Consider the following 114,588-nt stretch of genomic DNA (forward strand, 5'->3'; position numbering starts at 1 on the left):
CACCCACGGCAATTTCGCCCTCGTGGCCAGGAACATTGTGCTGTTCCTTCCCGAAATCCTGCTGCAGCCCCGCTCCCGCACCCTGATGTTCCTGCCCCTGGCCCACGTCCTCGCCCGAGCCGTCCAGGTCACCTGCCTGAGCGCCGGAACCACCCTGGGCCACACGTCCAACGCCACGGAACTGCTGGAGGACCTGTCCAGTTTTCGGCCCACCTTCCTGCTGGTAGTGCCCCGGATCTTTGAGAAGGTCTATGCCGGAGCCGCGCACAAAGCGGCGCTGGCGGGCAAGGAGCGGCTGTTCGGGGCGGCCGCCGCCGCCGCGATCGACTATTCGAAGGCCCTCGACGCGGCTGCGCAGGGGAAGGGGCCCGGCCCCGGCCTGGCGTCCCGCGCCAGGCATGCCCTCTTCGACCGGCTGCTGTACCCGAAGCTGCGGCAGGCGTTCGGCGGCCAGCTGGGCTACACAATCTCCGGTGCCAGCCCGCTGGGCTCCCACGACGCACACTTCTTCCGGGGCGCGGGCGTCCCTGTCCTCGAAGGCTACGGCCTCACCGAAACGACGGCGCCCTGCACCGCGAATACCCCGAGCCGGACCAAGGTGGGGACGGTAGGCATCCCGGTCCCCGGAACCACCATCCGGATCGCCGACGACGGCGAGATCCTGGTCAAAGGCATCGGCGTCTTCAAGGGCTACCACGCCGACGCCGCCGCCAACGCCGAAGCGTTCCTGGACGGATTCTTCCGCACCGGGGACCTCGGATCCCTTGACGAGGACGGCTTCCTGACGATCACCGGGCGCAAGAAGGACCTGCTGGTCACCGCCGGCGGGAAGAACGTGGCCCCCGGGCCGCTCGAGGAAAAGATCCGCGCGCATCAGCTCGTGGGCCAGGTGGTCGTCCTGGGCGACGGCAGGCCGTTCGTCTCGGCCCTCGTCAGTCTGGATCCCGAAGGCCTGGAAAACTGGTGCGCCACGCACAAGGTTCCCGCCCTGGGGCTGGCCGAGGCCACGGGCAACGAACAGGTCCGGGCGGCTATCCAGGGCGCCGTAGATGAGGCGAACTCCCTCGTGTCCCGGGCCGAATCCATCCGCAGCTTCGTCATCCTGGACGCCGACTTCACCGTGGAATCCGGGCACCTGACCCCGTCCCTCAAACTCAAGCGGGCCGCCGTCGTGCGGGATTTCCAGGCCCAGATCAACCGGATTTACGGCTGAACCGGATTTACGGCCGAACTGGATTTACGGCTGAAGCGGGGCGGCTTAATGCCCCCTATAAGGCGCTGGAGTGACCCCGCGACGCCGGGCCTTCCGCCGGGGCCGGATCCGTGTCCGGCACCGTGTCGGCGTCGGCGTCCGTTGCCGCCGAGCCGTCAGGCTCCTGGGCGGAACTGTCCCCGGCCCCGGCCCTCCGGGCCTTGACGCGCTGGAAGCGGGACTGCTTTCCGGCGGACCCTCCAGCCGCGTCCTCCGCAGCCGTGCCGTCGGCGGGCACGCTGTCCGCGGCCGTGGCGTCGGCTGCCGGATCATTCTTCAGCAGGCCGCGGCGCTTCCGCGTCGGCCAGGTGAGGATCAGGGTGACGAGGGAGGCGAGCAGCACAAGGGCACCGATCACGATCCCGGCGTCCACCCAGAACTGGCCCGGGAACAGCCGGATCAGCGTGTCCTGCAAGGAGAAGGTCCACGTGCCGTTGGCAAAGAAGACCCGGTGGAACTCGGTGAAGAACTGCTCCCAGCCGAGCACGGCCAGCACCCCCAGCCCGGTGATGATCACGAGGGTGATGATGGAGCCGGCGAAGAGTCCGCGGCGGACTCCCCCGCTGCTGCGGCGCCGCAGGTAGATCACGGCGATGAGGCTGAGCAGGAGCAGGAGGAAGCCGGCCCCGAAAGCGGACAGGATGACCAGCTTGACGTCCGCCATGTGGCTGGTTTCGCCGTCCGTGAAGAGGTGGTCGCCGCCGCGGTTGACGAGCTCACCGAGATAGCGCGGGCCGGCCCAGTTGCTGAGGTAGTCCACAGCGTACGAGCCGTAGGTCATGCGGTCGTCCGTGCCGAAGCCGTAACCGTCGCCCGGGAATCCGGGCCGGTTGTACTCGACCCACAGGAACAAGGGGCTGGTCACGGCCCGGACGGCCAGCACCAGCAAGATGATGGGGTAGCAGATGGCCAGCAGGACCTGCATCACGCGCGGGAGGACGGGCTTGGTGTTCGCCGCGTGCTCGCGTTCGGCATTGCGGCGCTCGACGTCCTCCTCAGGCGGACGGATCTGCAGGACGGAGGTGTGCAGCGGCTCGCTGGCGGGCTCACCTTGCCCGGTGGCCGACGATGCGGTGGCGGACGATGATCCGGCGTCGGACGATCCGGTGGCGGATGATCCGGCTGCCGCTTCCGCGGCCTTGCGGTCGGCGCGGCTGCCAGGAATCGCGCTGGCTCCGGCCCTCGCGGACCGCTCGTCGCTGCCCGATTCCCGTGTGCCTGCGGGTGACGGCTTCATCCAATCGAAGGCGGGTTCATCGCCGTCGTCGGCCGGATCCAGGTGCGGATCCTGTCGATTCGGAGGGGTGGGACCTGTGTCAGTCACTGCAGCTTCGCTTCCGTAGGATTCCGTGCCGCCAGGACTGCGCCCGGCAACGCAACATATCTGTCTCCGAGCCTACCGCCAGACCCTCTGGCCGGGCGAGGTGCCACCCCGGGGTGACGGTATTTCCAGCGGCCAGTTCCGGGTAGCGGCCGTGCTCGCCGTCATCGCCTGGCGTACTGGGCCCAAGGGATATTCCAGTCGCCGAAGCCTTCCAGCGGTTCGACAGGAGGCGCGCCGGTATTGAGGGTCTGGACCACGTCTCCGCTCGTCATGTTGTTGAAGAACCACGCGGCGTCTGCCGGGAGGAGGCCGACGCAGCCGTGCGAGACGTTGAATCTTCCGACGGCGCCCCACGCCGAGGCGAGGGCCTGGTGGACGTAGACACCCGAACTGGTCAGCCGGTTGGCATATTCCACCGTCAGCGGCGGGTAGTAGCCTTTGTCGCCCGGCTTCAGGCCGATGCTGCCGGCATTGAATTTCGAGTTGCGTTCCTGCTCCATGATGACGGCGAAGCCCGTCGGCGACAGCCAGTCCGCGTCGCCGAGCGTCACCGGCGCGGTCCTGACCAGCTGCCCGTCGAAGTAGACCTTCATCGTCTTGGTGGCGTCATCCACGACGGCCAGGCGCTGCGGCCCCACCTTGAACTGCACCAGCATGTCCGAATTGCCGATCATTTTGTTGCCGAAATCCACGCCGAAGAGCTTCAGGTCCACCGTGATCTGGCTGTTGGCGGCCCAGAACGCCTCGGGCCGGATCCGGACGCGCCGGTCCGAGTACCAGCGCCAGGCGACGGCCTGGCCGGAGGAGGCGGTAACGGAGACCGCCTTCTCCATCGCCTCCTTGTTCAGGACCGGTTCGCTGAAGACAATCTCGACGGGCTGTCCGGCACCGACGGTGGTGCCGTTGAGGGGGTAGACGGCGGCATCGGCCTCGTTGGCTTTAGCCACCGTGCTGAAGGTCTGGGCTTTCTTGGTCTCCCGGCCTGCCTGGTCCACGATCGTGAAGCTGTACTTGTATTTGGTGTCGAATTCCAGCGGATCTTCCGCAGTCCAGGTGGAGCCGTCGGCACTGGTGCTGCCCGGGACCCGGCCCCCGCCGGTGGCCGGTTCCAGCACCACGTCCTTCACGAAGCCGCTGACCGCCTTGACGGAGGGCGACGCGGCTGGGTTGACGCTCTTGGCGCCGTCGGTCGGCATCACACCGAGCTCGACGGGCTTCACAACGGGAGCCGCGAGGCCCGGCACGTTCCGCATCGGCGCCGATGATTCTGACGGCATGTCAGCGTGGGCCCACTGCGGTGCGGTGGCGACGCCGAGCCCGCCAGCGCCGACGGCAGCGCAGACCGCGACGGCGGCAAGCATCTTGCCGGTGATCCTGCCGGTGAGCTTTCCGCGGCTCCGTCTCCCGGGCCGCAGGCGGCCTGCGGATTCTCCGCGTCGGCGCCCGAGGCCCCTGGCTCTTGTCGTTTTGTCCATGTTTGTGTTTCGTCCCCCAACGTCATTCCACTCCTGGTGTCCGCGGAACTGCCCGCGGAACCCGCCTCAGTTCGCGTACTGCGGCCAGGGGATGTTCCAGTCCCCGAAGCCGTCGTCGAAATTCGCGAAGTCACCTTCCGTATTGACCACCTGGACCACGTCACCGCTGGTCATGTTGTTGAAGACCCAGGCGGCCCGGTCCGCCGTCATGCCGATGCAGCCGTGCGACACGTTCGTGTTACCGATGTAGGGCAGCGCGGAATCCAGGGCCTGGTGGATGTACTCGCCGCTGGGAGTCAGCCGGGTGGCGTACTCAACGTCCAGTTCCCCGTAGTTCGCCGGATCCCCCGGCTTCAGGCCGATGCTCGCGGCGACGAAGTGGTCGTACCGGTGCTTCTCCATCAGGACCAGGTATCCCCGGGCGGAGGGGAAGCGCTGATCGCCCATCGTGACGGGCCAGGACCCGGCCGGCTGGTCATTGATGCTGATCGAGAAGGTGTGCGCAGCGGCGTCGGCGACCGCGAGCTTCTTGTCCCCGATGTGGACCGTGACCAACTTATTGAAGTTTCCGATCTGCCCCTTGCCCAGGTCCACGCCGAACAGCTGCATGTCCATGGTGATGGTGCTGTTCGCGGTCCAGAAAACCTCGGGACGGTACCGGACCATCGTGTCGCTGAACCAGTGGAAGTCCCCGGCCTGCCCCGAGCTGGAGGTAATCTTGATGGCCTTCTCGACGGCGTCCCGGTTCAGCACGGGTTCGCTGAAGGTGATCTGCAGCGGCTGTGCGACTCCGACCTTCATGCCGTCCAGCGGGTAAATGGCGGCATCGGCTTCATTGGCGGCGGACACCGTGGAGAAGCTGCGCGTGTTGTTGGTCTTGCGTCCGGCCGCGTCCACCACGGAGAAGGTAAAGGCGTAGCGGGTGTTGAACTTCAGCGGCTCCGACGCGGTCCAGCTGGAGCGGCCGGCGCTGAGGGTTCCCTCCACCGCGTCGCCGGAACCGCTCGTGAGTGCCGCCCGCTCAATCCGGCCGTTGCTGACCTTCAAGGTCACCGGCGCGGCCGGGTTGACCGGCTTGGCGTCGTCCGCCGGCGAGACGTCAAGTTCTGCCGGCGCCACCACCGGGAAGGCAAGTCCCGGCGTCGAACGTTCCGGCGACGTGGCCTCGGACGCGAAGGATGCATGGGCCAGCGGACCTGCCGCCGCAAACGCTCCGCCGCCCGCGGCCAGGGCGCACACCGCTCCGAGCACGGCGAGCTTGCGGCCGGTGCTCCAGCTTCTCGGGGCGATCACAATAGTCAGGTCCTTCCAGACGCTCTCCTGCCAGCATAGGCGAATTCATGGCGGAACCCGGCCGCGCGTTCCGCCACGGTCCGGCCGCAATGAGTCGCAAAGAAGGGGCTCCAAACCGCGGGGCCGGGAGCCCTTCCAGCCGGGACCGGCTCCTAGTAGCGGTAGTGCTCCGGCTTGTACGGGCCGGCCACTTCGAGGTCCAGATATTCGGCCTGGTCCTTGGACAGCTCGGTCAGTTCCACGCCGAGGGCATCCAGGTGCAGCCGGGCCACCTTCTCGTCGAGGATCTTGGGCAGGACGTAGACCTGCTTTTCGTACTCACGCTGACCTTCGGGCTGGTCCCGCTTCGTGAACAGTTCGATCTGCGCGATGGTCTGGTTGGCAAAGGAGTTGCTCATCACGAAGGACGGGTGTCCGGTGGCGTTGCCGAGGTTCAGCAGCCGGCCCTCCGAGAGGACAATGATAGAGCGGCTGCCCTCTCCCGTGGCGGGATCGGCGTCGAGGACCCACTCGTGCACCTGCGGTTTGATCTCGACCTTCTTGATGCCGGGGATCCGGGCGAGGCCGGCCATGTCGATCTCGTTGTCGAAGTGGCCGATGTTACCCACGATGGCCTTGTCCCGCATGCCCGCCATGTGCTCGGCCATGATGACGTCCTTGTTGCCCGTCGTGGTGATGAAGATGTGGCCCTCGCTGAGGACGGATTCCAGCTTCGCGACCTGGTAGCCGTCCATGGCCGCCTGGAGCGCGCAGATGGGGTCGATTTCGGTGACGATCACGCGCGATCCCTGGCCGCGGAATGCCTCCGCGGCGCCCTTGCCGACGTCGCCGTAGCCGCACACGACCGCGACCTTGCCGCCCATGAGGACGTCGGTGGCGCGGTTGATGCCGTCCGGCAGCGAGTGCCGGATGCCGTACTTGTTGTCGAACTTGCTCTTCGTGACGGAGTCGTTGACATTGATCGCCGGGAACAGCAGCTTGCCCTGCTCGGCGAGCTGGTACAGCCGGTGCACGCCGGTGGTGGTTTCCTCGGTCACGCCCAGCAGGCGGGAGCCGATCCTGGTCCACTTCTGCGGGTCCTCCTGCAGCGAGGCGCGCAGCACCTCCAGGAACACTCGGCCTTCCTCCGACTCGTCCGCGCCGGCGGACGGCACGGCGCCGAGGGCTTCGAATGCCACGCCCCTGTGGACGAGCATGGTGGCGTCGCCGCCGTCGTCAAGGATCATGTTCGGGCCAAGGTCCGGGTTGCTGTCCGCGCCCGGCCAGGTCAGGATCTGCTGGGCGGTCCACCAGTATTCCTCAAGCGTCTCGCCCTTCCAGGCGAAGACGGGGACGCCCTGCGGGTCCTCGACCGTGCCGGTGCCGACCACGACGGCGGCCGCGGCCTCGTCCTGGGTGGAGAAGATGTTGCAGGAAGCCCAGCGGACCTCGGCGCCGAGGGCGGTGAGGGTCTCGATCAGCACGGCGGTCTGGACCGTCATGTGCAGGGATCCGGCGATACGGGCACCCTTGAGGGGCTGGCCGGCGCCGAATTCCTCGCGCAGGGACATGAGTCCGGGCATTTCGTGCTCGGCGAGGCGGATCTGGTGGCGTCCCGCCTCGGCCAAAGAGATGTCCGCGATCTTGTAATCGAAAGTCATGTGAATCCTTTGTTGTAGCCGGCTGGGAGGCAAGGGCACCTACGTTTGGTGACCTTGCTTGTCGGTGACTAGAAAGTGGTGACTAGAAAGTGGTTCGGTGCCGAAGGGCAGCCCGATGGGGCTGTGCCGTGCCTGGTCGGCGGGGCCTACTCGGCAGTGTGGCGGGGACCGCCGTCGTGCTGGTCTGCCGCAGCGGAGGTGGCTGCCGAGAGCAGCTCCGGCGGCAGCAGCAGCGGGATGCCGTCCTCGATGCGGTAACGAGGCTTCGCGCCGGTTGCGTCAGCCGTGGTGGCGACGAGTTCCTCGCCTTCCTGGACCAGCGCGGATCCGGTCACGGGGCATCGCAGGACAGACAACAGCTCGGGACTGAGATTCGGCATGGTGAACGCTCCCTGGTGGACGCCGCAGCAGGCGCCGGTGGCTTACGGATTTTGCAGTTCCCAGCCTACCGCCAGTTGCAGCTCACGAGGGTTCGCGCAGAATGCGCAAGTGCCCCCGGCGGGTGCCTTCAGCTGCGGCCGGCGCTTCCAGGGCCGGGTGCGCGCTCCGCTGCCCCTGGTTCGTCCCGGATGCCGGAGGCCGCGACGCCGCCTCACGGACGGCGTTGGCCAGCGCCAGGAGGTCATCCGGGCCGGGTCCTGCCGGCGTAGCGGGCATGGCCAACCGCAGGACTTCCCAGCCCCGGGGGACGGTCAGGGATCCCGCGTGCTGGTCGCACAGGTCGTAGCAATGCGGTTCGGCGTAGGTTGCCAGGGGTCCGAGAACGGCGGTGGAGTCGGCATAGACGTACGTCAAAGTGGCCACCGCTGAATTGCGGCAGGCTGACCTTGAACAAAGACGAATTGCACCCACGAGATCACAGACTACTCCCCCTCGGCGCCGGAACGCCGCATTGAAACACCCCCGCCCGGCCGGGTCCTGCCGGGCGGGGTCCCCGGAGTCCCGCCGGGTCCCCAAGGGCCACGGCGGCGGGTCGCGTCGGCGGGTCGCGGGGTCCCGCCGGTCCTTCCGGATCCCCGGGGGCCGCCGCAGGGGCCGCGGCGGCGGGTCGCGGGGTCCGTGTCGCGTAAATCATCTGCCGGGTTTAGAGTCAAGATATGCAGTCATCGCACCAAGATCCGGGTTTTACGGTCCGCTTGGCTGACCCCGACAACGCAGCCACAGACGCCGTGTCCGCGCCGGCCGGTTCCGGCCGCACGGCTGCCCCGAAGAACTTCAGTCAGCGCCGCAGGAACAGGCACGGCCGGGGGCTCCGCGGTGAGCTCACGCTGCCCACCCTGCCGGGGTACCGGACCCGCTCCGAGCGTTTTGATGACTACGTGCTCGATTCAGCCCAGCGGCTCCATGACATCTGGGGCAAGACCCTGGACGGTGTCCGCTTTGCCGTCGACGAGATCCCGCCGGGCTTGGAGCAGCTCGTATCGGATGGCACTCCCGCCCCGATGGGCGCCTACACCCCCGCTACGGCCGAGGAAGGTCCCGTCATTACCCTGTTCCGGCGGGTGGTGGAACAGGCCTGCGGCAGCCGGGAGGAACTCCAGGACCTCGTCCACGACGTCGTCGTGGAGCACACCGCCGAGATGCTCGGGGTGCCCCCCGAATCCCTGGATCCGGTCTACCGCCGCCGCTACTGACACGGCCGTGCCCGGCTCCCGAGTCGGGAGGACATGCCCATTGGCCGCGCCCGGGTCCGGACAGAACCGGAATATGTCCATCGGCCGGCACCGGCGGAGGGCATGTCTGGATCCCCGGGGGCATGTGCGGGTGGCTCCGCTGCGGGGTCGGCTACTTTCCGGGAGGACATGCCCAGTCCTCGCGCCCGGGACCGGGCACAACCGGCATATGCCCATCCGCCGACCCCGGCGCGGGGCATGTCCGGATCCCGGCCACCCCACCGCCGGGGCCTGACCCGCGACGACCTAACTGCGCAGGACACTAGTACCCCAGCGTGACCGGAACCTGTTCCTGGCCTACGGCGCCCGGCGCCACCGCGATGGTTGAGATGTCCTGGGTGCCGTCCTGCTGCAGCAGCACCGCGCCGTAGGCCGGCTCACCCGCGGCGGACAGCTGGTAGCCGACGATCGGCGAACCTTCCACCTCGGCCGGCACCTTGAAGGACGCCGTGGTTCCACCGGCGATCTCCGCGGCCGCGGCCGTCCGGATTTTTCCGTCAGCGGTGATTGGGGTGTAGGAGATCGTGGCCTGTCCGCCCGGCGCCCCGAATACCAGGAAGCGGTCCCCGGCGGCGGGCACGGGAACAACATGCTGGCTTCCGAGCCTCGCCGAGGCGGGCGACCATGCGACGTCGGAGGCATCCTCCGAGGCCAGTCCCTTCGTGACGCGGGCGGCAGCTGTGAAGGAGACGTCCGAGCTGGCTTCGATCGTGTAGTAATCCGGCGGCAGACCCGCCAGCGAGACTCCGGTGACAGCTCCGGCCTTCGCCTTCACCACGCCCCCGCCAGGCAGTGCTTTCTGCCCGTCCCGCCCGTACAGCTTGACGGCCACCACAGCGTCGGAGGATCCGGGCACCGCGATCTGAAGGGATGGTCCGGCGTCAGCGGAACCGGGCTTCGCGGTGAGGGCCGCCAGGGCGGCGGGATCCTGTACCTCGACGCCGGAGATCACCTGGCGGGCCGCGGGTGCCGTTCCCGGCACGATGAAGTCGACGCCGCCGGGGGTGAGACCGCGCAGCACGCTCTGCTGGATCGCGGCGGCGACCGGGCCGCCGGCGCTGCGCACCCGGACGCCCAGCCGTTCCTGGCCGGGGGCCAGCCCGGCCAGGATGACGGAGCGGGTGCTGCCGGGCGCCACGAGGAGGCCTCTGCTTCCGGGCGCATGGATCAGGCCCTTTGCACCGTAAAGGTCCAGGCTGACGGTGGCCGCGGTGGTTGAGGCGTTGCTCAGGTTGAGTACGGCGGTCCGGCCGAGCGCGGTGTTCGCGCCGACCAGCCAGAGATCGTTGGCAGGCTGCTGGCAGGGGGCGGCAGCTGAACCGCGGAGGTCCCCGTCGTCGGCCGTGAAGCTCATGACGGCGCCGGCGGAGGCCTGGCGGTTTGCCTGTGCATCGGCGCTCAGGACGCTGACCGCGTCCACGGCGTGCTCCCGCACCACCCCTGCCGGCGCCGCTGGCGCACCGGCGGCGGGCTTGGCTGCGGTTGCCGACCCGGACGGCTCTCCGGCCTTGGCGAGCTCGACCAGGGTCCCGCCCTTCAGCGAGGCGAGCCGGCTGCCGGGCAGGACGCCCGCGGTTGAGCTGAGCACGACGGCGTTCACCACGCTTTTCGCGCTGGCAGACTCCGGGCTGAACTGCGGATCGGTGCCCACCGGTGTGCCTTCGAGCAGCCGGGCAGGTCCCGGGCAGACGCCGATGTTGCCGCCGGCCGGGACGGCCGCCACGGGCGCCTCGAGTTGCCTGCTGCTGCCAGGTCCCTGCGGCATCAGCGACGCCGCCGACACGAGCCCGCCGCCCGCGGCGACGAGAGCGAGGGCGGAAAGGACGCCGCCCACGCTCCCGCGCCGCGGTCGTTTCAGGCGTGTCGGCACCGGTCCGGCTGCCCTTCGGCCGGCCGGGCTGCCCGACGGCTGCTGTTCAGCTACCTGCTGTCCATCTACCTGCTGTTCACCTACCTGCTGTTCAGGGGCGTCGGGGCAGTCTTTCGCGCCGTCGCTGGCTTCCTTATGCATGCTGATGTTCCTTACGCAGGGAGCCTTCGTCCCTTGAGAGCCCGGTTTTCGGCCGGCGCGCCGGCATGGGAATGGCGAGCAGGACGGTCAGCCCGATCACGACGACCTGCGCGAGTCCTGCCCAAAGGGCCCAGGGAGCCTCATAGCGGATGCTCAGCTGGCCGCCATGGGCAGGCAGGGTGAAGGCCTGGGCCCAGCCCGAGGTGGTGGCGGTGAGGCGGCGTCCGTCGAGCCAGGCGCTCCAGCCCGGATCAGCGCGTTCGGCGAGCACGACGAGGCGGCCTTCCGGGCCGGCAGGCACCGGGGCTCCGGCGGACACCGCCGCAGAGGGGAGCAGCCCGATGGCCGCACCGGCGCCGTCGACGATGCGCACGCGGTGCGCTACGTCGGCGGCCTCGATGACCGGCTGGTTCAGGGGGCTGATCCGCCAGAGCCAGCCGACATCGGTCTTGCCGACGGCGACGAGTCCCGGGACGGCGTCCATCCTGCTGGCCGTCAGCTGGGCCGCGGTGTCGGAGGCTCGCAGGACCACGAAGCCGACTCCGAGCCGCTCCAGGTCCTCGCGGGGATCCACTCCCTGTCCGGCAACGATCATGGCGACCACACCGCGGAGGGAACCGGCGACGGCGTCGTCGTCCCGGACCGTCTCGCTGCCCGGCTGCCCCAGGATGGGGCGTGCGGCGGCGACCGTGGACAGGGCGTCCAGGGTGGTGCCGGCACCGCGCATGAGGGTGGCGCCGTAGCCGTTGTTTCCGGTGACCGTGATGATCAGGGTCCGGGCCTGTTCGGGGCCCTGGCCGCGGTCGATCGCGGTGGCCGGGAGGGTGCGGGGCATGGCCGGCCGGACCAGCAGTGGCGTGCCGAGGCTTCCCGTTCCGGCAACGGGGCCGGCGGCCGCCGTGGAATCCACAGCTGACGGTGCGCCGGCAGACTCCGCGCTCGGCGTCGGGGGCTGGAGCAGGTTTTGCGCGGTCCAGGCCGTGAGTCCCGCCAGCGGTCCGGCCAGCAGGAGGACGGTGGCCGTGGCGGCGGTGGCGCGGATCAGGAACCTGCGCCCGGCCGTCGCTGCCCGGTCGGCAGAATCCAGCAAACCATCGGCACCGAGCAACGCGGCACCGAGGATGGCGAACGCGGCAGCGGACACCGTGGGCCCCGTGAACGGCGTGACCAGGACACTCGCGCTGGCACCGGTGGCGACGTGTCCCGCCAGCCAGCCCCCGGCCAGCATCAGGACAGCCGCCGCCCACAGCCAGCGGGCAGCGCCCGCCCGCCTGCCCGGCAGGAAGAGCGCGGCCGCGGCGAGCAGCAGCGCGGGCAGTCCGATCAGAAGTGCAAGCAGCAACGCCCACGGAACAATCGCCGCTGCGCCGGAGCCGCCGAAGAACGGGAGGCCGGTCAGGCCGCCGTCGGCTGCGAACCGCAGCGGCTGCCCCAGCGCCTGCTGCCAGAGCGGCGCCGCGTCGAAGCCCAGCGGCATGCCGGGATCGGCAAGCACGGCCCGGGGCCGGTCCATGACGGAGACAGCGAACGGCACAAACAGGGCCGCGCTGGGAAGCAGGGCCCACCACACGGTGCGGCCACGCCGGCCCAGGAGCACACCGCAAAGGACCACGACGACGACGGCGGGCATCAGCAGTGCCGGGGCAGCCGCGGTGACCACGGCCAGCACGAGCCCGGCTGCAGCCGCCGCGGTCCACGACGGGGTTCCGTTACTACCCGGCTTGCCGGGAGGGTACAGCTTGCCGGGAGGCTGCAGCCTGGTGCGCCCCTCCCCCGGGGCCGGAACAGCATGAGCGCCGCGGCCGACGGCGGTGCCGGTGGCCCGCAGCAGGGCGAGCACGAGCAGGGGCATCATGACGTGGGCCAGCAGCGCACCGACGCGTCCCTGGTTGAGTGCCACCTGAAGGGCAGGCGCACCGGCCCAGACGAACGCAGCGGCCAGGCGGAGGCGGCGGCGCTGCGTCAGCGCACCGGCCGAGAACCAGGCCCCGAGCGCGGACAGCGGCATGGCGAGGATGAGCAGCCAGACCAGGGCGGCGTTGGCATCTCCCGCGCCCAGCACGCCCAGCAGCCACAGCACGTAGCCGAAGGGGTCGCCGTGGCCCGGAAGCCCTGCACCGAGCGTGATCCACCAGCCGGAAGCATGGTCCCAGATCTCGCCCAGCCGGAGCGAGACGGGAATCAGCCCGCCGCCCGCGACGGCCGCGGCCCGGAAAAGACTCAACAAACCGATCAGGGACGCCACCGTGGTGACGAGCACGGCGAGCAGCGCGCCGTTGCCCACCCAGCCGCGCTCGGAGGTGGCGAGGGCGGCGAAGTCGTCCGCGGCGTCTCCGCTGGGCTGCTCGGCCAGTCCGTGGCCGGTGAGGGCCTCGCCGGCGTCGTCCGCGCCCAGGGCTTCCATCAGGGAGCGCCGGTGGGCCCAGACCTCACGCCGCGGTGTCTGCAGCCCCTTGATGACGGAGCGGCGGATGCGGCGGGTCCGCGCGGCATTGCGCCGGCCACGGATCACCGCAGCGGGGCGTCCCAGGCCGCCAACAGTAGCGAGCAGCTGGGAGAAACCATGGCCGGGGTCCTTGACCGCGATGCTCAGGACAAGTTTGAAAAGGCTCCCCAGGAGTGCGCCCGCCGCATGCAGCGGAAGCTTCCAGCCAGCCGAATGTTTGAGCCGCAGGTGGACCTGGGCCTTCCGGGCTGCCTTCGCATTGCCCATCGCCTGGGGCCGGTGCGAAACGTGGAACATCCTGGCGGCAGGAACCACCACCACCCGGTGTCCGGCAAGCCGGTTGCGCCAGCAGAAGTCGACGTCGTCGCCGCTGCCCGGAAGTGCCGGGTCGAAGCCCCGGAGGTCCTCCCAGACGTCGCGGCGGACGAGCATGCCGGCGGAGTTGACGGCAAAGGTGTCGGTGCGGCCGTCGTACTGTCCCTGGTCCAGTTCGTCGGCGTCGATGAGGGTCAACCGTTCGGCCCAGCGGCTGGTGGAGAGGCCGACGTCGATCAGCCGCCGCTCGGCGTGCCAGTCCAGCTGCTTGCAGCCTGCCACGGTGACGGACGGGGCCCGTTCCACGGCGTGGAGCAGTTCGGCGAGGGCTTCGGGTGCCGGTGCGGCGTCGTCGTGCAGCAGCCAGATCCATTCCGAACCGGGCCGGCTGGCTGAGCCGCTGTCCCGTGCCGTCCCGCCCTTCGCGGGCCATGGCGCGAGGGCGCCGAGCCCGGCCGTCACGGCGGCGCCCATGCCGCTTCTGGCCTGGGCGAAGTGAGTGACGTTGGCCTTGCCGAACGCTTGCTCCAGGAGAGCTGCAGAGTGGTCGCGGGAACCAGTGTCGACGCCGATCACAGCGTCCGCCGGCCGGGTCTGGCCCGCCAGCGCCGCCAGGGTCCTGGGGAGAAAGTCACCGCCGTCGTGGGAGACCACGACGGCGGTGACTCGTACTTCCTGAAGAATTAGACTGCTCGCTTCCTAAGCCGGCGGCGCTCCCGCTCGGAGAGGCCGCCCCAGATGCCGAAGCGCTCGTCGGTGGACAGGGCGTACTCGAGGCACTGCGACCGCACGTTGCAGGCCCCGCAGACTTTCTTGGCGTCGCGCGTGGAGCCGCCCTTCTCCGGGAAGAATGCTTCCGGGTCCGTCTGCGCGCACAGCGCATCCGTCTGCCATCCGAGCTCGCCTTCATCGTTGAAGTCCTGCCGGGACGGCAATCCGATCCAGACCGGCTGCGCGGTGGTGGTGCCTGCGCGGAGTGCGTGCAGTTCCATCGGCGGGTCGTGAAGATCGTTGTCCTGGTCCGGGCCGCCGGCCAGAAGTTCATCGTGCGCCGCCAGGAAGGCCGTGGCCTGGTCCTGGAGTAAGTCTCGCGCGTGTTCGTTGTAGCGGTCGGCCGCGACCGGATCGGCCGGATCTACGTACCAGTCACTCGGCACCCCGCGTGAACGGTATTTCGCTGTGGCCTGGCCGGCGACGACGGCATCTTCATGGATACGCTCTGCTAGCCCCATTGGCGTTTCCCTCTCTGATTTTGCAGCCTTTTGCCTGGCACCTGGACACTCGGTTGTGTGCCGGTTTCTACGCATTGGCCTTCGATACCTAATTACACGTGTGTAAGTATCCGGGAGTCAAGCCACGGCGGAGATAATAATCAACTTGAGACCTGTTGCGGAGGCACGCCACGCCCGGGATTTTTCGGCCGCCCCCGAACGGCGGCACCGAAGTTGTCAGGGTGCTGAGTACTTCCGGAGGTTTTTGCCGAGATCCCGGGGTTCTTCCGGCCGGGTTGGAGAGTGTCCGGAATAGAGCCTCCGGCGCGCCTATGACGGAGATCACACGTCCTCACGCCCCGGCAAGACGGCCGTGGCAAGATGAGGGCATGAGCATCCCGGCATTCGATCTGATGACAGCCCTGCGTTCCGGCCAGTCCACTTCGCCGCGGCTCACCTGGTACGGGCCGGAGGGCGAACGCGTTGAACTCTCGGGCCGGGTGCTGGACAACTGGGTGGCGAAAACCAGCAACCTCCTGCAGGACGAGCTCGACGCCGAGCCCGGTACACGGCTGCGCCTGGACCTGCCCGCGCACTGGAAGTCGCTGATCCTCGCCCTCGCGGCCTGGCAACTGGGGATGGAGCTGGTGCTCGATGCCGGAGAGGCGGACCTTGTGGCCACCGCCGATCCGGGGCCAGCCGCCGCGGAAGGGGCGTTCGACGCCGTCCTGGCAGTGGCGCTGCCGGCCCTGGCCATGCGCTGGCCGGGCGAGCTGCCCAGCGGCGTCGTCGACTACGCCGCCGAAGTCCGCTCCCACGGCGATGTCTTCATGCCACACGTGGATCCGGAAGCATCCCGGCCGGCCGTACTGAGCACCGCCGGGACAGCGCACACGCACGCCGGGCTGCTGGACGGTTTCGCCACGGTGCAGGACGCCGGCCTGCGGCTGCTGGTGCCGGCCGGAGACGGCCTCGAGGTAGCCCTGGCCCGGTCCCTGGGCGCCTGGAAGACCGACGGTTCGGTGGTGCTGGTGCACCCCGACGTCGATGTGACGGAGAAGCTGCTCAGCGAGGAACGCGTCGACGCTCGCTAGTCCGTCATTTTCGTTAGTTCGTCGGGGGTCAGGCCCAGGCTTCGCGCCCGATGAGTCTTCGAGCCCGGGGGGACATGCCCAGTCTTCGCGCCGGTGACAGGGCATATCCGGAATATGTCCATCGGCCAACCCGGGCGCGGGGCATGTCCTGTCCGGTGGTCACTTTCGCTGAGGCCGTCGGGGTCAGGCTGCCGGTGCGTGCGGGCCGTAGCCCCTGGACCCTAGGAGTGTGGGCCGGGCAGCTCGGGATCCTTGACCGGCTGCTCCGGAACCCGGACGCCGGGCGCGGTGTGCAGGTGCCGCTCGATGATTTCGTGGTCGTGGGAGAACTCCGGCTCTTCGTCCAGTTCCTTGTTGAACACCAGGAAGCGGTAAGCGAAGAACCGCATCACGGTGGCTACCAGGATGCCGACGACGCCCGCGAGGAACAGCATGTTCTTGTCGGTAATTCCGAAGCTGTACTTGGCGAGGGCGGTGAACCCGGTGGAGATGCCGATGCCGATGCCGTTGATGAGGATGAACATCACGAACTCGCGCACCACGTTGTCCTGGCGGCGGCGGCGGAAGGTCCAGAAGCGGTTTGCGATCCACGAGAAGACGGTGGCGACGCTGGCGCCGACAAACCGGGCTTTGGCCTCGCTGTCGGTCATCGGACCGTGCATCAGGTAGTACGTGAGTCCGTTGTCGATGACGAACGCAACACCTCCAACGGCACCGAACTTGGCCACTTCGCGCCAGAAAAGCGAGGCAAGCCCGCGCATGCGCTCAGTAAGTGTAGTAATCATGACCCTCCGTGGCCTGCTGGAACTGTCGGCCATTGGGCCAAGGGACTATTTTAGCGCCGATTGCCGGGAGCTCGCCCCGCAGGGTGGTAACTGGGGGCCTTGGGAGCTGCACGGGCGCCCTCCCAACCGGGTCGGGGCGCGGACTCGATGCGGCGGGATTCGCTGTCCCGGCCCCGTCCGACGGCGCAAATTCGGGGTTAAGTCGGGGATAAGGCGAGGTCTTCGGTAGGCTGGGTGGTGTGACTTTTCCTGTAATCGGTGTTGTTGGCGGCGGCCAACTGGCCCGCATGATGGCTCCGGCCGCCACCGCCCTGGGCTTCGAGCTCCGCGTCCTTGCCGAAGGTGAGGACGTCTCTGCCGTCTCTGCCGTGGCCAACGCCCCGGTCGGTGACTACACCGATCTGGACCATCTGCTCGAGTTTTCCCGCGGCCTGGACGTCCTGACCTTCGATCATGAGCATGTGCCCACCGAGCATCTGCGCGCCCTGATCCGGGCTGGCGTCAACGTCCACCCCGGCCCGGACGCCCTGGTCCACGCCCAGGACAAGCTGGTGATGCGCGCCGCCATCGACAGGCTGGAACTCCCCAACCCGCGCTGGGCCGCCGTCGCCGATGTGGCGGAGCTGATTGCCTTCGGCGAGGCCACCGGCTGGCCCGTGGTCCTGAAGACCCCCCGCGGCGGTTACGACGGCAAGGGCGTGCGGATTGTTGATTCCGCCGCTGACGCCGCCGGGACCTCGGCGTGGTTCGAGGCGATGTCCCCCCTGCTGGCCGAGGCCAAGGTGGAGTTCAGCCGCGAACTCTCGGCGCTCGTCGCCCGGACCCCGGACGGTGAATCCAGGGCCTGGCCGGTGGTGCACACGATCCAGGTCGACGGTGTGTGCGACGAAGTCATCGCCCCGGCCCTGGACATCCCGCTCGAGGTGGCCGCGGCGGCAGAGAACGCAGCCCTCCGGATTGCCAACGAGCTGGGCGTCACGGGTGTCATGGCCGTTGAACTGTTCGAAACGCCCGGCGTGGGAGCCGGGTTCCTGATCAATGAACTCGCGATGCGCCCGCACAACACCGGCCACTGGACGCAGGACGGCTCGGTCACGAGCCAGTTTGAACAACACCTCCGCGCCATCCTCAACCTCCCGCTCGGCGCCACCGACGTCCTCGGCCCCGTCGTCGTGATGAAGAATTTCCTGGGCGGCGACAACCGGGACCTGTTTTCCGCCTACCCCGCAGCCCTCGCCAGCGAACCGGCCGCGAAGGTCCACTGCTACGGCAAGGCCGTGCGGCCGGGACGCAAGATCGGCCACGTCAACCTTGTCGGCACGTCCGCGGCGGAGGTGGACTCCCTCCGGGAGCGGGCCACCACCGTGGCCAACATCATCAGGAACGGCCGGGCGCAGCCCGGCACCCCATCAGGACTTTCCGAGGAGACCGCATGAGCGCCAGCACCGAAATGCCAGCCGCGGGCAGCGAACCACCCAGCGGCGGCCCGATCGTGGGCCTCGTCATGGGCTCGGACTCGGACTGGCCCGTGATGGAGGCCGCCGCCGAGGCACTCGCCGAGTTCGGCATCCCGTTTGAGGCCGACGTCGTATCCGCCCACCGCATGCCCGCCGAAATGATCCGCTACGGGCAGACCGCGCACGCGCGCGGACTGCGCGTCATCATTGCCGGAGCGGGCGGCGCAGCCCACCTGCCCGGGATGCTCGCCTCCGTCACGCCGCTCCCCGTGATCGGTGTACCGGTGCCGCTCAAGACGCTCGACGGCATGGATTCCCTGCTGTCCATCGTGCAGATGCCCGCCGGCGTTCCCGTCGCCACGGTGTCCATCGGCGGTGCGCGGAACGCCGGGCTGCTCGCCGTCCGGATGCTCGCCTCGGGCACCGATGACCTCGCCACCGCGCTCAGGGCCGACCTCGTCCAGTTCGCCCAGGAACTCAACGATGTCGCCACGCGTAAAGGCGCCCACCTCCGGCAAAAAGTGAGCGAAGTGTTCTCCGACGGGAACGGAAGCACAGCCACGCGGAGCAGCCGTTAAGGATCGCCCGATGACCAATAGTTACGCCCCTGCTCCGCGGAACAAACAGCGGCAGAACCAGCCGCAGCCGTCCCTGACGGACCCCGTCCGCTACCCCTCGGGCGCAGCGGCACAGGTCCTGACCAAGCGTGCGTTCCTCCTGGTCCTGATGACGCTGCTGGTTCCCGGCAGCGCCCAGATCGTAGCGGGCAACAAGCGGCTCGGAAGGATCGCGCTGCGTGTCACCTTCACGGTCTGGGCACTGGCCCTTGCGGCGGTTGTGCTTCTCCTGACGGCGCGTTCCACGCTGATCAACCTCCTGGCGAACCCCATCGCCTCGCTCCTGCTGGTCATCGGCCTCGCGGCCCTCGCCATCGGCTGGGCCGCCCTGTTGTACAACACCCTGCGCCTGATCCGCCCGGTGCTGCTGGCGCCCGGGGTGCGCCCCGCCGTCGTGCTGGCCCTCGTGCTGGCGATGGTCCTTGGCAGCGGTTCACTGGGCTACGCGGCCTACCTGCTCAACGTGGGACGGGACGCAATCGGGAGCATCTTCTCCTCCAACGGCCCCACGATCGAGCCGTCCGAGGGCCGGTACAACTTCCTGATGATGGGCGGCGACGCCGGAGCGGACCGCACGGGCCGCCGCCCGGACAGCCTCTCCGTCATCAGCGTTGACGCCAAGACCGGCAAAACCGCCATCATCTCGGTGCCCCGCAACCTCCAGAACGCGCAGTTCAGCGCAGACTCCCCCATGCGCAAGATCTACCCCGACGGCTACGACTGCGGCGACGAATGCCTCATCAACGCCATCAACACCGAAGTCACCAACGAACACCAGGACCTCTACCCCGGGGTGGAAGACCCGGGTGCGCAGGCCACCCTGGAGGCGGTGTCCGGAACGCTCGGCATCAAGGTCCAGGCCTACGTGCTGGTGGACATGGAAGGCTTCTCCAAGCTCATCGATGCCATGGGCGGCATCCGGATCAAGGCCGGCGGCTGGGTCCCGATGAGCGGCGCCATGGTCGATGAGGCCAACGGCATCCACGGCATGCCGCTGGGCTGGATCCCGGCAGGAGACCAGACGCTGGATGGTTACCACGCCCTCTGGTACGGCCGTTCGCGGGAATTCGTGGACGATTACGCCCGGATCCAGCGGCAGCAGTGCGTCCAGCAGGCGATGCTCAAGCAGCTCGACCCGGCCACGCTGCTGTCCAAGTTCGAAGACATCGCCAAGGCGGGCACCAAGGTGGTGGACTCCAACATTTCCGCCGGCCAGCTCGGCAGCTTCGTGGACCTGGCGATGAAGGCCAAGGGCCAGGAAGTGAGCCGCCTGACCATCGGGCCGCCGGACTTCGACGCCTCCTTCTCCACTGTCCCGGACTTCGATCAGATCCACGAGCGGGTGGACCGGCTCCTCGCCGCGAAGGCCTCGGCCACGGCCGATGACAGCCTGCTCCCGCAGGCCGCGGCGCCCGGACCGCTCTCCGCCGCCGGTGCGGTACCCGGCACGCAGCCCGCGCCGCCGCCGTCGGACTTCACCCCCGTGACCACGACGCCCGACGGCGAGCCGATCACGGAGGAGATGCTCAACGATTTCAAGCGTCAGGGCGACGAACAGTCGATCCGCGATCTGGTCGCAACCAACGGCCAGTGCGCGCCGCTCTAGGCTCCGGCAGCGCTCCGGATACCCGGGACGCGGACGTGGCCTGATCCGGCGGTCCACCCAACTTTTAGCGACCGAACGTCAGTGACCAGATAGGGACCAGGCAGTGTACGAACTCGAGAACGTCCTCCGGCCCTACGCCTGGGGTTCCACCACGGCGATTGCGAAACTGCTCGGCAGGCCGGCGTCCGGCGGGGCCGAGGCCGAGCTGTGGGTCGGCGCGCACCCGGACTCCCCGTCCGTGGCGCTGTCGTACGCCGCGTCCGGCTCCGGCTCCGGCGGAGCGCACGCCGCGGGGGCTGACGACGACGGACGCCGGCCCCTGGACGAGCTGATCGCGGAGGACCCGGAGCATCACCTGGGCGGCGAAAGCATCGCCGAGTTCGGCCCCCGGCTGCCGTTCCTGCTCAAGGTCCTCGCCGCGGACAGGCCGCTCTCCCTGCAGGTGCATCCCACGCTTGACCAGGCCCGGGAAGGCTTTGCCCGGGAGGAGGCCGCCGGCGTCGATCACTCCGCCGCCGGGCGCAACTACAAGGACGACAACCACAAGCCGGAAATGATCGTGGCGCTGACGGATTTCGAGGCACTGTGCGGCTTCCGTCCGGCGGTGGAATCCCGCGGCGTCTTCCTGCACCTGGCGGCGTGCTTTGACCTGGCGGGGCTCGAGCTTCCGCCGCTGGTTCCGCAGCTGCTGGACGACCTGGCCCAACCCGACGAACAGGCTGCCCTGCGTGCCGCCTTCGAACGGCTGATCGCCGGCGGCGAGGACGTCGCCGGTGCGACGGCCGCCGTCGTCGCCGCCCTGGTCTCGGGCGCCCCTACGGCCTCCTACCAGGCGGAGCTCTCGACCGTCGTCGAGCTCAACAACGAATATCCGGGCGACCCGGGCGTGCTGATCTCGCTGCTGCTGAACCGGATTTCGCTGGCGCCGGGTGAGGCCGTGTACCTGCCCGCCGGCAATGTGCACTCGTACCTCCGCGGCCTCGGGATCGAGGTCATGGCGTCCTCGGATAATGTGCTCCGCGGCGGGCTGACGCCCAAGTTCGTGGACGTGCCCGAACTTCTCAAAACTGTCGCGTTCGAGGCCGTCGGCGTGCCGATGCTCGGCACCGAGACCACGATGCTGGGCCAGGAGCTCTTCCGGCCGCCGTTCCGGGAATTCCAGCTGCAGCGGGTGGAGCTGGAGCCCGGCGGCGAGCCGGTGCCGCTGGCGCAGTCCGGAGCCGCCGTGATCATCGTCGTCGCGGGCGCCGTCCTCCTTGACTCCCCCAAGGGCGAGCTGCGCCTGGGCCGCGGCGCGAGCGCGTTCCTGCCCGCCGCCGAGGCGCCGGTCAACGTGCACGCCGTCTCCGGCGCCACCGAGGCAGCCCTGGCCTTTGCCGTCACCACCGCACTGAAAGCCTGACACCGTGGACTATTTCCTGCAGAGCCCCCCGTGGGCCGAGTTCCAACGCGCGCTGGGCCGGACCGTCCATGAAAAGTCCGGGCCGGGCTGGAGCTTCCTCGCGGTCGAGGAGAAGAACCCGGCCGGGAAGCTGCTGTACGCTCCCTATGGCCCGGTGGCCGCTACGCTGGAGGCGTTCGACGCCGCGCTGGCGGCCCTGACGGATCTGGCGCGCAGCTGCGGGGCAGTGTTTGTCCGGATCGAGCCGGTGGGTGCCGGCCTGCCAGCGCCCGGCGCCGCCGCCGTGCTGCGCGGCCGCGGCCTGCAGCCGGCGCCGGCCAACCAGCAGCCGGAGCTCAGCTGGATTGTGGACCTGGAGCGCGACTTCAAGGACGTGCTGGCGGACATGAAGCCGGTGAACCGCAACCTGTACCGGAACATCCACAAGAAGGGCGTGACGTTCCGCTCCAGCCAGGATCCGGCCGATATCCCGGTGCTGCTGGAGTTCCTGCATATGACCGCGGTACGCAACGGTTTCAAGCCCCAGAGCGATGAGTACCTGACCCAGGTGGCCCGCTCCCTGATGCCGGCCGGGGCCGCGACGCTCTTCATTGCCGACCTGGAAGGCATGCCGATCGCCGCCGCACTGGCCTACGATTCGGCGGACACCCGCACCTACGCGCACGCCGCGCTGGATGACACGCACCGAAAGCTCAGCGCGGGCATTCCGCTGCTGGTGACCCTGATCGCCGATGCCAAGGACCAGGGCCTGAAGCACGTCGACCTCTGGGGCGTGGCCCCCGAAGACCAGCCGGACCACAAGTGGGCCGGCTTCACGGCGTTCAAGAAGTCCTTCGGCGGACGCGAGGTGGCCTATCCCGGCACCTGGGATCTGCCCGTGCGGAAGCTGCGCTACGGCGCGTACCAACTGGCCCGCCGGGGCGCCCAGGCGGCGAAGACGCTCCCCGCCAAGCTCAGAACGTTGAAGAGCAAGCTCAAAGCCACCCGGCGCTGACGTTCCGCCTGGAGCACCCTCCAGCCACGGGACATGTCCCGCGCCAGGGCGGGCGAGTGGGCAGATTGCCCATATGCGCATTCCCGGGCGCGGCCACTGGACATGTCCCACGCCGGGGCGCTGACGTAACGGCTGGACCGCCCTCCAGCCACTGGACATGTCCCATGCCAGGGCGGGCGAGTGGGCAGATTGCCCATATGCGCATTCCCGGACGCGACCACTGGACATGTCCCACCCCGCCATGCACCGTAGCTCACCCCGCGAGGAACCGGAGCCAGACGCAGCGGATCCCGGGCGCGGAATGCGTCCCGGGATCCGGTGATGCTGGGGTGCTGCGGACGCAGGTCCGCGGCGGCCTAGTTCTTGCGAGCGTAGCCTTCCCACTTGCTGGCCTGGTGCTCGCCGTCCACGAACCGGATGGTGCCGGACTTCGAGCGCATCACGATGGACTGCGTGAGGACCTTGTCCTTGGAGTAGCGCACGCCCCTGAGGAGGTCACCGTCGGTGATGCCGGTGGCCGCGAAGTAGCAGTTGTCGCTGGAGACGAGGTCGTTGGTGGACAGCACGCGGTCCAGGTCGTGGCCGGCGTCGATGGCCTTCTGCTTCTCTTCATCGCTCGTGGGCCACAGGCGGCCCTGGATCACACCGCCGAGGGACTTGATGGCGCAGGCCGAGACGATGCCTTCCGGCGTGCCGCCGATACCCATCAGGGCATCGACGCCGGTACCGGCGCGGGCGGCAGCGATGGCACCGGCCACGTCGCCGTCCATGATGAACTTCGTGCGGGCACCGGCTTCGCGGATTTCCTCCACGAGCCCACGGTGGCGGTCCCGGTCCAGGATCATCACGTTGAGCTGGTTGACCTTGACGCCCTTGGCCTTGGCGATGAGGTGCAGGTTCTGCTTGACCGGCAGGCGCAGGTCCACCATGTCGGCCGCTTCCGGGCCGGTCACGAGCTTCTCCATATAGAAGACCGCGGAGGGGTCGAACATGGAACCGCGTTCCGCGACGGCCAGGACGGCGAGGGCGTTGTTGATGCCGAGGGCAGCGAGGCGGGTTCCGTCGATGGGGTCGACGGCGACGTCGCACTCGGGGCCGGTGCCGTCACCGACGATCTCGCCGTTGAACAGCATCGGGGCTTCGTCCTTCTCGCCTTCACCGATGACCACCACGCCGTTGAAGTGGACCGTCTGAAGGAAGGAACGCATGGCGTCGACGGCGGCGCCGTCGGCCTTGTTCTTGTCGCCGAAACCCACCCAGTGGCCGCCGGCGATGGCCGCGGCCTCGGTGACGCGGACCAGTTCCAGTGCAAGGTTGCGGTCAGGCTCGTCGATCCCGACGGCGAGAGACGGGGAAAGCGTGGAGTACTTCTGGGTCATTGGCGGTGGTGTCACGTGAACCTCTTCTTCGAGTGGCGATCATTGAACCCGGACGGCCAGTTTTGATCCGTCGCGGTGATTCGTCTGTTACTGATCATAGCCGCGCCGGGAATGATACGTCCCGGCATGACCACGCCGCGAAACACCTCACTCTGCCCCGGCCCGGTACTCCCGAATGTGAGATCGGCTCCGGGATGGGCGACTATAGAGGGGTGAGTGAAATGCAGGATACGTCCCCCGCAGGCCCAGTGACCCCCTCCGGCGGAGCCGCGCAGGGAGCCCCGGGCGAGGCCGGCCAGCCGCCCGCCAAGCCCGTCATCGCCCCCGGGGCGGCGAAACGCGCGAACGCCTCGGTGATCGGCATGTTCATTGCGCTGGCGCTGAGCATCGCCGTGTTCCTGCCCATCGTCCTCCTGAACCCGTCGCCGAAGAGTGACGGCTACCGGCCGGACATCGATGTCAGCACCATTGCGAAGAATGCCGCAGGTGTGGCGGGATTCACACCCGCGGCCCCCTCCACGGGCGACGCATTCCATCCGAACTACGCCCGGTGGCAGTCCGGCACGGGCACCGGTGTCGCCACCTGGGAGGTCGGCTACCTCACGCCCAAGCAGTCCTTCATCGGCCTGGTGCAGACCCGGCAGTCCAATCCCACGTGGTTGCTGCAGCAGGTGAAGAACGCGCCGGTGACCGGGACCAGGAACGCGGGCGGACGCGACTGGGAACTCCGGGACACCGGCAAGGGCGAAAAGTCCATGGTGCTCGTCCACCGCGGCACCACCGTCATCCTGAGCGGCCCGGCGCAACTCGACGAGTTCACGGTGCTGGCCGCCGCCGTCGTGACGTCACTGGACAACAATCCCGAAGCAACAGTTTCACCCTCCGCCGCTCCAGCACCGTAAGGTAATGCCGTGGCCACTTACCTGACTCCCGCCCTTGCCTGGCAGCGCCTCCGTGAAGGCAACCAGCGTTTTGTCGCCGGCACAGCCTCCCACCCCAACCAGGATGCCTCACGCCGATCCTCCCTCGTGGAGAACCAGCACCCCTTCGCCGTGATTTTCGGGTGCTCCGATTCCCGGCTCGCCGCCGAAATCATCTTCGACCTCGGCCTCGGGGACGCGTTCGTTGTCCGCACGGCCGGCCACGTGATCGACGACGCCGTGCTGGGCTCGCTGGAATACAGCATCAGCGAACTGGACGTGCCGCTGATCGTGGTCCTGGGCCACGACAACTGCGGTGCCGTCACCGCCACGAAGGCGGCCGTTGAAACAGGCCAGATGCCCGTCGGCTTCATCCGCAGCCTGGTCGAGCGGATCACCCCGTCCGTGCTGACCTCACTGCGTAACAATCAAAACGACATTCACGACATGGTGATCGAGAACGTCAAGCAGAGCTCGCAGCGGGTGGTGGACAGTTCGCGTGTGATTTCGGGCGCAATCGACGGCGGCCGCGCCGCCGTGGTCGGGGTCGCCTACAGCCTGGCTGACGGCCGGGCCGACCTCGTCTCCAGCATCGGCCGGCTCTAGTCGCCTGCCGGCCGCCTTCGGAATGCCGGTTCACGGTTTTCGATGGGGCGCCCCCTCCCAATAAGCTAGCCCCATGACTTCCACTGAAGAATTGAACACTGAAGAGTTCCGCATTGAACACGACACGATGGGCGAAGTCCGCGTCCCCGTCAACGCGCTGTACCGCGCCCAGACGCAGCGTGCAGTCGAAAACTTCCCCATCTCCGGCAAGACCCTGGAGCGCGCCCACATCGAGGCCCTCGCCCGGGTCAAGAAGGCTGCCGCCCAGGCCAACGCAGAACTGGGAGTGCTCGACGGCGAGCTGGCCCAGGCGATTGCCGACGCTGCGGACGAGGTTGCCGCCGGCAAATACGACGGCGACTTCCCCATCGATGTCTTCCAGACGGGCTCCGGCACCTCCTCCAACATGAACACCAACGAGGTCCTCGCCGAGCTTGCCACCCGGGCCCTCAAGGCCGCAGGCAGCGGCAAGGTGGTCCACCCGAACGACCACGTCAACGCCTCCCAGTCCTCCAACGACGTGTTCCCCACCTCGGTGCACGTGGCCGCGACCTCCGCCCTGATCAACCACCTGATCCCGGCGCTCGACTACCTGGCGAAGTCGCTGGAACGCAAGGCCGTCGAGTTCAAGGACGTCGTGAAGTCCGGCCGCACGCACCTGATGGACGCCACCCCGGTCACCCTGGGCCAGGAGTTCGGCGGCTACGCAGCGCAGGTTCGCTACGGCATCGAACGCATCAACGCCTCCCTCCCCCGGGTGGCCGAAGTTCCCCTCGGCGGCACGGCCGTCGGCACCGGCATCAACACCCCGGCCGGCTTCCCGGAGCGCGTGATCGAACTCCTCGCCGCAGACACGGGCCTGCCCCTGACCGAGGCCCGCGACCACTTCGAGGCCCAGGCCAACCGTGACGGCCTGATCGAGGCCTCGAGCCAGCTGCGCAACATCGCGATCTCCTTCATGAAGATCAACAACGACCTGCGCTGGATGGGTTCCGGCCCCAACACCGGCCTCGGCGAAATCGCGATCCCGGACCTGCAGCCGGGATCCTCGATCATGCCCGGCAAGGTCAACCCGGTTATCTGCGAAGCCTCCATCATGGTGTGCGCCCAGGTCATCGGCAACGACACCGCCATCGCCTGGTCCGGCACCAACGGCGCGTTCGAACTGAACGTCGGCATCCCCGTGATGGCCGCCAACCTGCTCGAGTCCGTGCGCCTGCTGGCCAACACCAGCCGCGTCATGGCCGACAAGATGATCGACGGCATCACCGCGAACGTGGAACGCGCCCGCTTCCTGGCCGAGGCCTCCCCGTCCATCGTCACCCCGCTGAACAAGTTCATCGGCTACGAAAACGCCGCCAAGATCGCCAAGAAGGCCGTGGCCGAGGGCCTGACCATCCGCGAAACCGTGGTGGCCATGGGCTTCCTGGAGCGCGGCGAACTGACCGAGGAGCAGCTGGACACCGCCCTGGACGTCATGTCCATGACGCGTCCCCCGCACAAGGCCTAGTGACCGCGGGGGACGCCCGCACTCCGTAAGAACGTCCGACGTCGGCCGGCAGCTTTCCTTGAAGGTTGCCGGCCGACGCCGTTCGTGGCCGCCGGACCCGGCCGTCGGACCCGGCCAGGGCGCGCCTCCTTAGATCCCGGGCGGATCTCCCCCGGCTGCCTGCCGCTCCTCCGCCGTGTACGCCGCTGCCGCGGCAGCATCCGCCATGCTGGCGCCGCCGATCCGGGCCTCCCGCAGCCGGCGGGTCTTGGCCGACTGGACCGAGAAGGCCGCATCCACGTTCCCCGCGGCATACGTCAAAGCGTCCTCTGCCCGGATTCCGAGACCGCGGGCCGTCAGCACGGCGTCCTGGTTTGCGCCCAGGTAGGTGAACTGCCACCCCCACTGGCCCTGCTGACGTTCGACCAGCGACTTGACCATGGCGCCGGTGGCCTCCCGCGACGAGTTCTCCTGGCCATCAGTCAGGACGGCCACGAGAACCGTGCCGGGGCGCTGGTCCTCCGGCAGGGCGGCCAACTCCGCGCCGGCCTCCCCGATCAGCCGGACCATGGCATCGTGCAGGGCAGTGCTGCCGCGCGGCTGCAGGTCCAGGGGAGGCACATCCTGGATGTCCACTGCGGCGTAGACCCGCTCGTAGCTGTCGTCGAACTGTGCAAGGGAGAGCCGGCAGCGGCCGGCCACGGACTGCTGCTCACGGACGAAGGCCGCGAATCCGCCCACCGTGTCGTCGGCGATGGCACTCATGGACCCCGATCGGTCCAGGAGGACGTAAACGTGTGTCAAAGCAGAGTCTGTCATGCTTCCCCATTTCCGGCCCGGACGCCCGGGCCAACTGTTCCAACTGGGCCAACTTTGCCAGCGGATGGCTGGACACGAACAGACTACGGCCGGGCACCGACACTATAGGGCCCGCAGGATCACTTTCCCCGCTTTGCACTTTTGTCGCTTCAGTGCAAAAATACACTTTGTGACCCACAGTGCAAATATCGAGGGCGGCCTCCGCGAGCGCAAGCGCGCCGCGACGCGTGCGGCCATCACCGCCGTCGCGCGGTCCCTGACGGCCCAGGGCGGCCTCAACGGCTACACCGTGGAGGAAGTCTGCGAACGGTCCGGCATCTCCCGCCGCACCTTCTTCAACTACTTCCCTTCCAAGGAAGACGCCATCATAGGGCACGTCGATGACGAACTCCCGGCCGAAATTTTCGAGGACTTCATCCGGGGCGGCGCGGGTTCCCCGAGCGGGGAGATTTCCTCCACCCTGTTCCGGGATCTGGTGGCACTGACGCTCCGCATGTCCGAACGGATGAGCTCCTCGGAGGAAGAGACCCGCCAGCTGATCGGCGTCATCCAGAAGGAACCCCAGTTGATGCTGCGGATCATCGGCGCTTCCGAAGCACGCGAGGCCGAATTCTCCCGGATGCTCTCGGCCCGGGAGGGCGTCCCGCCTGACCACCCCGTGGTGCGCATGGCGGTGGTCCTCCTGGGCACCATCGCCCGCAAGACCAGCGCAGCTTACTTCTCCGAAGGCAACACGCGCCCGTACAAGGAGATGCTGCTCGAGAACGTCGGAGCCGCACGCACCCTCTTTTCCCTGCCCTTTGATCTCTCCCCCTCAACTTCCCCCGAAGGACCGCAATGAGCACCGCCGTCAGCCCCAAACCGGCAGCCGAACCGCTGCTACTGACCCAGAAACGCATCTGGATCATTTTCTCCGCCCTCATCGCCGGCATGCTGCTCTCCAGCCTGGACCAGACGATCGTCTCCACTGCCATGCCCACCATCGTCGGGAAACTCGGCGGAGTCGAGCACCAGGCCTGGATCACCACCGCCTACCTGCTGGCCACCACCATCGTGATGCCCATCTACGGCAAGTTCGGTGACATCCTGGGCCGCCGCAACCTGTTTCTCGTCGCCATCGCGCTGTTCACCCTGGCTTCGCTCGGCTGCGCCTTCGCCACCGATTTCTGGGGCTTCGTGATCTTCCGCGCCATCCAGGGCCTGGGCGGCGGCGGGCTCATGATCCTCTCGCAGGCCATCATTGCCGACATCGTTCCGGCCAAGGACCGCGGCAAATACATGGGCCCGCTGGGCGCGATCTTCGGTCTCTCTGCAGTTGCCGGCCCCCTGCTGGGCGGCTACTTCGTGGACCACCTGACCTGGGAATGGGCCTTCTACATCAACATCCCCATCGGCGTCGCGGCGTTCGCCATCGCCTGGTTCACCCTCACGCTGCCAAACAAGAAGGCCGAGAAACGCATCGACGTCCTCGGCGTGCTGCTGCTCTCCGCAGCCACCACCTGCCTGATCTTCTTCACCGACTTCGGCGGCAAGAAGGACGAAGGCTGGGATTCGCCGCTGACCTGGGCCTTCGGCGCCGGCATGGTGCTGGCCGCCGTCGCCTTCGTGCTGGTGGAGCGCAGGGCCGAGGATCCGATCATCCCGCTGAGCCTGTTCAAGAACCGGATCTTCGTGAACTCCACGGCGATCGGCTTCACACTGGGCCTCGGCATGTTCGCCGCGATCGCCTTTGTCCCGACCTTCCTGCAGATGTCCTCCGGCACATCCGCCGCGGAGTCCGGTCTGCTGATGCTGCCCATGATGGCGGGACTGATGGGCATGGCCATCTTTTCCGGTATCCGCATTTCCAAGACCGGCAAGTACCGGCTGTTCCCGATCCTCGGGGCTGCCCTCACCATCGCGGCGATGCTTTGGCTGACCACGCTTACCGCGGCGACCCCCCTCTGGGTCATCTGTATTCAGCTGCTGGTGTTCGGCGCCGGTCTCGGTTCGATCATGCAGGTGATCGTCCTGGTGGTGCAGAATTCCGTGCCGGCCGAGCAGATCGGCACGGCCACCAGCACCAACAACTACTTCCGCGAAGTCGGCGCCTCCCTCGGCGTCGCGGTCTTCGGATCCATCTTCACCGCCCGGCTGTCCGAGTCCCTGGCCAAGGCGTTCACGGGCGCCGGCGCCTCCGCCGAGCAGGCCTCCCAGTCCAGCCGGACGCTGGACCCGCAGGCCCTCAGCCAGCTCCCGGCCCAGCTCAAGGATGCCATCGTCAATGCCTACGCGGATTCGCTGGCGCCCGTGTTCTGGTACCTGCTGCCCTTCCTCGCGATCGCATTGGTCCTGGCACTGACCCTCAAGCAGATCCCGCTGTCGGACACCGCCGGAATGGTGGCCCGCGGCGAGGCAGTGGGGGGCGAAGAGGCCGAGCGGCTGGAAGCCGAACGCCACGCCCACCAGGACCGCGCGGCTGCCGAGGACGCTGAGGCTTCGGCTTCGGCTTCCGCGGACGACGCCGGGCTCCCGCGCCCGCGCGGCTAAGCTCCGGCGCTGAGCCGACAGACCCAGCGCCACCCCACACAGGGACGCCGCACCGTAGGTGGGTGCGGCGTCCCTGTGTCGGTCCACGGCCTGTTTATTCGGCGGAAACGCATCATGGCAGGAACGGGCGGCACCATCGGGTTCCATCGCCCGCCGGACCGACTCGAGGTGACCGGGCGTCAGCTCCAGGAACTCCTCGGGCCGGAACCAGCCGACGGCCAGGGATTCGTCGTCGCTGACCCGCGCCTCGCCCGAAACATAGCGGCACCGGAACACCAGGGTCAGGAAATGGCAGACGTCGCCGTTCGGATAGCTGACGGGACCCGCCGCATCGACCGACACGAGCCGTTCAGCGTCCGCCACCACGCCGGTCTCCTCCAGGATCTCGCGCAGCAGACCCGGGGAAGGCTCCTCTCCCGGTTCCAGGATTCCGGTGATGAGTCCCCACTGCCCGTTGTCGGCCCGCTGGCCGAGCAGGACCCGCCCGTCGTCGTCGAACACCACTCCCCGGACGGCCGGAAGCCAGAGCATCTCGTGGCCGATCTTTTCGCGGAGCCTGCGGATGAAGTCGGGGGTCGCCATGCCGCCAGCCTAACCGCCGGAAGCGCTGCCGCGAGGCCGCGCGGCACGGAAACTACAGCTGGGTGTTTGGGCCGGCATCCTCGAATTCCACTGTCCCATGGCTGTTATGCAGAACGAGTGAGCGTCCGTCCACCTCCCAGGCGACGGGCAGCCCAAAAAGCTGCGTGGTCCAGGCCTCGTAGCCGCCTTCGGGACCGAGGCACGCCATGGCTGTCGAGATGATCCGGCCCGGGATCAACTGACCGGCCCGCACGTCCACCTCCACGCCCAGATGGTTGCATGGGGTCTTGACTCCAATCGTCCACGTTCCGTTGACGAACACACTCGAAACTTCCAGCGGCTGCGTCCTCAGCCAGCCAAGCTCACCCGAACCGTCCCGCCCACCGACTGAGCGGTAGGTTCTGCAACCCAACGGGCCGCCCTCGCAATAGGGGGCCTGCGGAGCGGGAGCGGATGACGCTGAGACCGCCGGAGACCTGGAGCCCGGCGTCGAGTCCGGAGCGGAGGCACCGGACGTAGCACCCGGAACCGCTGATTTGGAGCCTCCCGCGCGCATGGGTCCCGGCGGGCCGGGAGCCGGAGCCCCCGGCAACCCTCCGCAGCCGCCAAGGGCGGCCACCAGCCACAAAAGGATCAGCACCTGGCGCAGCTTGCCGCGTTGCGCCGTGGTGCGCCCCCGTGATCCTGCCATGGCCCCCCCGTCGAATGGTGTCCGATTGCGGCCACCCGCAGTGTTGAGCCCAGTCTGCGCTGTGGCTCCCGGGCTGCACAAGGAAGTCATCGGGGAGGGAGTTGGCCGAGGCCTCAGGCGGCGGGCAGCAGCACCATGGCTGCGGCCGTGCCGGCCAGCATGAACGGCCCGAACGGGATGCTCGATTTCAGGGTGCCGCGCCGCAACGCCAACAGGCCCAGGCTCCACAATCCCCCCAAAAGGAACGCGGCAATGGTGCCGGCGAAGACATGAGGCCAACCGAGGAAGCCCAGATACATCCCCAGGACGCCGGCAAGCTTGACGTCGCCAAAACCCATGCCCGGCGGGTAGAGGGCCCGCAACAGGAAATAGAACAGCCACAACACCGCTCCCCCGGCGACAACGCGCAGCCCCGGCACGCCGAACAGCCCGGCCGCGCCGTCCGGCGTGAGGTCCGACGTGAGGTCCGAGGCGACATCCGTTGCCGGCACGCCCAGGAAAGCCGTGCTGGCCGCCGCGCCGAGCAGGAGGACACCGGCCACAGCATAGGACGGAAATACGATCCGGTTCGGCAGCAGGTGGTGCCGGATGTCGATCACGGCGAGCCGCACGGCCATCAGCGCAAAGTAGGCGCAGGCGGCCGCCACCAGCCAGAAGGCCAGCGGGGCCGCTTGGGCGAGGTTCCCGAGCAGTTGGATCACCCTCGGATGCTACGGGATTTTGCGGCAGCCGTGGCCGGGCCCGCGCGTAAACTGTGGATATGGCCGCATGGGACAGCAGGATCCGGCCCGGGCCCCGCACGCCCGGAGGGCCGGCGGAGCAGGCCGCCTTCCGAAACCTGTGCCGTTCCTCGCCCTGGAAGTGGCAGTCGCTGCGGTTCGAGTACCTGGACCGGCCGCTGCCCGGTTCCGACGCGGAGACGTCCGACGCCGAGCCGTCCGGCGAGGCCGCTGGCGGCGCTCCCGACCTGGTCCGCGCGTGGCTGCGGCGTCCCGGAGCCCTGCGGCTCGAAACCGCCGACGGTCTTGTCCTCCACAGCACCACGGGCATCAATGATTCCCGCGACGTGTTCTACGTCAGTTCCACGCGGAAATCATGGCTGCTGCCGCCGCAACTCGTCACCCCGGTCTACGACGACGGCGGCCTGGTCCGGCGCCGCCCCGAAGCGGCCTACGGCGAGCCTTGCTTCGGCAACGGCCGGTTCGGCGCCGCACTGGACCCTGTTGAGCTGGCTGGCAACGCCCCGGTCCCCCTTGAATTCCCCAACTCCAACGCCGTGGAACTGGGCGCCATCACCGACGTGGACCATGAGGGCCGTCCCGCACTTGAAACCACAGTCACGCCCAATGCCGGTTACCGCCCGGCGGACCCGGACGCGCCGCTCTGCCGGCCGGGACGCACCCTGGTAAGGCTCGACGCCGGCACCGGCGTTTGCGTCGCGAGCCGCTGGCTTGAGGATGACTCGGACGGCTATGGCCACTGGATGCGGATCCTGGCCGTAGATGAGTACATGCTGGATGATCTGTTCCTCGCCGAATCCATGAATCTCACCGACGTCCGCCGCCACATCAGCTGGGACGTGTCGCCGGGCGTGTGACTGGCAGCCGCAGCCCCGCGCGTTAGGCTTCCGGGATGACTGAACTCGCCCCCTACTGGCCGCCCTTCGGCCTCACCCTGACCACACCCCGCCTGGAGCTCCGGCCCATCCGCGACGAGGATATCCCGGCCGCGGTACAGGCGGCGCTGGGCGGCATCCACGAAGCGGGCCGCAGCCCCTTCAGCAACCCCTGGACCGAAACCCCCGCCGAGGAGCTCGGCCCCAACATGGCGCAGTGGTACTGGCGCTGCCGCGGAAACATGACGCCGCAGGCATGGACCCTCCTGCTGGGGATCTGGCACGACGGCGAATTCGTCGGCTGCCAGGACGTCGCGGCCAAGGACTTCGCCACCCTGAAGACGGTCACCACCGGCTCCTGGCTCCGCCAAAGCGCCCAAGGCCAGGGACTCGGCAAGGAGATGCGCGCCGCCGTCGCCCAGTACGCCTTCGACCACCTCGGCGCAGAGGTCGCGGAATCCGAGGCCGCAGCCTGGAACCAGCAGTCCCTCGGCGTCTCCCGTTCCCTCGGCTACGAACTCAACGGCGTCACCCGCGCCACCTGGGGCGGCAAGGCGCAAGACGTCCAGAAAGTCCGCCTCACCCCAGCCACCTTCAAACGCCCCGACTGGCAGCTGCAGGTAGAGGGCCACGAAGCAACAGCGAAATACCTGGGGATCCAGCAATAACCCGAAGCGGTGCTGCGGCGTCCCGCCGTCGCTTAGACACCTCCCGCCGCGCGGCTACGGTCGCGGGGCGACCTTCGCCACGCTCTGGTCGGCGATGCGCTCCTTAGCGGGGCACCGCAGCCCCGCGAAGGTGAGCCGCTCACCCGCGGGGACACGGTCTTTCGCGAAGGAGCGCATCGCGGCGCATCGGATCCCGGAGGTCGCCCAGCGACCGCAGCGGGTCCCATGCGCCGTGTCTAAGCGACGGCGAAAGGGCCGTGTCCCGGCGATGGACGCCTAGATCTCAGCCCCTTCGAGGAGTTCGGTGACCAGGGCCGCGATCGGCGAGCGCTCCGAGCGGGTCAGGGTGATGTGGCCGAAGAGCGGGTGTCCCTTGAGCGTCTCGACGACGGCGGCCACGCCGTCGTGCCGCCCCACCCGCAGGTTGTCACGCTGGGCGACGTCGTGGGTCAGGACGATCTTCGAGTTCTGGCCGATCCGGCTCATCACCGTGAGGAGCACGTTCTTCTCCAGGGACTGCGCCTCGTCCACGATCACAAAGGCGTCATTCAGCGAACGCCCCCGGATGTGGGTCAGCGGCATGACCTCAAGCATGCCGCGGTCCATGACCTCCTCCATGACTTCCTGGCTGACCAGTGCGCCGAGGGTATCGAAGACCGCCTGCGCCCACGGGTTCATCTTCTCCGCCTCGGAGCCGGGCAGGTAGCCCAGCTCCTGGCCTCCCACCGCGTAGAGCGGCCGGAAGACGATCACCTTGCGGTGTTCCCGGCGTTCCAGGACGGCTTCCAGGCCGGCGCACAGGGCGAGCGCGGACTTGCCGGTGCCCGCACGCCCGCCGAGGGAGACGATGCCCACGGTAGCGTCCATCAGCAGGTCGATCGCGAGCCGCTGTTCGGCGGAACGACCGTGCAGTCCGAAGACGTCGCGGTCACCCTTGACCAGCCGGACCTGCTTGTCGGCTCCCACCCGGCCCAGGGCCGATCCCCGGTTGGAATGCAGCACCAGGCCGGTGTTCGCCGGCATCTCGGCCGCTTCCGGGATGAAGACCGGCTCGTGGCCGTACAGCGTGGAGATTTCCTCCTCGCTGGCGTCGATCTCGGCAACCCCGGTCCAGCCCGAGTCCTTGACGAGCTCGTTGCGGTATTCGTCGGCCAGCAGCCCCATGGCAGAGGCCTTGACGCGCATCGGCAGGTCCTTGGACACCACCGTTACGTCCCGGCCCTCGTTGGCGAGGTTCTTGGCGACGGCGAGGATCCGGCTGTCGTTGTCCCCGCCGCGGAACCCGGCAGGAAGCACCTCGGCGGAGATGTGGTTCAGCTCCACCATGAGGGTTCCGCTGTCGTGGCCGAGCGGGATGGGCCGGTCCAGTCCGCCGTGCTCCACCCGCAGCTCATCGAGGAGCCGGAGCGCCTTGCGGGCGAAGTAGCCGAGTTCGGGATCGTGCCGCTTGCCTTCGAGCTCGGTGATGACGACGATCGGCAAAATAACTTCGTGCTCGGCGAAGCGCAGGATAGCCCGCGGGTCCGAAAGCAGCACGGAGGTGTCGATCACGTAGCTCCGGGCCCGGGCTCCGCTTGCTGTTTCTTCCCCGGAAACAGCAAGACCGGCCGCAGCGTCAGAATCTGCTGCACCGGTCTTTGTGGTGGCTCGCTTGGCGCGAGAGGTAGCTTTCTCTCCCTGGTCGGAAATGACGTCGGGCAGTTGCTCAGAATTAGCCACATCGACTCCAGCCCCGGGCGTGCCCGGATTTGTTATTGGTGAGGCGGCTCGGCCCGGAGGCCGGACGGGCCTCCCCTACATCCGGTGCGAATATCCGCTCCACGTGTTGGCCTCCCCGATCAGCCGGCGGTTTGCCTGCTGATGGGATTAACGTACGTCCCGAACGCGGCATTCCCGCGCCTATTCTTCGGCGATTCCTGTTGCCGTCAGATGAACTCGGGGTAAACGCCTCAGGTGCCGTAACGGCGCTGCCTGCCGGCGTAGTCGCGCAGGGCACGGAGGAAGTCCACCTTCCGGAACGCGGGCCAGAGGGCTTCGCAGAAATAGAACTCGCTGTACGCGCTTTGCCACATGAGGAACCCGGAAAGCCGCTGCTCCCCCGAGGTGCGGATCACGAGGTCCGGATCAGGCTGGCCACGGGTGTACAGGAACCGCGAGATATCGTCCACGGTGAGCTCGTCGGCGAGTTTCCCGATGTCCGCGCCCCGGGCTACGGCGTCGTGCAGCAGCTCACGGACGGCGTCGACGATCTCGCGCCGTCCGCCGTAGCCGACGGCGACATTGACGTGGATCTTCTCGCGCACGGGAGTGCGGGCGGTGAGGTTGTTGAGCCGCTCGGCGAGATAGTCCGGCAGCAGCTCCGGGGCGCCCATGGCGTGGACCGAAATGTCGGCGTCGTCGTCGAGCCGGTCCAGAGTGTTGGCGATGATGCCCATCAGCAGGTCGAGTTCCTCGCCCGAGCGGCTCATGTTGTCGGTGGAGAGCATGTAGAGCGTGACCACCTTGACGCCGAGCTCCTGGCACCAGCCGAGGAACTCGTGGATCTTGTCGGCCCCGGCCTGGTGCCCCTGGCTTGTCGGGGCGTTGAACTGGCGGGCCCACCGCCGGTTGCCGTCCACCATCACGCCGATGTGTTTGGGGATCCGCCCCGGGTCAAGGGACCGCTGGAGCCTGCGTTCGTAGAAGCCATAGAGGAGCCCGGGCAGTTCCATCCGGAGATTCACCTGGCTTCCTTGTACGACTTCAGTGCACATCCTAGGCTACCTGCCGGAGTGCGGTGGCGGGTGCAGGGCAGTCGCGACGTTGCGTCGAAGAAGGTGTTACTGATCAGTAACTTACTCGGCCGTAGGATATTATGGCGGGATGGAAAGCAACAGTCCTGAGCCCCTGCCGGAGCGCCCGGCGGAACGTGGAACCCCGGTGGACGACGCCGCGGTGCGGCTTGCCGAGCTGCTGATGATCAAGCCCAAATGGCGCGGCTGGATCCACACTGTGACGGCCCCGCTGGCGCTGGCAGCCGGCCTCGTGCTGGTGATCCTGGCCCCGACGCCGGACCTGAAGATCGCCTCCGCCGTCTATGCCTTCACCGGGGTCCTGCTGTTCGGCATCAGCGCCACCTACCACCGCGGGAACTGGTCCCCGCGCGTTAAGATCGTGCTGAAGCGGCTGGACCATACGAACATCATGCTGGTGATCGCCGGCAGCTACACACCGCTGGCGTGGGCCCTGCTGGAGCGGCCCAAGGCCGAACTGCTGCTGTGGGTGATCTGGTCCGGAGCCATCCTCGGCGTGCTGTTCCGGCTGCTGTGGACCCACGCCCCGCGCTGGCTCTACGTGCCGATCTACATCGCCCTGGGCTGCGGCTCCCTGTTCTACCTGCCGGACTTCTTCGCCGCCAACGTGGCTTCAGCCGTGCTGATCTGCGTCGGCGGCGCCCTCTACATCACCGGGGCGGTCTTCTACACCCTGAAGAAGCCGAACTTCAGCTACAAGCACTTCGGCTTCCACGAACTCTTCCATGCCCTCACGGTTTTCGCCTTCGCCGCGCACTACATCGCGATTGCCATCGCGGTCCTGAGCTGAGCCCGGGCCTGGGCGGTTCCCTCACGAGGCCGACTCAGGCGGGACGTCCCGCGGCAACCAGCTCCGGCAACTGCCGCATATCGTGGAATACCGTGGTGCCGGGGCCGGCCAGCCGCTCTGCCGGGGTCACGCCGCCGGCGTAGGCCAGGACATGCATCCCGGCCGCCCGGGCCGCCTGGACCCCGTAGGCGCTGTCCTCGACGACGACGCAACGCTCCGGGGGTGTTCCCAGCCGGTCGGCGGCATGCAGGAAGAGATCCGGCGCCGGTTTGCCGCGGGCCACTTCCGTGGCACTGAAAATCCTGCCGTCGAAGCGGTGCAGCAGGCCGGTCTGCCCGAGGGTCCGCCGCATCTTCGCGTGGCTGCCGCTTGAGGCGACGCAGTGCGGCAGCAGGAGCTCATCCAGCGCCGCCACGACGCCGTCGACTGCCACGAGATCGCGGTCAAACGCCGTCCGGTACCACGGCTCGTACTTCCGGTCCCAGCCGTCGGCCAGTTCGATCCCGAGGTGCTCTTCGACCTCGGCTATGAAGCTGGCTTCACTCCTGCCGACGAAGCGTTCCACGATCTCCTCCAGCCCAAGCTCCCAGCCGAGGTCCGCGAGCACCCGCTGGTCCACAGGGACGGCGATCACCTCCGAGTCCACCAGGACGCCGTCGCAGTCGAAGACCACGAGCTCGAAGTACTTCCGGGGAGGGATCAAGGAAGTCATCCCACCATGGTAGCGAGGCGTTCCCGGACAGCGTCGGCAGAACCGACGGGCAGTTCGCAGACCATGCCGCGGCAAAGGAACACCTGCGGCGAGCCGTCCGGAGCGGGCCCCCGGCCGAGCAACAGCGGCACGGCCGGGGTGGCGTCCGGCTTGGTGGCGTCCTGGACGGCAATCACGAGTCCGGGACTCGGGGAGAGCAGCAGCTCCCGGTGCAGTGCCGCCCGCTCCGGCGTATCCGGGCCGGTGACCGCGGCCTCCACCGGACCGGCGAGGGCTGCCTGGGCCGTCGCCAGCAGCCAGCCGGCGGCCCGGGGCGCCCGGACCGCCAGCGGCGGCAGCAGACCGAGGATCTTGCCGGCCAGTGCCCGGTGTTCGCTGGAGCCGGACAGGGCGGAGTGTGAGAGGAGGGCACCGGCGAAGGCGGCCGCGCCGCTGGGGGCGGCGTTGTCGAAGGGATCCAGCGCTGCCCTGCGGCCCTGGGCGTTGAACACCTGTTCCGACTCTCCTGCCGTGTCCTGCAGGGCGCCTTCCGCGACGAACCGGCCGCAGGCAGCAGCCAGGATGTCCTCGGCCAGCCGGTACCAGCGCGTCCGGCCGGTGACGGAGTGGAGGGCAAGCAGTCCCTCGGCGCAGAAGGCATAGTCCTCCAGGAGGCCACCGATGCCCCGGGCGGCGCCGTCATGCGAGACCCGCACCAGGCTGCCCGGTGTCCCGCCGGCGCCCGCGCTCCAGTGCACCCGTTCGAGGTAGGCCGCAATCTGTTCCGCGGCCGCCACCAGCGCGGGCCGTTCCAGCACGGCGCCGGCTTCGGCAAGCGCCGCGACGGCCAGCCCGTTCCAGCCCGCTACGACCTTGTCGTCCCGGGCCGGTTGCGGCCGGCGTGAACGCGCGGCGAGCAGTGCCGGCCGCACCCGCTGCCAGAGCACGGCGTCCTCCGCACTGAACTCCCGCGCGGGGTGCAGCGGGGATTCCCCAGCGGTCACTGTGCCGCGGGCGTTCACATTCATCAGCCGGGCGACGGCGGCGCCGTCGCCCGGTCCCAGCAGCCCGGCCAGTTCCGCGGGGGTCCACAGATAGCTGGCGCCCTCGGCGTGCACTCCGTCCACCACGGTGTCGGCGTCGAGGGAGGAGGCCAGGGCGTCCGGAAGTACGCCGGCATCAGCCGTTGCCGTCAGACCCAGCGACGCGAGGAGCCAGTCGGCGGTACGGCCGGCCACGTCGGCGGCTTCCGCGGCCGGGTACCCCGCCGCGCCGCCGAGCCGCACCCAGTGGACGTAGAGGCGCAGCAGCTGGGCATTGTCGTAGAGCATTTTCTCGAAGTGCGGGACGGACCAGTCGCGCGTCACGGAGTAACGGGCGAAGCCGCCGTCGAGCTGGTCGAACAAGGCCGAACGGGACATCGCGGCCAGGGCGCGGCCCGCCATCTCCCGGGCCGCGTCGGCTGTTCCGGATCCCGCGGCGTCCGACGGCGCGGCGTACGGCGGCACGGCGGCGTGCCGGATCAGGAATTCCAGGACCGGCGACGGCGGGAACTTCGGCGCGGTGCCGAAGCCGCCGTGGGACGGGTCTTCCGAGGCCGCCAGTGACTCCACGGCCTCGGATAGCAGGGCTGCGCCGATCGGTTCGGGCGGTCGGTCCAGCCGCACCGCGGAGCCGGGCTGCGAGGCCGCGAGGCCGCGGGCCAGGGTGTCGGCATTCCGTACCAGCGCGTCGCGGCGCTCCTGCCAGGCATCGACCACCGCCTCGAGGACCTGGCGGAAGGACGGCCTGCCCGGCAGCGGCCGGGGCGGAAAATAGGTGCCGGCGTGGAAGGCGCGGCCGTCGGGCAGGAGGAAGACGGACATCGGCCAGCCGCCTTCACCGGTGATGGCCTGGGTGGCGGCCATAAAGACCGCGTCGACGTCGGGCCGCTCTTCCCGGTCCACCTTCACGGCCACGAAGTTGGCGTTCAGGAAGTCCGCGGTGGCCTGGTCCTCAAACGATTCGTGCGCCATGACATGGCACCAGTGGCAGGCGGCGTACCCGATGGAGAGGAACACCGGGACGTCGCGGGCCGCGGCGAAGGCAAAGGCTTCGTCGCCGAACGGGCGCCAGTGGACCGGGTTGCCGGCATGCTGCCGGAGATAGGCAGAGGGCTCTGCCCCCAGGGCATTGGCAGCCTCGGGGAAGCTCCGCGGTGTTCCGCCGTTAGCGGTTTCCGGGTCCCGCATCGCCGTTGACTTCCGGGCGGGTGCCGGCAGCTCCGGAAGAACCGTGGTCCGGGAACAGGCCCCCGGCAAGGGGGGACGCCGGGGCGTCACCATTGTTCAACGCCGCTTCTGCGGCGGCCGCGCGGTCTTCCTCCACCTGCGCACGGTAGCGTACCCGGCGGACGCGCCGCACCATGTCCACAATCAGCAGCGCGGTCAGCACCACGATGAACGCGGTCAGCAGGAAGCCCAGCAGGCCGGGCGTCACCTGGTCCTCGGACAGTCCCGGGCGCAGCGACGGCGAAGGGGCGGGCGCCGGTGATGTTGCCAGGGCGATGAGCAAGGAATGCACGGTGAGAACCTTCTGTGGGGACTGATGCTGTGGGGGCTGACGGCGGCCCCGACGCCGGGGCCGCTCCTGCGGGACTACTTCTGAATGACCGCTTCTGAACCGCTTCTGGAACACGTAAACGTCACAGTTCTACACGGCATAGAAAAGGCCTTCTGGCTCTATCTTAGCCCGGCGAAGAAGTCCTTTTCAGGCAGGTCCACCGGGATCCTCGACTGGATCAGCGAATAATCCTCCCACGGCCAGACGCGGCGCTGCATCGCCGGCGACACGGCGAAGAAGAAGCCCTCCGGGTCCACCTGGGTGCGGTGTGCGCGCAAGGCGTCATCCCGCGCCTCGAAGAAGTCCCCGCACTCGATCTGGGTGGTGGTGGCGTGGGTCGGCGCGGGTGGGGTGTGCCCTTCCGCATCGGCCTCGAGCCAGGCAGCGATCCGCTCCGCGTAAGGCGACTGGAGCCCGGATTCCTCCAGCGCGAGGTGCAGGGCGCGGAATCGTTCGGGGCTGAAGGCGCGGTCGTAGTAGAGCTTGCTGGGCGCCCACGCCTCGCCGGTTCCCGGATAGCGGGCCGGGTCGCCGGCCGCCTCGAAGGCCTCGGCCGCCACGCGGTGCGCCATGATGTGGTCCGGGTGCGGATAGCCGCCGTTCTCGTCGTAGCCGAGGATGACCTGCGGCTTGAACTCCCGGACCAGGCGCACCAAGGGGGCGGCGGCCCGCTCAAGGGGCTGCGTGGCGAAGGAGCCCACCGGCAGGGGCGGCAGCGGATCGCCCTCCGGAAGTCCGGAGTCCACGAAGCCCAGCCAGCGCTGCCGGACGCCGAGGACCCCGGCCGCGCGGTTCATTTCGAGCCTGCGGGCTCCGGCCATGTCGCGTTTGGGGTGCGGCTCGCCCTCCATCGCGGGATTCTGGATGTCACCGCGGGAGCCGTCGGTGCAGGTCGCCACGAGGACGTCGATGCCGGCCGCCGCGTACATGGCCATGGTGGCGGCGCCCTTGCTCGATTCGTCGTCGGGATGAGCATGGACAGCCAGCAGTCGGAGCGGCGCTGACGGGCTGGGGGACGCTGTCATCGTGGGACGGCTCCTCTTTCTACAGGTCTTCTTCTACAGGACTTCGGATTCGGGACTACATATGCGGGACTACTTACACGGGTCATCGTGCAATGGGATCGGGCCGGACCGTCGGCGCGGATTTTCCCCGCCCCGATCCACACTAAACTGGACTGGTGACTTCCGAGGATCAGCCTGCCGCGCCCGCGCCGGCATCTACCAGCCTAGCCAATCGATACGGCAGCCAAAAGCGCGCGCTGACCGGCAGGACCAAACGCTACATCCTGGTTGCCACTCTTGCGGTGGGGATCGGGTTCATGGCCTGGGTCTCGACGTCGAACTCGACGGACAGCATTACCTTCAAGGACATCGGCTACAGCACTCCGGACGCCACCCTCGCCGAGATCGATTTCCAGGTCACCAAGGACCCCGGCACTGACGCCAGGTGCGCCGTCAAGGCGCTGGACGCCAAGTTCGCCGTGGTCGGCTGGAAGGTGGTGGACGTCGGGCCCAACGCCGCCGATGCCGGCACCGACGGCGGCCGCACCACCGTGCTCCGGGCGCTCGTCCGGACCGAATCCCAGGCGGTTTCCGGCGTCGTCGACAGCTGCTGGATTCCCGACGCCGCCAAATAGCCCGGCAGCGGGGCGGATGGCCGTAACACGGTGTGATCCGCACCGCAGTGTTCTTTGGTTTATCCACAGGATTGACTACAATGGATCAATACCCTTTCCCCGCTGAGCTGGTTACTGAGTTCCATAAGTGGCCACCGTGGCGGGGTCTTTGCTTGTTTGACCACAAAAAGGAGAAGTCCGTGTCTACCCCCAACAGCGCAACGGCAGCTTGGCTCACCCAGGAAGCTTTTGACCGCCTGAAGGCAGAGCTGGACCACCTCTCCGGCCCCGGCCGTGCGGAAATCGTTCAGAAGATCGAAGCTGCCCGCCAGGAAGGCGACCTCAAGGAGAACGGCGGATACCACGCGGCCAAGGAGGAGCAGGGCAAGATCGAGGCCCGGATCCGCCAGCTCACCGCCCTCCTGCGGGACGCCCACGTCGGCGAATCGCCGGCTGACGACGGCATCGTGGAGGCCGGAATGATTGTCGTTGCCAAGATCGCGGGCGACGAGGAGACCTTCCTGCTGGGCTCCCGCGAGATCGCCGGCGATTCCGACCTCAACGTCTTCAGCGAGAAGTCCCCGCTGGGTGCCGCGATCGTCGGCCACAAGGAGGGCGACAAGCTCAGCTACACCGCCCCGAACGGCAAGGTCATCGCGGTGGAGATCATCTCCGCCAAGCCGTACGTCGGCTAAGCACCCGTGCATGCCGCCCAGCGGCGGAACACCTTAACGCAGAACGACGCCGGTCCTCCCCCTTGCGCGGGAGGGCCGGCGTCGTTCTGCTGTGCGTGCAGGCCCTACCGTCCGGCGCGCAGCGCACCGGCGCGCCGGGCCCCGCCGCCGCGGGTGCTCAGCAGCAGCGCCGCCGCGACACCGCCGATCGCCCCGCCGAGGTGCGCCTGCCAGGAGACGAAGCTCGCCACGGTGGGCAGGATGCCGAAGAGGATGCCGCCGTAGCTCATGAACAGCACCACCGACAGCACGATCTGCCACCAGTTGCGGTTGAAGAATCCACGCACCAGCAGGAAGGCGAAGAGGCCGAAGACCAGGCCGGACGCGCCCACGGTCACTTTTAGCCCGCCGATCAGCCACACCACGGCCCCGGACCCCAGCCAGCTGGCAGCCAGGGCGGTGATGAAGACCCGCCGTCCGGACAGGAACACCAGGAATCCGAAGATGATCAGCGGGAGGGTGTTGGAGATCAGATGGGCCAAATTGGCGTGCAGCAGCGGGAACGTCAGGATGTCCACGATCCCGTCCAGGCTGCGCGGCCGCAGCCCGAAGGTGCGGTTCAGGGAATGGAACAGCACGGTGTTGATGATCTCGATCAGGTACAGCAGCAGCACGAAGGAGCCCACCACCAGCAGTCCCATGCGGGCCCGCACCGCGGTGGTGTTGCCGGCGCCTGGCCGTTCGTTCCGGGAAGATTCGAGGGTCATGGGGCCTAGTGCACCACGATCGGCTGGAAGCCCTCGGCCCGGAGTGCCGCGAGGACCTGTTCGCAGTGTTCGTGGCCCTTGGTTTCCAGGTTCACCGTGATGGACACGTCGCCCATGCTGATCGACCCGCCCACCCGGGTGTGGTCCAGGCCGGTCACGTTGGCGTCATTCTCGGCGATGATCCGGGCGATCGTGGCAAGCGAGCCGGGACGGTCGTCCAGCATCATGCGCACCGTCATGTAGCGGCCCGCGGCGGAGAGGCCGCGCTGGATGACTTTGAGCATCAGCATCGGATCGATGTTGCCGCCGGAGAGGACCACCGCAACGGTTCCGGGGTTCTCGATCTTGCCTTCCATCAGCGCGGCGACGCCGACGGCCCCGGCAGGTTCGACCACCATCTTGGCGCGTTCCAGCAGGAAGATCAGTGCCCGGGCCAGGGCGTCCTCGCTGACGGTGACGACGTCGTCCACGAGTTCGCGGATGATGCTGAAGGGCAACTGCCCGGGCCGTCCCACGGCGATGCCGTCGGCCATCGTGGAGACGCGCTTGAGCGGCACCAGGGCGTCCGCGGCGAGCGACGGCGGGTACGCCGCGGCGTTTTCGGCCTGCACCCCGATGATGCGGATTTCCCGGCCGAGTTCCCTTGCCCGGGCCTTGACGGCCACGGCGACGCCGGCGAGCAGTCCCCCGCCGCCGACGCCCATCAGGATGGTGTCCACGTTGGGGACCTGCTCGAGGATTTCGAGGCCGACGGTGCCCTGGCCGGCAACGACGTCGACGTCGTCGAACGGGTGGACAAAGACGGCGCCGGTTTCGTCGGCGTAGCGCTTCGCTTCGGCCAGGGCCTCATCGACGTTGTGGCCGTGGAGCACCACTTCGGCGCCGTGGCTGCGGGTGGCGGCGAGCTTGGGCAGGGCGACGCCGAGGGGCATGTAGATGCGGGCCTTGATGCCGAGGCTCTTGGCCGCGACGGCCACGCCCTGGGCATGGTTGCCGGCCGAGGCGGCCACGACTCCGCGCTTCTTCTCTTCCGGGGAGAGTTTTGCCATCCGCACGTAGGCGCCGCGGACCTTGAAGGAGCCGGCGCGCTGCAGGTTCTCGCATTTGAGAAGCACCTCGCCGCCCACCATGCTGCCGAGGGCCCGGGATGACTCGACCGGCGTCCGGGTAATAATCCCGTCGAGCAGCTTCTGCGCCTCCAGGACATTGTCCAGCGTGACGGGCAGGCGCTCAAGGGTAATCACGAACGAGTCTCCTTCTTCGGATCAGGCTCCGGCGCCCCGGCCGGCATCGCTGCCCGGGTCACCATGGTGGTGTGCGGCGTCCCCCCGGGTGCCGCGCGTTCGGCCCGGCAGGTGGACGTCTCTGAAAGTGTTGTCGGCGCCGGGCTCGGCAGGGGCAAGGACGCCCTGATGACCCGCGGCTGCAAGCACCTCATCATGTTCCCACGTTCTGCCGGCAATGTAGCGAACCGACGAGTTTGCGACGGCGAGGATCGGTACGGAGAACAGCGCCCCCGGGATCCCGGCGAGGTAGGATCCGGCCGCCACGGACAGGATCACGGCCACCGGATGCAGGGCTACGGCCTTGCCCATCACGAGGGGCTGCAGGATGTGGCTTTCCAGCTGCTGCACCAGCAGCACGATGCCCAGCATGATCAGCGCGTTGACGGGCCCGTTGGCCACCAGCGCCAGCAGGACGGCGACGGCCCCCGTGACGAGCGCACCGACGATGGGGATGAAGGAGCCGAGGAACACCAGGACGCCCAGCGGCAGGGCGAGCGGCACTCCGATGATGGCGGCGCCGGCTCCGATGCCGACGGCGTCCACGAAGGCCACGAACATCTGGATCCGCGCGTAGCTGACCATCGACGTCCAGCCCTTCCGGCCGGCTCCGTCCGTGGCGGCTCGGGCCTTCCGGGGCAGCAGCCGGACGAGGAAGCCCCAGATCCGGCTGCCTTCGAGCAGGAAGAAAATCAGTATGAAGAGGGACAGGACCAGTCCGGCGGCGAAGTGGCCCGCGGTGCTGCCGAAGGAGAGGGCGCCGCTGAGGATGCTGCTGCTGTTGTTCTGCAGTGCGGCGGTGGCATCTTTGAGGTACTGGTCGATCTGGGCGGCGGACAGGTGCAGCGGCCCCTCGGAAAGCCAGCCCTGGATCTGCTGCACTCCGGTGAGCGCCTGGCTCCACAACTCGGCAAAACCGGATACGAGCTGCCGTCCCACCAGGGCAAGCGCGCCGGCGATGATCCCGACGAAGCCCAGGACCGTGATCGCCACCGAGCCGCCCGTGGGCACCCGGTGCCGCGTCAGCCACCGTGTGACGGGGCTGAGCAGTCCGGCCAGCAGCGCTGCCACCATGACCGGAATGATGAGGAAGCTGATGCGGCCCAGCAACCAGATGAGGGCGCCGCTGAACAGCAGGATCAGCCCCAGCCGCCAGGACCACGCTGCCGCGATCCGGATGCCGTAGGGAATGTCCTGGTCCAGCTCCCGGTCCGTCAGCACCCGGAGGGGCGCGGCCTGTCGGGCGGAGTCGGATGCATTGCGCGGTTCGGATGCATTGCGCGGTTCGGATGCATTGCGCGGTTCGGCGGCGTCAGCTGGCGTCATAGCCCCATGATTCACCAGCGGCGCCCGGATGGGAAACCCCGCAGTAGCTTGCCTAGCCCAGGGACGCGCTGATGCCCCAGCTGATCGCGAACTCCTCCCCCGGCGCCAGCCAGCGCAGTCCGTCTCCGCTGTTGAAGGCGTTGGCCGGCCCGGTCATGGGTTCGATCGCCACCGCCTTGGCCCGGCCCGGGAACTCCGTGGTGATAAAGACGTGGACGTAGCCGCAGTTCGCGTCCTGCCAGAGGCTCACGCTGCGCCCGTCCGCCGCGTGCAGCGTGTGGCGGGCCGCGCCGCCGTCGAACTCCAGGTCCGTGTAGGCGGAGTCGATCTCGAGCCCGGCGACAGGCCGGCCGCCGCGCAGGTCACAGTCGCCGCTGACCGGTTCGGTGCTGCGCGGAATGAGCCGGGCGTCCGTCACGAGTCTGGTGCCGGCGCCGACCGTCAGGGTGAGCTCCCCGCTGGGCACGTCCCCCAGCCGCAGGTACGGGTGGGCGCCAAGGACAAACGGTGCGGGCTCCTGCGAGTCGTTGATCAGCGCCTGCCGGACCACCAGCCCCAGGTCCCCGGCCAGTTCGTAGCGGACCCGGTGGCGCAGCAGGAAGGGGTAGCCGTGCTGGGGGAAGATCACGGCTTCGAGCGTGACCGAGAATTCCGATTCGTCCACGAGTCCGTAGGAGGTGTTGCGCAGCAGTCCGTGGCTGGCGTTGTTCCGCGACACCTCGGTGATGTCGAGCTGCTGTTTTTTCCCGTTGAGGTACCAGAGCCCGTCTTCCACCCGGTTGGCCCACGGCGCCAGGGTGATCCCGGTGGCGCCGGGCGGGATCTCGCCGTCGGCGTAGCTTTCGGTCAGCTGGGTGCCGCCGCGGCTGTAGAGCCGGAGCCCGGCGGCCAGTTCGGTCACGACGGCGAGGGCGTCGCCGCGCCGCAGCTCGTACTGCCGGCCCGAGGCGTGGCGCCGCGCTGCGGGTGCGTCGGGTGGGTTGCCGGGAACGGGGGCTGTCTGATCCATGGGCACCACCGTACAGACCGGCCAGGCAAGCCGTATACCTTGGACCCATGGAGCGCACCACGAACACCGACCAGCCATGACCGCCCCGCTGCCCTCACATCGTCTAGGCACCGGTGAACTCGCCGCCCTGTTCCGGGCCACTTTCGGCGCGGCCCCCGACGGCGTCTGGCAGGCTCCCGGCCGGGTCAACCTGATCGGCGAGCACACGGACTACAACGAGGGGTTCGTGCTGCCGTTCGCGATCGACAGGACGGCCCGGGTGGCGGTCCGGGTCCGGCCGGATTCGACCCTCCGGCTGCTGTCCACTTTCGGCAACCAGGGCCTGACGACGACGGATGCCGGTGACCTGAACCGCGCCACGGCGCGCGGCTGGACGAAGTATCCGCTGGGGGTGCTGTGGGCGCTGCAGCAGCGTGGGCTCCCCGTTCCCGGCCTGGACCTGCTCCTGGACTCGGATGTGCCCCGGGGCGCGGGACTGGCCTCCTCCCATGCCATCGAGTGCGCCGTCATTACCGCGCTGAACGAGCTCACGGCCGCCGGGCTGGGCGTCGAGGACATGGTGCTGGCCACCCGGCGCGCCGAGAACGACTTCGTCGGCGCGCCCACAGGCATCATGGACCAGTCGGCCTCGCTGCGCGGCTCAGCCGGCCATGCCGTCTTCCTGGACTGCCGGGACCAAAGCGTCCGCCTCGTGCCGTTCGACGCCTCCGGTGCCGGGCTCCAGATGCTGGTGATCGACACGAAGGTGTCGCATTCCCATGCCGCCGGTGGCTACGCCGTCCGGCGCGCCTCCTGCGAGCTCGGGGCGGAGGTGCTCGGGGTGGCGTCCCTGCGCGATGTGGGACTCGAGGATCTTGGTGAAGCGGGCGGGCTCCTGGACGAGGAGACATTCCGCCGGGTCCGCCACGTCGTCACCGAGAATGACCGCGTGCTGCAGACGGTCGAGCTGCTCCGCAGCGTTGGACCCCAGTCGATCGGTCCCCTGCTCGATGCCTCCCATGCCTCGATGCGGGACGACTTCGAGATCTCCTGTCCCGAACTGGACCTCGCGGTGGAAACTGCACGCTCGGCGGGCGCCCTCGGCGCCCGCATGACCGGAGGCGGCTTTGGCGGCTCCGCGATTGCGCTCACGCCGGTGGGCGCGGTACGGGACGTGCGGGCCGCCGTCGAACGGTCCTTTGCGCAGGCCGGCTACGCGGCTCCCGACGTCTTCAGCGTCCGCCCCGCGGCCGGGGCCATGCGCCTGGCATGACCGGAGCGTAGGCTGGGCGCATGCCAGAAGCCGTCATCGTTTCCACTGCCAGAGGCCCCATCGGACGCGCCTTCAAGGGCTCGCTGAAGGACGAGCGGCCCGACGACCTGGCTGCCGCCATAGTGAAGGCCGCGCTGGCCAAAATACCAGCCTTCGACGCCGCGGACGCGGACGGCCAGGGCCTGGACGACCTGTATCTGGGCTGCGCGGAACCGAGCGGTGAAGCGGGCTCCAACATGGCCCGGGTGGTCGCCATCCTGGCCGGCCTCGACAACGTCCCGGCCGCCACCGTCAACCGTTTCTGCGCCTCCAGCCTGCAGACGCTCCGGATGGCCTTCCACGCCATCAAGGCCGGCGAAGGCCAGGCCTTTGTCTCGGCGGGAGTGGAGGCGGTGTCCCGGTACCGCGACTGGGCGGGGGCCGGAGAAACCGACGCGAGCACCCACAACCCGCAGTTCGACGCCGCCCGGAAGCGCACGGCGGCCCGCGCCGCCTCCAACACGCCGTGGACGGACCCCCGGCTGGGCGGCCGGATGCCGGACATCTACATTTCCATGGGCCAGACCGCCGAGAACGTCGCCACCAGCTATGGCATCAGCCGGGCGGACCAGGACGCCTGGGCCGTGCTCAGCCAGAACCGCACCGAAGCGGCCATCGCCTCGGGCTTCTACACCCGGGAGATCACGCCGTACACGCGGAAGGACGGCGTCGTGGTCGGCCGGGACGATTCGCCCCGGGCGGGTGTCACCTCCGAGTCCGTCAGCGCCCTGCAGCCCGTCTTCCGCAGCGAAGGCACCGTCACAGCCGGCAATGCCTGCCCGCTGAACGACGGCGCCGCCGCCGTCGTGGTCATGAGCGAGGTGCGGGCGCGCGAACTCGGGCTGGCGCCGCTCGCCCGGATCGTGTCCACCGGCGTCAGCGCCCTCTCCCCCGAGCTGATGGGCATGGGACCGGTGGAGGCCAGCCGGCGGGCGCTGACGCTCGCCGGGCTGGGCATCGGGGACATCGACCTCGTGGAACTCAACGAGGCGTTCGCGGTCCAGGTCGTGGCGAGTGCCAAGGAGCTCGGGATCGACCACAGCAAGCTCAACGTCCACGGCGGCGCCATTGCACTGGGGCACCCGTTCGGCATGACCGGCGCCCGGCTGGCCACGACCCTGCTGAACGGACTCCGGGAGCGGGATGCGCAGCTGGGGCTGGCCACGCTGTGCGTCGGCGGCGGGCAGGGCATGGCAGTGGTCCTCGAACGGCTGGGCTGAGCCGCAACGCGCCTGGACCGGCATGCAAAAGGGGAGCCCCGCCGTGCGGCGGGGCTCCCCTCGATTTAGTTCTCCGGGACCGGTCGGTTAGTCGTTACCGCGGAGGATCGACAGCAGGCGGATGATCTCGACATACAGCCACACGAGGGTGACCGTGAGGCCGAAGGCAGCGGTCCAGGAGAAGCGGCTCGGAGCACCGCTGCGGACGCCGGCTTCGATGCTGGTGAAGTCCATGATCAGGGAGAAAGCGGCCAGGCCGATCGCCAGCAGGCCAATAAAGACGCCCAGCGGGATGCCGAAGATCTCCACGCTGGTCCGCAGACCGAACGGGGAATCGACCGCGCCGGTCCACATCATGACCATGTTGATGAGCGCGAAAACGGCGTAGCCGATCATGGCGATCATGAAGAAGCGCATGGCCTTCGGGGTGGCGCGGACCTTGCCGCTCTTGAAGAGCACCAGGGTCACGGCGAAGACCGAGAGTGTGCCGATGACGGCCTGCAGGCCCACGCCCGGGAACATTCCGTCGAGGATCCGCGTCAGACCGCCGAGGAAGAGACCTTCCAGGCCGGCATAGGCCAGGATCAGCGCCGGTGAAGGCTGCTTCTTGAAGCTGTTGACCAGCGCGAGGACGAATCCGCCCAGCGCGCCGACGATCATCAGCATGGAAGCCAGGCCCTGAGCCACGACGAGGGTCACGGCTGCGCCGACGATCAGTACACCGAGGCAGGCGGCGGTCTTGACGATGACATCGTCAAAGGTCATGCGGCCGGTATCGGCGGGCCCGGCCGCGGGCCGGTTGTACATGTCCTGGAGCTGGTCCTGGGTCATGCCCTGCTGGGCCGCGCCAAAGCCGCCCTGGCCGTACTGACCCTGGCCGAACTGTCCCGGGGCGTAGCCGTTCTGACCGTAGGCTCCTTGCCCGTAGGCCTGCTGGGCAGGCGGTGCCTGGGTGGCTCCACGGAAGTTCTTTCCGTTGAAGATCGGGTTTCCGCCAAGTGCCATTGCGGGTGTCCTCCAAATAAAGGGGGTGAATGATTATCGGTGGTGAGCCGTTAGTCCATGGTTGCAGCCCACGCTACCAATTTCCACGACTGGCGGGCAGGGATAGTTCCCCCGGGACCCCGGCCGCAACCCAACCGTGATCTCCCCGGCGCGGTTTTCCGCCCTGAGGCCGCCACGGACTCCGAATGTTTAGGAATACTCGGAATCAACAAAAGTTTTCTTTAGCGCAGGTAAATGACAGCATGGGGCGGGCTTCACGGTTGTTACCCGATCGCGACGTTATCCCTGCTCGCAGCGGCATTCATTGCCCTGAACGGGCTGTAACATGGGCCAAACAGGGTGACGAACATCACAAGCTAGTCCGTTTTCTATCCATCTGCATCGCACCACGTACCACCCCTCGTTATCCCTTCGTCATCCTGACTGTTCGCAGCGGTTGCAAAGGCGCAACCCAGACCACCCCCATGTGGAGGTTTTCAATTTGAGAAGCACACCGAGAGGCCTGTCGCAGAGACGGCGCGGCAGTCTGCTGAAAGCTGTGGGGGCCGTATTCGCCGCCGTGGCCGCGCTACTGCTCATCGTCGCACCGGCATCGCAGGCCACGACTCCCTCGCCGGCACCATCCCCGTCGGCCACCACGTTCCAGAACAGCATCAGCGGCTTCCTGCGCGGCGACGACCGCGCCCCGATCGCCGACGTGACCATCACCGCCAAGAGCGGTGACTTCACGGGAACCACGAAGTCGGGAGCCAACGGTTCATGGACCATCGGCGTCCCCACCCAGGGAACGTACGAGGTCCAGCTGGACGAATCCACGCTGCCGCAGGGCATCAAGCTCGCCGACGGCCAGGAGAATCCCCGCAAAGTCACCTTCAGCCAGACCTCCAACCTCTCGGTGATCTTCGCCTTCGGCAAAGGCATAGTCGTCCAGCAGCAGGACTTCGGCCAGAACCTGATCAACCGCCTCGTGGCGGGCCTCAGCTTCGGGCTGCTGCTCGCCCTCGCCTCCGTGGGCTTGTCACTGATCTTCGGAACAACCGGACTGACCAACTTCGCGCACGGCGAGATGGTCACCCTCGGCGCCGTACTGGTCTTCGCGTTCAACGCGATGAACCTCCCGTTCTGGCTGGCCATCATCCTGGCCCTGCTCGGCGGCGGACTGTTCGGCTACGTCCAGGACACCGGCCTGTGGAAGCCGCTGCGGCGCCGCGGTACGGGTCTGGTCCCCATGATGATCGTCAGCATCGGCCTGGCACTGGCCGCCCGCTACGTGATCCAGTTCTTCTTCGGCGGCGCAACAAAGCAGCTGCCTTTCGCCCAGAGCCCGGAAATCCAGATCGGCCCGGTCTCCATCTCCCCCAACAACCTCTGGTCACTCGTGATCAGCGTGGTCGTCATCGCCCTGATCGGCATCGTCCTGCTGAAGACCCGGCTTGGCAAGGCGACCCGCGCGGTGGCCGACAACCCGGCCCTGGCTGCGGCCTCCGGCATCGACGTCGACTCCGTCATCCGGATCGTCTGGGTCACCGGCGGCATGCTGGCCTCCCTCGGCGGCATCCTCTGGGCGTACTACCGTCCCGGCGTCACCTTTGACATGGGCTCGCAGATCCTGCTGCTCATCTTCGCCGCCGTCACCCTGGGCGGCCTCGGCACGGTCTTCGGTGCCCTGATCGGATCCGTCATCGTCGGCATCTTCGTGGAGCTGACCACCGTGTTCGGCCTCGCCGCCGACCTCAAATATGTGGGAGCGCTGTTCATCATGATTGTTGTCCTCTTGTTCCGTCCTCAGGGCATTCTGGGCCGCCGCGAGCGTGTGGGTTAGGAGACAGCCATGGACTTCGGATTCATTTTTTCAAGCGCTGCCGGCGAACTGTTCAGTCCGACGACGGCGGCCTACGCCCTCGCCGCCTTGGGCCTTGCAGTTCACTTCGGCTACTCGGGCCTGCTCAACTTCGGCCAGGCCGGTTTCATGGCGGTGGGAGCCTACGGCTTCGCCATCTCCACGCTGACCTTCAAGGTCCCGTTCTTCCTCGGCCTGCTCATCGCCGTCATCTGCTCGGCCATCTTCGCCATGCTCCTGGGCATTCCAACCCTCCGGCTCCGGGCCGACTACCTGGCCATCGTCACGATCGCGGCGGCGGAAATCGTCCGCTACATCGTCACGACGAACCAGCTGACCTCCGTGACCGGTTCGGCCAACGGCCTGGCCGCCTTCGAAGGCGGGTTCTACGCCATGAACCCCTTCCCGGAAGGCTCGTACCTGGGCATGAACAACCGGGACTTCTTCATCCGCATCGTCGGCTGGGGACTCGTCATCATCTGCTGCACCCTGGTGTGGCTGCTGATGAGAAGCCCGTGGGGCCGCGTACTCAAGGGCATCCGCGAGGACGAAAACGCGGTCCGGTCCCTCGGCAAGAACGTGTACGCCTACAAGATGCAGGCCCTCATCATCGGTGGCGTCCTCGGCGCCCTGGCGGGCATGATCTTCACCCTCCCCCGCGGCGCGGTCCAGCCGGCGAACTACGGCACCGAGCTGACGTTCTTCCTCTACACCGTCCTGCTGCTCGGCGGCCTCGGCACGGTGCTCGGCCCGGTCGTCGGCGCCATGATCTTCTGGGTCGTGCTGTCCCTCACGCAAAGCATCCTGTCCGGCCTGATCGAATCAGGCGCGGTCACCTGGCTGAACACCGTCCAGGCAGGGCAGCTTCGTTACATCCTGGTGGGCGTCGCACTGATGCTGCTGATGATCTTCAGGCCCCAGGGTGTCTTCGGCAACAAGAAGGAGTTGGCGTTCGCATGAGCGAAAAAGCAACAGATGAAAACCTCAACATTGACTACATGACGGACACCCGTCCGATTGCCGCCGGCGAGGCTGCTCCCGGCTGCAAGAAGCGGGACCCGATCGTGGTGGCCGAAAACGTGACCCGCGCGTTCGGCGGCCTTAACGCCGTCGACGTCGAGTACCTTGAGATCCCGCGGCACAAGATCACGGCGCTCATCGGCCCGAACGGTGCCGGCAAGACCACCCTGTTCAACCTGCTCACGGGCTTCGATACGCCGAACTCGGGCACGTGGCAGTTCGAGGGCAACAGCATCGCCGGCGTCTCTTCCTACAAGGTCGCCAGGATGGGCATGGTGCGCACCTTCCAGCTCACCAAGGTCATGGGCAAGCTCACCGTGATGGAGAACATGCGCCTGGGCGCGTCCAACCAGCCCGGCGAGCGGCTGTCCAAGGCCCTGTTCAAAGGCATGTGGGGCGGCCGGGAGAAGGACATCACGGCCCAGGCCGACGTGCTGCTGGAGAAGTTCAAGCTGGACGCCAAGAAGGACGACTACGCGGCGTCGCTGTCCGGCGGCCAGCGCAAGCTGCTTGAAATGGCCCGTTCCCTCATGGTGCGGCCCAAGCTGGTGATGCTCGACGAGCCGATGGCCGGTGTCAACCCGGCGCTGACCCAGTCCCTCCTGGACCACATCAAGAACCTCAAGGCCGAGGGCATGACCGTGCTGTTCGTCGAGCACGACATGAACATGGTCCGCCACATCGCCGACTGGGTGGTGGTCATGGCCGAAGGCAAGATCGTCGCCGAGGGCCCGCCCGCCGACGTCATGAAGAACCCGGCCGTGATTGACGCCTACCTGGGCGCCCACCACGACGTCGATCTCGGCGACTCGGAGGGTATCAAGGAACTCGCCGCCGAACTGGAAGCGGACGAGGAGTCGATTGTCGGCACCGAGAACGCCGGCATCATCTCGCTCGACGTCGTCGCCGCTGAAACGGATTCGCCCCCGGTCCCGGACAGCAACGGTCCGGCCCGCGGCAGGCGCAGCGCCGATGAGCCGAACCGCACAGAGAAGGACACAGAATGAGCGCCACCAGCGCGGCACCCGCCGCACAGCCCGTGCACGATGAGGATTCGGTGGTCAAAGTCACCAATCTGGTGGCCGGCTATCTCCCCGGGGTCAACATCCTCAACGGCTGCAGCATCGAGGCCCGCAAGGGCGAGCTGATCGGCATCATCGGGCCCAACGGCGCCGGTAAGTCGACGCTGCTCAAGGCGATGTTCGGCCTGGTCAAGGTGCATTCGGGCTCGGTTGTGGTCCGGGGCCAGGACATCACCGGGCTCAAGGCCAACAAGCTGGTCAGCAGGGGCATCGGGTTCGTTCCGCAGAACAACAACGTGTTCGCCGCCCTGACCATCGAGGAAAACCTGCAGATGGGCATGTTCCAGCGACCCAAGGACTTCCTCGAGCGGTTCGACTTCGTCACCGGCCTGTTCCCGGAGCTCGGCAAGCGGCGCGCCCAGCGGGCCGGCTCGCTCTCCGGCGGCGAACGCCAGATGGTCGCCATGGGCCGGGCCCTCATGATGAATCCGGCCGTGCTGCTGCTCGATGAGCCCTCCGCGGGCCTCTCCCCTGTCAAGCAGGACGAGACCTTCCTGCGGGTCCACGAGATCAACCGGGCCGGCGTTTCCGTGATCATGGTGGAGCAGAACGCACGCCGCTGCCTGCAGATCTGTGACCGCGGCTACGTCCTGGACCAGGGCAAGGACGCCTACACGGGTACCGGACGGGAGCTCATGAAGGACCCCAAGGTCATCCAGCTGTACCTGGGCACCCTGGCCGACGAAGTCGACTAGCTCCCCGGGCAGTCTCCCCGGGCACTGTCCCAGGGCAGTGTCCCCATGGAAGGGCCGTCACCAGCCGGTGGCGGCCCTTCTGCGTGCCTGGAGTAGCGCTGCGGTATTCCGAGGCCACACGGCGTCTGCGGTCGGCTCCGGGCATCTCCGGGCATCTCCGGGCATCTCCGAAGCCGGACGTGCCTCCCCCGTACGCAAAAGACCCCCGTCCGGACTGGACGGGGGTCTCTTGGGTGTCAGGAGGAAGTGGCCTACAGCTTGCCGAATTCTTCCTTGGCGGGCTTGTAGGTATTGTCATCCTGGTAGTCGTAGATGCCGATGTAGGCTTCCGTCGGGTCACCGGCGTCGGAGAACGTTACGGGGCCGGACTGGCCGTCGTAATCGATGTTCTTGCCGTTCCGCATAAGCGTGACACAGGACGGGAAGTCGTTGCACTTCTCGCCGTCTTCAGACACATCCTTGAGGTGTGCCGCGATATCAACGCCCTTGGTGCTCTTGGCTTCTTCGGCAGCCAGGGCAATCAGGTTGACGGCATCATAAGACTCGCCCGCGTAGCTGTAGTCCTTCAGCGCCGGGTCGATGGCGAGGAGCTTCTTCTTGAAGTCATCCTTGGCGAAGGTGCCGGGGATGGTGCCCTGGGCGCCCTTCATCGTGCCCGGCTGGAAGTCCTTGCTGTAGTCGGACGTGTTGCCGTCCACCAGGAAGAGCTGGGTGGCTTTGACGCCCTTGCCCGTCATCAGCGGGACAATGCTCTTGGCCTGGTCAAAGGTGATCAGGGCAATGGCATCCGGCTTGGCCGCGACGATCTTGTCAACCTGGCTGCTGAACTGGGAATCGCCTTCGTTGAAGAGTTCCTCGGCGACAACCTTGCCACCGGCCGCCTCGAACGCTGCCTTCACGTTCTTCGCGAGGCCCGTGCCGTACGCATCGTTGAGTACGATCATGCCGACGGTCTGGGCTCCACAGGTAGCCATGTAGTTGCCGAGCACCTTGCCCTGGAGCACGTCCGAGGGGGCGGTGCGCCAGTAGAGGCCCTTGTCATCCCAGGTGGTGAAGTCCGGCGAGGTGTTGGCCGGGGAGAACTGGACGACGCCGGCGCCGGTGATCTGGTTGATCACGGTCTTGGACACGCCCGAGGATGCGGCACCCACGATTGCGCTGACGCCTGAGCCCAGCAACGCGTTGGTGGACTGCGTGGCGATGTCCGTCTTCGTGTCGCCGGAATCGCGGTGGATGACCTCGACCGGTTTGCCCAGCACGCCGCCGGCATCGTTGATTTCCTTGATGCCGAGGTTGACACCGGCGATTTCGGGCGGGCCGAGGAAGGCCAGCGACCCGGTGGTCGGCAGGAGCGAGCCGATCTTCAGCGCGGTTTCAGTCGTGGTGGGGGAAGCTGGTATTGCACCGCCGGCGCCGGCGGCAGTGGTGGCGCTGCCGGTTGCACTCGGGGCCGGGCAGGCGATGCCTGCGGCCTTGGCGGTGGCGGATCCAGTCGACGTCGGGGCGGACGAGCCACCACAAGCCGTAGCCAGAAGGGCGACGCCGATGCTAAGCGCTGTGAGCTTAGCGATGCGGGGCGCCACCTGGGGGAGTGAAGTCATGTAGAAATCTCCTCGATCTAAAGGTGTGAACGGCCTTTGATGCGAAAGATCAGGTGTTCCTGATTTAACTTCAAGCTAATGCAAATTTGGCGCGAACATAAGTGACTACGGTCACATCCTTATAACACTCGTTGCATAGAGGAAATCAGCGCCGGGATCCGGGGTGTTGGGAGGGCGCGGCCGAGTGCCGAAGCGCCAATGTGCCCCAGGTGGGATTCGAACCCACAACACGCGGATTTTAAGTCCGCTGCCTCTGCCAGTTGGGCTACTGGGGCGCCCGGTCCATGCTATCGCCTCGGGCAGCCCTCCGCTCCTGCCGGAGTTCAGCCAAACGGCCCGGCGGAGCGGAAGGTCCCGCTGACCCCGCCCGGCCAGACGGCCAGCGGAAGCAGCTGGAAGTGCACGCCCCAGGCCCGGTCCGGGGCCTCGACGCCGAGGGAGGTGGACGGCACGAAGCCGAACCGCGAGTAATACTCGGAGCTTCCCAGCAGCGCGATCCCCCGCTCCCGCGCGGCGTTCGCGCGGGCGATAGTTTCGTTCATGAGCGCGGACCCGATGCCGTGGCGCTGCAGCCGCGGCACCACGCCGATGGGACCCAGGCCAAGCAGTTCCAGCTCCCCCACCCGGCCCCGGGTGCTGATCACATGGCCCACGATCTCGCCGTCGAGCTCCGCCACGATGCTGAAGTCCGGCAGGTATTCCTCGCACTCAAAGAGCCGGGCCAGCAGCTGCACCTCCTCCGGTTCGCCGTCGACCGGCAGCCCGGTGACGGGCGAGACGGAGAAGGCCGCGGCCGTGAGGGCGAGGATGGTGGGGCGGTCTGCGGGCTGTTCGCTGCGCAGCACGAGTTCCGGCGCCGGCTTCTGCTCCCCACTGGCAGCGACCAGCTCGTGCAGAACCTCCAGCGCACGGTCGGCGTCCGCCACGGGTACCAGCAGATGGTCGTGGTGGAAGCCCGCCAGGACATTGCAACTGATTTTTGCCTCGGTCAACGCTGCGCTGACGGCTGCCGTCAGGCCCACCGCCTCGAGCGAAGAATGCACCTGGAGCGTAATCCAGGCCCCGACAAAGTCATAGGACAGTCCCTGGCCGTCCGCGTCGGCCCGCGGCAACACCACGGTGAGGCCTTCGGCCTCGCGGACGGCTGCCGCGATCGCGCCGGCCAGGGGTCTGCCATGTGGCCAGAGGACGTAGACGAACTCGCCGGCGCGGAGTTCGGGGCGCATTGTGGCCAGAAGAGTGTGCAGGTCCTTGTCAGCGCTCATGCAGCCAGTCTAGGTGCGTGGCCCGGCCGGGCCGTCCTCGAGCAACTGCCGGCGGCTGGCCCAACGAAAACGGCGGCCGCTCCCCTTGAGGGGAACGGCCGCCGTCGAAAGGCTGGCGCTGGCTACTTGGAGTTGGCCGGGACAGCTTTCTTGCTTTCGGTCGGGACAGCTTTCTTGCTTTCGGCCGTGACAGCGTCTGCTGCCGGCTTGCCGGCAACCGGGGCAGCGGGGGCTGCGGCCGGCTTGGGTGCCGGGGTTGCTGCAGCCACGAAGGCGCCGCGCGGGTTGTCCAGGTCCATCAGCTGGGTGGTGTCGCGCCCCAGGAAGAGGGCCCAGAACCAGCCGGAGATGACGCGGAACTTGCGCTCGAACGTCGGGATGGCCAGGCCGTGGTAGCCACGGTGCGCCAGCCAGGCCAGCGGGCCCTTGAGCCCGATGCGGCCCAGGAGATTGATGTTGGCCACACCCTTCCACTCGCCGAAACCGGCAACGGCGCCCAGGTTCTTGTGCTTGTAGTCCGTGAGCGGCTTGTCCCAGCGGGAAGCCCACAGGTTCTTGGCCAGGCGCTTGGCCTGACGCAGCGCGTGCTGGGCGTTCGGGACGCAGGTACCGTCCGGCAGGCCGCTGCCCGTGAGATCCGGCACGGCCGCAACGTCGCCGGCAGCCCAGGCGTTCTCGATGATCCCTTCGTCGCCGGCGATGCGCAGGTCCGGGAGGACACGTACGCGTCCGCGCGGCTCGAGCGGGAAGTCGGTGGAGCGGACCATCGGGTTGGCCTGCACACCGGCAGTCCACACGAGGGTGTCGGATTCGAATTCCTGGGCGGGAGTCTTGTCCGGGAGGTTGATGAGCTTCAGCGAGCCCTCGGCGTTGTCGAGGGAGGTGTTGAGCAGGACCTCGATGCCTCGGCTGCGCAGGTGCTCGACCACCCATTCAGCCTGCGAGGCGGTGACCTCGGGCATGATCCGGCCCATGGCCTCGACCAGGACGAAGCGGACTTCCTCCTGCTTGACGCGCGGGTTGTTCTTGACGGCGGCGCGGGCGAGGTCTTCCATTTCGGTGATGCACTCGATGCCGGCGAAGCCGCCGCCGACGACGACGAAGGTCAGCGCGCGGGCGCGCTCGGCCGGGTCCGTCATGAGGGAGCCGGTTTCAATGCGCTCCAGGACACTGTTGCGCAGGGCGACGGCCTCCTCGATGGTCTTGAGGCCGATGCCCTTGTCCGCGAGGCCCTTGATCGGGAACGTGCGGGTAATCGCGCCTGCAGCGACGACGACGTCGAAGTAGGGTACCTCGAAGTTGTCGCCGCCGTCGGCCGGGGCAACCACAGCGGTGCGGTTGGCGTGGTCGATGGAGAGAACCCGGCCCTGGATGAGCTCGGTCTGCTTGAGGTGCTGGCGGTGCGAGACCACCGCGTGCCGCGCCTCGATGTTGCCGCCGGCAACTTCGGGGAGGAAGGGCTGGTAGGTCATGTAGGGCAGGGGATCAACGACGGTGACGATGCCACCGGCATTCGCGATCTTCTTCTGCAGTTTGAGGGCTACGTACAGGCCGACGTACCCGCCGCCGACGACGAGTACCCTGGGACGGTCCTGGAGCTGAGGTGAGGATGCCATTGGTCAAGGATACCGTAGTTTGTGAAAAACTTCACTAACTGCTGATCCCCCCAAGTGACTCGCATTAGTTGCCGTTTTGAGGCCCAGAACGACAACTACTGCGACCTAGTTGGGCTTGCCGGAATCCACCGAATCCAGCACCCCGGTTTCGGGCCGGCCGGGGCCGGCCGGAGCCCCCGGAGGGTTCCGCACGGCCCGGCGGAGCTGGAAGACCGCAGCCCCGACGATGCACAGGAACAATCCGCCGAAGCCCAGGATCACGAGAGCCGGAACGGCATTGTCCAGCCCCGAGGGCTGCTCCGCCACCGGCACCGTGGCCTCGGGCAGGGTGGGCGCGGCGCTCGTCGGGGTGGGGGCTGCCGCGGCCGGCGTCGTCGCCAGGTTCCCGCGCCGGTGGACGCGGATCCACTCCGAAATGGAACCCAGCGGGTTGACCTTGGTTTCCGGCACATCGGCCTTGAGCGCCGCCTCGGCGTTGAGCACGCCGAAGCCGTAGAGCGGGTCCTTCCCGGGCGCACCGGCGTCCTTCGCGGTGCTGACGATTCTGTTGATGACCTGGCTGGCGGGCATGTCCGGCCACTCGGACCGGATCAGGGCCGCGACGCCGGCGACGATGGGAGTAGCGCCGGAGGTGCCGGCCCATTCGGCGTAGCCGCCGCCGGGCACGCCCCCGATCAGGTTCTCTGCCGGGGCTGCGACGCCGATGCTGATGCCCTGCGAGGAGGAATCGATGCTGGCTGTCCCCTTGCGGTCCAGCCCGGCCACGGTCAGCACGCCGGGGATGGTGGCCGGCGCACCGACCTGCACGTTGCCGCCCACCCGGTTGCCCGCGGCGGCCACGATCACCACGTCCTTCTGCTCGGCGTAGAGGAATGCCGCGTCCCAGCTCTGCGGCCACTCCGGGGACGTGCTGCCCAGCGAAATGTTGATGACGCGCGCGCCGTTGTCCACGGCCCAGCGGACCGCCTCGGGGATCTGGTCCTGGTCACTCTTGCCGCCGGGGTTGGCGGATCCGAGCCAGGTGGAGACGGAAAGCAGCTGGGCCTCCGGGGCAACGCCGACGATCCCGTCCGGCCCGACGGTGGGGCGGGGCCGTGCACTGGCGCTGGGGCTGGCGCTGGCGCTCGGCGTGGATCCTGCGGGCTGGTGGCCACGGCCGGCCAGCATGGTGGCCACCAGGGTGCCGTGCTCCGGTTTGGCACCGATGCTCTGCTGCCCGTCCGGGCTGCCGGCATCGGAGATGTCCACTCCCCCGGCCAGCACTCCCGCCAGGTCCGGGTGCTCGCCGTCCACGCCGCTGTCAATCACGGCGACCTTGACGTTGGCCCCCTTGGAGACTTCCCAGGCCTTGGTGATTCCCGACTCTGCGAGCCAGTATTGCTTGTCGCGCGAGGAATCGGCGTGGGCCGCGGGGGCCCCGGCCAGCGCTGCCGTGAGGGTGCCGCCGGCAAGGGCCAAGGCCATCAACGCGGAGGCGGTCCGGCGGGGCCGGGCTGTTGCTCTGGTCATTCGGGTCCTATCGGCGGTACTGCGGTTGCGCCTCGGGTCGGGAGGCGGCGGGGAGGCGCTGCGGCAAGTTGGAGCGGTGGGTCGGTCCGGCTGGTACGGAGATCCGTGTGACGGCGGATCCGGCTGATGCGCCGGCTAGCTGATACTGAGGGCAATGCCGTCAAGGATATCGTGTTCACTGGCGACGGCCGTGGTGATCCTTCCCTCTGTGACTTCCGCCAGGCGGTCCAGGACGCGACGCCAGATGAGTCCGCCCGCGCCGATCACGTCCACGCGTCCCGGGTGCATGTACGGCAGGGCGGCACGCTCCGCCCGCGTCATTTCAAGCAGTTCGGTACACGCCCGACGGACGGCATCCAGGGGGAGCTCGGTCCCGTGGATCGCCTCCGGGGAGTACTCGGGAAGGTGCAGGGCATGGGCTGTGATGGTGGTGACCGAACCCGCCACCCCGACGACGACGGTGGCGCGGTCCAGCGGCACGGTCCGGGCAGCGTCGCTGATGGCGGCGTCGACGTCGGCTTCCGCCGCGGCGATCTGCTCCGCCGTCGGCGGGTCGCTGCGGAGGTGGCGTTCCGTCATCCGGACGCAGCCGATGTCCACGGATTTGGCGGCGATGACGCCGTCGGCGTTTCCCAGCACGAACTCCGTGCTGCCGCCGCCGAGGTCGACCACAAGCACCGGATCCTGGCCCCGGGACGGCAGCACGCTGCTGGCGCCGGCGAAGGACAGGGCGGCTTCCTCGTCGCCGGTGATCACTTCGGGTTCGACGCCGAGGAGCTCGCGGATCCCGTCGATGAAGACCTGCCGGTTCCGTGCGTCCCGGGTGGCCGAGGTCGCGACGAAACGTATCCTCCCGGCACCGTGGCTGCGGATCAGTTCGGCGTACTCCCGGGTGGCGGCGAAGGTGCGGTCCAGGGCTTCCGGGGCGAATTCGCCGGTGGCGTCCACTCCCTGGCCCAGCCGGACCACACGCATTTCACGCACGACGTCGGTGAGCCGCGGGACGGCGCTGCCGGCCTCAATGTGGACATCGGCGATGAGCAAACGGATCGAGTTGGTCCCGCAGTCGACGGCGGCGACGCGGGTCACTGGCCGGCCTCCGGCGACGCGGCGCTGCCGGCGTTCTCCGCGCGGGCGCTGCGGACGGGGGCCGGCCGGCCCATGATCCCGGGAAGGCCCTGGGGCCCGTGCCGGCTGAGGTCCTGCGAGGGGACCTCGCCGCCGGTGTCCCAGGCGCCGTCGCAGTAGCAGCGGTCCTGGGTCCACCATTCGCCGATGGCGGCGATGGCTTCGTCGCCGAGCGGATTCACGCCGGGCCCGGCGGCAAGGGAGTGCCCCACCAGCACGTGCAGGCATTTGACGCGGGTGGGCATACCGCCGGCGGAGATACCGTCGATCTCAGGCACCGCTCCGATGCCGGACCGGGCGCCGATCTCCGCCCGGGAGGCCAGGTAGGCTTCGTGGGCTGCCCGGTAGCCGGCGGCCAGCGTCTCATCGCCGCCCAGCCGCTCGTTCATCTCGTTCATCAGCCCGGCCGCCTCAAGCCGGGAGACTGCGGAAGTGATGACCGGGTGCGTCAGATAAAAAGTGGTGGGGAACGGCGTGCCGTTGCTGAGCCGGGGTGAGGTGGCCGCGACGAGCGGGTTGCCGCAGACGCACCGGACCGGGATTTCGACGACGTCACGGACGGGGCGTCCCAACTGCCGGCTCAGGACGTCAAGGTCGTGCGGTGAGGGCTGGCGGGATTCCTGCGGCGCGGCTGCCGTCCTGGCAGCATCGGGGTTTCCTGCCGCCGCGGCCCCTGCCACGGGGCTCTCGTCCACTCGGTTCTCGTCCACTGGCGCGGCACCTTTCCTGCCCTGTCTGGCTCGTCCGTCGGATAAGCCGGCGGCGGGCGCCGCTTTAGTCTGTTGCCGAACGCCGGATGGACTCCCAGAGGGTGTCCACCCACGGCAGCTTGGCCGGGTCTGGTGTTGATGCTGCTCCGGCCGCGCCACCGGGCTCTCCGGCAGGAAGATCACTGCCGAATACCCAGTAGCCCGTTTCTCCGGGCATAACCATGTTAATCCGGTCGCGGGCCTGCTGCTTAACGTAGTTCGGATCCTGCCAGCGGGAGACCTGGCGTTTGAGGTCGTTCTGCTGCGACTGCTTCGCGGAGATATCGCCCTGAAGTGCGGCGATTTCGGCGCGTTTCTCGAAGAAGATCTTGACGGTGGGCGCCAGCATGATGGTGATGGCAATCATGACCACGAACAGGGCCAGCATGCGTCCGGAGAAGGCCCTGGCCGGGACGGGCGTCTCCTCCGGCCCCGCTGTGGGCTGCTTGCTGCCGCCAATCCTGGTCCCGCCGTGCTTGCTCCCGCGGGTCCTGGCAGTGCTTGTCCTGGCAGTGCTCGTCCTGGCAGTGCTCGTCCTGGCATCGCCCGACGTCGCATCGCCGGACTTCGCATCGCCGGACTTGGTGGTGCTCATCTTGGCCGGGGTCGTCTGCGCGCGCGGTGCGGCTGTGCCGGATGTAACCCGGCCGGATGTAGCCCTGCCCGCGTTGTACCGAGGCGCGTCGTCCTGCGGCGCGTCGTGCTGGGGCGCGTCATGCCGGGAACCGGGAGCCCTGCCGGCAGCGTCGCCCTGGGCCGCACGGCCGCCGAAATCAGCGAGGATGACGTCGCCGCCGTCGCCCGTGTCCGTAGACTTCGGGGCCGGCGCCGTGGCCCGGGGTACCTTGGGGCGGCGGGTAGCCATGTCACTCCTGTAATGCCCGGTCCTTGCTGGGCTGGCTTGCTGGACTCATACTGACAACCGTGACCCGGACCGGCGGCACCAACCCGGCACCAACCCGGCGCCAACTCAAATGCCAAAACAGAACCGGCGGCCATGGTCTGTCAACCATAGCCACCGGTCACTGGTTTTCGTCGCTACTAGCCTTTGAAACGCGGGAAGGCGCTGCGGCCGGCGTAGCGTGCGGCGTCGTCGAGCTCTTCTTCGATGCGCAGCAGCTGGTTGTACTTGGCAACGCGCTCGGAGCGGGCCGGGGCACCGGTCTTGATCTGGCCCGCGTTGGTGGCAACTGCGATGTCAGCAATGGTGGTGTCCTCGGTCTCGCCGGAGCGGTGCGAGGTGATGGTCGTGTAACCCGCACGCTGGGCGAGGGACACGGCGTCGAGGGTTTCGGTCAGGGAACCGATCTGGTTGACCTTGACCAGCAGCGAGTTGGCGGTGCGTGAGTCGATGCCGGTCTGCAGGCGCTCGGGGTTGGTCACGAAGAGGTCGTCGCCGACGATCTGGACCTTGTCGCCGATGGCGTCGGTGAGGGCCTTCCAGCCGTCCCAGTCGTTCTCGTCCAGCGGGTCCTCAATCGAGACCAGCGGGTAGTCGGCAACCAGTTCGGCGTAGTAGGCGCTCATCTCGGCGGAGCTGAGGGCCTTGCCTTCGAACTGGTAGGCGCCGTCGGTGAAGAACTCCGAGGAGGCCACGTCCAGGGCCAGGGCGATGTCCTTGCCCGGGATGTAGCCGGCGTTCTTGATGGCTTCCTGGATCAGGTCCAGGGCGGCGCGGTTGGACGGCAGGTTCGGCGCGAAGCCGCCCTCGTCGCCGAGGCCCGTGGAGAGGCCCTTTTCCTGCAGCACGGCCTTGAGGGCGTGGTAGACCTCGACGCCCCAGCGAAGGCCCTCGGAGAAGGTCTCGGCGCCGAGCGGGACAACCATGAATTCCTGGATGTCGACGTCGGAATCGGCGTGCGAGCCGCCGTTGAGGATGTTCATCAGCGGGACCGGCAGGACGTGGGCGTTCGGGCCGCCCAGGTACTTGTAGAGCGGCAGGTCCGCGGAGGCGGCTGCCGCGTTGGCGACGGCCAGGGACACGCCCAGGATGGCGTTCGCGCCGAGCTTGCTCTTGTTGGCGGTGCCGTCCAGGTCAATCATGGACTGGTCGATGCTGCGCTGGTCGGTGGCGTCGAAGCCGATCAGGGCCGGGGCGATCTGGTCGATGACGGCGTCGACGGCCTTCTGGACGCCCTTGCCGAGGTAACGGCCCTTGTCGCCATCGCGGAGCTCCACGGCCTCGTGCTCGCCGGTGGAGGCTCCGGAGGGAACTGCTGCCCGGCCGATCTGGCCGTCGGAGAGCAGAACTTCAACTTCTACGGTCGGGTTGCCACGGGAATCGAGGATCTCGCGGGCGTGGATGGCATCGATAAGCGCCATGGATGGGCTCCTTTGGGTGAAGCGGTCTGCTGGGAATCTGACTGCCGGGACTCTGGCTGGGAATCAAGCTGAAACCGACGTCCTCGTCCCCCTAAGCCTAGTCGAGAGTGGTACAGGTTACGGAAACCTATCCGGCCCCGGACGTCATCATGGCGATGCCGCGGACCCCTGGCCGTCCTGGAAGCGGCGCGCGGCCCCGCGGAGGGCACGTTCGGCGTCGAGCCCGTTGCGGCGGGCGGCCGCGACGATCCCGAACAGGAGCTCACCGAGCTCCGCCTCCGTGGCCGGGGCGTCGACGGCGGTTTCGCTCCCGGCCGCCGGGACGCCGGCCCGTTCGGCGCGGTCCAGCAGCTTCTGCGCCCGCGCCAACGCCGGAAGCGCTGCGGGGACGCCGTCGAAGACATGTCCCCGTTCCGGTTTTTCCGCCTTCTTGACGGCATCCCATGTCACGACGATTTCCTCCACCGTCGCCGGGAACCCGTCCTGCAGGGAACCGTCCGGGCGGAACACGTGTGGATTCCGGCGGATCATCTTGGCGCTGAGGCCGTGTGCGACGTCGTCGAGGGTGAAGGCCTTCCGTTCCTCGGCGAGGCGGGCGTGCAGGACCACCTGCAGGAGGACGTCGCCCAGTTCGGCCTGCAGCTCCGCGTCCCCGCCGCCGGTCTCGATGGTCTCGGCCACCTCGTACGCCTCCTCCAGGAGGTATTCCACGAGGGATTCGTGGGTGAGGGCCCCCATCCAGGGGCAGTGCTCGCGCAGGGCGGCGATCACGCCAACAAGCCCATGGACGGGGGCGGTGTCCTCGTTAGCCAAGGTCGGCGTAGGCCTCGTTGATGTATTCGACGAGGGCTTCCTTCTCCTCAAGCGGGAGGAAGGCTGCCTCGGCTGCGTTGAGCGTCAGCTCCAGCAGGTCATCGAGGTCGTAGTCGAAGGTCTCCACCAGCAGTTCAAACTCGTCCGTGAGGGTCACGCCGCTCATCAGCCGGTTGTCCGTGTTGATGGTGACGTTGAAGCCGAGCTGGAAGAGCATGTCCAGCGGGTGGCTTTCGATTCCCTCACCGAAGCCGGCAATGGCGCCGGTCTGCAGGTTGGAGGAGGGGCAGATCTCGAGGGCGATGCCGCGGTCGCGGACCCAGCTGGCGAGTTCGCCGAGGGTCACGAGGCCGATGTTGTCGTTGACCTCATCACTGCTGTCGTTGAATTCGGCACCGTCTTCGTCCTCCTCGAACTCAACGGTGACATCCTCGGCGATCCGGACGCCGTGGCCCAGGCGCAGGGCACGGCCGTCGACGAGGGCCGACTGGATGCTTTCCAGGCCGGCAGCCTCGCCGGCGTGGACGGTGGCCGGGAAGTTGTGCTCGGCCAGGTAGGTGAAGGCGTCCTTGAAGCGGGAGGGCAGGAAGCCGTCCTCGGCACCGGCGATGTCGAAGCCGACGGCGCCGTTGTTGCGGTGGCGGACCGCCAGTTCGGCGATCTCCTGGCCCCGGTCCGCATGCCGCATGGCCGTGATCAGCTGGCCCACCTGGATGTCGCGGCCGGTCTCGGCGACGGCGTCCACGCCGGCTTCGAGGCCGGCCTGCACTGCCTCGACCACTTCGTCCAGGCTCAGGCCCTGCTGCAGGTGCTGTTCCGGTGCCCAGCGGACTTCGCCGTAGACGACGCCGTCGTCCGCCAGGTCCTCGACGAACTCCTTGGCGACACGGAAGAGGCCCTCTTTGGTCTGCATCACGGCGATGGTGTGGTCGAAGGTTTCGAGGTAGCGGACCAGCGAGCCGGAGTCGGCGGATTCGCGGAACCACTCCCCCAGCGCCACGGGGTCGGTCGAGGGCAGCGTGTGGCCCACCGCCGCGGCAAGTTCAATGATGGTGGCCGGACGCAGCCCGCCATCCAGGTGGTCGTGAAGGGAAACCTTGGGAAGGCCCTTCAGGTCGAAGTCGAGGTCAGGGGCGGCGTCAGGAATAGTCTCAGTCACGTTCCAACCTTAGGGTCGGACGGCGCCGGACGCTACTTTCTGCCAGCCTCAGTGTCGCGGGCTGCGATCATCGGTGAAGGAACGGGCGCGGCGGCTGGTGGGTTCATGGGCCCGCCGTCGAGCCACTCGTCCACGACCTCGGCATCATGACGCCCGAGGCGCTTGTGCCACCAGCGCAGGAGGTGATCGATCAGCACACCCAGCACGATCGCGAACACCACCGCAATGCCCGCGCTCAGCAGCGGGTTGTCATGGAGCCAGTGGAAGGAGCTGGCCAGGACTCCGATTCCGATGGAATAGACAACCCATGTGGCGCAGGCAAATGCGTCCAGGAAGAAGAATCTCCGGTGCGGGAAGCCCGTGGTCCCGGCCACATAGTTGACGGCGACGCGTCCCCACGGGATGTAACGGGCGGTGAAGATCAGGACGGCGCCGCGCTTCTCCAGTTCGTATCGCGCCCAGCCGAAGACCTTCTCGACCTTCGGCTTGCGCATCCAGCGGAACCGCTCCAGGCCGATCTTCCGGCCCAGCATGTACGCCATGTTGTCCCCCGCGATGGCACCGACCAGGGCTGTCAGGCCCAAGATCCAGAGATTGGGCTGTCCACCGCGCACGGAGAACGCCGCGAGGGCAACAATCAGGGTCTCACTGGGGAGCACCATCGCGAAGCCGTCCACAAAGAAGAAGACCAGCAGGAGGGGGTATATCCACCACTGGCCAGCTGCATGGAGCACCGCCTCATTAATGAACTCCACGCGGGCATTGCTCCTAGATGAAAATGTGGCACACATTCTGCCAGCGGAAAGTGAGGTAGATCGCTCCTAAGTGTCCCACGGCGATGGCACGCTCCGCTACGGTTTCGCGGAGGTATCCGCTACGCCCGGGACGCAGAAATCCGCCCACGGCCGAGAGATTTCCGCCTAGCCCTCCGCCGGCGGCGGCGTGGCCGGGCTGAAGGACATGCCCCGCGCCGGGGTCGGCGGACGGGCATATACCGGTTGTGCCCGGTCCCGGGCCCGAGGATTGGGCATGTCCTCCCGGGGAGCAGCCCGACGCCCTGCCGCCGGACACGCCCAACCCTTGACGGACAGCCCCACGCTTGACGGGACCAGCCCCACGCGCCCATGCCGTGACGGTCCTCCCCAGTTGCTTCGGCGCCGGGCGCCAAACGCGCGCGGGATTCCGGGCTTTGCCAGGGCCGGCAAGCGGCCGGGCGGCGGGCAACCGGGAAGGAGCGCCCGCGCTGGTGCCTGCGCCCGACCAAGTCAACGAAAATGCCCACCGGACGGGGCATGCCCTATGCCAGGGCCGGCGCGAGGACATATTCCGGTTGTGCCCGGTCCAGGGCGCGAGGATTGGGCATGTCCCCCCGGAGAGCAGCCGATCCCCGCAGCGGAGCCACCCGCACATGCGCCCGGATCCGGACGGTGCCCTCCTCCAGGGCCAGCGCAGGTACATATTCCGGTTGTGCCCGGTCCCCGGCCCGAAAACTGGGCATGTCCTCCCGATCCGAAGAGGTCTGGGCCCCCTAAACCCCCGACGAACTAACGAAAATGACCACTAACCCTCCGCCGGCGGCGGCGTCCGGTCCGCGTCTGCCGGGACCCTTCCGCGCAGCCTGCTGATGCCAATGTCCACGACGATTCCGAGGCCGATCGCGCAGATGACGGCGACGATGACGCCGAGCAGGTGGTTGTCTGCAAACCACTGCCCGAAGAACAGTCCGATCGCGACGGAATACCCGGCCCAGAGCAGCCCCGAGAGGACTGTCAGCCCCACAAACCGGGGCCGCGGATAGTGCGAGACGCCGGCAGTCAGGTTCACGGCTACCCGTCCGATGGGGACAAACCGCGCCACGAGGATCAGCGACGCCGGGCGCTTGTGCAGTTCCGTGCCCGCCCAGGAGAAGGCTTTCTGCATCCGCGGGCCCCGCATCCAGGCCCAGCGGCGGGTGCCTGTGCGCCGGCCGATCAGGTAGGCGGTATTGTCGCCGAGGAAGGCGCCCGCCGCTGCGGTGGCTATCAGGAAGATCGGATTGGGTACGTCTGCCGTGGCCGCGACGGCGGCGAGCCCAACCACCACGGATTCGCTCGGGATGGGCGGGAAAAAGCCGTCAATCACGCAGCAGGCGAACACGAGGAAGAGGACCCAGGGTTGGCCTGCGGCTGCCAGGATGAAGTCGTTGATTGCCTGCACGGTTTCCTATCACGGCCGGGTCTGGGAGTACTGCTGTGGAGCCAGTGTAGCTGCCGGCCCCGGCCCCAAGCGGCGGGTCCTCAGGCGATGCGGTCGATGATCAGCTGCTGGGCCGGGCGGGAACCCTCCGGGGCAATCATGACTGCGTGCTCGAGTGCCTCCCTGGCCCGCTCGAACTTCTCCGGCGTGTCGGTCAGCAGGGTCATGAGCGGCTGGCCGGCCCTGACCGTGGCGCCAGGCTTGGCGTGCATCCGCACCCCGGCACCGGCCTGGACCTGGTCTTCCTTGCGGGCGCGGCCGGCCCCGAGGCGCCAGGCCGCGACGCCGACGGCCATGGCGTCGAGTTCCACCAGCACGCCGTCGGCCGGGGCGTAGATGACCTCTGATTCCTTCGCGACCGGCAGCTTGGCCCGGGGGTCCCCGCCCTGTGCCTCGATCATCCGGTTCCAGACGTCCATGGCCCGGCCGTCCGTCAGTGCCGTCCGGGGGTCGGCGTCGTGGACCCCGGCGCAGGCCAGCATCTCCTCGGCGAGCCGGACGGTGAGCTCGACGACGTCTTCCGGGCCCCCGCCGGCGAGCACCTCGACGGACTCCCCGACCTCGATCGCGTTGCCCGCGGTGAGGCCCAGCGGGGTGTCCATGTTGGTCAGCAGTGCCACGGTGTTCACGCCGGCGTCCTTGCCCAGGGCCACCATGGTCTCGGCCAGTTCGCGGGCCCGGGCCTCGTCCTTCATGAAGGCGCCGCTGCCCACTTTGACGTCGAGCACCAGCGAGCCGGTGCCTTCGGCGATCTTTTTGCTCATGATCGAGGAGGCGATCAGCGGAATGGCCTCGACCGTTCCGGTGACGTCCCGCAGCGCATAGAGCTTCTTGTCGGCCGGGGCCAGCCCGGCGCCCGCGGCACAGATGACGGCGCCCACGTCCTGGAGCTGGGCCAGCATTTTCTCGTTGCTCAGCGCCGCGCGCCAGCCCGGGATGGATTCGAGCTTGTCCAGCGTGCCGCCGGTGTGGCCCAGGCCGCGGCCGGAGAGCTGCGGCACGGCCACGCCGAAGACCGCCACGAGGGGGGCCAGCGGGAGGGTGATCTTGTCCCCCACGCCGCCGGTGGAGTGTTTGTCGCTCGTGGGCTTCACGCCGCCGTCGGCCCGGCGCAGGCTGGAGAAGTCCATCCGCTCACCGGAGGCGATCATCGCCGCGGTCCAGCGGAAGATCTCGGCCCGGTCCATGCCGTTGAGCAGGATGGCCATGTTCAGGGCGGCCATCTGCTCGTCGGCGATCGCGCCGCGGGTGTAGGCGTCGATGGTCCAGTCGATCTGGGCCGGGCTGAGCACGCCCTTGTCCCGCTTGATGCGGATGATGTCGACGGCGTCGAACGCTTCGGTGCTGCTGTTGGTCTGGGTCACTTGCGTCGGGGCTTGTTTCACCGGGGTTCCTCCAGGTTTTGGGGGCCAAAGGCATCGGGAAGGACCTGGTCCATGGTCTTGATTCCCTGCGTGGTCATGAGCTCCATGCCGGGAGCCCGGAATTCGTAGAGCAGCTGCCGGCAGCGTCCGCACGGCATCAGGACGTTGCCGCCGGCGTCGACGCAGTAGAAGGCGCGCAGCAGCCCGCCGCCGGTCATGTGCAGATTGCCCACGAGGACGCACTCGGCGCACAGGGTGAGTCCGTAGCTCGCGTTCTCGACGTTGCAGCCGCTGACGATCCGGCCGTCCGCGGTAAGGGCTGCCGCCCCCACCGCAAACTTCGAATACGGCGCGTAGGCGTTCTTCATGGCGGCCGCCGCCGCGGCCTCGAGGGCTGCCCAGTCGACGTCGTTGCTCCCCACGCCCGTCAGCCCTTGACGTACGGTATGCCGCTGGCGGCCGGCGGGCGGGAGCGGCCCACGAGTCCGGCCACGGCCAGCACCGTCACCAGGTACGGCAGCATCGCCATGAACTGGCTCGGCACGGGCGTCCCGATGATCGTCACGATGCTCTGCAGGTTGTCGGCGAAGCCGAACAGCAGCGCGGCGAAGAAGGCGCCGATCGGGTTCCAGCGCCCGAAGATCAGTGCGGCCAGCGCAATGAACCCGCGGCCCCCGGAGATCTCCTTGGTGAAGCTGTCGATTGCCACCAGCGTGAAGAAGGACCCGCCGATGCCTGCGATGGCGCCGCCGAGCGTGACGTTCCAGAACCGGGTCGCATTGACCTTGATCCCCATAGTGTCCGCCGCCTGCGGGTGCTCGCCGACGGCACGGACCCGCAGGCCCCACCTGGTCTTGAACAGCCCGACCCACACCACGATGACCGCGATGTACATCAGGTAGCCGATCAGGGACTGCTTGAACAGGATCGGACCGATCAGCGGGATGTCCGCAAGCAGCGGAATCGGGATGGGGTCCAGGTGGGCCGGCGAGTTGAACTTCGTCTTGTCCGCCTGCATGACGGTGCTGAACAGGAAGCCGGTCAGGCCGGAGACCAGGACGTTGAGCACGACGCCGACGATGATCTGGTTGACGAGGTACTTGATGCTGAACAGGGCCAGGACCATGGAAACCAGGGCTCCGGCCATCGCGGCCGCCAGCAGCCCGATAAACGCATTGTGCGTCAGGGTGGCCACGATCGCCGCGGTGAACGCGCCGCCCAGGAGCTGGCCTTCGATCGCGATGTTCACGACGCCGACCCGCTCGCAGAGCACACCCGAAAGGGACCCGAACACGAGGGGCACGGCCAGCGTCACCGATCCCGCGATGAGCCCGGCGAGGGAAATGCTGGTCGAACGCGCGCCGCCGACAACCCAGATCAGGAAGGCCGCGACAAACAGCACGATGAACACAACCGTCAGCCAGCCGGGCGTGATCCGGTTCCTGGTCTTGAGGAACACGGCATAGCCGGCGAGGGCCAGCATCAACACGGAGAGGACAATCCCGCCGGAGACGGCCGGGACTTCGATCGCCGGCAGCTGAAAGAAGTCGCTGCCGGTGGAGATCCCGAACTTCGCGATCTGGTGGGGACCGAGCAGGCCGAAGAAGACGGACGCCACGACTGCCACGACTGCCAGGGTCACCGGCAGCTTCCAGGTCACGGGCTTGGCGGTGACCGCCTGTGTGTGTTCCTTGACCGGCTGGGTGCCCGGCGGGGTCCCCGGCTGTGTCTTTCCCGATTGGGGCTTCCCCGCTTGGGGCTTTCCCGGAACGGGCGACGTTGCTGTTGTGCTCATGCTGCACCTCCGGTGGTTGCTGCCTGCTGGGATTTGCCGGCGGACGCGGCCTTCTTCTGGCGCGGGTTCAGCCCGAAGACCGCACGCACCAGCGGCGGGGCGGCGATGAACAGCACGATCAGCGACTGGACCACCAGGACAATGTCGATCGGGGTGCCGGTCTGGATCTGCATCTGGACCGCACCGGCGCGGAAGGCGCCGAAGAGCAGGCCGGCGGCGAACGTGCCCCACGGCGTCGAGCGTCCCAGCAGCGCCACCGTGATGGCGTCAAAGCCGTAGGTGGCGGCGACGCCGTCGGTGAGCACTTTTTCGGTACCCGCGACCTGCGCGACGCCGGACATGCCGGCGAGGGCGCCGGCGATCGCCATCACGAGGATGGTGGCCCGCGGCACGTTGATGCCTGCCGTCAGGGCCGCCTTCGGGTTGGCGCCCACCGCCCGGAACTCAAAGCCGATCGTGGAGCGGTTCAGGATCCACCAGACCAGGAACGTGGCAGCGATGGCGAGGACGAAACCCAGGTGCAGCCGGTACTGGCTGCCGAGGATCTGCGGGTACACCGCGCTGGGATCCAGGATGGGCGAGATCGGGTTGCTCTCCCCCGGGCGCTGGAAGGCCGGAGTGTTGAGCAGGTACCGCAGGAAGTACAGCGCGATGTAGTTGAACATGATGGTCAGGATCACTTCATGGGCGCCGGTGCGTGCTTTGAGGAGACCGACGAGGCCGCCCCAGACGGCGCCGCCGACGATGCCGGCCAGCAGGACCAGCAGCAGGTGCAGTCCCAGCGGGAGGTGCAGGGCGAAGCCCACCCAGGACGCGAGGATGCCGGCCATGATGATTTGGCCCTGCGCACCGATGTTGAACAGGCCTGCACGGAAGGCCAGAGCCACGCCCAGACCGGCGGTGATCAGGGGGGTGGAAATGGTGAGGGTTTCCATCAGCGGAGCGAACTGGCCGGTCACGCCCGTGCCCCGGGGGTTGAACACCGAGCCCTGGAAGAGGGCGATGTAGGAGCGCGTGGCGGCGTTCCAGACGGCGGACAGGAAATCAGCGGGCCGGGCAAACAGGTAGCCGGCCGTCGTGGTGACAGCCTTGTCGGTGCTGGCGATCAGCAGTCCGCCGAGGATCAGTGCCAGCAGCACCGCCAGGACAGACACCATGCCGCTGCCGGTGAAGATTTTTCGCAGCACGGAGTCGGGACCGCCGGGGATCGTGCCGCTCTGCGCGGAGGCCGGCACGGCCGACGGCGCCAGCGCGCCGCCCGCGGTGTCGAGCGAGGCGGCCGCCGCGGCCGCCGCCGCCGGCGTTTCGCGCGCTGGCGTTTCACGCGCCGTGGCGGGCGCCTCCGGAGCCAGGGTTTCCGGAGCTGCGTCCGGACCCTCGTCCGGACCCTGCTCAGCCGAGTGTCGCGGCGGGTTCTGTTCAGTCATGGTGCTCTCCTACGGCGCCGGAGGTGGACTCCTGCGCGGGGTATGCGGCGGGCGCCGGGATCGATGCCGGGGTTGCTGCGTGCTGTTTGCCGACGGTGTCTGCGCGGGCGTCGGCCGGGGACAGCCCGGCCATCATCAGTCCCAGGACGTCGCGTCCGGTGCCGGCCGGGACAATGCCCACCAGCTTGCCCTTGTAGAGCACTGCGATCCTGTCGGCGAGCTCAATCACCTCGTCCAGTTCGGTGGAGACGATCATCACGGGGGTGCCGTGGTCCCGCTCGGCGACGATGCGCTTGTGCAGGAACTCGATGGATCCCACGTCCACGCCGCGGGTGGGCTGGGAGGCGATGAAGAGGCGCAGCGGCCGGGAAAGCTCCCGCGCCATGACCACCTTCTGCTGGTTGCCGCCGGACAGGGTGCCCGCGGCGAGAGAGCCGGACGGGGTGCGCACATCGAATTCTTCGATCCGGGTCCTGGCGTTCTCCAGGACCTTGGCCGGGCTCATGCTGATGCCCCTGGCGAACGGCTCCTGGTCGTAGCGGTCAAGGATCAGGTTCTCGGCGATGGAGAAGGTCCCGATCAGGCCGTCCACCGAGCGGTCTTCCGGCACGAAGCCGACGCCGGCCCCGAGGACTTCCTTGACGCTGCGGCCCACGAGCTCTTCGCCGTCGAGCAGGATGGAGCCGTGCACGCGGTCCTGCAGGCCCAGGATGGCCTCTGTCAGTTCCGTCTGGCCGTTCCCCTGGACGCCGGCGACGGCGAGGATCTCGCCCCGGGCGATGTCGAAGCTGATGCCGTCCACCACGTGCTGGCCGCTGGGCGCTATGACGGTGAGGTCCGTGACCTGGAAGGTCTTTTCCTGTGGCTGGGCCGGAGCCTTGTCGAGGGTCAGGTTGACGGCCCGGCCCACCATCATGGAGGCGAGTTCCGTCGTCGAGGCGTCGGGATTGGCCGTGCCGACCACCTTGCCCCGCCGGATCACCGTGATGGTGTCCGAGACTTCCTTGACCTCGCGGAGCTTGTGCGAGATGAAGACGATGGACGTCCCATGGCTCTTGAGCTGCCGCATGATGTCCAGCAGCTCATCGGTGTCTTGCGGCGTCAGCACGGCGGTGGGCTCGTCCAGGATGAGGACCTTGGCGTCGCGGACCAGCGCCTTGATGATTTCCACCCGCTGCTGCACGCCGACGGGGAGGTCTTCGATCAGGGCGTCCGGGTCGACGTCGAACCCGTACCGGTCGGAAATCTCCTGGATCTTGCGGCGGGTGTCATCGAGGTTCAGGAAACCGCCGGCCTTGGTGGTTTCCGCACCGAGGGCGACGTTCTCGGCCACTGTGAAGACCGGGACCAGCATGAAGTGCTGGTGCACCATGCCGATGCCCGCAGCCATGGCGTCCCCCGGGCCGCGGAAAGTGACGGGTTTGCCGTCAACGAGGATCTGACCCTCGGTGGGCTCGTAGAGCCCGTACAGGACGTTCATCAGCGTGGACTTGCCAGCGCCGTTCTCGCCGAGCAGACAGTGAATCTGCCCGGGTTCAACAACCACATCGATGTGATCGTTGGCTACCAGGGAGCCGAAGCGTTTGGTGATCCCCTTGAGTTCAAGTTTCAAAACCCTGACCAATCTCGAGGTGTCCGGAAGACGTGGCCCGGACGCGTAATGGGGCTGCAGCACCAGCCTAGTGCTTGCGGCCGGAGGCGGAGCGGAGTCCGCTCAACGAAAAGCGCCACGGCCCGTGCGGTGAATGACCGGACGGGCCGTGGCGCCGAGAGGAGGAGGCTAGCCCTTCGGGCTCGCTGCGGATTCAACCTTCAGCTTGCCGTCGGCGATGTCCTTCTGGATCTGGTCCAGCTCGGTCTTCAGCTCGGCCGGAACCGCGGAGTCCAGGTCGTGGAACGGAGCCAGCCGGACGCCGTCGTTCGCGAGGGTGCCAACGTACGGTGTGCCGGTGAACTTGCCCTCTTTGTCTTCCTTCACAACGGTCTCGACAGCCTCGCCCATCTGCTTCATGACGGAGGAGAGCATGATGTCCTTGTAATCCGGTGCCGTGAGGAAGCCGTCGGAGTCAACCCAGATGAGCTTGACGTCCTTGCCTGCCGCCTTGGCTTCCTTCAGGGCCGCGCCCGCACCCTTGCCGACCGGTCCGGCGACGGGCATGACGATGTCCGCGCCCTGGTCCAGGAAGTTCTGGGTGAACTGCTTGCCCTTGTCCTGCTTTTCGAAGTCGCCGGTGAAGGAGCCGTCCTGCTTGGCCTTGTCCCAGCCAAGAACCTTGACGTCCTTGCCCTTCTGCTCGTTGTAGTACTTCACGCCGTCGGCGTAGCCGTCCATGAAGATGGTGACGGTGGGGATCTTGATGCCGCCGAAGGTGGCGACCGTTCCGGTCTTGGTGGTGCCTGCCGCGAGGTAGCCGGCCAGGAAGGCGGCCTGGGCCGTGTCGTAGATGATCGGCTTGACGTTGGCGATCGGGGTGTCGTAGCCGAAGTCGATGATCGCGAAGTGCTTGTCCGGGTTCGCCGTGGCCTGGGCCTTCGTGGCGTCGCCCAGCAGGAAGCCGACGGTGATGGTCAGGTTGCAGCCGGCCGTGACCATGGCGCGCAGGTTCGGCTCGAAGTCGTTGTTGGTCTTGGACTCCACCTGGTTGACCTTGATGCCGAGGTCCTTCTCGGTCTTCTTCAAGCCTTCCCAGGAGGACTGGTTGAACGACTGGTCGTCGAATCCACCCGAGTCGGACACGATGCAACCCGTGTAGTTGCTCGCCGTGTTGGTGGCGCTGCTGCCGGCGTCCGGGGCAGCCCCGCAACCGGTCAGCAGGAGTGCAGCCGCACCCGCGGTGGCGACTCCCGCCGTTGAACCGCGCTTGAGGGTGGCACGCAGTGAGTTCTTCAATGTTCCTCCAGGAAGAAAGAGTAGGCGCTACGACAGGAGTTCAATGAGTGTCTGTTGGCGGTATTGCCGCTGCAACGCTGTTTTCACTGACGAGTTCGCAGCACTGCGCCGGGGCGCACTGATGCAAGCTACTTTAGTGTCCGGCAACAGGTCCGGATAACACAGTTCACGGCATTTCCCTAGATTGTTGAGAACTTGTTACCAAGCGGTAGGCGCGGATGCTTTCGCGGGATCCGCGAGCGGGCACCTGAGGCCCCGAAATCGCGGATTCCGGGGCCCCAGGTGTCCGCGCGCGTGCGCGGCGCGCGTGCGCAGCGCTACATCCGGACGAGCATCTTGCCGGTGTTGGCGCCGTCGAGCAGGTCCATGAAGGCCCGCGGCGCGTTCTCCAGCCCGTCCACCACCGTCTCGTCGTAGCGGACCGTGCCGTCCGCGAGCCAGGCCGCCATCTGCTGGGCGAATTCCGCCGAGTGCTGCCGCTGCCCGCCGACGAGGAAGCCGCGCAGGGTCAGCTGCTTGCCGATGGCGACCGCCAGGTTGCGCGGGGCGGCCGGTGCCTCGGTGGCGTTGTACTGCGAGATGGCGCCGCACAGGGCCACCCTTCCGCCCACGTTGAGGACCGAGAGCGCCGCCTCGAGGTGCTCTCCGCCGACGTTGTCGAAGTAGACGTCGATACCATTTTCTCCGGCGGCCTCCTGCAGCAGGTCCCGGACCGGGCCGTCGTGGTAGTTGAAGGCGGCGTCGAAGCCGAGCTCCAGCAGCCGCGCCACCTTCCCGGGGCTGCCGGCACTGCCGATCACCCGGGAGGCGCCCTGGGCTTTGGCGATCTGGCCCACCAGCGAGCCCACGGCGCCGGCCGCTCCGGAGACGAAGACGGCGTCGCCGGGCTTGAACTCGGCAACCTTGAGCAGGCCTGCATAGGCGGTGAGTCCCGTCATGCCGAGCGCTCCGAGGAAGGCGGAGGCCGGGGCAAGGTCCGTGCTCGCCAGGGTGGTGGCCTGGGCGTCCACGACGGCGTACTCCCGCCAGCCGAGCTGGTGCACGACGGCGTCCCCCACCGTTCGCCCCTCGGCCCGGGACGCGATCACCTCACCGACGGCACCGCCGTCGAGCGCCGCGTCCAGGGCGAACGGGGCGGAATAGGACTTGACGTCGTTCATCCGGCCGCGCATGTACGGGTCCACCGAGATGTAGAGATTGCGGACCAGCACCTGGCCGTCCTGCAGTTCCGGCAGCGGCGCTTCCGCCAGGCGGAAGTTATCCGGCACCGGGCGGCCGTGCGGCCGGGACGCCAGCTGGACTTCCCGTGTGGTGGTGGGGAGTGGGCCGGTGGGGACGGCGGCGGTGTCTGCCGTGTTGGCGTTCATGCGGCGACCTCCAGAATCTTGATGTCGACGTTCATATTGCCGCGGGTGGCGTTGGAGTACGGGCAGATCTGGTGCGCCTTTGCCACGAGGGCCTCAGCGGTGCGCCGGTCCACTGCGGGCAAAGCGATCTCCAGTTCGGCGGCGAGCCCGTAGCCGGCGTCGTCGGCGAGGGCGCCGAAGTGGATCTTGGCGGCGACGGCGGAGTCCGTCAGGTCCGCCCGTTCCTTGCGCCCCACGAGGCGCAGCGCCGAGTGGAAGCACGCCGCGTAGCCGGCGGCGAACAGCTGCTCGGGGTTAGTACCTTCGCCGGTGCCGCCGAGTTCCACCGGGCTGGCCAGAGTGACATCGAGTTTGCCGTCCTGGCTCCGGGCGTTGCCGTCCCGGCCTTCGCCCGAGGCCAGTGCTTCTGCAGTGTAGAGAGTCTTCATGTGGTTCCGTTCTGTTGGAGGTATGTGCTCAGCGGGGAATTCGCCGGAAGCCTGCGGAGGAGCCGTGAACTCCCGGCGAGTCGGCGCGCCTCCCGCGATTTCGCCGTCGGCCGGGTCGGCCGGGGTGCTCAGCGAGAGGAATGCAGCGCGGCGGTGAGCCGGCCGAGGGTGTCCCGGAGCCGGTCAAGTTCTGCGGGCGACAGCCCGGCGGCATCGGCGAGCCGCTGCGGTATGCCGGTGGCGTCGGAGCTCAGGGCCGCACCGGCGTCGGTCAGGAAGATTTCCACCCGGCGCTCGTCCTCCGAGGATCGGCGCCGTTCCACGAGGCCCAGGGCTTCAAGCCGCTTCAGCAGCGGGGAGAGCGTGCCCGAATCGAGCCCGAGCTCCTCCCCCAGCTCCCGGACGCTGCGGGGCTGCTCTTCCCAGAGCACCAGCATCACGAGGTACTGGGGGTAGGTCAGGCCCAGCTCCTCCAGCATCGGCCGGTAAGCCGCGGTGGCGGCACGCGACGCCGAGTACATCGCGAAGCACACCTGCCTGTGGAGGCGGGGGGCGTTGAGACTCGGCTCGTTGGTCATAGCACTACCGTAGTCCACAATTGAATTGTGCACAACCTAATAAGCACATCGCCGGGGTTTGGGGTGTGGCGCGCCGGGGTGTGGAGGTCGCGGAGGGCTAGAGGTCGCGGAGCGTGCGCAGCGCCGCGGCGGTGAGGACCTGGATGCCCAGGCCGAGCGCGCGTTCGTCCAGGATGTAGTCGCCGCGGTGGAGGTCGTATTCTTCGCCGCCGGGGGTCTTGGTGCCCAGGCGCATCATGGCGCCGGGGGTTTCCGCAAGGAACCAGGCGAAGTCCTCGCCGCCCATCGACTGCGGCGTCAGGACCACGGCACCCTCGCCGATTTCGGCGCGGGCTGCGGCCTCGATCAGGGCGGTCTCGTGTTCGGAGTTCACCACGGGAGGCACGCCGCGGGTGTGTTCGAGGTGGACGTCGACGCCGTACGGCGCCGCGATCTGCTGCACCACCTCGTCGAGGATTACACCGGCACTGTGCCAGGCATCGCGGTCCAGGCAGCGCATGGTGCCCGCCATATAGCCGCTGGCAGGGATCGCGTTGGGGGCGGAGCCGGCGGAGATGTGGCCCCAGACCACGGAGACGCCGCTGCGGACGTCAACGCGGCGGGACAGCACTGCTGGAACGTTGATCGCGATCTGAGCCAGGGCAAAGATGAGCTCTTCGGTCAGGTGCGGGCGTGAGGTGTGTCCCCCGCGGCCGGTCAGCTCGATCTTGATGGTGTCCGAGGCGGAGGTGATGGCACCGATCCGGGTGCCGATCTTGCCCACTTCGATCCGGGGGTCACAGTGCAGGGCCAGGATCCGGGGAACACCCGCCAGGACGCCCTGTTCGATGCAGCTCTGGGCGCCGCCGGGCATCGTTTCCTCGGCCGGCTGGAAGATGATCCGCACGGAACCGCGCAGCGGCGACTCCTCGTGCATCCGCTGCAGGACCAGGGCCGCGCCGAGCATGGTGGTGGTGTGGACGTCATGTCCGCACGCGTGGGTGACGCCGTGGTTCTTCGAGGCGAACTCGAGCCCGGTTTCCTCGATGATCGGCAGGGCGTCGATGTCGCCGCGGAGGGCGGTGGCGATGGGACCCTCGCCGATGTCCACCGTCAGGCCGGTGCCCTCGAGGCGGCGGGGCGTGAGGCCTGCGTCCTGGAGGCGTTCGACGAGTTTGTCTGTGGTGCGGAACTCCTTGAAGGACAGCTCCGGGTGCGCATGCAGGTCACGGCGGAACGCGATCAGCTCCGGCAGGAGGGGCTCCAGCCACGGCCCCACCAGTGTGGTGGGCTCAGCTTCAGTAGTGTAATTGCGCACGGAATAACTCTAGCGAGCGCACAAAGAATAGCGGCATCGGGTACGGCGCGTTACGGATGAATGAACGTTCGCCGCCGGCCGGCAAGGCCCGCTGGCGGCTACAGGACGTCGGTGTCGCCGCTGGCCTTGAGGGCGTCAACGGCCTGCTTGACACGCTGGGAGTGTTCCTTGTGCATCACGAGCAAGGCATCAGGGGTATCCACCACCACGACGTCCTTGATGCCGATCAGCGCGATCACGCGCTTGGTATCGGAGACCACCACGCCGCTCGCGTCCTCCGTGAAGACGCGGGCACCCTCACCGATCACGGTGACGTCCTTGACTTCCTTGGCGCTGTTGAGCCGGCCCACCGAGGCAAAGTCCCCGACGTCGTCCCAGCGGAAGGTTCCGGGCACGACGGCGACGTCCCCGGCGGCTGCGGCCGGTTCGGCCACGGCGTAGTCAATTGCGATTTTGGGCAGGGTGGGCCAGACGCGGGCCGTGACCTCGTCGCGCTGCGGGGTGTCCCAGGCCTTGGCGATTTCCTGCACCCCGGCGAAAAGCTCGGGCTGGTTGGCTTCGAGGTGCTTGAGCATCAGCGAGACGGGAGCCACGAACATACCGGCGTTCCAGACATACTCGCCGCTGTCGAGGTACTCCTGGGCCACCTCTTCGCTGGGCTTCTCCACGAACTCGACAACGGCTTGGGCACTGGGGGCGCCGTCCACGCCGAGTTTCTTCCCGGCCCGGATGTACCCGAAGCCGGTGGAGGGGTGCGTGGGCTTGATGCCGATCGTGACGATCTTGCCGGCCGCGGCGGTGTGGATGGCCTCCCTGACGGCCTCATGAAACAGCTCGTCGGGGCTGATCACCTGGTCCGCCGCAAAAGAGCCCATGATGGTGTCCGGATCGCGCTCGTGCAGGATCGCCGCGGCCAAACCGATGGCGGCGCCGGAGTCTTTGGGTTCGCTCTCCAGCACAAGGTCCGCGTCGTCAATCTCGGGGAGCTGGCGACAGACAGCGTCACGATGGGCCATTCCGGTCACCACGAGCATGTGCTTGCCGGCGAGCGGCTCCAGCCGGTCGTAGGTGGATCTCAGCAGTGTGCTGCCCGAGCCCGTGAGGTCGTGCAGGAACTTGGGGGCTGCTGCCCGCGACAGAGGCCAGAGGCGGGTCCCCACACCGCCTGCCGGAATCACCGCAATAAATCGGCTCAGGGCCGAACCCTGTGGTGAGTCCTGGCTTGTCACTTTGTCTGTAGTCATCACGGCTACTTTAGCTGAATCCGGCCCGGCCGCCCCTGATCAGGGGTCAGGACACGGCACCTGCCGCTCCTGCGGGGCACTCCCGCGACCGCTACGCCCAGCGCGGGAATGTGGCGTTAGTCTCAAAACTGGAGGAAAACCCCGCCGGGGCCCGTCACCAACGGGTGGCTGAATTGAATAAGCTGTGGGCGAAGCCTAGATTTAGGCTTGAGTTTATGAGTGCTCTCGCAGCAGGCGTTCCCCCCGCGTGGATCCCATGCCAGCGCCGCTGTGTTGCAGGGAGGTTTATTCAGTGCCGACAAAACCAGCTGGCACCTTGTACCGCGGCCGTGAAGGCATGTGGTCCTGGGTTGGACACCGCATTACCGGTGTAGTGATCTTTTTCTTCTTGTTGGTCCATGTGCTGGACACCTCACTGGTGCGTGTGTCCCCCGAGGCCTACACCGCCGTGATCGGAACCTACAAGAACCCCCTGATGGCCCTGGGTGAAACGGGCCTTGTCGCAGCGATTGTGTTCCACGCCTTCAACGGCCTGCGGATCATCGCCGTCGACTTCTGGAAGAAGGGCGCAAAGTACCAGCGCCAGATGCTGTGGACGGTGCTGGCCCTCTGGGTCGTCGTCATGGTGGGCTTCTCCATCCGCCACCTTTCCCTCGCCTTTGGAGGTCACTAAGCCATGAGTGCAACTGAGATTCAGCCCCCGAGAAGCGCAAAGGTCGGCAGCGGCCGCATTGCCCCGCAGTACCGCCGCAGCGGCTCGTCCAGGGGCAATTTCGAAATGCTCGCCTGGCTCTTCATGCGGCTTTCCGGCGTGGTCCTGGTGGTCCTGATCTTCGGCCACCTGACCGTCAACCTGCTGGTGGGCGAGGGCATCCACGCCATCGACTTCGGCTTCGTGGCCGGCAAGTGGGCCGACCCGTTCTGGCAGGTCTGGGACCTGGCCATGCTGTGGCTGGCCATGCTGCACGGCACCAACGGCGTCCGCACCATCATCAACGACTACGCGGAGAAGGACGCCACGCGTCTCTGGCTGAAGATCGTTCTCTACGCGGCCACCACCGTCATCATCGTCCTGGGCACCATGGTCATCTTCACCTTCGACCCGTGCCCCGTGGTCAACGGTGTCCAGCTGCCGGGCGGCTTCTGCCCCGCGCCGTAGCGGCACGGCCCCAGCGGCGCGGCCCTAGCGGCCACCGATCCTTGACTGCCCGGTGCAGGTCAGGGATTCCACGAGACTTCACCGGGCAGGCTCCGCCGGCCGGTGTTTGATAGCGAATTTTGAGAGAAAGAGCGTCTGGTATGCAGGTCCATAAGTACGACGTCGTCATCGTCGGTGCCGGTGGCGCCGGGATGCGCGCGGCGATCGAATCAGGTCAGCGCGCGAAAACAGCAGTACTGACCAAGCTGTACCCCACCCGTTCCCACACCGGCGCGGCGCAGGGCGGCATGTGCGCAGCCCTGGCCAACGTCGAGGAAGACAACTGGGAGTGGCACACCTTCGACACCATCAAGGGCGGCGACTACCTGGTTGACCAGGACGCCGCCGAGGTCATGGCGAAGGAAGCGATCGACGCCGTCCTGGACCTGGAAAAGATGGGCCTGCCGTTCAACCGCACGCCCGAGGGCCGGATTGACCAGCGCCGTTTCGGTGGCCACACCCGCGACCACGGCAAGGCTCCGGTCCGCCGCGCCTGCTACGCCGCAGACCGCACCGGCCACATGATCCTGCAGACCCTTTACCAGAACTGCGTCAAGCACAACGTCGAGTTCTACAACGAGTACTACGTGCTGGACCTGCTGACCGTCGAGGAAGACGCGGTCCGCGAGGACGGCACGGCGTACAAGCAGAAGCGCGTCGCCGGCGTCGTCTCCTACGACCTCGCCTCCGGTGAGCTCCACGTCTTCCAGGCCAAGTCCGTGATCTTCGCCACCGGCGGCGCCGGCAAGGTCTTCAAGACCACCTCCAACGCCCACACCCTCACCGGTGACGGCATGGGAATCGCCTTCCGCCGCGGCATCCCGCTGGAGGACATGGAGTTTTTCCAGTTCCACCCGACAGGCCTGGCCGGCCTGGGCATCCTCCTCTCCGAGGCCGCCCGCGGCGAAGGAGCGATCCTGCGCAACTCGGAGGGTGAGCGCTTCATGGAGCGCTACGCCCCCACCATCAAGGACCTCGCCCCCCGCGACATCGTGGCCCGTTCCATGGCCAACGAAGTCCGTGAGGGACGCGGCTGCGGCCCCAACAAGGACTACGTCCTCCTGGACCTGACCCACCTTGAGCCGGCGCACATCGACGCCAAACTGCCGGACATCACCGAGTTCGCCCGCACCTACCTGGGCGTCGAGCCGTACACGGAGCCGGTTCCGGTCTTCCCGACGGCGCACTACGCCATGGGCGGCATCCCCACCAACATCACCGCCGAGGTCCTCCAGGACAACGACACGGTTGTCCCGGGCCTCTATGCCGCCGGCGAGGTGGCCTGTGTCTCCGTGCACGGTTCCAACCGCCTGGGCACCAACTCGCTGCTGGACATCAACGTCTTCGGCAAGCGCGCCGGCATCGCCGCCGCGGAGTACGCCAAGACCGCCGACTTCGTGGAGCTCCCCGCTGACCCGGAGGCCTACACGCTGAACCTGCTGGACCACGTCCGCACCTCGGACGGCACCGAAAAGGTCGCTGCGATCCGCAAGGAACTGCAGGACACGATGGATGCCAACATGCAGGTGTTCCGCACCGCCGGGACGCTGAACCAGGTCCTGAAGGACATCGCGTCCTTCGAGGAGCGGTACCAGCGCATCAGCGTCCAGGACAAGGGCAAGCGCTTCAACCTGGACCTCCTGGAGGCCGTGGAACTGGGCTTCCTGCTGGAGCTCGCCAAGGTCATGACCGTGGCGGCCCTGCACCGCGAGGAATCCCGCGGCGGGCACTTCCGCGAGGACTTCCCCGAGCGTGACGACGAAAAATTCATGAAGCACTCGATGGCGTACAAGGATGAGCATGCCCCGGCGGATGGGGCTGCGGAAACCGCAGAAACAACAGCTGGAATCCGGCTTGCCACCAAACCGGTGGTCTTTACGCGTTACGAGCCGATGGTGAGGAAGTACTAAGATGACCGCTGAACTTGCTGAGCCGGCCTCCAAGATCGAACTGCCCGCCCACATCGGAGGCGGCGGGGAAATCCCGTCCTTCGACGTGACGCTGCGCGTGCGCCGCTACAACCCCGAGGTCTCCGACGAATCCACCTGGGATGACTTCAAGGTCACCATGTACGGCACCGACCGTGTCCTCGACGCCCTGCACAAGATCAAGTGGGAAATCGACGGCAGCGTCTCCTTCCGCCGTTCCTGTGCCCACGGCGTCTGCGGTTCCGATGCCATGCGCATCAACGGCCGCAACCGCCTCGCCTGCAAGACCCTGCTGAAGGACCTGGACACGTCCAAGCCCATCACGGTCGAGCCGATCAAGGGCCTGCCGGTGGAGAAGGACCTGATCGTGGACATGGAACCGTTCTTCCAGTCCTTCCGCGAAGTCATGCCCTTCCTGATCAACCGGGGCCACGAACCCACCAAGGAGCGCCTGCAGTCCGCCGAGGAACGCGAGCGGTTCGACGACACCACCAAGTGCATCCTCTGCGCCGCGTGCACCTCGTCCTGCCCGGTGTTCTGGACCGACGGCCAGTACTTCGGCCCCGCGGCAATCGTGAACGCCCACCGCTTCATCTTCGATTCCCGTGATGATGCCGGCGATATGCGCCTCGAGATCCTCAACGACAAGGAAGGCGTGTGGCGCTGCCGCACCACCTTCAACTGCACCGAGGCATGCCCCCGCGGCATCCAGATCACGCAGGCGATCGCCGAGGTCAAGCAGGCCATCCTGTCCCGCAAGATCTAGCAACCGCTGTACCGGCGGCTCTCCAAAGGACTTGACGACGACGGCGCCTCCCACCTTTCCGGGTGGGGGCGCCGTCGTCGTCTTCCCATTCAACGAAAAGGCTCCCCTTGTCCCGCTCCGAAAAAGTCTCCTTCCAGGGTTCCACCGGCGAACTGCTCTCCGGCATCATCGACGTCCCGGAGGGGAAGGTGAAGGGCTGGGGCGTGTTCTCGCACGGTTTCACGCTGGGCAAGGACAGCCCCGCGGCGTCCCGGATGTGCAAGGCGCTGGCGGACAACGGCGTGGGCATGCTCCGCTTCGACAACCTGGGGCTGGGCGAATCCGGGGGGCTGTGGTCGGAGGGCTCCTTCAGCCACAAGGTGGCCGACACCGTCAGGGCCGCCGAGTTCATGCGGGAGTCGGGCAGGCCGGCCTCCCTGCTGGTGGGCCATTCCTTCGGCGGCGCAGCCGTCCTGGCAGCGGCCCGGGCGATTCCGGAGCTCGACGCCGTCGCGACGGTGGGCGCTCCGTTCTCGCCCAAGCATGTGGCGCACGTCTTTGACACGGCCCTGGACCGGATCCTCAGCGAAGGCAGCGCCGAGGTGGACCTGGGCGGCAAACGGGTGGAGATCCGCCGGCATTTCGTGGAGGACCTGGAAAATGCGGACCTGACGGACTGCATCCGGCAGTTGCACAAGCCGCTGATGGTGCTGCACTCCCCCACGGACAACACGGTCGGCATTGAGAACGCCAGCACCATCTTCCAGACGGCGCGCCACCCGCGCAGCTTCGTCTCGCTGGAGGGAAGCGATCACCTGCTGACCGGCAAGGGCCAGGCAGCGCGGGCCGCGAAGATTATTTCGGCGTGGGCCGATCAGTACCTCGACGCCGGCTTGTAGGCGCGGCAGCTGCAGGCCGTTTCCGGGCGCCGGACTCCGCCGGGGTCTTGCCCGGCTGCACCTGGCGGGCGCCCCAACCGGTCGTCTTGTTGGCGGGCTCGGCCTTGAGGTCCTCATCCCGGATCGCGGCCCACGCGGCGGCGATGAGGTAGACCTGGCTGACCAGGTTGAACCAGATCAGCAGGCCGATGATGATGGCGAACGGTGCCAGGATGGGGTTCCGTCCCGCGCCGGCGAGCAGCTCGGCGCTAAAGATCTGCAGCACGCCAGTGCCCACCGCGGCAAGGATGGTCCCTTCCAGCAGGGAACGCCGGGCCAGCTTCAGCCCCGCGGCCAGCCGGAACATGATCAGGGCGGTGGCCCAGCCCAGCAGCAGCGGCACGGCGATCTTGACGGAGGTGGTCAGGGGCCCGGCCAGCAGCGGATCGAGGCTCAGCTGCTCGGTTACCCAGCCCGCGGCCGTACCGAACACCAGCGAGGCTCCGGCGCTGATCACCAGGGCGACGCCCAGCAACAGCAGGGTGCCGGCGTCGTGCAGTTTCAGCAGGATCGGGTTCATCTTCCACGGGCCGCGCTGCATCACGGCGCGCACGCCGTCGCGCAGGCCGTCGATCCAGCCCAGCGCGGTCACCACGGTCACCACGGCCGCGATCACCGCGGTCCAGCCGAGGCCGGCCGGGTTCAGCAGCTCCTGGGGATCAACCAGCCCCTGGCCGCCATCGACCTTCAGCAGGCCGGGCGCGCCCGTGGCCACACTGCTGACCACTCGTTCCAGCAGGGCCGGCTGTCCGCTGAGAACCAGTCCGGCCAGGGAGAATCCGGTGGCCAGCAGGCCCGTGATGGAGAAGAACATCCTGAAGCCGATGCCGGCACTCAGCAGCGGGCCGTGCCGGCGCCCGTACTGCTGGAAGGCGCGCACGGGGCGGAACGCGTTGAGCCGGGCCAGCAGCCATTGCACCATCGGCACCAGCGACGCCAGTCCCCCGCCGCCGGAGCGGCGGGCCTTGCCCCAGTCAATCTTTTTCCGGATGACTTCCAGTTTCAGCCGGGCCAGCTCGGTGGGAAGGGGCGGCTCGGCGGGCGGCTGCTGCCCCGGCCGCGCCTGCGTCGGGCGCGGCTCAGTGGTCAGGTTCGGTCCCAAAGTCAAGCTCTTCCCGTAGCTGCCAAATGCCGTTGTCGTCGTGCTCGTAAAGTCCCATGCTAGCCACCGGGAAGGTGGCGCTGTAATCCCTGAGCGCCGTTTCGGCCTCATCGAGGCTTTCCGGCGCGACGTCGTGGGCGACCGTGACGTGCGGGTGGTACGCAAACGCCAGTTCCCGCTCCAGCGGGCCGGCCTGGAGCTGCCGGTGCAGGCTGACGCACTGGCCGAAGCCGTCTTCAACGTTGAGGAAGACCACGGGAGACACCGGCCGGAAGGATCCGGTGCCGGCGATCGTCACGTCGAAGGGCTCCTGCCTGCTCGCGATCTCACGCACATGGTGCCGCGTCGCTTCCCAGTCCTTGGTCATGGTGGTGGTCACCAGCGTGATGTGGGCAGGGATGACGCCGGCCATCGGGTCACCGAAGGAGGCACGCCAGCGCTGGAGTTCCTCGGCGACCTGCGACGGGAACCGCAGGATCACTCCGACGCTGACGCCTTCGCTGCGGGACTGCCCGTTGCCGGTGGGGGCAGCGCCGGAGGGGGCGGTGCCGGCTCGCGGGGTGTCTTTCGCGGTGACTTTGCTGACGGGGGACATCGGCCTAGCGGACTCCGTGGGCTCCGGCGTAGGGCAGGAAACCCACCTTGGCGTAGACGTCACGGAGGGTGACGGAGGCGATCTCGCGGGCCTTGTCTGCGCCGAGGGCCAGCAGGCGGTCCAGCTCCGCGGGGTCGTCCAGCAGCTCATTGGCCCGGTTCCGGATCGGGGTGAGGCGCTCGGCGACGACCTCGGCCAGGTCCGCCTTGAGGCGGCCGTACATTTTGCCCTGGTACGCGGCGACGAGTGCCTCGACGCTCTGCCCGGTGATGGCCGAATAGATGGCGAGCAGGTTGGAGACGCCGGGCTTGGCCTCGCGGTCGAAGCGGATCTCGGTCTCGGCATCCGTCACGGCGGCCTTGATCCGCTTGGCCGTGACCTTGGGATCGTCCAGGAGGTTGATCAGGCCGGCCGGTGAATCCGCCGACTTCGACATCTTGGCGGTGGGGTGCTGCAGGTCATAGATCTTCGCCGATTCCTTCTGGATGAAGGGCTGGGGAACTGTAAACGTCTCGCCGAAGCGCGTGTTGAAGCGCTGGGCGAGGTCGCGGCTGAGTTCCACATGCTGACGCTGGTCCTCACCCACCGGGACGCCGTGCGGCTGGTACAGGAGGATGTCCGCGGCCTGCAGGACCGGGTAGGTGAACAGGCCGACGCTGGCGTGGTCGGAGCCCTGCCTGCCGGCCTTGTCCTTGAACTGGATCATCCGGGAGGCCTCGCCGAACCCCGTGATGCAGTTCAGGACCCATGCCAGCTGGGCGTGCTCGGGCACCTGGGACTGGACGAAGAGGGTGCACTTGTCCACGTCCACGCCGCCGGCAATGTACTGCGCGGCCGTGACCCGGGTGCGGTGGGCCAGCTCCGCCGGATCCTGCGGGACCGTGATCGCGTGCAGGTCCGGGATGAAGAAGATCGCGTCGTACTCGTCCTGCATCCGGACCCAGTTCACCAGGGCGCCGAGGTAGTTGCCCAGGTGCAGGGAGTCGGCCGAGGGCTGCATTCCGGAAAGGATCCGGTGCCGGGCTCCGGTGGTGGTCGGGGCAGAAGCGGACGTGCCGGGTGAGGTGGCGGCGGGCACCGCCGCCGTGGCGGCGGGCACCGCCGCCGTGGCGGCGGGCGCGGTACCGGCGTCGGGCACGGTGTCAGTGCCGGTGGTCGCAGTTGAAGGAGAGGTCATTCGTGAAAGCCTTAAGACTAGAGCCGGTAGTCCACTACCAGCGGAGCGTGGTCAGAGAAGCGGGTATCCCAGGACGGTGCCCGGTCAACAACGGCTGACACTGCCGCAGCAGCGAGAGCGGGCGTGGCAATCTGGTAGTCAATGCGCCAGCCGGTGTCGGTGTCGAAGGCCTGTCCCCGTTGCGACCACCAAGTGTAGGGGCCGTCGACGTTACCCGCCAGGCCCCTGTGAACATCCTTCCAGCCGATTTCCTCGCCGAAGAAGCGGTCGAAGTAGGCACGCTCCTCCGGCAGGAAGCCGGCACGTTTGACGTTGCCCTTCCAGTTCCTGATATCCAGCTCGGTGTGGCCCACGTTCAGGTCGCCCACCACGAGGGCATGGTCGCTGTGCTTGGAGAGCTCGGGCAGCCGGTTGAGCATGACGTCCAGGAAGCGGAACTTGTCGTCCTGCTTGGGCGTGCCGGCCTCACCGGAGTGGACGTAGGCGCTGGCCACGGTCAGCCGGGAGGCCTGTCCCTGGGCGTCCCGGACGGTGTAGTCGGCCTCGACCCAGCGGCCGGCGGTGGCGAAGTAGTCCTCGCCGATGCCCACCCGGGTGGCGACGGGCTCTTCGCGGGAGGCGATGGCGACGCCCGCGCGGCCCTTGGCCTCGGCTTCGGCGTGCAGGATGTACCAGCCTTCGCCGAGCAGTTCGTGGACGATCGCGTCAGGGGCGCGGACTTCCTGCAGGCACAGGATGTCCACTCCGCGGGGCTCCAGCCATTCCGCCATGCCCTTCTTGTAGGCGGCGCGAAGGCCGTTGACGTTGACAGATGCGATGCGAAGGTGGTCCTTCTCCAATGCCGAGCTCACCCGATCCACTCTAGTCGATGATGGTTCCGGAGACGGGCTCGTCGCTTCCGCCGGAGGACTTGATCATGTCCCGCGCGTTGGTGGCGGTTATCTCGATGGTCTCCAGCGCCCGCCGGATGGTGTCCTGGTCCGAGGCGGCGCCCTTGACGCGCTCCTGCTCCACGACGCGGACCTGCACCTGGACGATCTTGAAGGAGTGGTCCAGTTTGAGGTCCCGGACCTCGTCCGCCTCGCGGCGCTGGCCCACGAGCCGGGTGTTGCCGTGGTCAACGCTGCCCGACGACGGCGCCCGGCCGGCTGCCGCGTTGAACGCGTTCTGCGCTTCGGTGAGCTTGGCGCCGGCCTTCCTGGCGGCCTTCTGGATGCTGAAGACGACGAAGGAAGCCAGGGCCAGCCAGAAGGCGGCGATAATCGCCACGACCCAGCCCACGACGTCGTTCTGGTTGGCCGCGAAGATGACCGCGACCAGGAACGCGATGATGAAGACGGTCATGCCCAGCCCGCCGATCCGGAACAACGAGAACTTGCCCGTGGCGGCGTTGTACGCGGACGGCTTGGAAGACGCGGATTTGCCCAGAGATTGCATTCCCCCATTATCGCAAACCCGCGCCGCCCGCCGCCCCGCTTCCACCCCGGGCGAACGTTTCCGCCGGCGTCCATCCCAACTGGGTGGCAGTAGTTGTCGTTCTGGGCGCCCAAAACGACAACTACTGCTAGCCAGTTGGGGTCCGGGACCGCCCTACTTGAGGAACAGCCTGCGCAGCCGTCCGGTGGTGAGCAGCAGCCCGAGGGCGATCATCACGAGGTAGTAGCCGATGTGCAGAGCCGTCGCCGGGGTGAACACCCCCACGCTGATCTGCCGGAGCAGCTCCACGCCGTGCCACAGCGGCATGGCCTGGATGAACCACTGGATGTACTGCGGGTACACGCTGAGCGGGTAGAAGGTGGCGCTGAAGAGGAACATCGGCAGCATCACGAAGTTGATCCAGTCCATCTGCTGGAAGGTCTTCATGAAGCTGGTGATGCCCATGCCGAAGCTCGCGAAGCCGAAGGCAATCAGCACCGCGGCCGGGATCATCAGGACGGCCCAGGGCGTGGTGATGAGCCCCATCACGCCCATCACGGCGGTGAAGCCGGTGGCGTACATGAGCCCGCGCAGCAGCGCCAGGAAGATCTCCCCCATGGCGACGTCCAGCGGCCCCAGCGAGGTGTAGAGCATGCCCTGGTACAGCTTGGCGAAGTTCATCTTGAAGAAGACGTTCCAGGTGGAGTCGTAGACCGCTCCGTTCATGGCGGACACGGCCAAAAGCGCCGGGGCGATGTAGGCGGCGTAGGAGATCTCCTGGCCGCCGGGCCCCTGCACGGCACCGACGATCGCGCCCAGGCCCACACCCATGGCGATCAGGTACAGCACCGGTTCGAAGAAGCCCGAGAGCATCACCATCCAGTTGCTGCTCTTGGTGGCCATCAGCCCGCGGGCGACGACGGCGCGCACGTTGCGCGAGTAGAGCGGGCCGAAGTGCCGGTTGCGGGCGGCCTCCGTGACGCTGGAGTTCCCGGAATCGGGGCTTTCGACGACGGCGCTCATGAGCCCATCCTGTTGGCGAACTGCCGCCTGGTCAGGATCCAGCCGACGACGGCGAGGACCAGCAGGAACACAAGGTGCGCGGCGGTCAGCAGCGGGGCCTCCTGGTAGCCGTAGCTGACCACCCGGCCCAGCTCGGTGCCGTGCCAAATCGGTGAGATCCAGCCGATCCAGCGGACGCCCAGCGGCAGGGTGTCCAGCGGGAAGAAGGTGCCGGAGAACAGGAACAGCGGCATCACGATGAACCGCATGACCATGGCGAACTGGCCCTTGTCGTCCTTGATGGCTGCCGCGTAAGCCATCAGGGGCAGCCCGAAGGACAGCCCGGCGAGGGCGGCGACCAGGATTGAGACCCAGCCCCAGCCGCTCGGGGACGCTCCGAACAGCGCGACGACCGCGAAGTAAAGGGCAGACTGCAGCAGGAAACGCACGGTGACGGCAATGACCTGCCCACCCGCGATCTGCTCCGGCGTCAGCGGCGAGGCGTGCGGGCCGTAGAAGACGCGGCGCCATTTGAAGCCGTCCATCACCGGGAACGTGAACTCGTTGGCGGCAGTCATGACCGTGGCCGAGATCAGCAGGGCCGGGGCGATGAAGGTGAGGTAGCTGACGCCGCCGAACGCCGAGGTGCTGTTGCCTTCCACGAGGGTGGCGAGGCCCACGCCCATCGCAAACAGGTACGCCACCGGCTGCCCGACGCCGTACATGATGATGGTCCAGCCGTAGCCCTTCATCACCCGGAGGACCTGCTCGGCGTAGTAGAACGCGCCCCACTTCCTGGCGCGGGCCGCCGCAACGGCCGGCGAGTGGGCGCGCAGCGGCGCCGGTGCGGTTCCGTCCTTTCCAGTGACGGCCCGCTCAGTCAACTCTGCCTTCTTAGTCAACTCTGCTTTCTTAGTCAACTCTGCTTCCTAGTCAATGAGGCTCCGGCCGGTCAGGCGCAGGAAGACGTCCTCCAGCGAGGACCGGCGCACCAGCGAGGTGACCGGCCGGAGTCCCCGGGCGGAGACCTGCTCAAGGGCGGCCTCGCCGTCGTGGGCATAAATCAGGACGCGGTCCGGGAGGGTTTCGACCCGCTCGACGGCGTCATCGCCGTCGAGCTCGGCGCCGACGGTGGCGTTGCGCTCCGAACCGAAGCGCAGCTCGAGGACCTCACGGGTGGAGTATTCGCGGATCAGGCTCGCGGGCGAGCCCTCGGCCATGATCTTGCCTTTGTCCACCACGATCAGGCGGTCGCAGAGCTGCTCGGCCTCGTCCATGTAGTGGGTGGTCAGGATCAGGGTGACACCCTGCTCCTTGAGCCGGAACAGCCGGTCCCACAGGATGTGGCGGGCCTGCGGGTCAAGGCCCGTGGTCGGTTCGTCCAGCAGCAGGATCCGAGGCTCATTGATGAGCGAACGGGCGATCGTGAGCCGGCGCTTCATGCCACCGGAAAGCGCGTCCACCCTGGACCTGGCCTTGTCCGTGAGCTGGGCGAACTCCAGCAGCTCGTCCGCCTTGGGCCTGAGGTAGCTCATCGGCAGGCCGAAGTAGCGGCCGTAGACCAGCAGGTTGTCCCGGACCTTGAGTTCCTCGTCGAGGTTGTCCTGCTGCGGCACCACGCCCAGGTGCGCGCGGACTTCCGGTCCGTTCAGGTCGGGGTCCAGGCCCATGATGCTGAGGGTCCCGGAGGTCCGCTGGGACACCCCGCCGATCATCTTCATGGTGGTGGACTTGCCGGCGCCATTGGGTCCAAGCAGCCCGAAGGACTCCCCGGCGGGCACGCGGAAGGAGATACCGTCGACGGCGGTGACCTCGCCGTAGCGCTTGGTCAGGTTCTCGGCGGTGATGACATACTGCGGCGAGCCGGTTTCGGAGGGGCTGCTCAACGGCGCTTCCTTGGGAGAGGCTTCCTTGGGAGAGGATTCTTTCGACACAAGTTCAGGCACCCGCCCCACGTTAGTAGGTGGGTTCGAACAAGGAAAGAGCCCGATCGCTAAAAATCCAGACGTTTTCCGATCGCCAGGTTGGAGGCTCACGGTGGCGGAGCGGGGCCAGCGAACTCCCCGAAGGAAATCCGCTGGCCCAACCGGCAGGCCGGCCTGTTTCGCTGCGCCTATTTCGCTCCGGCCTATTTCGCTCCGCCCATTTCGCTCCGCCTATTTCCCTGCGCCGCCCATTTCCCTGCGCCTATTTCCCTGCGCTTTTCTCTCCGCCGCGCAGTACGTGCAGGCGCTTCCGGTATTCGTCTTCGTCGATTTCCCCGCGGGCATAACGTTCCCGCAGCACGCCTTCGCCGCCCTGCGCAGCGGCCCAGCGGCGGTTGGAACGCCAGGTGCGCCTGCCGATGAAGATCAGCAGGCCGATGACCAGGATCCAGAACAGCGGGAACAGCAGGAACCATGGTGAGAACCCGCCGTCGGACCAGGGCCCGCGGGTGGCGATGGCGGCGGCAGGGCCGGTAATCGCGGCAGTCATTGAGGTAAGCATGTCAGTCGTCCAAACTCTCGGTTCGAGCCGTTTCCCGGCTCTGCATCGAGTCTTCTCCGCAGCCGCACCCTCCGCATCCGCCGCGGGGAGTCACTTTCGCCGCGCGGCGTACTCCACCGGGAGACCGCCGGATGCGCCGGCCGGCTGCACGCAAGCCGGCTGCACGCCAAGCGGACCGTCAGCCGGTCCAGCCAGGGCGGACGAGGCCCGATTCGTACGCGAGGACCACCAGCTGCACCCTGTCGCGGACCTGCAGCTTGGCCATGATCCGCGAGACGTGGGTCTTCGCCGTGAGCGGGGTGATGAAGAGCCGCTCCGCGATTTCCGCGTTGTTGAGTCCCTCGCCCACCAGCTGCAGGACTTCGCGTTCACGGTCCGTGATCTGGTCCGTGATCTGGTCCGTGACCCTGGGCGGGCTGGCGACGCGGGACTGCACCGCCAGCTGCGCCATGATGCGGCGGGTCACCGACGGCGACAGGAGGGCGTCGCCGTCGTGCACCACGCGCACGGCGCGGAGCAGCTCCTCCGGCTCGGTGTCCTTGACGAGGAACCCCGCCGCGCCGGCGCGCACGGCCTCCGCGATGTAGTCGTCCAGTTCAAAAGTGGTGAGGATGATGACCCGGGTTCCCGCGAGCCCTGGATCAGCCAGGATCCGGCGGGTCGCCTCCAGCCCGTCCCCATGCGGCATGCGGATGTCCATCAGCACGACGTCGGGTTTGTCGCGTGCCGCCAGCCGCACGGCCTGGTCACCGGTGCCGCATTCGGCCACGACTTCCATGTCCGGCTCGGCGCCCAGGAGTGCCCGGAATCCGGCGCGGATGAGCGTCTGATCGTCGGCGATCAGGATGCGGATCATCGCTGTTCCTCCCCCGGGGTCCCGGCCAGCGGAAGGACCGCCCGCACGCGCCAGCCCGGCTCCAGGGGCAGGAACTCCACGGTTCCGCCCAGCGCGGCGGCCCGTTCCCGCATGCCGGTCACACCGGTTCCCTCGGGGGCGCCGGCAGCGCCACGGCCGTCGTCGTCGACCGTTAAGGTCAGCCGTCCGGCATCAGGGCCGGTGAGGCGTCCGGCATCGGCGGGAGCCTCAAGGACGACGGCGGCCCGGCTGGCTCCGGAGTGCCTCACCACGTTGGTCAGCGCCTCCTGCACGATCCGGTAGGCCGCCTCCTGCACGGCTGCGCTGAGCGGCCTGTCGATCCGCTGGTCCAGCCGCACCTCCAGCCCGGCCCGGCGGGCGTTGTCGGCGAGTTCGGGCAGTCTCTGGAGCCCCGGATCCGCGGCGGGGCGGAGCGGGGCGTCGTCACGCAGCACGCCCAGCAGCTGGCGGACCTCGTCCAGGGATTCCTTGCTGGCCGTCTTGATGGCCTCCAGGGCAGGGCGGAACTGGTCCGGGTCCCGGTCCCCCAGATGCAGCGCCACCGAGGCGCGGACGTTGATCATGGACAGCGAATGGGCCACCACATCATGGATGTCACGGGCCAGCGCCAGCCGGTATTCGTCCCGGGCGGCCTGCTCCCGGGTTTCATGCTGGCGGCGCCTTTCCGCCACGCGTTCGCCGCGCAGCCGGGCTCCTTCTCCCAGCAGCACCAGGATGGCCAGCCAGGACGTTCCGGCCACGGCGCGGATCAGGGCACCTTCATCGCCCTTGGCCAGGAAGAAGGCAACCAGGGCGGCGGCGCAGGCACCCGCCACCGTCCAGGTCTGCCACCGCCTGCCCGCGGCTGCCGAGAACACGGTGGCCAGCGCCAGTGAGAGCAGCACCGGCCCCCAGGGATAGCCGGAGGCCAGGTAGAGGATGGTTGCCGCGGCGGCCACCGGAAGCGTGGCTGCCGGTGCTCTTCGCCGGAGCGACAACGCGGCCGGCCCGGCCAGCAGCAGCGCGAAGGCCAGCACGTCCAGCGGCCGGTGATCAGGCTGCCGGGCCGCGGCGAAAACCGTGCCCACCACCTGGACCACGGCCACCGCAATCACCACGATGCTGGTGGGCGGACCCTGGAATCGGCGCGGCATACTCCGAGCCTAGCGGCGGGGCGGGCCGGCGTCGTCTGCTGAACGGGGTAGGGCGCCTACTCCCGCGGGAGTAGGCGCCCTGCCGTCGGTTCCGGGGCCACGCTCGACCGCCGGGATACCCGTCAGGCGATGCCCGAGCTGCTTTTCTCTGCCAAGTGGCGTTCCGCGGTCTCCACCACGTTGGCGAGCAGCATGGCGCGGGTCATCGGCCCCACTCCGCCGGGGTTCGGGGACAGCCAGGCGGCGACGCCGGCAGCGGCGGGGTCCACGTCTCCGGTGACCACGGCTTTGCCGGAACCGTCATCGACCCGGCTGACGCCGACGTCGAGCACTATGGCCCCGGGTTTGAGGTCCTCCGCCTTGATCATGTGCGGCTGGCCGGCCGCGGCGATCACGACGTCGGCCTGGCGGAGCTCGGCGGGCAGGTCCACCGTTCCGGTGTGGGCCAGGATGACCGTGGCATTGACGTCCTTGCGGGTCAGCAGGAGCCCCACCGGGCGTCCGATGGTCACTCCGCGGCCCACCACGAGCACGCGCTTGCCGCGGAGGCTGATCCCGTGCCGGGTCAGCAGTTCAACGCAGCCCTTGGGCGTGCAGGGCAGCGGCGACTTCATGGGTCCGCCGACGTTGGCCACGAGCCGGCCCAGGTTCATCGGGTGCAGGCCGTCGGCGTCCTTCTCCGGGTCCATGGCCTCCAGGATGACGTCCTGGTCGATGTGCTTGGGCAGCGGCAGCTGGACGATGTAGCCGGTGCATTCCGGGTTCTCGTTGAGCTCCCGGACCGCGGCCAGCAGTTCGTCCTGGCTGGTCTCCTCCGGCAGGTCGCGGCGGATGGAGGTGATGCCCACCTCGGCGCAGTCCTTGTGCTTGCCGGCCACATACCAGGTGCTCCCCGGGTCCGAGCCCACCAGGATGGTGCCGAGGCCGGGGACGATGCCCTTGGCCCTGAGGACGGCCACGCGTTCGGTCAGTTCGGCCTTGATCGCGGCGGCGGTGGCCCTGCCGTCCAGGACCTGCGCGGTTTTAGCAGCCGTGTTCGCGGCGTTGGCAGTGGTCATACGGTCACCACTGCTCGTGCTGCGGGTACAGCGGGAAGTCGGCGGCGAGTTTGTCCACGCGGGCCTGCAGGGCCTCCACATCCGTGGCCGAACCGGATTTCAGCGCGGTGGCGATGATGTCCGCCACCTCGGTGAACTCCTCGGCGCCGAAGCCGCGGGTGGCCAGGGCCGGGGTTCCGATCCGCAGGCCGGAGGTGACCATCGGCGGGCGGGGATCGAACGGCACGGCGTTGCGGTTGACGGTGATGCCCACGGAGTGAAGCAGGTCTTCGGCCTGCTGGCCGTCCAGCTGGGAATTGCGCAGGTCCACCAAAACCAGGTGCACATCGGTGCCGCCGGTGAGGACGGACACGCCGGCGTCGGACACGTCCGCCTGGCTGAGGCGCTCGGCGATGATCCGGGCGCCTTCCAGGACGCGCTCCTGGCGTTCCTTGAATTCCTCGGTGCCGGCGATCTTGAAGGCGACCGCCTTCGCCGCGATCACGTGCATGAGCGGGCCGCCCTGCTGGCCCGGGAAGACGTTGGAGTTGATCTTCTTGGCCCACTCCTTCTTGGCCAGGATGACGCCGGACCGGGGGCCGGCGAGGGTCTTGTGCACGGTGGAGGTGACGACGTCGGAGTGCGGCACCGGGCTCGGGTGCAGGCCAGCGGCGACGAGGCCGGCGAAGTGTGCCATGTCGGTCCAGAGCAGGGCGCCGACCTCGTCCGCGATCGAGCGGAAGGCGGCGAAGTCGAGCTGGCGGGGGTAGGCGGACCAGCCGGCGATGATCACCTGCGGCTTCTCGGCAAGGGCCTGCTCGCGCAGCTTGTCCATGTCGATCCGGAAGGTGTCTTCCTCGACCTGGTAGGCGGCCACGTTGTAGAGCTTGCCGGAGAAGTTGAGCTTCATGCCGTGGGTCAGGTGGCCGCCGTGCGCCAGCGAGAGGCCCAGGATCTTGTCGCCCGGGGTGATCATGGCGGAGAGGGCGGCGGCGTTGGCCTGGGCACCGGAGTGCGGCTGGACGTTGGCGTATTCGGCGTCGAAGAGGTCCTTGACCCGGTCGATCGCGAGCTGCTCGGCGATGTCGACGTATTCGCAGCCGCCGTAGTAGCGGCGTCCCGGGTAGCCCTCGGCGTACTTGTTGGTCAGGACCGAGCCCTGGGCTTCCATCACCGCGCGGGGGGCGAAGTTCTCGGAGGCGATCATTTCCAGGGTGCCGCGCTGGCGGCCAAGCTCCTGGGCCAGGACGGCGGCAATCTCGGGATCGAGTTCGGCCAGCGGCTGGTTGCTCACGGCGGTCGAGGAAAGGTTTACGGAAGTAGTCACGAAGAACTCCTGGCTAGGCAACGGGCACTGCTTAAGGTCAGGTTACCGGCTGGCCCGCTGCCGCGCCCCTAGATTACGGTCCCGGAAATCCGGGGCACGCGCCAAGGGCTGCACCCGTTCAGGGGTGCCGACGGCGGGGCGGCAGCAGGCGCTGCCGACCGGCAAAACTTGACCCTCGGCCCAGGCGTACGATCCGTGGTCTTCGTGAGTGCCGCTCCCTGGTGGTTTAGCCACCCAACGCCAGTTGCGACCGTTTAAGCCTACCCCAGGACCGTCGCACCCGCGGGTAGGCTGTTCATCGTGACTGACGACCAGCTGACTGCTTCCTACATCCTGACCCTCTCCTGCCCGGACCGGCCGGGAATCGTGCATGCCGTCGCCGGCGCCCTCCTGGTGGCGGGCTGCAATATTACGGACTCGCAGCAGTACGGCAGCCAGGACACCGGCACCTTCTTCATGCGGGTCGAGGCGACGACGGCGTCCGCCCAGGCCGGACTGCACGCCGCCTTGGAGCCCGTGGCGCTGGCCTTCGGCATGCAGTGGAGCCTGAACCCGGCAGGCCGGAAGGTCCGCACCCTGCTGATGGCCAGCACCTCGGCGCACTGCCTCAACGATCTGCTGTTCCTGCAGCGCTCCGGAACGCTGCCGATCGAGATCCCGGCCATTGTCTCCAACCACCAGGACCTGGAGGGTCTGGCGAAGTTCTACGGCATCCCGTTCCACCACATCCCGGTCACCCGGGACTCCAAGGTCCGGGCCGAGGACGAGCTGCGCGCGCTGATGGCGGAGCACGACGTCGAGCTCACCGTCCTGGCCCGGTACATGCAGATCCTCTCCGACGAGCTGTGCCATGAGCTGACCGGCAAGGCGATCAACATCCACCATTCCTTCCTGCCGTCCTTCAAGGGCGCCAGGCCGTACCACCAGGCCCACGCCCGCGGCGTGAAGCTCGTCGGCGCCACGGCGCACTACGTCACGGCCGCCCTGGATGAGGGGCCGATCATCGAACAGGAAGTCATCCGGGTGGACCACCGGCGCAGCGCCGAGCAGTTCGTCCAGATGGGCCGGGACGTCGAGGGCCGCACCCTCGCCCAGGCCGTGCAGTGGCACGCCGAACACCGCGTGCTGCTGGACGGCAACCGGACCGTGGTCTTTAGCTGACCGTCTTTAGCTGACCGTAGTGTTTAACTGACCCGGGTATTTAATGAGAGGTATGGCACGTTTGCGGGAGGACCGGCTGGCCGAGTTCGTGTCCCTGCTCAAGTCCGAGGGCAGGCACTCGGTGCTGGGCCTCGACTGCGGCCCCGGCGCGGATGGGCTCCTCTTCGTCCAGTCCGGAATCCACTTCACCGGCGTGGACCCCTCGGAGGAACACATCCATTCGGCGCGTGCCCGCGGCCTGGAGGCCTCGGTGGCCGCAGCCGCCGCCCTTCCGTTCGCCGACTCGGCATTCCGTTCCGTGTGGGCGGTGGACGCCCTGGCGGGCCTGCCGCCGGAGAAGTGGGCCGACGTCGTCCGCGAACTCGGCCGCGTGGCGGAACCCGGCGCCCCGATCGCCGTCGTCCTCCCCGATCCCGGCCTCCCGGAACACAGCGAGGGCTTCACGGTCCTCCGCTCCCCCGACTGACCCTCACCCGCCTGACCCCTCACCCAAGTAGCTCGCAGTAGTTGTCGTTTAGAGCGCTCCAAACGACAACTACTGCGAGCCAGTTGGGAGGGCTGTCCGGGTTTCCCGGTGCGTGTCCTAGTCTGGAGGCATGGCTCCCCTCTACGCATTCGCCGGCGACAGCCCGGCCGTCCATGACTCCGTCTTCATCGCGCCCACGGCCTCCGTGATCGGCAAGGCCACGCTGGCCGAGAACTCCAGCGCCTTCTACGGCGTCTCCGTCCGCGCCGACACCGCCGCCATCACCGTGGGCGCCGGGACCAACCTGCAGGACAACGTGGTGCTGCACGCCGATCCCGGCTTCCCCTGCACCGTCGGCGAGCGGGTCAGCGTCGGCCACAGCGCCGTCGTGCACGGCTGCACGGTCGAGGACGACTGCCTGATCGGCATGAGCGCCACCATCCTCAACGGCGCCGTGATCGGCGCGGGCTCCCTGGTGGCCGCCGGCGCGGTGGTGCTCGAAGGCACCGTCGTGCCGCCCCGCTCGCTCGTCGCCGGGGTGCCGGCCAAAGTCCGGCGCGCGCTGAGCGACGAGGAATTCGCGGGCGTCCAGCACAACGCGGCGCACTACCAGGAGCTGGCCCGGGCCCACCGGGAGCTGCACGGCGCCTGAAGAGCCAGGCCGGCCCAGGCCGGCGGGACGGGCTAATCCAGCGGGATCGGACCCAGCTCGTCCAGCAACTCCCCGGGCCCCGGATTCCCGGGGGACGTCCGGCCGCCCAGGTGGTTGACGACGCCCCAGACCGCGTTCAACCCGGTGGTGACGGCGCCTTCCGCCCACCCTGCCGTGAAGGAGACGTCGTCGCCGGCCAGGAAGATCCCGCGTTGCTCCGCCGGCAGCTTGTCCTGCTTGAAATGGGTGAAGAGCCGCTGCTGGTAGCGGTAGTGGCCCGGCAGGTTCGCCTTGAACGCCCCCATGAAGTTGGGGTCCGCTTCCCACGAGACCGTGATCGGCTGGCCGACGATGTGGCTGGCGATGTCGACGTCGGGGTAGATCTGGGCGAGCGAGTGCAGCATCAGCTCCACGCGCTCGTCGGCGTCCAGGGCCAGCCATTTCAGTGCGTCGTCGTTCCAGGTGTAGGACAGCAGGATCACCGCCGGCTGGTCCGGGCCGTTGTCCAGGAGATACGTGGCACGGTTCAGCCGGTCCGTCAGCGTCATGGACATGACCTCGCGGCCAGTCCTGGGATCGATGTCCTTCCAGAAGGGCCGGTCCACCATCACAAAGGTCTTGGACGACTGCATGTAGTGCGAGCGCTCGATCGCCGTCCAGAGTTCGGCGGGGAACAGCGTTTCTTCGGTGTGGATCCGGGTGGACAGCAGCCATGACTGGCAGGTGGTCACGACGGTGGGATAGGCGGACTCGCGGCCCCACCGCTCCCGGATCCGGAAGTCGCCGCTGCCGTCCCGGGCGATCCGGTCCACGGCGCCGCGCGGGGCCCCGGCGTGCAGGCTCGCCAGGGAGGTCCCTTCCGGCCAGTGGGCCATGCCCGACGGCGCGTGCCGCCAGAGCGCCTCGGGGAGCCGTTGCGCGCCGCCGGCAATGAGCCGGTGCCGGTCGTCGGCATCGGTGTAGACGACGCGCAGGATTTCCAGGATGGAGTTGGGGAAGTCCGTGTCCCAGCCTCCGGTTCCAAATCCCACCTGGCCGAACGCCTCGCGGTGGGCGAATCCGGCCTGCTTGAACGAGTCGCTGCCGGCGATGAAGCCGTAGAACGTCTGTTCGTCCAGGAGCGGAAGTAGCTCGTTCCAAAGCTCCTTGATCCTGGCGGTGTCCCGGGCCCGGATGGCTTCCTGCATCTCGGTGAACCTGGCGCCGTCGTTGACGGCAGCTTTCCAGGCGTCCGCCACCTCCCGGAAGAACGGCGGGAGGTCCGCGGCGGTTTCGGCGTAGTACTTCTGCCCGGCGAGCTCGATCACGGTGCTGGAGGTCGCCGCCGCCAGCGGGTTGGGGAACTCGTCGGTTTCCAGCCCGAGCAGCTCCACATAGTGGTAGAAGGCCTTGCCGGAGACCGGGAACCGCATCCCGCCGAGGTCGGCGACAACCCCGGCGGCGGAGGGGAAGCTCGCGGTCCGCAGCCGGCCGCCGATCCGGTCCGCTTCGTAGACCACCGGGCGGAGGCCAAGTTTCATCAGCTCATAAGCCGTGACGAGCCCGGAGAGTCCTGCACCGACCACGGCAACTTCGGTCCCGTACAGCCCGGCGGGGATGCTGCCCAGGCCCGCGGGATGGGCCAGGTAGTGGTCGTAGCTGAAGGGGAAGTCCGGATTCAGCATGGTGATGGGTGCTTCGGCGCCGCTGCCCGACGTAGTCGGTCCGGGGGCCGGAAGTTCGGTGGCGGTGGTCATGAGTGGCTTGCTTTCATCGGTTCGGGAGCGGACGGGGTGGGCTCGGAGGGGGCGGCGCCGGATAGTTCACGGTATTCCTCGTGGCTCAGGGCCGCTACCCTCGAATTCCTGCGGCCGTAGCCGAAGTAGGCTGCCAGGCCCACCAGCATCCAGATGCCGAAGACCGCCCAGGTCTCGGCGCCCAGGTTGGCCATCAGGTAGGCGCACATCAGGGCGCCCAGGATCGGCGTCAGCGGGAACAGCGGGACGCGGAAGCTGCGTTTGAGCTCCGGCCGGGTGCGCCGCAGGTAGATGACGGCGACGTTGACCAGGGCGAAGGCGAAGAGCGTGCCGATGCTGGTGGCGTCCGCCAGCGCGCCAAGCGGCACCAGGCCCGCGGTGAGGGCGACGGCGGCCCCCACGATCAGGGTCCCGGCAACCGGGGTGCCGGTGCGGGCCGAAACGCGGCCGAAGATCTTGGGAATCAGGCCGTCCCGTGCCATCGACAGCAGGATCCGGGTCTGTCCGTAGAGAACCGTCAGCACGATGCTGGCGATGGCCAGCACGGCTCCGACCGCGAACACCAGCGCGATCCACGGCTGCCCGGTGGTTTCCTCGAGGATTTTCACGAGGGCGGCCTCGTTGCCGTCGAACCAGCCCCACGGCCGCGCGCCGATGGCTGCAACGGCGACGAGCACGTAGATGGTGGTGACGATCAGCATCGAGAGCAGGATGGCCCTCGGCAGGTCGCGCTTCGGGTTCCGGGCTTCCTCGCCGGCCGTGGACGCCGCGTCGAACCCGATGTAGGAGAAGAACACCCGGGAGGCTGCGGCGGAGACGCCGGCGGCGCCCATCGGCAGCAGGGGCTCGAAGTGTGCGCCGTTGAAGGCGGTGAACGCCACCGCGCAGAAGAACAGCAGGATGCCGACCTTGATCAGCACGATGGCCGTGTTGATCCAGGCGCTTTCCTTGGCGCCGCGGACCAGCAGCACCATTGCGAGGACCACAATCACGATCGCCGGTGCATTCAGCACCCCGCCGTCGCCGGGCGGCTGCGAGATGGCGTCCGGCAGCGTCAGGCCAAAGACGGCCAGGGCTTCGTTGACGTACTGGCCCGCGCCGACGGCGACGGCCGCCACGGAGACGGCGTATTCCAGCACCAGGCACCAGCCGCAGATCCAGGCCATGCCTTCGCCCATGGTCGCGTAGGTGTAGGAGTAGCTCGAACCCGCTGCGGGCACCAGTCCGGCCATCTCGGCATACGAGACGGCGGAGAGCAGCGCAGCGAGTCCGGCGATCGCGAAGGAGATCCAGATGGCCGGGCCGGCCAGCGGGACGGATTCGCCCAGGATGACCAGGATGCCGGTGCCGAGGGTGGCGCCGACGCTGATCATGGTCAGCTGCAGCACACCGAAGCTGCGGACCAGCCGCGTGCCGCCGTGACCGGATTCGGCTTCGCTGACGAGCTGTCCGATCGGCTTCCGGCGAAGCAGCTGCGTCGTCAGGCCGGGACGGCTGGCGGCGGCCGCGGGCCGTTCCCGGTTGAGAGTAGGCACAGTCATCGTTGACGTCCGTTCGTGAGTAGTGGTTTGGTTCCCCGTTTCAGCCTAAGGCTGTGAGCCAGCTCTCAAGGTTGTGCAAAATGACCTATAGTCTTCAGGCATGAGACGTATTGCACCACACCGGGCGGTTCGGTCCCACTATGCCGGCCGCGGCCTGCCGGACGGGGACAGCCATGCCTGCTGACGCCGAGGTCCGGCTCGGATTCGTCACCCTGGAGCAGTTCCTCCGGCAACTGCCGCCGAAACTCACTGTCCTTCACGACGGCGGCAACGGAGCGGAGCGGCTGCGCTGGGTGGAGCCCAGCGAACTCGAGGACCCCACCCCCTACCTGCTCGACGGCGAATTCCTGCTGACCGCTGGGCTGCCGTTCCTGGCCCAAGGCGGCGACCCTGAACGCGTTGACGCCTACGTGGAGCGGCTGGTCCGGGCGCGCGTCGGCGCGCTCGGGTTCGGCCTCGAACCCTACTTCGACGCCGTACCGGCCGCCGTCATCCAGGCCTGCAGCCGGCGCAACCTCACGCTGGTCGCCATCCCCCAGACTGTCCCCTTCGCCGCCATCGGACTCGAATTCTCGCAGCTGCTGGAATCGGACAACGCCAAGACCTTCCGGCAGCTGGCCGACACCAACCGGCAGCTCATGCGCGCGGTACTGTCGGCCAGGCCCGAACACGAGCTCCTGGCGGCACTCGTGCGGCGCGTCCCGGTCTGGGCCGTCCTCGTCGGTGCGGACGGACGGGTCCGCGCCCGCGGCTCCGGCGGTGCGCACGGTACCGGCCCGGTACCGGGCATGGAAGCAGCCGCGCTGCAGCCACTGCTGGCCAAGCTGCTGAGCGGCAGCGGTCCCCGGGTGGAGCTGGATTCCTTCGACGACGCCGGTTCGGCACTCGTCTTCGGCCATCCGCTGCGCAGCTCCCGCGATGCCAACCTGGGCGCCCTGGTCCTCGGCACGGAGGCGCCGCTGACGCCGGCGCAGAACAGCGTGGTCTCGGCCGCCGTCGGCCTCCTGGAGCTGCTGGTACGCCAGCGCACCAGCGGCTCACTGGCCCCCAGCCAGCTCGCTACGGCCCTGCTCCTGCACCCGGAAAGTCCCAGCACCGGCGGGACCCGGCACGTCGACGGCCTGAAGGACCTGCTGGCACAGAGCGTTTCTTCCACCCGCTCCGGGCAGCTGCGCGTTGTCCAGGGAATCAACCTGGCCGCTGCGGTGCGCGGCACCGGCGACAGCCCGGTCCGGGAACTGCTGGAGTGGCGCAGGATGTTCGACACCAAGCTGGTGGAGATCACCGACTTCGGCTTCGCAGCCATCACCAGGCTGAAGGTCGACGACGCCCTGCTGGCCGACGTCGAGCGGCTGGGCTGGGGCCTGGTGGTCGGGAGCGCCACTGAATTCGCCGGCCTGGCGGAGGCCTACCAGCGGACGTCGTCCCTACGCGGCCGGGTGCGGACGAGCGGGCACAGCGTCCGCGTTGACGAGGTCACCTGGTCCCTGACGGGGCTGCTGGGCAGCGAGGCAGGTGCCATGCTCGCCGCGCGGCTGCTCGCTCCCGTCCTCGCGCTGGAACCCGAGCGCCGGGACACCCTGCTGGGGATTCTCCGCGCCTGGCTGGGCGCGAACGGCAGTTGGGATTCCACGGCGAAGGTCACGGGACTTCACCGCAATAGCGTGCGCCGCCACATCCGGACGCTCGCGGAGCTGCTCGAGCTGGACCTCAACCAGGCGCAGGCCCGGGCGGAGCTCTGGATTGCCCTGCAGTACGTTCAGCTGCCCCAGGAGCGGTAGGTCTCCGGCCGGAGGTCATCCAGGTACGCCACGGGCACTTCGCCGCCGGCCGGCTCCGGCAGTTCGGCGAACAGCAGCTCCGGACCCGTCCCGGCCTCGGCCAGCAGCGAGCCATCCGGAGCTGCGATCACGCTGCCGCCCAGGAAATCACAGCCGTCCTCCGTGCCGGAGTGGTTGGCATAGGCCACCGTGACACGGTTCTCCAGCGCCCTCGCCCGGACCAGCAGCTGGGGTACGGCCTCAAACCCCTCGGAAAGGGCTGTCGGCACCAGCACCAGCCGGGCACCCCGGACGGCGGCGGCACGGACGGTTTCGGGGAATTCGACGTCGTAACAGATCACCAGGGAGGTCCTGACCCCCTGGAAGTCCACCACCCCCGGGGCGTCGCCGGCCGGGGTGAAGGCCTGCTGTTCCTCCGCTCCGAACAACTGGACTTTCGCATAGCTCAGGAGTTCGGTGCCCTGCGCGTCCACGAGTGTGGCCGTGATCTGCCAGTCCCCCTCCCCGGTGACGGCCGGCAGGCTGTAGACCAGGGCGATGCCATGGCGGGTGGCGATACCGGCCAGGGTCCGGCGGATGGCCGGGAGCGCCGCCGGGTCCAGCTCCGCGCGGATCCTCAACGGCGCGTAACCCACCGGGAACAGTTCCGGGGTGAGAAGCAGCTGCGCGCCGGCCGCGGCGGCCTTCCGGGCGGCCTCATCCACCGCGGCACAGTTTGCCTCTACGTCCAGCACGGCGGCATTCGCCTGCATCAGGGCCAGCAGCACCATTACCACCTCAGCATCTCGGGAGGTCCGCACCGGGGCGGCGGACGCGCGTCTCCTCCAGCCTAGCCACGCGACGCCACCGTGGCTCCGGTGCATTTCCGCCCATCCCGGGCGTCCGCGGGGCGGAATGCCCTGCCGTTCCCGAAGACACACCGCGCGGTATTGCGTTAACTTCTTGACTGCAAGCCTCGAATGGTGCACGCTTCTTTCCATGCCCTCCCCAACGCGCTCAACGAGGAGCCGAACCAAAAACCCCGGATCGCAATCCGCGCTGCGGCATCTGAACCAGCAGCGGATCATCGAATGCCTCCTGGCGGGGCCTTCCACGCAGGCCGAACTGGCACGGCAGACCGGCCTCTCCACCGCCACGGTGTCCAACATCGTCAGGATCATGCAGGACGCGGGCCTGGCGTCCACCGAGCCGATCACCAGCTCCGGGCGGCGCGCCCTGAACGTCCGGCTCAACAGCAAGGGCGCAGTCGCCGTCGGCATCGACTTCGGGCGCCGGCACCTGCGGGTGGTCCTCGCATCCCTCAGCTACCACGTGATCGCGGAGGAAACGGTGCTGCTGCCGCTGGGCCACCACGCCGAGGAGGGCATCGCCGCCGCCGTCGGATTGCTGGACCGGCTGCTGGCGGACAGCGGCGTGGAACGCAGCGCCGTGGTGGGGGCCGGCGTCGGCATCCCGGGACCGATCGACCGCCGCACGGGGACCGTGGCGCAAGGCGCCATCCTGCCCGAATGGGTGGGCATCAACATCCTGCAGCGGCTCGAGGAAGCGCTGGATCTCCCGGTTTTCGTGGACAATGACGCCAACCTGGGCGCCCTGTCCGAGGTCACCTGGGGACCACACAGCGGCATCAGCAACCTGATGTTCCTCAAGATCGGTTCGGGCATCGGCGCAGGGCTGATCCTCAACGGGCTGCCCTACTACGGCAACGTCGGCATCACCGGTGAAATCGGACATGCCACCATCCACGAGCACGGCCTCGTCTGCCGCTGCGGAAACCGGGGCTGCCTGGAAACCATCGCGTCCACCACCACCATGATCGAGCTCCTGGGCCGCGGCGCGGACAAGCCGCTGACCCCGGAGGACATCGTCCGGAAGGCCCTCGCCCGGGACTCCGCGACCCTGCGGGTGGTGGACGACGCCGGCCTTGCCGCCGGCCGTGCGCTGGGCAATGTGGCGAACCTGATCAACCCCGAAGTGATCGTGGTGGGTGGTCCGCTGGCCGGGCTGGGAGAGCTGCTGCTGGACCCGATTCGGCGGGGGCTGGTCCGCCACGCGGTGCCCGTGATCGGCGAGACCACCACCCTCACCATGTCCTCACTGGGCGACCGGGCCGAAGCCCTCGGGGCCACGGCCCTGGTCTTCCAGCACGCCGGAATCCGGCGGAACTAGTGTTTCGTTACCGGCCCGTTGCGTTAAAGACTTGACGACAAGGCCTGTGATCCAGTTTACTTTTTCATCAGACGGCCCTGCGGTTTGCAGGGGCGGACAACGAAGTCATGCATTGGAGGCGTAAGGGCAGATGACGTCCCTCAACACGCACAGCGATCCGATAATCCTCGAGATGCGCTCCATCACCAAAGAGTTCCCCGGCGTTAAAGCATTGGCCGAGGTGAACCTGCGGGTGAAGGCCGGTGAAATCCACGCCATCTGCGGGGAGAACGGCGCAGGGAAATCCACCCTGATGAAGGTGCTCTCGGGCGTTTACCCCTTCGGCAGCTACACCGGGGACATCGTCTACCAGAGCGAAGTCCAGCAATTCAAGGACATCCGTGCCAGCGAGCACGCCGGAATCGTGATCATCCACCAGGAACTCGCGCTCATTCCGGAGCTGTCCATCATGGAGAACATCTTCCTCGGCAACGAACCCACCAAGCGCGGGGTGATCGACTGGGCCGAGGCCCGGATCCGCTCCACCGAGCTGCTGGCCAGGGTGGGACTCGGGGACGACCCTGCAACCCCCGTGAAGGAAATCGGCGTCGGCAAGCAGCAGCTCGTCGAAATCGCCAAGGCCTTGAACAAGTCCGTGAAGCTGCTCATCCTGGACGAGCCCACGGCCGCGCTGAACGAATCCGATTCGCAGCACCTGCTGGACCTGATGCTCGGCCTGAAGGGACGCGGCATCACGTCCATCATCATTTCCCACAAGCTCAACGAGATCGAGCAGATTGCGGATTCCATCACCATCATCCGCGACGGCAAGTCGATCGAAACGCTCGACGTCAAGGCCGACGGCGTCGACGAAGACCGCATCATCAAGGGCATGGTGGGCCGCACCCTGGAATCCCGGTTCCCGGACCACGAGCCCAAGATCGGTGACGTGTTCTTCGAAGTGAAGAACTGGAACGTGGGCCACCCGCAGATCCAGGACCGCATGGTCTGCAAGAACTCGAGCTTATTCGTCCGCCGCGGCGAAATCGTCGGCGTCGCCGGCCTCATGGGCGCCGGACGCACCGAACTCGCACGGTCCGTCTTCGGCCGCTCGTACGGCCGGTTCATCTCCGGCCACATCTACAAGGACGGCAAGGAGGTCAACCTCCGCACGGTCCGCCAGGCCATCGACGCCGGCCTGGGCTACGTCACCGAGGACCGCAAGTCCCTGGGGCTGAACCTGCTGGACGACATCAAAGCCACCACGGTCTCGGCCAACCTGAGGAAGATCAGCAAGCACAACATCGTGGACGCCAACCAGGAATTCACCGTCGCCGAGCAGTACCGCAAATCGCTGCGGACCAAGGCACCGTCAGTGGAGGAGGGTGTCGCCAAGCTCTCCGGCGGCAACCAGCAGAAGGTGGTGCTGGCGAAGTGGATGTTCACCGATCCGGACCTGCTGATCCTGGACGAACCCACCCGGGGGATCGACGTCGGCGCCAAGTACGAGATCTACGGCATCATCCAGCAACTGGCCAACCAGGGGAAGGGCGTCATTGTCATTTCCTCGGAACTTCCCGAGCTACTGGGCCTCTCGGACCGCATCTACACCATCTTCGAGGGCGCCATCACCGGCGTGCTCAACAAGGACGAAGCCAGCCAGGAAAGCCTCATGAAACTCATGACTTCCGCCCGCAGGACCGCCTGACCCTCTGGGACCATCCAGAAAACTCCGATCACTGACGGAAAACAAGGACTGAAACAATGAACGCGCTCAAGAAGCTCTTTGGCGGCAACACCCGCCAATTCGGCATGATCTTCGCCCTGGTTGCACTGATCGTCTTCTTCCAGATTTTCACAGAGGGCCGCACGCTCACGCCGGGCAACGTCATCAACCTCTTCAACGGCAACTCCTACATCCTGATCCTCGCCATCGGCATGGTCCTGGTGATCATCGCCGGCCACATCGACCTCTCCGTCGGCTCGGTCGCAGCCTTCGTGGGCGTCAGCGTGGCGCTCTTCATCCGCGACTGGGGCATCCCCTGGTACCTGGGCATTCTGCTGGGGCTGCTGCTCGGGACCCTGATCGGCGCCTGGCAAGGATTCTGGGTCGCCTACGTCGGCATCCCGGCGTTCATCGTGACGCTGGCCGGCATGCTCCTCTTCCGCGGCTTCAACCAGTTCGTCGGGAAGTCCAACACCATCCCGGTCCCGGCCGACTTCCAGTACATCGGCTCCGGCTACCTGCCGGAGGTGGGGCCGAACACCGGCTTCAACAACCTCACCGTGCTGCTGGGCCTGCTCGCCGTCGCCTTCGTGGTCTTCAGCGAGATCCGCTCCCGCCGCAACGCCAAGGCCCTCGGCGCCGAGGTGCCCGAGGCCTGGGTCACCATCACCAAGCTGGTCCTGGTCTGCGGCGCCATCCTGTACGCGACGTACCTGTTCGCCACCGGCCGTCCGGGCACCTCCTTCCCCATCCCCGGACTCATCCTCGCGGTCCTGGTCATCATTTACGGCTTCATCTCCTCCAAGACCATCATCGGCCGTCACATCTACGCGGTCGGTGGCAACCGGCACGCCGCCGAGCTCTCCGGCGTCCAGTCCAAGAAGGTCAACTTCCTGGTCATGATGAACATGTCGATCCTGGCCGGCCTCGCCGGCATGATCTTCGTCGGCCGCTCCACGGCTTCGGGCCCGTTCGACGGCGTCGGCTGGGAACTGGACGCCATCGCGGCCGTGTTCATCGGCGGCGCCGCGGTGACCGGCGGCGTGGGCACCGTGATCGGCTCGATCGTCGGTGGCCTCGTGATGGCCGTGCTGAACAACGGCCTGCAGCTCCTGGGCGTCGGCGCCGACCTGACCCAGATCATCAAGGGTCTGGTGCTCCTGATCGCCGTCGCGTTCGACGTCTACAACAAGAGCCAGGGCAAGAGGTCGATCATCGGCATGATGATGAAGAACTTTGGCCGCGGCAGCGAGCTCCAGCCCGACGAGACCACCTCCACCAAAGAGGTCATCTCAAAGGAAGCCTGAGCGGCTCCCCTGGTCCCATTTCCCCCAGATTCTCCGCACACCACCTAAAGAAAGTGAACCAAGCAATGCAACTGATTGGTAAAGCAGGAAAGGCAGCAGCAATCGCTGCTATTGCGGCACTGGCGCTGACAGCCTGCGGCCGTTCCGACACCGGAACTTCCGGCGGTTCCACCGCCGGCGGCGAGGCATTCCCCAAGAACTCCTCGATCGGCGTCGCACTCCCGCAGAAGACCTCGGAAAACTGGGTCCTCGCGGAGAAGCTTTTCAACGACGGCCTCAACGGTGCCGGCTTCAAGGCAGATGTGCAGTTCGCCAACGGCGGCGTTTCGGAGCAGCAGAACCAGATCAGCGCCATGGTCACCAAGGGCGCCAAGGTCATCATCGTCGGCGCTATCGACGGTGCGCAGCTGGGCACCCAGCTCAAGCAGGCCAAGGACTCCGGCGCCACGATCATCGCGTATGACCGTCTGCTCCTGAATACCGAGAACGTCGACTACTACGTGGCCTACGACAACTTCAAGGTCGGTGTCCTCCAGGGACAGGCGCTGCTGGACGGGATGAAGGCCAAGAAGGCGACCGGTCCGTACAACATCGAGCTGTTCGCCGGCTCCCCGGATGATGCCAACGCGAAGGTCTTCTTCGACGGCGCCATGAGCGTCCTGAAGCCGAAGATCGACGACGGCACGCTCAAGGTCCTCTCCGGCCAGATGTCCTTCGAGCAGGCTGTCACGCAGGGCTGGAAGGCTGAGAACGCCCAGCGTCGTGCCGACACCCTGCTGAGCGGCACCTACGGCAGCGCCTCGCTTGACGGCGTGCTCTCCCCGAATGACACCCTGGCCCGCGCGGTACTGACCTCGGTCAAGGCCGCCGGGAAGCCGCTTCCGATCATCACCGGCCAGGACTCCGAGGTTGAGTCCGTCAAGTCCATCCTCGCCGGCGAGCAGTACTCCACCATCAACAAGGACACCCGCAAGCTCGTTGAGCACGCGATCACCATGGTCAAGGACCTCCAGGCAGGCAAGAAGCCCGAGATCAACGATGACAAGTCCTACAACAACAAGGTCAAGACCGTTCCGGCGTACCTGCTGGAGCCGGTCATCGTGACCAAGGAAAACGTCAAGACGGCCTACGCCGACGATCCGGTACTCGGACCACTGACGAAGTAGTACCTGAACAGGTAGTACCCGTTTAGACAGCAGCTCAATGAGCCCCGGCTCCCCCGGCAAGGGAGGGCCGGGGCTTTTTGCTGTCCTCAGACCCTTCCAGACGCCTTCACAGCCCATCCATAGCTTGGCTGTGATCTCCGCACAGCAGCCCGTACCAGTGTGGGAGCAGCCGCCGGCCATTCGAGCCGGCCTGATCCTAGGAGTCCCGTGAGCGTCCTCGCCCGGAGTGTAGGCAACGCCTTTAGAAACAAGGTCAGGACCGCGGCCGTGGTGGCCGTGCTGGCCGTAGCCATCGGCCTCGCCCTTGCCATGCTCGTCGCCAACCAGGCCGTCGCCGCCAAGGTCGCGGAGCTGAATGCCTCGGTCGGCACCGTGCTCACCGTCAACCCGGCGGGCGGCCAAGGCTTCGAGGGCGGCGGCGAGCCGCTCACCGCAGTACAGGCCGCGACGGCGGCCGCGGTACCGAACGTCAACGCCGTCATTGGCACCAAGGCGCTGCGACTGCGGAACGCCGCCGCTGCCCAGACGGGCCAGGGCGGTCCCGGGGGCGGCGGTTTTGGTGGCGGTCCCGGCGGGCAAGCGGCCACCACTGTGACCACAAGCCTCACGGCCGCCGTCGACGCCGGCACGCTCGGCTCCCGCAATCAGGCAGCCACCGGAACGGGAACGTCCGGGAGTTCCGGCACCTCAACGACGCCGGCAGCGCCGGCGTTCTCGCTGCCCGTGACTGCCACCGGCATCGGGGCCGAAGTCGACGCGACCGGCAAGGCCCTGCAGCTGACCGCCGGCGCGGGCCTGGGTGACTACACCGCCGCCTCCACCGGCGCCCTGCTGGGCACCACGCTGGCCGAGAAAAACGGTCTGGCTCTGGGCTCCACCTTCACCATCAAGGACCAGGCCTTCACCGTGGCCGGCCTGTTCGACGCGGGCACCGCCTTCGGCAACAACGCCCTGTACCTGACGCTGCCGACGGCCCAGACCCTGGCGGAACTGCCCGGGGAACTGTCCACGATGATCGTCACCGTGAACAGCATGGAAAACGTCGACGCCGCCAAGACCGCCCTGCAGGAGGCGCTGGGCATCGACAAAGCGGACGTCAGCCAGGGCCAGCGCAACCTTGAGACCGCCGTCAGCTCGCTCGGCAGCGTCAAGAACATCTCGTTCACCGCCTTCGTCGCCGCCCTGGCCACCGCCGGGCTGATCATCCTGCTGATCATGGTCATGCTGGTCCGCGAGCGCCGCCGGGAAATCGGCGTGCTGAAGGCAATCGGCGCCCGCAACCGCACCATCGGGCTGCAATTCGTGCTGGAGGCGCTGGTCCTCGTGGCGCTGGGCAGCGTGGTGGGCGCCGCCGTCGCGTCCTTCGCCAGCGGCGGCATCGCTTCCGCCCTGATCAGTTCCAACACCACCACCACTGCGGCGGGCGCGGCAGGCGCGGGCCAGCGCGGCATCCCAGGCGGCGGGGCCGGCGGATTCCCCGGCGGCGGCGCGGGTCTTCCCGGCGGCGGCGGGGCCTTCGGCGGGGGGCCCTTCGGCGGGGCGTCCCAACTGCTGACGT

At 67.9% G+C, this 114,588-nt stretch carries 102 protein-coding genes, 1 tRNA gene, 1 pseudogene and 1 riboswitch (2 of these 105 running past the window's edge); of the genes and pseudogenes, 38 read left to right on the plus strand and 66 right to left on the minus strand.

The features are described 5' to 3' along the window. Window positions 1–1,213: the 3' portion of an AMP-dependent synthetase/ligase gene (locus tag ABIB26_RS10895; protein WP_354242530.1), read on the plus strand. It extends 617 nt beyond the left edge of the window; only the last 1,213 of its 1,830 coding nucleotides appear in the window; its start codon lies beyond the left edge, outside the window; its stop codon occupies window positions 1,211–1,213. A 55-nt stretch (window positions 1,214–1,268) separates the two neighbouring features. On the opposite strand, the gene ABIB26_RS10900 is transcribed toward ABIB26_RS10895, so the two are convergent. The 6 genes from ABIB26_RS10900 to ABIB26_RS10925 all read right to left on the minus strand — a co-directional run bounded on the left by ABIB26_RS10900 (window position 1,269) and on the right by ABIB26_RS10925 (window position 7,836). Then, on the minus strand, window positions 1,269–2,576 hold the full coding sequence (locus tag ABIB26_RS10900) for a TIGR01906 family membrane protein (RefSeq protein WP_354242533.1): 1,308 nt from the start codon (window positions 2,574–2,576) through the stop codon (window positions 1,269–1,271). A gap of 161 nt (window positions 2,577–2,737) precedes the next feature. After that, the gene (locus ABIB26_RS10905; protein ID WP_354242536.1) at window positions 2,738–3,937 is read right to left on the minus strand and encodes a L,D-transpeptidase; all 1,200 of its coding nucleotides are present in this window, start codon (window positions 3,935–3,937) and stop codon (window positions 2,738–2,740) included. Between the two features lie 180 nt (window positions 3,938–4,117). Next, a complete protein-coding gene (locus ABIB26_RS10910; RefSeq protein WP_502913657.1) occupies window positions 4,118–5,341 on the minus strand; it encodes a L,D-transpeptidase in 1,224 nt (407 codons plus the stop codon). Between the two features lie 155 nt (window positions 5,342–5,496). Next, a complete protein-coding gene (gene ahcY / locus ABIB26_RS10915; protein ID WP_354242542.1) occupies window positions 5,497–6,984 on the minus strand; it encodes an adenosylhomocysteinase in 1,488 nt (495 codons plus the stop codon). Window positions 6,985–7,130: 146 nt separating this feature from the next. Further along, window positions 7,131–7,364, minus strand: a complete 234-nt coding sequence (locus tag ABIB26_RS10920; RefSeq protein WP_354242544.1) for a hypothetical protein — start codon at window positions 7,362–7,364, stop codon at window positions 7,131–7,133. Between the two features lie 82 nt (window positions 7,365–7,446). Beyond that, entirely contained in the window at window positions 7,447–7,836 is a 390-nt protein-coding gene (locus ABIB26_RS10925; RefSeq protein WP_354242546.1) for a DUF3499 domain-containing protein, read from the minus strand. A gap of 245 nt (window positions 7,837–8,081) precedes the next feature. On the opposite strand from ABIB26_RS10925, the gene ABIB26_RS10930 reads away from it, so the two are divergent. Further along, window positions 8,082–8,618 (plus strand): metallopeptidase family protein, encoded by a 537-nt coding sequence (locus ABIB26_RS10930; RefSeq protein WP_354242549.1) that lies wholly within the window; start codon window positions 8,082–8,084, stop codon window positions 8,616–8,618. 301 nt (window positions 8,619–8,919) lie between these two features. Here the strand turns inward: ABIB26_RS10930 and ABIB26_RS10935 are convergent, their stop codons facing one another. Genes ABIB26_RS10935 through ABIB26_RS10945 form a run of 3 tightly spaced genes read right to left on the minus strand, consistent with a single transcriptional unit; the run spans window position 8,920 to window position 14,661 of the window. After that, window positions 8,920–10,668 carry a DUF5719 family protein gene (locus tag ABIB26_RS10935; RefSeq protein WP_354242552.1) on the minus strand — a complete coding sequence of 583 codons (1,749 nt, stop codon included), beginning with the start codon at window positions 10,666–10,668 and terminating at the stop codon, window positions 8,920–8,922. Continuing rightward, window positions 10,661–14,113, minus strand: coding sequence for a glycosyltransferase family 2 protein (locus ABIB26_RS10940; RefSeq protein WP_354242868.1), 3,453 nt, complete (start codon window positions 14,111–14,113; stop codon window positions 10,661–10,663). The genes ABIB26_RS10935 and ABIB26_RS10940 overlap by 8 nt, the downstream gene beginning before the upstream one ends. Beyond that, window positions 14,113–14,661: a WhiB family transcriptional regulator gene (locus tag ABIB26_RS10945; RefSeq protein ID WP_354242555.1), complete on the minus strand. Its 549-nt coding sequence runs from the start codon at window positions 14,659–14,661 to the stop codon at window positions 14,113–14,115. Before ABIB26_RS10945 ends, ABIB26_RS10940 begins: the two co-directional genes overlap by 1 nt. Window positions 14,662–15,029: 368 nt before the next feature. On the opposite strand from ABIB26_RS10945, the gene ABIB26_RS10950 reads away from it, so the two are divergent. After that, window positions 15,030–15,734 (plus strand): TIGR03089 family protein, encoded by a 705-nt coding sequence (locus ABIB26_RS10950; protein WP_354242558.1) that lies wholly within the window; start codon window positions 15,030–15,032, stop codon window positions 15,732–15,734. A 221-nt stretch (window positions 15,735–15,955) separates the two neighbouring features. Here ABIB26_RS10950 and ABIB26_RS10955 read toward each other — a convergent pair whose 3' ends face one another. Further along, a complete protein-coding gene (locus ABIB26_RS10955; RefSeq protein WP_354242561.1) occupies window positions 15,956–16,519 on the minus strand; it encodes a GtrA family protein in 564 nt (187 codons plus the stop codon). A 287-nt stretch (window positions 16,520–16,806) separates the two neighbouring features. Here ABIB26_RS10955 and ABIB26_RS10960 point away from each other — a divergent pair, with 287 nt between their 5' ends. From ABIB26_RS10960 to ABIB26_RS10980, 5 genes are all read left to right on the plus strand, one after another. Next, window positions 16,807–17,955: a 5-(carboxyamino)imidazole ribonucleotide synthase gene (locus tag ABIB26_RS10960; RefSeq protein WP_354242871.1), complete on the plus strand. Its 1,149-nt coding sequence runs from the start codon at window positions 16,807–16,809 to the stop codon at window positions 17,953–17,955. Continuing rightward, complete coding sequence (gene purE, locus ABIB26_RS10965) at window positions 17,952–18,554, plus strand: 5-(carboxyamino)imidazole ribonucleotide mutase (protein WP_354242564.1); 603 nt, start codon at window positions 17,952–17,954, stop codon at window positions 18,552–18,554. The genes ABIB26_RS10960 and purE overlap by 4 nt, the downstream gene beginning before the upstream one ends. A 10-nt stretch (window positions 18,555–18,564) precedes the next feature. Further along, window positions 18,565–20,199: an LCP family protein gene (locus ABIB26_RS10970; protein WP_354242567.1), complete on the plus strand. Its 1,635-nt coding sequence runs from the start codon at window positions 18,565–18,567 to the stop codon at window positions 20,197–20,199. A 103-nt stretch (window positions 20,200–20,302) separates the two neighbouring features. Further along, window positions 20,303–21,601: a mannose-6-phosphate isomerase, class I gene (manA, locus tag ABIB26_RS10975; protein WP_354242570.1), complete on the plus strand. Its 1,299-nt coding sequence runs from the start codon at window positions 20,303–20,305 to the stop codon at window positions 21,599–21,601. A 4-nt stretch (window positions 21,602–21,605) separates the two neighbouring features. Then, entirely contained in the window at window positions 21,606–22,595 is a 990-nt protein-coding gene (locus tag ABIB26_RS10980; protein WP_354242573.1) for a lipid II:glycine glycyltransferase FemX, read from the plus strand. Between the two features lie 356 nt (window positions 22,596–22,951). On the opposite strand, the gene glpX is transcribed toward ABIB26_RS10980, so the two are convergent. Further along, entirely contained in the window at window positions 22,952–23,974 is a 1,023-nt protein-coding gene (gene glpX / locus ABIB26_RS10985; protein WP_354242874.1) for a class II fructose-bisphosphatase, read from the minus strand. Between the two features lie 221 nt (window positions 23,975–24,195). Here glpX and ABIB26_RS10990 point away from each other — a divergent pair, with 221 nt between their 5' ends. The 3 genes from ABIB26_RS10990 (at window position 24,196) to ABIB26_RS11000 (ending at window position 27,010) form a co-directional block, all read left to right on the plus strand. Beyond that, window positions 24,196–24,876 (plus strand): DUF4245 domain-containing protein, encoded by a 681-nt coding sequence (locus ABIB26_RS10990; RefSeq protein WP_354242877.1) that lies wholly within the window; start codon window positions 24,196–24,198, stop codon window positions 24,874–24,876. A gap of 9 nt (window positions 24,877–24,885) precedes the next feature. Further along, window positions 24,886–25,500: a carbonic anhydrase gene (locus ABIB26_RS10995; protein WP_354242576.1), complete on the plus strand. Its 615-nt coding sequence runs from the start codon at window positions 24,886–24,888 to the stop codon at window positions 25,498–25,500. A gap of 73 nt (window positions 25,501–25,573) precedes the next feature. Next, window positions 25,574–27,010: a class II fumarate hydratase gene (locus ABIB26_RS11000; protein ID WP_354242579.1), complete on the plus strand. Its 1,437-nt coding sequence runs from the start codon at window positions 25,574–25,576 to the stop codon at window positions 27,008–27,010. A gap of 129 nt (window positions 27,011–27,139) precedes the next feature. Here the strand turns inward: ABIB26_RS11000 and ABIB26_RS11005 are convergent, their stop codons facing one another. Further along, the gene (locus tag ABIB26_RS11005; protein WP_354242582.1) at window positions 27,140–27,793 is read right to left on the minus strand and encodes a vWA domain-containing protein; all 654 of its coding nucleotides are present in this window, start codon (window positions 27,791–27,793) and stop codon (window positions 27,140–27,142) included. A gap of 184 nt (window positions 27,794–27,977) precedes the next feature. Here ABIB26_RS11005 and ABIB26_RS11010 point away from each other — a divergent pair, with 184 nt between their 5' ends. After that, window positions 27,978–28,649 carry a TetR/AcrR family transcriptional regulator gene (locus ABIB26_RS11010; RefSeq protein WP_354242585.1) on the plus strand — a complete coding sequence of 224 codons (672 nt, stop codon included), beginning with the start codon at window positions 27,978–27,980 and terminating at the stop codon, window positions 28,647–28,649. Next, window positions 28,646–30,337: an MDR family MFS transporter gene (locus ABIB26_RS11015; RefSeq protein ID WP_354242588.1), complete on the plus strand. Its 1,692-nt coding sequence runs from the start codon at window positions 28,646–28,648 to the stop codon at window positions 30,335–30,337. The genes ABIB26_RS11010 and ABIB26_RS11015 overlap by 4 nt, the downstream gene beginning before the upstream one ends. Window positions 30,338–30,466: 129 nt before the next feature. Here the strand turns inward: ABIB26_RS11015 and ABIB26_RS11020 are convergent. From ABIB26_RS11020 to ABIB26_RS11030, 3 genes and pseudogenes are all read right to left on the minus strand, one after another. Continuing rightward, a pseudogene (locus tag ABIB26_RS11020) lies at window positions 30,467–30,919 on the minus strand (NUDIX hydrolase); the annotation flags it as partial. Between the two features lie 52 nt (window positions 30,920–30,971). After that, window positions 30,972–31,241, minus strand: a complete 270-nt coding sequence (locus ABIB26_RS11025; RefSeq protein ID WP_354242591.1) for an META domain-containing protein — start codon at window positions 31,239–31,241, stop codon at window positions 30,972–30,974. Window positions 31,242–31,723: 482 nt separating this feature from the next. Beyond that, complete coding sequence (locus ABIB26_RS11030; RefSeq protein ID WP_354242594.1) at window positions 31,724–32,311, minus strand: prepilin peptidase; 588 nt, start codon at window positions 32,309–32,311, stop codon at window positions 31,724–31,726. A 59-nt stretch (window positions 32,312–32,370) separates the two neighbouring features. Between ABIB26_RS11030 and ABIB26_RS11035 the strand changes: the two genes are divergently transcribed. Both ABIB26_RS11035 and ABIB26_RS11040 read left to right on the plus strand, forming a co-directional pair. Then, window positions 32,371–33,207, plus strand: coding sequence for a hypothetical protein (locus tag ABIB26_RS11035; protein ID WP_354242597.1), 837 nt, complete (start codon window positions 32,371–32,373; stop codon window positions 33,205–33,207). Between the two features lie 35 nt (window positions 33,208–33,242). Beyond that, window positions 33,243–33,893, plus strand: coding sequence for a GNAT family N-acetyltransferase (locus tag ABIB26_RS11040; RefSeq protein ID WP_354242600.1), 651 nt, complete (start codon window positions 33,243–33,245; stop codon window positions 33,891–33,893). A gap of 276 nt (window positions 33,894–34,169) precedes the next feature. Here the strand turns inward: ABIB26_RS11040 and phoH2 are convergent, their stop codons facing one another. Then, window positions 34,170–35,612 (minus strand): RNA 5'-3' helicase PhoH2, encoded by a 1,443-nt coding sequence (gene phoH2, locus ABIB26_RS11045; RefSeq protein ID WP_354242602.1) that lies wholly within the window; start codon window positions 35,610–35,612, stop codon window positions 34,170–34,172. A gap of 230 nt (window positions 35,613–35,842) precedes the next feature. After that, window positions 35,843–36,604, minus strand: coding sequence for an isoprenyl transferase (locus tag ABIB26_RS11050; RefSeq protein ID WP_354242880.1), 762 nt, complete (start codon window positions 36,602–36,604; stop codon window positions 35,843–35,845). Between the two features lie 151 nt (window positions 36,605–36,755). On the opposite strand from ABIB26_RS11050, the gene trhA reads away from it, so the two are divergent. After that, window positions 36,756–37,475, plus strand: a complete 720-nt coding sequence (trhA, locus tag ABIB26_RS11055) for a PAQR family membrane homeostasis protein TrhA (protein ID WP_354242605.1) — start codon at window positions 36,756–36,758, stop codon at window positions 37,473–37,475. Between the two features lie 34 nt (window positions 37,476–37,509). On the opposite strand, the gene ABIB26_RS11060 is transcribed toward trhA, so the two are convergent. From ABIB26_RS11060 to mca, 4 genes are all read right to left on the minus strand, one after another. Further along, window positions 37,510–38,187, minus strand: a complete 678-nt coding sequence (locus ABIB26_RS11060; protein WP_354242607.1) for an HAD family hydrolase — start codon at window positions 38,185–38,187, stop codon at window positions 37,510–37,512. Further along, on the minus strand, window positions 38,184–40,397 hold the full coding sequence (locus ABIB26_RS11065; protein ID WP_354242610.1) for a thioredoxin domain-containing protein: 2,214 nt from the start codon (window positions 40,395–40,397) through the stop codon (window positions 38,184–38,186). The genes ABIB26_RS11060 and ABIB26_RS11065 overlap by 4 nt, the downstream gene beginning before the upstream one ends. Further along, a complete protein-coding gene (locus ABIB26_RS11070; protein WP_354242612.1) occupies window positions 40,375–40,728 on the minus strand; it encodes a hypothetical protein in 354 nt (117 codons plus the stop codon). Before ABIB26_RS11070 ends, ABIB26_RS11065 begins: the two co-directional genes overlap by 23 nt. 158 nt (window positions 40,729–40,886) lie before the next feature. Continuing rightward, on the minus strand, window positions 40,887–41,792 hold the full coding sequence (gene mca, locus ABIB26_RS11075) for a mycothiol conjugate amidase Mca (RefSeq protein WP_354242615.1): 906 nt from the start codon (window positions 41,790–41,792) through the stop codon (window positions 40,887–40,889). Between the two features lie 155 nt (window positions 41,793–41,947). Here mca and ABIB26_RS11080 point away from each other — a divergent pair, with 155 nt between their 5' ends. Then, window positions 41,948–42,406 (plus strand): DUF4307 domain-containing protein, encoded by a 459-nt coding sequence (locus ABIB26_RS11080; RefSeq protein WP_354242618.1) that lies wholly within the window; start codon window positions 41,948–41,950, stop codon window positions 42,404–42,406. Window positions 42,407–42,585: 179 nt separating this feature from the next. Further along, window positions 42,586–43,080, plus strand: a complete 495-nt coding sequence (gene greA / locus ABIB26_RS11085) for a transcription elongation factor GreA (RefSeq protein WP_354242621.1) — start codon at window positions 42,586–42,588, stop codon at window positions 43,078–43,080. A 104-nt stretch (window positions 43,081–43,184) separates the two neighbouring features. On the opposite strand, the gene ABIB26_RS11090 is transcribed toward greA, so the two are convergent. Genes ABIB26_RS11090 through ABIB26_RS11105 form a run of 4 tightly spaced genes read right to left on the minus strand, consistent with a single transcriptional unit; the run spans window position 43,185 to window position 47,444 of the window. After that, a complete protein-coding gene (locus ABIB26_RS11090; RefSeq protein WP_354242624.1) occupies window positions 43,185–43,826 on the minus strand; it encodes a rhomboid family intramembrane serine protease in 642 nt (213 codons plus the stop codon). A gap of 5 nt (window positions 43,827–43,831) precedes the next feature. Further along, window positions 43,832–45,070 carry a threonine ammonia-lyase gene (gene ilvA / locus ABIB26_RS11095; RefSeq protein WP_354242627.1) on the minus strand — a complete coding sequence of 413 codons (1,239 nt, stop codon included), beginning with the start codon at window positions 45,068–45,070 and terminating at the stop codon, window positions 43,832–43,834. Between the two features lie 21 nt (window positions 45,071–45,091). Then, on the minus strand, window positions 45,092–46,435 hold the full coding sequence (locus ABIB26_RS11100; protein ID WP_354242630.1) for an AI-2E family transporter: 1,344 nt from the start codon (window positions 46,433–46,435) through the stop codon (window positions 45,092–45,094). 52 nt (window positions 46,436–46,487) lie between these two features. After that, window positions 46,488–47,444 carry an aldose 1-epimerase family protein gene (locus ABIB26_RS11105; RefSeq protein WP_354242632.1) on the minus strand — a complete coding sequence of 319 codons (957 nt, stop codon included), beginning with the start codon at window positions 47,442–47,444 and terminating at the stop codon, window positions 46,488–46,490. Window positions 47,445–47,520: 76 nt separating this feature from the next. Here ABIB26_RS11105 and galK point away from each other — a divergent pair, with 76 nt between their 5' ends. Together galK and ABIB26_RS11115 are read left to right on the plus strand one after the other, a co-directional pair. Further along, window positions 47,521–48,696 carry a galactokinase gene (gene galK, locus ABIB26_RS11110; RefSeq protein ID WP_354242634.1) on the plus strand — a complete coding sequence of 392 codons (1,176 nt, stop codon included), beginning with the start codon at window positions 47,521–47,523 and terminating at the stop codon, window positions 48,694–48,696. A 20-nt stretch (window positions 48,697–48,716) separates the two neighbouring features. Further along, window positions 48,717–49,955, plus strand: a complete 1,239-nt coding sequence (locus ABIB26_RS11115) for an acetyl-CoA C-acetyltransferase (RefSeq protein ID WP_354242636.1) — start codon at window positions 48,717–48,719, stop codon at window positions 49,953–49,955. 87 nt (window positions 49,956–50,042) lie between these two features. On the opposite strand, the gene ABIB26_RS11120 is transcribed toward ABIB26_RS11115, so the two are convergent. Next, window positions 50,043–50,960 carry a Bax inhibitor-1/YccA family protein gene (locus ABIB26_RS11120; protein WP_354242639.1) on the minus strand — a complete coding sequence of 306 codons (918 nt, stop codon included), beginning with the start codon at window positions 50,958–50,960 and terminating at the stop codon, window positions 50,043–50,045. 538 nt (window positions 50,961–51,498) lie between these two features. On the opposite strand from ABIB26_RS11120, the gene ABIB26_RS11125 reads away from it, so the two are divergent. Genes ABIB26_RS11125 through ABIB26_RS11140 form a run of 4 tightly spaced genes read left to right on the plus strand, consistent with a single transcriptional unit; the run spans window position 51,499 to window position 55,597 of the window. Beyond that, window positions 51,499–52,782 (plus strand): branched-chain amino acid ABC transporter permease, encoded by a 1,284-nt coding sequence (locus tag ABIB26_RS11125; protein WP_354242642.1) that lies wholly within the window; start codon window positions 51,499–51,501, stop codon window positions 52,780–52,782. Between the two features lie 9 nt (window positions 52,783–52,791). Then, a complete protein-coding gene (locus tag ABIB26_RS11130; protein ID WP_354242644.1) occupies window positions 52,792–53,760 on the plus strand; it encodes a branched-chain amino acid ABC transporter permease in 969 nt (322 codons plus the stop codon). Beyond that, complete coding sequence (locus ABIB26_RS11135) at window positions 53,757–54,827, plus strand: ABC transporter ATP-binding protein (protein WP_354242647.1); 1,071 nt, start codon at window positions 53,757–53,759, stop codon at window positions 54,825–54,827. Before ABIB26_RS11130 ends, ABIB26_RS11135 begins: the two co-directional genes overlap by 4 nt. Beyond that, the gene (locus ABIB26_RS11140) at window positions 54,824–55,597 is read left to right on the plus strand and encodes an ABC transporter ATP-binding protein (protein ID WP_354242649.1); all 774 of its coding nucleotides are present in this window, start codon (window positions 54,824–54,826) and stop codon (window positions 55,595–55,597) included. Before ABIB26_RS11135 ends, ABIB26_RS11140 begins: the two co-directional genes overlap by 4 nt. Window positions 55,598–55,848: 251 nt before the next feature. Here the strand turns inward: ABIB26_RS11140 and ABIB26_RS11145 are convergent, their stop codons facing one another. The 24 genes from ABIB26_RS11145 to ABIB26_RS11260 all read right to left on the minus strand — a co-directional run bounded on the left by ABIB26_RS11145 (window position 55,849) and on the right by ABIB26_RS11260 (window position 82,384). Next, on the minus strand, window positions 55,849–57,198 hold the full coding sequence (locus tag ABIB26_RS11145; RefSeq protein ID WP_354242652.1) for an ABC transporter substrate-binding protein: 1,350 nt from the start codon (window positions 57,196–57,198) through the stop codon (window positions 55,849–55,851). A gap of 201 nt (window positions 57,199–57,399) precedes the next feature. Further along, a tRNA-Leu gene (locus ABIB26_RS11150) sits at window positions 57,400–57,473 on the minus strand. 48 nt (window positions 57,474–57,521) lie between these two features. Continuing rightward, a complete protein-coding gene (locus ABIB26_RS11155; protein WP_354242655.1) occupies window positions 57,522–58,463 on the minus strand; it encodes an N-acetyltransferase in 942 nt (313 codons plus the stop codon). Between the two features lie 122 nt (window positions 58,464–58,585). Next, window positions 58,586–60,079, minus strand: a complete 1,494-nt coding sequence (locus tag ABIB26_RS11160) for an NAD(P)/FAD-dependent oxidoreductase (RefSeq protein ID WP_354242656.1) — start codon at window positions 60,077–60,079, stop codon at window positions 58,586–58,588. A gap of 105 nt (window positions 60,080–60,184) precedes the next feature. Then, entirely contained in the window at window positions 60,185–61,588 is a 1,404-nt protein-coding gene (locus ABIB26_RS11165) for a S8 family serine peptidase (RefSeq protein ID WP_354242658.1), read from the minus strand. A gap of 135 nt (window positions 61,589–61,723) precedes the next feature. Continuing rightward, a complete protein-coding gene (locus tag ABIB26_RS11170) occupies window positions 61,724–62,677 on the minus strand; it encodes a Ppx/GppA phosphatase family protein (protein WP_354242659.1) in 954 nt (317 codons plus the stop codon). After that, window positions 62,674–63,396, minus strand: a complete 723-nt coding sequence (locus ABIB26_RS11175; protein ID WP_354242882.1) for a DUF501 domain-containing protein — start codon at window positions 63,394–63,396, stop codon at window positions 62,674–62,676. The genes ABIB26_RS11170 and ABIB26_RS11175 overlap by 4 nt, the downstream gene beginning before the upstream one ends. A 94-nt stretch (window positions 63,397–63,490) precedes the next feature. Then, window positions 63,491–64,330, minus strand: a complete 840-nt coding sequence (locus ABIB26_RS11180; protein WP_354242661.1) for an FtsB family cell division protein — start codon at window positions 64,328–64,330, stop codon at window positions 63,491–63,493. Between the two features lie 176 nt (window positions 64,331–64,506). Further along, entirely contained in the window at window positions 64,507–65,787 is a 1,281-nt protein-coding gene (gene eno, locus ABIB26_RS11185; protein ID WP_354242664.1) for a phosphopyruvate hydratase, read from the minus strand. A 147-nt stretch (window positions 65,788–65,934) separates the two neighbouring features. Next, window positions 65,935–66,525 carry a MazG nucleotide pyrophosphohydrolase domain-containing protein gene (locus ABIB26_RS11190; protein WP_354242884.1) on the minus strand — a complete coding sequence of 197 codons (591 nt, stop codon included), beginning with the start codon at window positions 66,523–66,525 and terminating at the stop codon, window positions 65,935–65,937. A gap of 67 nt (window positions 66,526–66,592) precedes the next feature. Beyond that, window positions 66,593–67,759, minus strand: a complete 1,167-nt coding sequence (locus ABIB26_RS11195; protein WP_354242667.1) for an adenosine deaminase — start codon at window positions 67,757–67,759, stop codon at window positions 66,593–66,595. A gap of 32 nt (window positions 67,760–67,791) precedes the next feature. Next, complete coding sequence (locus ABIB26_RS11200; RefSeq protein ID WP_354242670.1) at window positions 67,792–68,514, minus strand: DedA family protein; 723 nt, start codon at window positions 68,512–68,514, stop codon at window positions 67,792–67,794. Between the two features lie 805 nt (window positions 68,515–69,319). Then, window positions 69,320–69,955 (minus strand): DedA family protein, encoded by a 636-nt coding sequence (locus ABIB26_RS11205; RefSeq protein ID WP_354242673.1) that lies wholly within the window; start codon window positions 69,953–69,955, stop codon window positions 69,320–69,322. Between the two features lie 80 nt (window positions 69,956–70,035). Further along, window positions 70,036–71,358, minus strand: a complete 1,323-nt coding sequence (locus ABIB26_RS11210) for a thymidine phosphorylase (RefSeq protein ID WP_354242675.1) — start codon at window positions 71,356–71,358, stop codon at window positions 70,036–70,038. Between the two features lie 17 nt (window positions 71,359–71,375). Further along, window positions 71,376–71,780: a cytidine deaminase gene (locus ABIB26_RS11215; RefSeq protein ID WP_354242677.1), complete on the minus strand. Its 405-nt coding sequence runs from the start codon at window positions 71,778–71,780 to the stop codon at window positions 71,376–71,378. Window positions 71,781–71,785: 5 nt separating this feature from the next. Then, window positions 71,786–73,153 carry an ABC transporter permease gene (locus ABIB26_RS11220; RefSeq protein WP_354242680.1) on the minus strand — a complete coding sequence of 456 codons (1,368 nt, stop codon included), beginning with the start codon at window positions 73,151–73,153 and terminating at the stop codon, window positions 71,786–71,788. Beyond that, complete coding sequence (locus ABIB26_RS11225; RefSeq protein WP_354242683.1) at window positions 73,150–74,580, minus strand: ABC transporter permease; 1,431 nt, start codon at window positions 74,578–74,580, stop codon at window positions 73,150–73,152. The genes ABIB26_RS11220 and ABIB26_RS11225 overlap by 4 nt, the downstream gene beginning before the upstream one ends. Beyond that, a complete protein-coding gene (locus tag ABIB26_RS11230; protein WP_354242685.1) occupies window positions 74,573–76,192 on the minus strand; it encodes an ABC transporter ATP-binding protein in 1,620 nt (539 codons plus the stop codon). Before ABIB26_RS11230 ends, ABIB26_RS11225 begins: the two co-directional genes overlap by 8 nt. A 168-nt stretch (window positions 76,193–76,360) precedes the next feature. Then, window positions 76,361–77,470, minus strand: a complete 1,110-nt coding sequence (locus ABIB26_RS11235; protein ID WP_354242688.1) for a BMP family lipoprotein — start codon at window positions 77,468–77,470, stop codon at window positions 76,361–76,363. 317 nt (window positions 77,471–77,787) lie between these two features. Continuing rightward, entirely contained in the window at window positions 77,788–78,837 is a 1,050-nt protein-coding gene (locus ABIB26_RS11240; RefSeq protein ID WP_354242689.1) for an NADP-dependent oxidoreductase, read from the minus strand. Beyond that, window positions 78,834–79,265 carry an organic hydroperoxide resistance protein gene (locus ABIB26_RS11245; protein ID WP_354242692.1) on the minus strand — a complete coding sequence of 144 codons (432 nt, stop codon included), beginning with the start codon at window positions 79,263–79,265 and terminating at the stop codon, window positions 78,834–78,836. The genes ABIB26_RS11240 and ABIB26_RS11245 overlap by 4 nt, the downstream gene beginning before the upstream one ends. A 128-nt stretch (window positions 79,266–79,393) precedes the next feature. Continuing rightward, window positions 79,394–79,843 (minus strand): MarR family winged helix-turn-helix transcriptional regulator, encoded by a 450-nt coding sequence (locus tag ABIB26_RS11250; protein ID WP_354242694.1) that lies wholly within the window; start codon window positions 79,841–79,843, stop codon window positions 79,394–79,396. A gap of 97 nt (window positions 79,844–79,940) precedes the next feature. Then, the gene (locus ABIB26_RS11255) at window positions 79,941–81,140 is read right to left on the minus strand and encodes an amidohydrolase (protein WP_354242697.1); all 1,200 of its coding nucleotides are present in this window, start codon (window positions 81,138–81,140) and stop codon (window positions 79,941–79,943) included. A gap of 98 nt (window positions 81,141–81,238) precedes the next feature. Then, complete coding sequence (locus tag ABIB26_RS11260) at window positions 81,239–82,384, minus strand: mannose-1-phosphate guanylyltransferase (protein WP_354242699.1); 1,146 nt, start codon at window positions 82,382–82,384, stop codon at window positions 81,239–81,241. A 292-nt stretch (window positions 82,385–82,676) separates the two neighbouring features. Here ABIB26_RS11260 and sdhC point away from each other — a divergent pair, with 292 nt between their 5' ends. From sdhC to ABIB26_RS11285, 5 genes are all read left to right on the plus strand, one after another. After that, window positions 82,677–83,057, plus strand: coding sequence for a succinate dehydrogenase, cytochrome b556 subunit (gene sdhC / locus ABIB26_RS11265; RefSeq protein ID WP_354242701.1), 381 nt, complete (start codon window positions 82,677–82,679; stop codon window positions 83,055–83,057). A gap of 3 nt (window positions 83,058–83,060) precedes the next feature. Then, complete coding sequence (locus ABIB26_RS11270; RefSeq protein WP_354242703.1) at window positions 83,061–83,543, plus strand: succinate dehydrogenase hydrophobic membrane anchor subunit; 483 nt, start codon at window positions 83,061–83,063, stop codon at window positions 83,541–83,543. Between the two features lie 140 nt (window positions 83,544–83,683). Further along, entirely contained in the window at window positions 83,684–85,492 is a 1,809-nt protein-coding gene (sdhA, locus tag ABIB26_RS11275; protein ID WP_354242706.1) for a succinate dehydrogenase flavoprotein subunit, read from the plus strand. A 1-nt stretch (window position 85,493) separates the two neighbouring features. Further along, window positions 85,494–86,276 (plus strand): succinate dehydrogenase iron-sulfur subunit, encoded by a 783-nt coding sequence (locus ABIB26_RS11280; protein ID WP_354242709.1) that lies wholly within the window; start codon window positions 85,494–85,496, stop codon window positions 86,274–86,276. 107 nt (window positions 86,277–86,383) lie between these two features. Next, window positions 86,384–87,154 carry an alpha/beta hydrolase family protein gene (locus ABIB26_RS11285; RefSeq protein WP_354242712.1) on the plus strand — a complete coding sequence of 257 codons (771 nt, stop codon included), beginning with the start codon at window positions 86,384–86,386 and terminating at the stop codon, window positions 87,152–87,154. Here ABIB26_RS11285 and ABIB26_RS11290 read toward each other — a convergent pair. From ABIB26_RS11290 to glyA, 13 genes are all read right to left on the minus strand, one after another. Next, on the minus strand, window positions 87,111–88,172 hold the full coding sequence (locus ABIB26_RS11290; protein ID WP_354242887.1) for a YihY/virulence factor BrkB family protein: 1,062 nt from the start codon (window positions 88,170–88,172) through the stop codon (window positions 87,111–87,113). The two genes, ABIB26_RS11285 and ABIB26_RS11290, sit on opposite strands and share 44 nt — an antisense overlap. A gap of 100 nt (window positions 88,173–88,272) precedes the next feature. Next, the gene (locus tag ABIB26_RS11295; RefSeq protein WP_354242715.1) at window positions 88,273–88,890 is read right to left on the minus strand and encodes a 2'-5' RNA ligase family protein; all 618 of its coding nucleotides are present in this window, start codon (window positions 88,888–88,890) and stop codon (window positions 88,273–88,275) included. A 4-nt stretch (window positions 88,891–88,894) separates the two neighbouring features. After that, window positions 88,895–90,067: a tryptophan--tRNA ligase gene (gene trpS, locus ABIB26_RS11300; RefSeq protein ID WP_354242718.1), complete on the minus strand. Its 1,173-nt coding sequence runs from the start codon at window positions 90,065–90,067 to the stop codon at window positions 88,895–88,897. Window positions 90,068–90,084: 17 nt separating this feature from the next. Continuing rightward, the gene (locus ABIB26_RS11305) at window positions 90,085–90,918 is read right to left on the minus strand and encodes an exodeoxyribonuclease III (RefSeq protein ID WP_354242721.1); all 834 of its coding nucleotides are present in this window, start codon (window positions 90,916–90,918) and stop codon (window positions 90,085–90,087) included. A 10-nt stretch (window positions 90,919–90,928) separates the two neighbouring features. Next, window positions 90,929–91,504: a hypothetical protein gene (locus ABIB26_RS11310; protein WP_354242724.1), complete on the minus strand. Its 576-nt coding sequence runs from the start codon at window positions 91,502–91,504 to the stop codon at window positions 90,929–90,931. A gap of 153 nt (window positions 91,505–91,657) precedes the next feature. Next, window positions 91,658–92,506, minus strand: coding sequence for an ABC transporter permease (locus ABIB26_RS11315; protein WP_354242726.1), 849 nt, complete (start codon window positions 92,504–92,506; stop codon window positions 91,658–91,660). Beyond that, on the minus strand, window positions 92,503–93,369 hold the full coding sequence (locus tag ABIB26_RS11320) for an ABC transporter permease (protein WP_354242890.1): 867 nt from the start codon (window positions 93,367–93,369) through the stop codon (window positions 92,503–92,505). Before ABIB26_RS11320 ends, ABIB26_RS11315 begins: the two co-directional genes overlap by 4 nt. Before the next feature lie 45 nt (window positions 93,370–93,414). Further along, window positions 93,415–94,371 (minus strand): ABC transporter ATP-binding protein, encoded by a 957-nt coding sequence (locus ABIB26_RS11325; RefSeq protein WP_354242728.1) that lies wholly within the window; start codon window positions 94,369–94,371, stop codon window positions 93,415–93,417. A gap of 301 nt (window positions 94,372–94,672) precedes the next feature. Next, entirely contained in the window at window positions 94,673–94,960 is a 288-nt protein-coding gene (locus ABIB26_RS11330; protein WP_354242731.1) for an SHOCT domain-containing protein, read from the minus strand. Window positions 94,961–95,150: 190 nt separating this feature from the next. Next, window positions 95,151–95,828 (minus strand): response regulator, encoded by a 678-nt coding sequence (locus tag ABIB26_RS11335; protein ID WP_354242733.1) that lies wholly within the window; start codon window positions 95,826–95,828, stop codon window positions 95,151–95,153. Further along, window positions 95,825–96,982: a sensor histidine kinase gene (locus ABIB26_RS11340; RefSeq protein ID WP_354242736.1), complete on the minus strand. Its 1,158-nt coding sequence runs from the start codon at window positions 96,980–96,982 to the stop codon at window positions 95,825–95,827. The genes ABIB26_RS11335 and ABIB26_RS11340 overlap by 4 nt, the downstream gene beginning before the upstream one ends. A gap of 122 nt (window positions 96,983–97,104) precedes the next feature. Beyond that, a complete protein-coding gene (locus tag ABIB26_RS11345; protein WP_354242739.1) occupies window positions 97,105–98,040 on the minus strand; it encodes a bifunctional methylenetetrahydrofolate dehydrogenase/methenyltetrahydrofolate cyclohydrolase in 936 nt (311 codons plus the stop codon). Between the two features lie 4 nt (window positions 98,041–98,044). Further along, window positions 98,045–99,346 carry a serine hydroxymethyltransferase gene (glyA, locus tag ABIB26_RS11350; protein ID WP_354242742.1) on the minus strand — a complete coding sequence of 434 codons (1,302 nt, stop codon included), beginning with the start codon at window positions 99,344–99,346 and terminating at the stop codon, window positions 98,045–98,047. A gap of 171 nt (window positions 99,347–99,517) precedes the next feature. After that, window positions 99,518–99,604, minus strand: a riboswitch (ZMP/ZTP riboswitch). Window positions 99,605–99,646: 42 nt separating this feature from the next. Between glyA and purU the strand changes: the two genes are divergently transcribed. From purU to ABIB26_RS11365, 3 genes are all read left to right on the plus strand, one after another. Further along, window positions 99,647–100,507 carry a formyltetrahydrofolate deformylase gene (gene purU, locus ABIB26_RS11355; RefSeq protein ID WP_354242744.1) on the plus strand — a complete coding sequence of 287 codons (861 nt, stop codon included), beginning with the start codon at window positions 99,647–99,649 and terminating at the stop codon, window positions 100,505–100,507. 52 nt (window positions 100,508–100,559) lie between these two features. Continuing rightward, window positions 100,560–100,973 carry a class I SAM-dependent methyltransferase gene (locus ABIB26_RS11360; protein WP_354242747.1) on the plus strand — a complete coding sequence of 138 codons (414 nt, stop codon included), beginning with the start codon at window positions 100,560–100,562 and terminating at the stop codon, window positions 100,971–100,973. 130 nt (window positions 100,974–101,103) lie between these two features. Then, a complete protein-coding gene (locus tag ABIB26_RS11365) occupies window positions 101,104–101,625 on the plus strand; it encodes a gamma carbonic anhydrase family protein (RefSeq protein WP_354242749.1) in 522 nt (173 codons plus the stop codon). Between the two features lie 32 nt (window positions 101,626–101,657). Here ABIB26_RS11365 and ABIB26_RS11370 read toward each other — a convergent pair whose 3' ends face one another. Together ABIB26_RS11370 and ABIB26_RS11375 are read right to left on the minus strand one after the other, a co-directional pair. Then, a complete protein-coding gene (locus ABIB26_RS11370) occupies window positions 101,658–103,361 on the minus strand; it encodes a flavin monoamine oxidase family protein (RefSeq protein ID WP_354242752.1) in 1,704 nt (567 codons plus the stop codon). Then, the gene (locus ABIB26_RS11375; RefSeq protein ID WP_354242754.1) at window positions 103,358–104,902 is read right to left on the minus strand and encodes an amino acid permease; all 1,545 of its coding nucleotides are present in this window, start codon (window positions 104,900–104,902) and stop codon (window positions 103,358–103,360) included. Before ABIB26_RS11375 ends, ABIB26_RS11370 begins: the two co-directional genes overlap by 4 nt. 173 nt (window positions 104,903–105,075) lie before the next feature. On the opposite strand from ABIB26_RS11375, the gene ABIB26_RS11380 reads away from it, so the two are divergent. After that, a complete protein-coding gene (locus ABIB26_RS11380) occupies window positions 105,076–106,683 on the plus strand; it encodes a PucR family transcriptional regulator (protein ID WP_354242757.1) in 1,608 nt (535 codons plus the stop codon). Here the strand turns inward: ABIB26_RS11380 and ABIB26_RS11385 are convergent. Next, window positions 106,662–107,453, minus strand: a complete 792-nt coding sequence (locus tag ABIB26_RS11385) for a nitrilase-related carbon-nitrogen hydrolase (protein WP_354242892.1) — start codon at window positions 107,451–107,453, stop codon at window positions 106,662–106,664. The two genes, ABIB26_RS11380 and ABIB26_RS11385, sit on opposite strands and share 22 nt — an antisense overlap. Before the next feature lie 208 nt (window positions 107,454–107,661). Between ABIB26_RS11385 and ABIB26_RS11390 the strand changes: the two genes are divergently transcribed. From ABIB26_RS11390 to ABIB26_RS11410, 5 genes are all read left to right on the plus strand, one after another. Further along, a complete protein-coding gene (locus ABIB26_RS11390; RefSeq protein ID WP_354242759.1) occupies window positions 107,662–108,852 on the plus strand; it encodes an ROK family transcriptional regulator in 1,191 nt (396 codons plus the stop codon). Between the two features lie 130 nt (window positions 108,853–108,982). Then, entirely contained in the window at window positions 108,983–110,539 is a 1,557-nt protein-coding gene (gene mmsA / locus ABIB26_RS11395; protein WP_354242760.1) for a multiple monosaccharide ABC transporter ATP-binding protein, read from the plus strand. Between the two features lie 56 nt (window positions 110,540–110,595). Next, window positions 110,596–111,864: a multiple monosaccharide ABC transporter permease gene (gene mmsB, locus ABIB26_RS11400; RefSeq protein WP_354242762.1), complete on the plus strand. Its 1,269-nt coding sequence runs from the start codon at window positions 110,596–110,598 to the stop codon at window positions 111,862–111,864. A 65-nt stretch (window positions 111,865–111,929) separates the two neighbouring features. Then, a complete protein-coding gene (locus ABIB26_RS11405) occupies window positions 111,930–113,030 on the plus strand; it encodes a substrate-binding domain-containing protein (RefSeq protein ID WP_354242764.1) in 1,101 nt (366 codons plus the stop codon). A 207-nt stretch (window positions 113,031–113,237) separates the two neighbouring features. Continuing rightward, window positions 113,238–114,588: the 5' portion of an ABC transporter permease gene (locus ABIB26_RS11410; RefSeq protein ID WP_354242767.1), read on the plus strand. The gene runs 137 nt beyond the window's last position; only the first 1,351 of its 1,488 coding nucleotides appear in the window; it begins with the start codon at window positions 113,238–113,240; its stop codon lies beyond the right edge, outside the window.

Origin of the sequence: Arthrobacter sp. UYEF20, assembly GCF_040546335.1 — a bacterium.
GTDB lineage: Bacteria > Actinomycetota > Actinomycetes > Actinomycetales > Micrococcaceae > Arthrobacter.

What these genes read in the sequence shown, in the direction of transcription:
- ABIB26_RS10905 (WP_354242536.1), bottom strand. Translation starts at nt 3,937, where the DNA reads ATGCTTGCCGCCGTCGCGGTCTGCGCTGCCGTCGGCGCTGGCGGGCTC.
- ahcY (WP_354242542.1), bottom strand. Translation starts at nt 6,984, where the DNA reads ATGACTTTCGATTACAAGATCGCGGACATCTCTTTGGCCGAGGCGGGA.
- ABIB26_RS10920 (WP_354242544.1), bottom strand. Translation starts at nt 7,364, where the DNA reads ATGCCGAATCTCAGTCCCGAGCTGTTGTCTGTCCTGCGATGCCCCGTG.
- ABIB26_RS10930 (WP_354242549.1), top strand. Translation starts at nt 8,082, where the DNA reads ATGCAGTCATCGCACCAAGATCCGGGTTTTACGGTCCGCTTGGCTGAC.
- ABIB26_RS10935 (WP_354242552.1), bottom strand. Translation starts at nt 10,668, where the DNA reads ATGCATAAGGAAGCCAGCGACGGCGCGAAAGACTGCCCCGACGCCCCT.
- ABIB26_RS10945 (WP_354242555.1), bottom strand. Translation starts at nt 14,661, where the DNA reads ATGGGGCTAGCAGAGCGTATCCATGAAGATGCCGTCGTCGCCGGCCAG.
- ABIB26_RS10950 (WP_354242558.1), top strand. Translation starts at nt 15,030, where the DNA reads ATGAGCATCCCGGCATTCGATCTGATGACAGCCCTGCGTTCCGGCCAG.
- ABIB26_RS10955 (WP_354242561.1), bottom strand. Translation starts at nt 16,519, where the DNA reads ATGATTACTACACTTACTGAGCGCATGCGCGGGCTTGCCTCGCTTTTC.
- ABIB26_RS10960 (WP_354242871.1), top strand. Translation starts at nt 16,807, where the DNA reads ATGATGGCTCCGGCCGCCACCGCCCTGGGCTTCGAGCTCCGCGTCCTT.
- purE (WP_354242564.1), top strand. Translation starts at nt 17,952, where the DNA reads ATGAGCGCCAGCACCGAAATGCCAGCCGCGGGCAGCGAACCACCCAGC.
- ABIB26_RS10970 (WP_354242567.1), top strand. Translation starts at nt 18,565, where the DNA reads ATGACCAATAGTTACGCCCCTGCTCCGCGGAACAAACAGCGGCAGAAC.
- glpX (WP_354242874.1), bottom strand. Translation starts at nt 23,974, where the DNA reads ATGACCCAGAAGTACTCCACGCTTTCCCCGTCTCTCGCCGTCGGGATC.
- ABIB26_RS10990 (WP_354242877.1), top strand. Translation starts at nt 24,196, where the DNA reads ATGCAGGATACGTCCCCCGCAGGCCCAGTGACCCCCTCCGGCGGAGCC.
- ABIB26_RS11000 (WP_354242579.1), top strand. Translation starts at nt 25,574, where the DNA reads ATGACTTCCACTGAAGAATTGAACACTGAAGAGTTCCGCATTGAACAC.
- ABIB26_RS11015 (WP_354242588.1), top strand. Translation starts at nt 28,646, where the DNA reads ATGAGCACCGCCGTCAGCCCCAAACCGGCAGCCGAACCGCTGCTACTG.
- ABIB26_RS11035 (WP_354242597.1), top strand. Translation starts at nt 32,371, where the DNA reads ATGGCCGCATGGGACAGCAGGATCCGGCCCGGGCCCCGCACGCCCGGA.
- ABIB26_RS11040 (WP_354242600.1), top strand. Translation starts at nt 33,243, where the DNA reads ATGACTGAACTCGCCCCCTACTGGCCGCCCTTCGGCCTCACCCTGACC.
- ABIB26_RS11050 (WP_354242880.1), bottom strand. Translation starts at nt 36,604, where the DNA reads ATGGAACTGCCCGGGCTCCTCTATGGCTTCTACGAACGCAGGCTCCAG.
- trhA (WP_354242605.1), top strand. Translation starts at nt 36,756, where the DNA reads ATGGAAAGCAACAGTCCTGAGCCCCTGCCGGAGCGCCCGGCGGAACGT.
- ABIB26_RS11060 (WP_354242607.1), bottom strand. Translation starts at nt 38,187, where the DNA reads ATGACTTCCTTGATCCCTCCCCGGAAGTACTTCGAGCTCGTGGTCTTC.
- ABIB26_RS11065 (WP_354242610.1), bottom strand. Translation starts at nt 40,397, where the DNA reads ATGCGGGACCCGGAAACCGCTAACGGCGGAACACCGCGGAGCTTCCCC.
- mca (WP_354242615.1), bottom strand. Translation starts at nt 41,792, where the DNA reads ATGACAGCGTCCCCCAGCCCGTCAGCGCCGCTCCGACTGCTGGCTGTC.
- ABIB26_RS11090 (WP_354242624.1), bottom strand. Translation starts at nt 43,826, where the DNA reads ATGACCCTCGAATCTTCCCGGAACGAACGGCCAGGCGCCGGCAACACC.
- ABIB26_RS11100 (WP_354242630.1), bottom strand. Translation starts at nt 46,435, where the DNA reads ATGACGCCAGCTGACGCCGCCGAACCGCGCAATGCATCCGAACCGCGC.
- ABIB26_RS11105 (WP_354242632.1), bottom strand. Translation starts at nt 47,444, where the DNA reads ATGGATCAGACAGCCCCCGTTCCCGGCAACCCACCCGACGCACCCGCA.
- galK (WP_354242634.1), top strand. Translation starts at nt 47,521, where the DNA reads ATGACCGCCCCGCTGCCCTCACATCGTCTAGGCACCGGTGAACTCGCC.
- ABIB26_RS11115 (WP_354242636.1), top strand. Translation starts at nt 48,717, where the DNA reads ATGCCAGAAGCCGTCATCGTTTCCACTGCCAGAGGCCCCATCGGACGC.
- ABIB26_RS11120 (WP_354242639.1), bottom strand. Translation starts at nt 50,960, where the DNA reads ATGGCACTTGGCGGAAACCCGATCTTCAACGGAAAGAACTTCCGTGGA.
- ABIB26_RS11130 (WP_354242644.1), top strand. Translation starts at nt 52,792, where the DNA reads ATGGACTTCGGATTCATTTTTTCAAGCGCTGCCGGCGAACTGTTCAGT.
- ABIB26_RS11135 (WP_354242647.1), top strand. Translation starts at nt 53,757, where the DNA reads ATGAGCGAAAAAGCAACAGATGAAAACCTCAACATTGACTACATGACG.
- ABIB26_RS11140 (WP_354242649.1), top strand. Translation starts at nt 54,824, where the DNA reads ATGAGCGCCACCAGCGCGGCACCCGCCGCACAGCCCGTGCACGATGAG.
- ABIB26_RS11145 (WP_354242652.1), bottom strand. Translation starts at nt 57,198, where the DNA reads ATGACTTCACTCCCCCAGGTGGCGCCCCGCATCGCTAAGCTCACAGCG.
- ABIB26_RS11155 (WP_354242655.1), bottom strand. Translation starts at nt 58,463, where the DNA reads ATGAGCGCTGACAAGGACCTGCACACTCTTCTGGCCACAATGCGCCCC.
- ABIB26_RS11160 (WP_354242656.1), bottom strand. Translation starts at nt 60,079, where the DNA reads ATGGCATCCTCACCTCAGCTCCAGGACCGTCCCAGGGTACTCGTCGTC.
- ABIB26_RS11165 (WP_354242658.1), bottom strand. Translation starts at nt 61,588, where the DNA reads ATGACCAGAGCAACAGCCCGGCCCCGCCGGACCGCCTCCGCGTTGATG.
- ABIB26_RS11180 (WP_354242661.1), bottom strand. Translation starts at nt 64,330, where the DNA reads ATGGCTACCCGCCGCCCCAAGGTACCCCGGGCCACGGCGCCGGCCCCG.
- eno (WP_354242664.1), bottom strand. Translation starts at nt 65,787, where the DNA reads ATGGCGCTTATCGATGCCATCCACGCCCGCGAGATCCTCGATTCCCGT.
- ABIB26_RS11190 (WP_354242884.1), bottom strand. Translation starts at nt 66,525, where the DNA reads ATGGGGGCCCTCACCCACGAATCCCTCGTGGAATACCTCCTGGAGGAG.
- ABIB26_RS11220 (WP_354242680.1), bottom strand. Translation starts at nt 73,153, where the DNA reads ATGAGCACAACAGCAACGTCGCCCGTTCCGGGAAAGCCCCAAGCGGGG.
- ABIB26_RS11225 (WP_354242683.1), bottom strand. Translation starts at nt 74,580, where the DNA reads ATGACTGAACAGAACCCGCCGCGACACTCGGCTGAGCAGGGTCCGGAC.
- ABIB26_RS11240 (WP_354242689.1), bottom strand. Translation starts at nt 78,837, where the DNA reads ATGAACGCCAACACGGCAGACACCGCCGCCGTCCCCACCGGCCCACTC.
- ABIB26_RS11245 (WP_354242692.1), bottom strand. Translation starts at nt 79,265, where the DNA reads ATGAAGACTCTCTACACTGCAGAAGCACTGGCCTCGGGCGAAGGCCGG.
- ABIB26_RS11250 (WP_354242694.1), bottom strand. Translation starts at nt 79,843, where the DNA reads ATGACCAACGAGCCGAGTCTCAACGCCCCCCGCCTCCACAGGCAGGTG.
- ABIB26_RS11260 (WP_354242699.1), bottom strand. Translation starts at nt 82,384, where the DNA reads ATGACTACAGACAAAGTGACAAGCCAGGACTCACCACAGGGTTCGGCC.
- ABIB26_RS11270 (WP_354242703.1), top strand. Translation starts at nt 83,061, where the DNA reads ATGAGTGCAACTGAGATTCAGCCCCCGAGAAGCGCAAAGGTCGGCAGC.
- sdhA (WP_354242706.1), top strand. Translation starts at nt 83,684, where the DNA reads ATGCAGGTCCATAAGTACGACGTCGTCATCGTCGGTGCCGGTGGCGCC.
- ABIB26_RS11280 (WP_354242709.1), top strand. Translation starts at nt 85,494, where the DNA reads ATGACCGCTGAACTTGCTGAGCCGGCCTCCAAGATCGAACTGCCCGCC.
- ABIB26_RS11295 (WP_354242715.1), bottom strand. Translation starts at nt 88,890, where the DNA reads ATGTCCCCCGTCAGCAAAGTCACCGCGAAAGACACCCCGCGAGCCGGC.
- trpS (WP_354242718.1), bottom strand. Translation starts at nt 90,067, where the DNA reads ATGACCTCTCCTTCAACTGCGACCACCGGCACTGACACCGTGCCCGAC.
- ABIB26_RS11310 (WP_354242724.1), bottom strand. Translation starts at nt 91,504, where the DNA reads ATGCAATCTCTGGGCAAATCCGCGTCTTCCAAGCCGTCCGCGTACAAC.
- ABIB26_RS11315 (WP_354242726.1), bottom strand. Translation starts at nt 92,506, where the DNA reads ATGAGCGCCGTCGTCGAAAGCCCCGATTCCGGGAACTCCAGCGTCACG.
- ABIB26_RS11330 (WP_354242731.1), bottom strand. Translation starts at nt 94,960, where the DNA reads ATGACTGCCGCGATTACCGGCCCTGCCGCCGCCATCGCCACCCGCGGG.
- ABIB26_RS11335 (WP_354242733.1), bottom strand. Translation starts at nt 95,828, where the DNA reads ATGATCCGCATCCTGATCGCCGACGATCAGACGCTCATCCGCGCCGGA.
- ABIB26_RS11340 (WP_354242736.1), bottom strand. Translation starts at nt 96,982, where the DNA reads ATGCCGCGCCGATTCCAGGGTCCGCCCACCAGCATCGTGGTGATTGCG.
- ABIB26_RS11345 (WP_354242739.1), bottom strand. Translation starts at nt 98,040, where the DNA reads ATGACCACTGCCAACGCCGCGAACACGGCTGCTAAAACCGCGCAGGTC.
- ABIB26_RS11360 (WP_354242747.1), top strand. Translation starts at nt 100,560, where the DNA reads ATGGCACGTTTGCGGGAGGACCGGCTGGCCGAGTTCGTGTCCCTGCTC.
- ABIB26_RS11365 (WP_354242749.1), top strand. Translation starts at nt 101,104, where the DNA reads ATGGCTCCCCTCTACGCATTCGCCGGCGACAGCCCGGCCGTCCATGAC.
- ABIB26_RS11370 (WP_354242752.1), bottom strand. Translation starts at nt 103,361, where the DNA reads ATGACCACCGCCACCGAACTTCCGGCCCCCGGACCGACTACGTCGGGC.
- ABIB26_RS11375 (WP_354242754.1), bottom strand. Translation starts at nt 104,902, where the DNA reads ATGACTGTGCCTACTCTCAACCGGGAACGGCCCGCGGCCGCCGCCAGC.
- ABIB26_RS11380 (WP_354242757.1), top strand. Translation starts at nt 105,076, where the DNA reads ATGCCTGCTGACGCCGAGGTCCGGCTCGGATTCGTCACCCTGGAGCAG.
- ABIB26_RS11385 (WP_354242892.1), bottom strand. Translation starts at nt 107,453, where the DNA reads ATGGTGCTGCTGGCCCTGATGCAGGCGAATGCCGCCGTGCTGGACGTA.
- ABIB26_RS11390 (WP_354242759.1), top strand. Translation starts at nt 107,662, where the DNA reads ATGCCCTCCCCAACGCGCTCAACGAGGAGCCGAACCAAAAACCCCGGA.
- mmsA (WP_354242760.1), top strand. Translation starts at nt 108,983, where the DNA reads ATGACGTCCCTCAACACGCACAGCGATCCGATAATCCTCGAGATGCGC.
- mmsB (WP_354242762.1), top strand. Translation starts at nt 110,596, where the DNA reads ATGAACGCGCTCAAGAAGCTCTTTGGCGGCAACACCCGCCAATTCGGC.
- ABIB26_RS11405 (WP_354242764.1), top strand. Translation starts at nt 111,930, where the DNA reads ATGCAACTGATTGGTAAAGCAGGAAAGGCAGCAGCAATCGCTGCTATT.